Source organism: Pleionea sp. WD8-19, assembly GCF_055326765.1.
The window spans coordinates 1-115,343 of sequence record NZ_JBUZOU010000008.1; the positions used below are offsets into that span (position 1 = coordinate 1).

Genomic DNA, 115,343 nt, shown 5'->3' on the forward strand with positions numbered 1-115,343 from the left:
CTTTTATTATTTAATGCATGTACTGAACGAGCTTCCGAAACAGCCTGATGACTTAGAACCGTTAATGCCGTGGAATGTTGAGTTGAACGGTTAAGTCAAGTGTGTGTTTGCTCGGACGTTTACGTAATACCTGGTGACTCTAACGTGTATGTTGTTTCTGAGAATTTCTTTGGTATGGATAGATATGCAAAGCTTCAAACATTAATACATGAAGTAAGTCACCAGTATGGAACAGAAGATGGTTATCACGATGAGCCAATTCCAGCTTATAATGACGCCGACAATTGGGGTTACTATATATTAGATAGTAGAGTAGGAGATCCAAAATGGTAAAAAGCTTGCTCAAGATCTTAGCATCAGTACAATTGATATCTTGTAGTGCAACCCAGGCTAATATTACAAACTGCAATCTAAGTGTAAATTTGACAGGTGAAAGCTTAACTCAAGTGAAACTTGAATTTAGAAATGAAAGTGAAGTCGACTTTTATATGTTTACAGGAAATGTTTGTCATGAAACATTTGTATTTAAGAATTTATTTGTTTTTACAGATGCAAGAAACAATAAAGAGATTGAAGCAACCCCAGGGATGCTTATAAATGCAAAGGATGTTTATCAACCTAAACACTTTAAAATAACTATTGGTGAGAGGTTGATTTGCACGATCGATTTAATCAAGCACTATGATTTTCCTGTTGACAATAAATTTGATAGTGTATCCGTTCAATATATAAGTTCGAACAATGCGTATGAGTCTCAAAAGCAATGTGTGCTTAAATCTAATTCATTGATACTGAAAGCTGTAAGTCCTAATGAATAGTAGAAGTATTGGAAGTTAAGGCAGGACAGCCACCACTTAGTACCAAAGCCGATGCAAACCATCGGCTTCGTTCTTTAAAAACCAGCTTACCTTTCTAACACTCGCGGTTTCACCGACCACGAGCATATGGACGATGCACAACTGATTCATATGAATGGGCGGGCGTACGATTACAACCTTGGACGATTTCTGAGTGTGGACCCGTTTATACAGAGTCCGGGTAACAGTCAGTCAATGAACCCGTACAGTTACATCATGAACAATCCGTTGGCTGGTACGGATCCGAGTGGGTATGTTTCTGTACGTAAAAGCTGGTGGCATTATCGATATTTTACAAGCGGGAGTATTGAAGGAGTTCGTAAAAACTCGTTTAATATTGACAGTGGTAATGACAATGACGATAACAACTCACAAACGAAAAATGTTAATGATGCTTTAAAACGGCAACAAGAAAAAAATCCACCGAAAGACTCAAATGAAAACACCAATGAAAAAGGCGACGGGAATACTGAAGTTGAGCAAACGCCTCAGCAGGGGCAGGTTCAGGAAAGTGGGGAGAATAATGAAGGATCTAATAAAAGCGATACAGTTAAAAAAACAAAACCCACAGAAAAGCAAAAAGTGGCATTACTTAATGTGAACTCCAAGCGATTTAAAGGAGATAAAAATAAGGAAACAAAATTTTATATGTCAGATGAAGGAAAAATATTAGGGACTTCCCAGAGAGGATGCTCGGGAGGCTCTGACTGTGTAATTGAATCTAGTGAAGTACCGGAAGGTACAACTATGATCGGCCATACTCATGTAGAGCCACAAGCATTGAGCCGTACTAAGAGGTTAAGAGGAACTAGTCAAAAAATAGCGGCTTTATCTAGAAATATTCCAGGGCCAGGAGATGCAAGTCCGATGCTTTTAAAAGGAGGACCTTTCACAAGTGCAATAATTACTCAAGATGGATACAAGTATATAATATATGGTACTTATGAAAACCCAATCATAGAATATATAGGTGGTGGAGATTCCGACTTTGGTGCGTTTGTTCAAGATAACTGGAAACCAAACAATGATCATATTTTAAATATGGCAAAAACATACTATTTGGAGTATAGAAAATGATTAATAAATTTCGATGTCTAATGCTCTTACTTTTTACATTTTCGACTATGGCCTGTGAGCAACTGGCGGTTTTAAATGTAAATGATGTGATTGAAATGCCTACTTCATATGACTTGAAAAATATTGAGTTAAAAGGAAGGCTGAAGATTAATGAATTAGGGCATTTATATTTATATCCTGAAAGTACTGACAATGAAAGCTATCTTGACGTTGTTTTTTTTAACGCTAAGGATGATAACGTAACTTCAGAAATGAACTCAAAAATTGTTAAAGTTTCTGGGAAGTTTCGTAAATATACAAGCGAGTATGTTGGATTAGGATGGATGACTAGTAAAACTGGAGTTGTTCAAGCGAGTAAAGTATCTTTGGTTGAAAATAGCAATTAGCATTAATTTTGTGTTAGTAGAGACACGTAGTTGGGACATCCATGACTAATAGAGTTGTAGTTAAGTCCAAACATTCCCCTTAGTTCCAAAGCCGATGCAACCCATCGGTTTCGTTCTTTGAAGTTGAAATTATCTTTTGTTGGGGTTTTAATTTGGACTATAGCGTTATATTCAAAAGAATATATTGAAAGCGCGAAGGAGCTTCAACCAATGAACACTTTAAGTTTGGTAAATAAGTTTGAAGAATATAAAAAGCTCAATGATGTAGTGGGTATGGAAAGCACTCTGATGGATATAAAGGATAGAATAAATTCACAAGAAGACTTTTCTCTTTATCTTAATATTATTTTAGATAACTTTGATACTTTATCTAGCACTTGGGAAAATAAAGAACTTTTTAGTTTTTTAGAAGCAATGCATGCTTTTTCAGAGTCAGCTGAAAAATATTATGAGCATGAAGGAAAAGACATTTCAAAAGTATCAAAATGGAAACTTATGGCTGATTTGTTGGATGCCGGTGCAACTTATGAGTGAAGTGTTTAAATCGGTAAGTACCCACCCATAAGCAAGTCTCCTGAGCTTTTGGCCAGGAGACATTTCATGATTAAATGTAGAGCGCTAAATTACCATCGTAGCTTTTCTAAATTAGCGGCGGTAGGGTTTAGGTGTTTTACGGCCGTTTTATTACTGTAGTACCGAAGCCTGAAATGGCTGGATTAAAACCCAGCCTAAATCTTGAAAAGGACAAAGACAGGACAGCCACCACTTAGCTCCAAAGCCGATGCAACCCATCGGTTTCGTTCTTTAAAAAACAGCTTACCTTTCTAACACTCGCGGTTTCACTGACCACGAGCATATGGACGATGCACAACTGATTCATATGAATGGGCGGGCGTATGACTATAATCTTGGACGATTTCTGAGTGTGGATCCGTTTATACAGAGTCCGGGCAACAGTCAGAGTATGAATCCATATTCGTACATTATGAACAATCCGTTGGCTGGTACGGATCCGAGTGGATACACTTCAGAAACGGGTTCGGAGCATGAAGCTGACATTACTACAACCCAAAAAACTTTTACTATGACCGTGACCAAAGCGGGCAGTCGCATTAAGCATAAAGTAGAAGTAACTGTTGGCGGAGAGGGCGATAACGTTTCAATCACCGGAATGAAAGGAGGCGATGGCGGCGCCCGGAGCGTAGCTGCTGGTGCTGTTAACAACTTACTTTCGAATGTGAAAGAAGGTGTGAAGCAAGTGAATGCCGCTATGGCAAACGCTAGTGCGAAGCCTAATGTTGGAGATGGGCAGGTTGCTGGAGGGGAGGGTAAAGTTGCCTATAACTCAGCGCTCAGTCGGGGATGTGGTAGAGCAGATCAGTCAGGTTGCAACTATACAAGCGGTCATAGAAGAAATGCTGCGGGTGTCGATGTCAGCGGCACTTTCGCAGAAAAATATCCTCTTTCCACAATATTAGACTTTACTCCGGTTGTAGGCGATGCTAAAGGGATAGCCGAAGCTGTTGAAGAGCCTTCTGCGATTAATGTAACTGCTGCTGTTGTCGGAATGGTTCCCGTTGTTGGGGATGCAACAGCTGCGTCATTGAAAGGAGTGAAAAATTTAAGGAATGCAACGGAATTCATACCTGGAAAACAACTTTGGTCGAAAGGAAAACTCAAGGACCATTTTGAAAAGCATGGTGCTGAATTCGGAGCGAGTTCAGCTAAAGAATATAGTGAAATGGCTCTAGAGTTTGGTACTAGACAAAATAATGGAGAGTTATTAGAAACTGTAAATGGTGCTTTTCTTTATCGCTTTGAACCAACTACAAATACGGTCTTTGTTGGCACTCATAAAGGAGGAAAAATAAAGACATTTTATAAGTGGGATGGACGGACTGATGATGAAGTGATCAATGTTCTGAAAGATGCGGGGCAGTTTTAATATGAAAATTTATAGGAAGAGTGTTTTCGAAGTAATCGCTAAATCTCGATTGCTATTGTGCAGTGAAAATCAAATAAAAGATTTTTTAGAAGACTTTGGTTTTGAAGGCGAAGATAAGGAAGCTGAGCTCATAGATGCTATTGCCGAGCAATACCAAGGTGTAAGTAATGGCTTTTTAGCCGATGTCTATGAAGCTTTAACAGGAGTAACAGTTGAGGTTGAAGGAGTTGTTAAAGATTTGTTTCCTTGCCCTTGCTGCCACAAAAAAACATTAAATGAAATATATGATGTTGAGCTAGGGACAGGATATGATATTTGTAATTATTGTGGCTGGGAAGACGATGGGACAATGGACAAAGACAAGTTAAGCAGTGCGAATAAAGGCACAATGAGAGAGTATCTAATACAAATAGAAAATAATCCGAACTTGTACTTTAAAGAAAAGTGGTTGTAGCGTGCTTTTTTGCCATCGTAGCTTTTCCAAATTAGCGGCGGTAGGGTTTAGGTGTTTTACGGCCGTTTTATTACTGTAGTACCGAAGCCTGAAACGGCTGGATTAAAACCCAGCCTAAATCTTGATGCTATTTTAGTTAGTTGAGCTATTTTTAAGTTTCATATAAGGCTCACAATCAATGAAGATTTTTGAAAAGTCTATTGAATGGTTACGCTTCGGCTGGTTATCGCTCCAAAGCTTATGGATGAACTCAAAAAACACGTTTGGGTCGAACCAAGTGTGAGCCGACAAATACATGAGCCAGTCGATTAACTCAATAGGACTTTTTACAAAATCGGACAGTCGGAAGCTCTTTTCTTGAAAGGGGTATTCTGGTGCTTCTTCACAAACGAACTGCCACTTTCCTGTTCGGCGGCAAGCGACCAGATAACCGTCATTGATTGAAATGACTCTTCCTGTTCTTTCACACTCTGCAGTTTTTAACATATGGGTCTCCTGAATACTTTTTCCGGTTTTTGGGGTTCGATAACTGGGCGTTTTAATGAAAATTCAATGCATGAGGATTGACGTGATAAACCGTAGAAGGTCGTCCGCCTGTTTTTACCTCTTCGCTTCTCAGCCAATGGTGGTTTTCAAGTAAGTCGAGCGCAGGCGGAATGGTGAGTTTATTGATACCGGACCAACACTTCTTTTCAATTTCCCAGCGCTTGAACTGATTTCCTAACTTACCGGTGTGGATTTTGTCTGCGAGAGAAGGTTGGTTAAGTCTGGACACCCATACCTTAAAGGTTGAAGTTTTATATCTGTTTGCACTTGTTGGTCAAGGTGAAATCTGTGATTATTGGTTTTGAGTTGTGGGTCTCCTGAAAGAATTTGGTTTTATGGATAAGTATTTATGTGGAAATTGTAAAGCTATATTTGAAGCCGAGCCTCTCAGTTACTCGAATTTTGAGGATGGAGAGAGCGTAAAGTGCTCGGGCTGTAGCGAAGAGCTGGTTCCGGTATATAACTTTAGGTTGTTAAAGCGTACGTTAGATTTGAGTTTTTGGTTTGCAGTATTGGGTGTTAGTATTTTAGTTCTATGTCATTATTTATTCGAACTTGCGTTCATTGCTAACTTGATTCTTTTTCTAACTCCAGCCGTAATTTTGACATTATGGAATCATTTAATGGAGGCTCGGCTTTTATCTGAAAGTCCCATAAGAACTAGACTAAAGAAACCTGGCAAGGGGGGTAAATCTTGATATTAGCTATTAAGTCAACCGCCTCGATTATTAAAAGACCATTCCGAAAAGAATAAGAAGGCATTTCAACCACGTGATAAACTGTAGGGCAATTTGTTATCGGCATTTACAGGTGAATATAACGCGCAGTATGAAAAACTATTAGGAGTAGGCCATTATTTCTGGATATAGAGAGTTAACCATTGTGCACCTTTTCCTGGTTTTTCTCTGGCCGATTTAATACATCGTCTCGAAAGGAGTTAGCAACTTCTAAAAACTCTTCGATAAAAATAGAGGGAATATCCAGTTCCTCCAGGGCCTGCTTCATTAAAAAAATAAACAGATCAACATGATGATCGCTGAGACCCTTTTCCACGAGTGGTGCATGGGCTTTTCGTATATCTCGAGTACTATAATCACATGGCCCACCCATTACTTGGGTGAAAAACATTCGGATCTTGTATTGTTGATCGGGAATGGATACATTCTTGAAGTACCCTCGAATATCTTCATGTTTAAGAAACTTTTCATAGAATCGATTAACCGCAGCTTCAACTGCAGCTTCACCACCAATTCTGTTGAATAGAGAATCTCTTTTCATGATAAAAACCCACTTCAGTCTTTTTCTAATCTAGAACAGGATGGGTAATTTTCAATCAGAGAAAGCTGAAACGAGCAGGATAATTCAAGAAAGAGATTTTTTAACTTCTTGGAGGAGCTTCTCCATCTCATCATCTAGATAAACTTGTTCAAGTAAGCTTTTTGACCAGTCGGTGTTGAGTATTTCCAATAAAGTCAGAGCGGTCGCTTGTACGAGTGGAACTTGGCTCCAAACACTGTGGTTTAAGCAGTGCCAATGATTTTCATCTAATTTTGGGATTGTGCGTATTTGCTTTTCGCAGATTTCGCATATAAATAAGCAGTGATCCAATTCAGGTTCATTACTGGGTAATACTTCAAAGGCACTTAAACTTACTCCCGCTTGTTGGCATAATTCGCATTTTCGACCAGAACGGCGAGCCAGATCTTTTCCAAGCAAAGACAAGCTGTGCTGATGCTGTTGATGTTGTTTTAAGCCTTTGGCCATGTTTTTTCCATGTGTTGAAATGACTTGAGTCTATTGGACATCATTGATATGTTGCTTGCAACTTTATATTACGGACTTTATGTGTTTTGATTGAAAAATTGCAACAGCACTTTAACGCTTTACAACACCAATACGTGGAGCTGAGTGGCTGGGCTTTAAAGTTTGATCATGCTAAACGTCGTGCGGGTGTGTGTTACCCAATGAAAAAAAGAATCGCCATTAGCCTGAATCACATTGCTTTGAATAATTGGTCAGTCGTGAAAGATACACTACTTCACGAAGTTGCACATGCATTGGCTTGGGAAAATCATGCGGAACGAGGACACGGCACGCATTGGCGGCAATGGGTAAAACGGCTAGGGGGCGAGGCGAAAGCGACGGGGCGTTTTAATGTTCCAAAAGCAAAATGGATATTAGTGCTAAAAAACGACGATAAAAAAGAAATACGTAAAATTGCTGAACGATATCGCCGTAATTCCAAAATTAAACATTACCAGTTGCGACATGATGATTCGACCCATGGTCAGCTTTATTATGTTGCGAGACATCACTTTGAAGCCTGGGAAGCAAAACGGCTTGATTTCCATGCCGTTCCTTTTGTTCGGTAAGCCGATTTGTAATTAATATTTGTTTATTAGATCTCGATTATCTAACTCGAGCTTACATTGTTGTGGTGCTCATGTGGCAACAGCTTGTGTTTTTCCATTCTCATTGCCTGTTAAATTTAGCTGTCCTTTTTACCAGTTTCTTTTTCCTGCCATTTGCTGCAGAATACGCGCCTGATGAGTCGTTGACTAATTTTTCAACCATAAGTTACTCTAAGAGATGTTACTATGAGCCGTTTCGAACTGTATTACTTTCCTTCTTGCCCTTACTGCCAGTACGTTTTACGTGAAACTTCCAATTTGCAACAGCATGTTCGCTTAAAGAATATTTTAGAAAACACAGAATATCGTAATGAGCTGTTGGTCGGTGGTGGAAAAACACAGGTTCCTTGTTTACGTATTATTAATGGCGATCAAGAAACCTGGATGTACGAAAGTGTTGATATTGCCAATTATTTGAACGAGCAACTGGCGGAATTGGCATAGAGAGAAACAACAAATTCGATGCCAATTAAAGTTCATTGGCTGGTTTAGAAAGGCCATTTTCCTGAACGATTCGAATGTGGTCGCGTGTTAGCTCTCGTGGATCGTTTACGCCGCAAGAATGGGCGATCATACGCACATCGTATTCGATATACTTATGGTAGTTAGCCACTCTTTTAAATTTATCTTTCACCACTAATCCTTTTTGTAGTTTAGGATTGTGCGTGGTTATTCCCGTTGGACAGGTATTCTTGTTACATTGTAATGCCTGAATACAACCTAATGAAAACATAAAGCCGCGCGCCGAAACGACAAAATCTGCCCCCATACACAATGCCCATGCGACACGTGAAGGTGTAATCATTTTTCCAGAGACAATGACCCGAATACGATCGCGTAATTGGTGCTGTTTCAACAATTTAACAACAACCGGAAGGCTTTCATTAATCGTCAAACCGACGTAATCCATCAAAGGTTGTGGTGCAGCACCAGTGCCGCCATCCGCGCTGTCAATCGTGATAAAGTCCGGGGCCGAATCGATACCACGTTGATGAATGCAATCGAACAGTTGAAGTAACCAAAGTGCGTCTCCAATTACCGCTTTAAATCCCACTGGTTTGCCGGTAACCGTACGAATGTGATTGAGTAAGTCGAGTAAGTCACTCACGGTTTTCACGTCGGGGTGTCGGTTGGGGGAAACCGAAGCTTGGCCGGCGGTAATACCCCGAATTTCCGCAATTTCTTCTGTTACTTTATCGGCTGGTAAAATGCCGCCTTTTCCGGGTTTTGCACCTTGACTTAACTTCAGTTCAAACATTTTGACTTGCGGGTAATTTGCGATCGTTTTTAAACGTTCGTCACTCAGGTTGCCTTCTGCATCGCGTACACCATACTTTGCTGTGCCTATTTGCATAACCAGATCGCAGTTTCCTGCTAAATGATATTGTGACAATCCACCTTCACCTGTGTTCAACCAGCATCCTGCTTCTGCTGCGCCAAGCGATAACGCCTCGATTGCTGGACGCGATAAAGCACCGTAACTCATACCGGAAATATTGAAAAAAGAACGCGCCTCAAAGGGCTGTTTACAATTTGGACCTATAATGAGAGGTCGAACAGGTGTAACGTCTTCTTCCATCGTTGGGAAAGCAGAGTTCATAAATAGAACCGTACCGGGTTGTGATAGGTCACGAGTGGAGCCAAAGGCTATGGTACGATTTACGTTTTTTGCTGCCTTATAAACCCAGCTGCGTTCTGCACGATTAAAGGGAAGTTCTTCGCGATCCATTGCAAAAAAGTATTGCCGAAAAAACTCTCCTAAATGCTCGAACCAATAGCGAAAGCGACCTATGACAGGGTAATTGCGGCGAATGGTGTGACGCGTTTGTGTTTTATCTATAACAAAATAAATGAGGCCAACCAGTACAAGCAGTCCAATAACTATGATAAAAGTAAGCGCCAGATATATCATGGCTTTAAAAGCAATACTTTCCAGTGTCATCGTTTGTTCCCGTTCAAGTTTTAAAGGTGTCGTAATTGACGTTGAGCACGATTTTTATGGCTGTTGACGGGTGTCATGGATTTCTCGTTATTTATTAAGCGGCCTTTGAGTTTGGTTTTTTCATAATCTATGAGCAACAAATCCGTGAAGGTGTGTAAATCCATGTCATGGAAAAGTTGATCGACATTCAGCAATAGCTCAAATAAGCGTTTTAAGTTAATTTGATGCGTTTGTTGCGTTTGTGCAAACAACCAATCGGTCAATTGCATAAACCGATCAAAGGGGTTGCTTTCGATTAAATAAGGCAAACTGTGTTTGAATCGTCCCGAATTTCCGATCATATCCCAGTACCGCGCAAAACGGTTGATTTGTTGCATGGTTGAAAAGGTCACCCGATCATTGCTCAAAATATTGTACGGTGGTAACGGGTTGTATTTCATATCAAACTCTTGAGTGTGCCGAATGATGGGGCTTCCTTTTAATCGTTTTAAAATACCCATTTGAATTTCGTGCGGTTGACACGCGTAAAGTTGATTAAAGCTCTCTGCGAACGTTTCTAATGTTTCACCCGGAAGTCCAAAGATGAGATCAGCATGAATATGCGCATGGGTGTTTTGTCTCAACCAAATCAGGTTTGCTTTTGACTTATCATTGTTTTGTTTACGACTGATCAGACTTTGTACATCGCTGTTAAATGTTTGTATGCCAATTTCAAATTGCAAACTTCCGGGAGGGAATTGCTGTAAAGCTTGTTTGAGCGCTTCCGGTAAATGATCCGGGATTACTTCGAAGTGCAAAAACAATTCGTCGTTTAATTTCTCAAGAAAGAAATCGAGAATTTTTAAAGTGGTCGCAATTTTTAAATTAAATGTACGATCGACAAATTTAAAGTGACGAGCTCCACGCTGGTACAAGGCGTCCATTTCCGCTAAAAACGCTTCAAGACTGAATGGATAACTGGTTTTATCTAAGGCAGATAAGCAAAATTCGCACTTAAATGGACAGCCACGCGATGCCTCTACATAAATCAGGCGATGGGCCAGGTCTTCATCGGTGTAATATTGATACGGAAACTTTAAATCGCTGAGTTTGATGGGTTTTGACTGGACTAAGTTATTCACTGGCGCTGTTTTACTTAGAATTTGCTGACAAAGCTGATAAAAGCTTAAGTCTGCTGCACCAGTCACAATGTAATCCGCCAGTTTGGCAACCGGGTGGCTATCGGATTCGTAACTTACTTCTGGTCCACCTAAAACCACCTTAATTTTTGGCGCTATGGTTTTGAGCTGCGCGACCACCGCATAGGTTTCTTCGATATTCCAGATATAGACACCTAAGCCGATAATTTCCGGCTCGTAGGCAAGCATTTCTTCAACAATATCAATGGGTCGCGTTTTAATTGTGAACTCATGGATTGCAGCTTCTTTTTGCAATTCGGCTAGGTTAGCGTAAAGGTATCGCAATCCAAGGTTGGCATGAATATATTTTGCGTTTAGGGTGGAGAGTAGAATTTTTTTCATTGAAAATCAGAAACATAGGCGCGAGCGAAGGTGATATTTTAACCGTTTAAGCGCTTAGTATCTATAAAAAATATTAATCGTTACGGTAAGTAAATTTGAAACTAGTCACGTAATTGGTTAGGATCCCTTGTCCAAATTTCGTTCAATTCTCGATTGTTACATCGATTCGTTACTTTCAAAACTCGGTGAACTTAATTTTCATCGCCAAAGAGTTTTCTTAAAAATTACATAAGGTTAGAGTAGTTTATGAATAAAGCGGTTCAGCTTACCGACAATTATTATCCAATTGATTTAGACAATGCGCCAAAACTCACGGTGTTTACTCAACGCCAATTGTCAAAAATTCCACAATTCATGCAATTACCAGAAGATGCGCGCCGTGGCGTGGAAGTGTCCGCTTTGGTTTTTCCCTTTCGAGTCAACGAGTATGTTATCAACGAGTTGATTGACTGGGAAAACTGGCAACAATGCGCCATGTTTCGTCTGACATTTCCGCAAAGGGCGATGTTGGAAGAGGACGACTTTGAACAGTTAGCTCAAGCCTACGATGAAGGCGATAAAGCAGCGATGAAGCAACACGTAGATCGTATTCGTGAAGGTTTAAATCCTCACCCTGCGGGGCAGATGGAATTGAATGTTCCTTTTTACAATGGCGAACCCGTTCAGGGAATTCAGCACAAATACCGTCAAACAGTGTTATTTTTCCCGACTCAGGGCCAAACCTGTCATTCGTATTGTACGTTTTGCTTTCGTTGGGCGCAGTTTGTTGGAGATAAAGATTTAAAATTTGCTTCTAAAGAAGTGGAGCAATTGGTGGGTTATCTAAAAGAGCACAAAGAAGTCACTGATGTGCTCTTTACCGGCGGTGATCCCATGGTAATGAAAACTAAGGCTTTAAAAAGTTATTTAGAGGCCATGTTGGATCCGGAACTGGAGCATATTAAAACCATTCGAATTGGTACCAAAGCGTTGACCTTCTGGCCTTACCGATTTGTATCGGACGATGACTCGCAAGAGTTACTCGACTTGCTTTCCCAGGTTGTCGCTGCAGGCAAACACGTCGCTATAATGGCGCACTACAACCACTGGAAAGAGTTGACCACTGATATTGCTAAAGAAGCGATTGCAAGAATTCGCAATACCGGTGCAGAAATTCGAAGCCAAGGCCCATTGTTGAAAGGCATTAATGATAATGCCGAAGTATGGGCCAAAATGTGGCAAGAGCAAGTATCTCTTGGCATCATCCCTTATTACATGTTTGTTGAGCGAGATACAGGCGCACGTCATTATTTTGAAGTGCCGTTAGTGAATGCTTGGGAAATCTATCGAGAAGCTCAGAAGCAAGTTTCTGGTGTTTGTCGAACTGCTCGTGGGCCTTCTATGAGTGCTTCACCTGGAAAGGTAGAAGTGCAGGGAGTTACTGAAATTAATGGCGAGAAGTTACTAACATTGCGATTCATTCAAGGGCGCGATCCGGATTGGGTGCAGCGTCCTTTCTTTGCCGAGTACGACGAGCGAGCCAGTTGGTTGGATCATTTAAAACCTGCATTCGGTGCAGAAAAGTTCTTTTTTGAAGAATAAATTTCTCGATTCGGTTTATATGAGCGCGTCTTAAGTTCGTCTTAAGGCGCGTTTTTATAGATTTTCGAAAAATTTTATTCTTACACTTGAAAAGTCTTTTACGGTCTCCATATATGAGTTAACGGGATGCCTGATAAGGGTCTCGTAAACCGAAAGTTGTTTAACAATTTCATTTAAATTCTTGCTATATATTAGGAGATAACTCATGGCTACACGTTTTAATTTAACCCCCTTATTCCGTCAATCTGTTGGCTTCGATCGATTTAACGATTTGTTTGAAAACGTTTTTCAACGTGAAGACGCCAATGCCAATGGATACCCTCCATACAATATCGAAAAGTCTGGTGAGCACAATTACATTATTACGATGGCTGTTGCCGGTTTTAAAGAAGACGATATCGATATCAGTATTAAAAAAGACACGTTAACTGTATCGGGCAAAATTACCGATAAAGACGATGAAAGTGTTCAATACCTTTATCGTGGAATTGCAACGCGTGCGTTTGAACGCCATTTTCGATTGGCTGATCACGTTGAAGTGGAAAGCGCTAAAATGGAACACGGTTTATTAAGAATTAAACTGGTGCGTCACATTCCTCAAGAAGAGCTCGTTAAGAAAATTACCATTACCAAAGAGTAGTGTTCGTTAAAAGGAAAAATATTTTCCTGGTTGATTAACAAAAAAGGCTGCTTTGGCAGCCTTTTTTTGTTTTAAACCGATTCAGACTTAAGCAGCCAACCGGTTTTTAGGCTTTGGGCGTTCGATAAGCCGATAGGGCAGTTTATTTTCATCAATGGAATTGATGTAGCCGTTACGACGATATTCATTTACTGCAGTATCAACGGTAGTACGGTTCAAATGCGGTGAAAGCATCTCAATGAAATCATACATATAACTGCGAATGTATTGGTCTTCTCTGAAACCAACCCAGGTCGTGCATGACGGCAATATATCGTGCGTACTCACAGCGACTAAGTCGTGATCCACTTCCGGATCGTAAGACATAGATGCAGCAACACCAATTCCGAGCCCTTTACGTACATAAGTTTTGATCACATCCGCATCACGCGCGGTAATGGCTATGTTGGGTGTTAATCCTTCTTTGGCGAAAGTATCACGGAAGGATGACTGTCCATTTTGATTAAAGACATAAGTAATGATGGGGTATTGAGCCAGATCATTGAGCTCTATTTCATCCAGCTTCGTAAGTGGATGGTCTTGCGGCATTAAAATAGCTCGATCCCAGTGATAGCAGGGTAATGAAACGGTATCGACACTTTTGGCACCGGTGCTGGATGCAATAGCAAAGTCGATCAAACCGTTTTTCATCATTTCAGAAATCTGTTCAGAGGTACCTTGATGCAAATTAAGTTTCACTTCCGGATAGCGTTTGCGGAAGGCTTGCAAAATATCGGGCAATACATAACGTGCCTGAGTATGAGTTGTACCAATGGATAGTGAGCCTTCTTGCTCATTTTGAAGCTCATGGGCGAGTTGCTTAATATTATCGACTTCGCGCATGATATTGGCTGCTTTTTCCAGAACCAGGTTACCGGCATAGGTTATGCCATCAAGGCTTTTGCCGTTACGAGAAAAAAGTCGTAACCCAAGTTCTTCTTCGAGTAATTTTAATTGTTTACTGACACCAGGCTGAGAGGTATACAATTTTTCTGAAGCCGAGGTGATGTTAAGTCCATTTTCGGCGATTGCCAGCAAGTAACGAAGCTGCTGAAGTTTCATGTTTTATCTCCCCCGTTGATTATCTATTGGTGGTCTCGACTGTCCAGTGGCCCAAGCGTGCATGTATGCGGGTTTAGTAAAAGAACAAATGGGTTTGAGAGTTTTGTTTACTGCGTAAATAGTCATGTTTTATCTCCAGTTTTGTGCTGTTAAGGGTTGTGTTATTCATTATTTACAAAAAAAGCCGCGTTGCTGTTAGGCTTGGCGGCTTTTCGTGATTCGTTTAACGGTTCGTTATTTTTTCATCGCGATGGCCGCCCAGCCTGTGTGTATGTCCAAATACACACGGGTTTGATCATTTTAAAGAGGGTAGTCATCACGTATTTCATTTAATTTTAATGCCTGTTTGTTATACCTTAAACAACCAAATGTTATTGTCGGTATTTTGCGCAATAAGGTAGCTTTATGTTTCGTTTTGCCTTATTGCTCATGTCTTCTTGTGTTAACCTTTGTGTTCGCTTAATTGGATGTCTATCTGTCTGGATGTCTTTATGTCCAATCAAGTTATAAGCTATTTCTACATGACCAAATCGTATAAGTCAACACTCATATTTAAAAAACATAACGATTAGTTATGAGCTAAGTCGATCCCTTTATTTCTTTCTACAAGTGTCTGACCGTACAGTTACCAGCATGTCTTTACAGGTACAGAATAGTATTGGGTCATAACCTTTTGTTATTTAATGTACTATATCGCATTGAAATCACTTTTTTATCGCTGGAGAAAATAATGATTTACGAGAATATTTTACAAACGATTGGAAACACTCCCATTGTAAAAATTAATCGATTGGCCCCTCGTCATGTTGATCTTTTTGTAAAAGTGGAAGCGTTTAACCCTATGGCTTCGGTGAAAGACCGACTGGCGATTGCCATCATTGAAGACGCTGAGCGCAAAGGATTATTAAAGCCCGGTCAAACGGTAGTGGAGGCGACTTCAGGAAATACTGGAATCGCTTTGGCGATGGTTTGTGCTGCTAAAGGTTACCCATTTGTTGCAACTATGGTGGAAACTTTCTCTATTGAGCGTCGCAAATTAATGAAGGCGTTGGGCGCAAAAGTCATTTTAACTCCGGCAGCCGATAAAGCGACCGGTATGGTGAGAAAAGCGGAAGAGTTGGCAGAAAAAAATGGTTGGTTTCTGGCGCGTCAATTTGAGAATGAAGCCAATCCGGCGTATCACCGAAACACGACCGCTGCGGAAATACTCCGAGATTTCGCCGGACGTAACCTAGACTATTTTGTTAGCGGATACGGGACCGGGGGTACCATCACTGGTGTTGGCGAAGTATTAAAAGTCGCTCGACCTGACGTAAAAGTGATTGGAACGGAGCCTTCCGGTGCTGCACTTTTGAGTGGTAAGGATTGGCAGCCGCATAAAATACAGGGGTGGACGCCAGATTTCATACCTGAAGTAATGAATCGTGAAGTGATTGATCAGGTGATCCCGGTTGAAGACGTTGTTGCGCGAGATGCTGCTTTGGCTTTGGCGAGGGAAGAGGGTATTTTTGTCGGAATTTCCGCTGGCGGAACATTTGCGACTGCTTTGAAAGTGGCTGAGCAAGCGCCCGCAGGCTCAAACATTCTTGCCATGTTGCCTGACACCGGCGAGCGATACTTAAGTACTTTTCTGTTTGAAGACATTACCGAAGAGTCGGATGATGCGTGGCTGCAAACATTAGGGGCAGCTTAGGTTCACTCGGTCGGGCCCTGCCAGGTTTTTTTTTGGCAGGAGACCGATGAGCGTCAATCGAGAAGTACCGGTTCTTTCATGAGCGGCTGGTCTGGCAAACTGGCTGAGCGAGAGCCTGGCATGGGGGTGTCTTCGAGCGAGCGATACGTAAATACAGCCGCGAGTTTGGTTTGGTCGGTATGGTTTCGAGTTGCTGCATGCAACAAGCGGCAATGAAAAAGTAACACATCGCCTGCGTTCATGATTAGAGTCACTTTTTGTGCCAATATGGCTTTATTTTCAGGCAAGTCTTGTCGAAAAAAGCGGGCTTCATCGAATTGTTCTGGTTGCAGCTTCATTCGGTGGCTGCCCGGGATTACTTGCAGACCGCCATTGTTTTCATTTTCTTCACCTAACGCAAGCCAGGTTGAAATCAGCTCACCTTTCGAATACCGCCAGTAACGCAAGTCTTGATGCCACCAGCTATCGCTGCTGAACATAGGTTGTTTGGTCATAACACAATTATGATGTGCGCGTACCAAGTGGGGTTGCTCTATAAAATGAGCAAGTAATTGAGATATACGTAACGAGCTGGCCCATTGTTGAAAAATGGAGTCGCGATCGAATACTTGCGTCAGTCGCCGAATAGTGTGTGATCCTGAAGCGTTTTTATCAGGTGCGCCTGGGTAATTCAGTTCGGCTTCCAATTCATAGGGAGCAATGCGTTTTTCAAGATGAGACTCACTGACCTTTCGAATGGTGAGCCAGATATCAGCAGGGCAAAAGTTCTTTAACAACAAATAACCTTGCGTTTGGAAGTGATGAATTTGTTCAACGGATAGCATCAATTAAAAGGACCCAGGCTTGACGGTTAGAATACGCCATTTAAAATGTCGGCGACGCTTATTATAAATTAGGATATATCGAATGAGAAAGTATCTGATGGTGATGTTCGCCGCATTTTTAGCTATATCGGGAACATCGGTCAGTTTCGCAACGGAAGTTAAAACGGAATCCGAAAGCACATTACACCAATTATTTACTGATTATTCCGAGTACTTTAAAAGTTTAATACCTAGAGTTGATCATCCCGATCAAAAGATGCGAAAAGGTGGATTTAGGGACATTTCACCTGCGGCTTATGCCAAACTGGCGCTAAAACTTAATGGGTTCTTATCTCGCTTAAAAGCAATCGATTTAAACAGCTTGAGTGAACAGGATCAGGTGAATTACGCCATGTTCGAGTTTCAGCTTCGTTCAGGAATCGATGAAATAAAATTTGAAACCTATCTGTTTCCCATGGAAGGCGACACAGGCTTTTATTTCAATCTGTTAAGACTTGGGCAAACCACGCAAATCTCAAATGATGCGGATGCCCAGTTTTATGTCGAACAGCTGTCTGATATTGCGCCCTATCTGGAACAGTGGCAACGCAACCTCGTGTTGGCGAAAGAAAAAAGCAAGATGTTGCCGTCTATTGTTCTTGTTGACTTTGAGAAACCTTTAAATGCATTGATCGTTGAAGTGATTAGCGAGCATCCAATGTTAGAGCCCTTTGAGAAGGCTAAAGATCGCTTATCCGGTAAGAGCTATAAAACGTTTTTATCGAAAGCTCAAACAATAATCGCTCATGAAGTTCGGCCTGCAGTTGAAAAATTGATGCACTTTTTGGTAACGGATTACATTCCGGCTGCACGAAAAGACATTGCGATAGAAACCATGGAACAAGGCAAAGCTTATTACCAGTCGCAAATTCGATATTACACCACACTGGATTTGACGGCACAGGATATTCATGCCATCGGTTTAAACGAAGTCGCACGCATTCGAAAAGAAATGGAAAGCGTGATCAATACCAGTGGGTTTAAAGGAACGTTTGCCGAGTTCATTGAGTTTTTACGAACCGATCCTCAGTTTTACGCGAAAACAGCGGAAGAACTGTTAAAAGAAGCCAGTTACATTGCAAAAAAAATGGATGGCATGCTGCCAAAATTCTTCTCTCACCTTCCGCGACAACCTTATGGGGTTGAACCTGTACCCGATGCTATTGCTCCTCGATATACGACGGGGCGTTACGTGGGCGCACCTCTCGACAGTCATCGAGGCGGTACTTATTGGGTCAATACGTATGCGTTGGATAAACGTCCTTTGTATGTATTGGAGGCTTTGACCCTTCACGAAGCAGTACCTGGGCATCATTTACAAAGTGCTTTAACCAAAGAGCTGGATAATTTGCCAGAATTTCGTAGAAACTCGTATCTATCAGCTTACGGAGAAGGTTGGGCACTGTATTGCGAAAAACTGGGTATTGAAGCGGGGTTTTATAAAGATCCTTACAGTCAATTTGGGCGATTAAGTTATGAAATGTGGCGAGCAATTCGATTAGTGGTTGATACAGGTATGCATGCCATGGGTTGGAGCCGCGAGAGAGCTATCGAGTACATGCAAAGCAATACCGCATTATCAAAACATAATGTGGTAACCGAAATTGATCGTTATATTGCTTGGCCAGGGCAGGCCTTGTCTTACAAAATGGGTGAGATCAAAATCGTTGAATTGAGAAAAAAAGCCGAACAGGCATTGGGGGCAAACTTTGATATTCGGTCATTCCATCAGGCCATTTTGTCCAGTGGTCCGGTTACGTTGGAAATTTTAGAACGACAAATTGCTCGGTGGATTGAGCAGCAATTAAAAATGAAAGGGTAAAGAAAGGGCGTTCTAAAGTCGACGCCCTGGGTAAGAAGTCATTAGAAGATGTCGTAAGTTGCTCCAAAGGAAATGGTAAAACCATTGTTTACTTCGCCATTTAAAAAGTGGCGATAGCCGAGCACAAAGGTAAAGCCATTTTCTGTCATAAAGCGAAACCGAGGGTTGATAAACAATCCTGCATCAATGTCGATATCTTCCGAACGGCAATCAGAGCAGTTTGATATGTTGCGATCGGCCCATATTTTTTCAAGGCCTCCTAAAAGATCAAAATGAACTTTTTTAGGTTGTAATGCAAAGCTGTAACCTAACTCGCCATAAATTCCGAATCCTGTAGCGTTTGAGCTGGCACTGGAAACATCGCCGCCATAATCGATAACGGTTTGAGAGAATTTGCAATTATCGTCGAAAAAGATGATATCCATGCCACCGCCATAAATAAAATAGCCGTCTTGACCGCGATAGCTTAAACGTAAGTTCGGCGCAGAAGAGTCCACACACTCTTGGCGAGCCGATGACTTGTCAACATTTAAAACACCAATATCAACTCCCCAGCCTTGGCTTTGAATGGAAGCCGGGTTGATGATTGAATTTGATAGGCTTTGCTCGGCATAAGCATACCCGGCAAAAAGACTGATCATAAGTGGAAAAGTAAGTTTTCTAAACATCTGAAAATTCCTAATAAACAAATTGCGGCGTCTTTTTATCAATATTTATCTCATATGGAAAGTTAATAATCACACAGAGCGTGATCCAAATGTGCATATTCAGCGTATCAAGAATTTATGGAAAGTCACGTTACGGTAAGAATATGATTCAAATTGGAATAAGCAGCTGTTTAATGGGATTAAACGTGCGATTTGATGGTGGGCACAAGTTGAACCGTTTTTGTAACACGAAACTGTCGAAGATTTGTAAATTCATTCCTTTGTGTCCAGAGTCGGGTATCGGTTTGCCAACACCTCGAAAAGCGCTTCGTCTTCAACAAAATGACGGTTTGAAAGTGGTCTTTTCTGATGGCTCACCCGGTGAGTTTCGAGACAAACTGCGTAATTATGCAGACGCCCGTATCAATATTTTGAGCAAAATGAGTGGGTACATTGTGTGTAAAGCGTCTCCAAGTTGTGGTTTGGAGCGTGTTAAGGTGTATGGAAGCAATGGTTTTGCCACGAAATCGGGAATTGGAGCATTTACGGAGCGATTAAAGGAACGGCTCCCTTTACTGCCGATAGAAGAGGATGGAAGGCTCAACGACCCATTCATTGCCGACAGCTTTATTACTCGGGTTTTTGTATTTGACGAGTGGCGTCAATTGAATCGTGAACCGATGACCGTAAGTCGGTTACAAGCGTTCCATGCGAAACACAAATTTACTTTGCTTTCTCATCATCCCGAAACCTATCGCCAACTCGGTCGATTGCTTGCGACGATAAAACATCAGCAGATTTCACGTAGGGCGGAAGAGTACATCGTATTGTTGATGGCTGGACTTTCAAAGGTGGCAACGCGAAAGAACAATACGAATGTGTTGATGCATCTGCAAGGCTTTTTGAAAAGAGACCTAGTCAAGAAAGACAAACAAGAACTGCATGCACTCATTGAGCAGTATCGGAAAGGCGAGCAACCCATATTAGCTCCGTTAACCTTGCTAAAACATCATCTCAGCAATTTGCCCAATGAGTACTTAAAGAATCAATCTTTCTTAAATCCCTATCCAGATATGCTTTCAATACGGTTGGAGATGCATTGATATGTCTCGGTTAATATGGTTTAGAAACGACTTGCGTGTGAAAGATAATGAAGCGTTATTCCAAGCGGTTGGCAAGGGGCAGCAACGGTTGGTAGCGATTTACTGCTTGTGTGAGAACCAGTGGGATCTGCATGGCGTAGGTAGCAACCAGCGAGCAGCAATAATAAGTGCACTCAACATACTGCGGAAAAGCCTTAAAGCTCTCAATATTCCTTTACTCATCACGCAAACTAAAACATTTAAGGGGGCAATTGAAAAAATAATTGATGTATGTCAAGAACTGAACATCACAGATCTGTATTTTAATAATGAGTACCCGCTTAATGAAAGGCGTCGAGACAACGAGGTCGTAGAGCGATTAGCAAAAAAGGTTCGGAGTCATCGTTTCCATGGTGACTCTTTGGTTGATTTGTCTCAAATCGTAAATGGAGAGGGCGGAGGTTACAAGGTATTTGGTCCCTTTAAGAAAAAGTTACTCGACCGTTTAGCAGAATGGCCGTTGCTCTGCTTTAACGAGCCTCAAGCAATGCCCAAAGAGAATCAAGACGCATTAAAGTACTTGAAAAGTGATTCATTACCGAAAATTCCAGTCACAATTGAAGCGCTACCTGATTTGGATGAAGCGAGTATCAGTCGACAACTTGAACTTTTTTTCTCAAACTCGTTGGCCGACTATGAAGTCAATAGGAATTATCCAGCAATACTTGGTACCTCTAAACTTTCAACGGCGCTTACGCTGGGTGTTATTTCTGTTAAGCGATGTTTTTTAACTGCTCGTTCGTTAGGGAGTGAAATAAGCAATGCGTGGATTAACGAACTGATATGGAGAGAGTTTTATCGTTCGGTTGTTTATCATTATTCAGAGGTTTGCAAAGGGAAAGCCTTTTCTAATGTTGAGACGTTTTTAAGGTGGAGTGAAAATGATCAGTATTACGACCAATGGCGTCGTGGAGAAACCGGAATTCCAATCGTTGATGCCGCGATGAGACAGTTGATTTCAACAGGCTGGATGCACAATCGTGCAAGAATGATTGTCGCGAGTTTTCTGTGTAAAAATTTATGGCTAAACTGGCGCCAAGGAGAGCAGTTTTTTGCTCAGCATCTCTTAGATTTTGACTTTGCAAACAATAATGGTGGCTGGCAGTGGAGTGCGTCTATTGGAACCGACGCGGCTCCGTACTTTCGAGTGTTTAATCCAATGACACAAGCGGAAAAGTATGACCCTCACGCGTTATACATCAAGCAATTTGTTCCGGAGCTCGAGAAATTTAATGCAAAAGATATCCATCGCGCTGATGTTAAACCTTTAAAGGGATATCATTCTCCAATTGTGGATCTTAAAAGGAGTCGGGCAGACTCGATTCAACAGTTTAAACTTGCGAAGTCGCTTACTTTGGAGTTGGTATCGTGAATCAAGTTGAGCACAAATTGGACATCAGCATTGTTGACAAATTTATCGACGTCTATTCGCGATTAAATGCAACGAATATCGATTCTCTGGATTCAATTTACAGCGATAAAATCATTTTTGAAGATCCCGTTCACCGTATTCAAGGAATTGATGAGCTTAAAAGCTATTTATTCAAGATGTACCAAAACCTTCAAAGTTATCGAGTGCAGATTATTGATGTTGATGCGTTTGACGAAAAAGCTTACATCACATGGAATATGTCTCTCAGTCATAAACGACTCAATTCCGGAAACCTAATTGTACTTCAAGGCATTAGTGTACTGTCCATCCAGGGTAAGATTACGCGCCATAAAGATTATTATGATCTTGGCGCAATGTGCTATGAACACCTACCCTTAGTGGGTTGGTTGACACGCAAAGTTAAAGAGAAGTTGTCTCAATGAATCGGTTTGAGAATCAACGCATTTTAATTACTGGCGCAACCAGTGGTTTAGGAAAAGCTTTGACAGAACAGCTGTTGGACGCTGGTGCTTTCGTTTATGGAGTCGGTCGTAAGCAAGGAGCATTAGAGGCTCTCAAGTCACGTTATCCCGAACAGTTTATAGGGCATGCTTTAGACGTCTCTAAATTCGATACTTGGCAATTCATTCGGACCTGGACGATATTTGATATTGTGATTCTTAATGCGGGAAGTTGTGAATATATTGAACAAGGAAATATAGATATTGAGCTTGTTAAAAACATGATGACTATTAATTATTTTTCGAATGTCTACGCGGCTCAGGCGTTATTGAATCACAATCAAACTAAACCAAAGCAATGGGTTGTCGTAAGCAGTTCATCTCGTTATCTTGCTTTGCCAAGAGCTGAGGCTTATGGAGCTTCCAAAGCGGCTTTGAGTTATTTTTTTGAATCGTTACAGTTAAGTATCCCTGAAGTTTTGTTTTCCATTGTCGAGCCAGGCTTCATAAAAACGCCCTTAACGGACAAAAATGATTTTAAAATGCCATTCCTTATTTCTGCGAATGAAGCTGCCTACAAAATTATAAAAGGAATCCAAAAGAAAAAGAAACTTATATCGCCACCATCGTTTTTTACAAGCGTGTTGAAATTATTGGGTTTTCTCCCAGCTGGGATTCGTTACAAAATAGGAGCGAGTGTTCGAAGATGAGACAGAAAGTGGCAGTTATAGGAAGCGGCGTATCCGGTTTAACCTGTGCATATTACCTTCAAAAAAAGTACAAGGTGACAGTTTACGAAGCCAATGACTATGTAGGTGGGCATACTGCAACAAAGTCTGTGAGTGTGCCGGAAGGGACGTTCGATATTGATACTGGATTCATCGTATTTAACGACTGGACATATCCTAATTTCATAAGGTTGCTTAAAGAACTCAACGTGAACTATGAGGGTACGGAAATGGGATTTTCTGTAGCTTGTGAGCGGACGGGGTTAGAGTATTCTGGTAGTTCATTAATGTCGCTTTTTGTGCAAAAGAAAAACTTGATTAATAGTCGGCATTGGAAATTCATTTTAGAAATATTTAAGTTTAATCGAGTCTCAAAGGATATGCTTGCTACGAATACACTCGATGAATCAGTCACTTTAGGAGAATATATAAAATTATTGAACCTTTCCCGTTACTTTGCTGAAAAATACCTTATACCGATGGGGGCTGCAATATGGTCTAGCGGATTGGCTCGAATGTATGACTTCCCTGCAAGGTACTTTTTAAAATTTTTTAATAATCATGGTTTGTTAAACATCAACCATCGGCCTCAGTGGTCTGTGGTGAAAGGAGGTTCAAAACAATATGTGGAAAATCTCTTAAAGCAGTCGGTATTTGATTTGCATTTAGCTCAGCCTGTCAGCGCTGTAGTGAAAAGTGGATCGCGCTGGATGATCAAGAGCAAGTATGGTTTTGAAGAGTTCGATCATGTGATATTTGCTTGTCACAGTGATCAAGCTAAAAATCTACTTGAAGATAGCTGTTACCAACAAAAAATGGTGCTTAATGCAATCGATTATCAAAGCAATAAGGTAACATTGCATACGGACGTTAAACTATTGCCTCGTAATAAGCGGGCTTGGTCGAGTTGGAACTATCGAATAAAAAAAGGAAACTCCGATGTAGCATCGTTATCGTACAGTATGAATATACTGCAAAATCTACGTTGTAACACAGAGTTTGTGATTACTTTAAATGATGATGAGTCAATCGATCCGGATAAAGTGCTTTTACAAATGGAGTACTCTCATCCTGTTTACACCAATGGCACTATGAAAGCTCAGCGCGATCGACCAATGATTAATGGTAAAGGTCATTTATGGTTTTGCGGTGCTTACTGGTATGCCGGATTTCATGAGGATGGAGTGAAAAGTGCTTTAGATGTGGTCAATGCATTGGGGGTGGAAATTGATATCCTCAAGTAAATTCTGCTTTGGTAAAATCTATCACAATCGATTCTACCCTAAAACTCACCGTTTTAATTATCGCCATGTTGTACCTTTACTCAATTTAGATGAGCTGCAATTCATTGATTCGCTTCCGTTTGTTGCTCGCAATAGAAAGTCACTGTATAGCTTTTATGATAATGACTATTTGTCTGGTGAGTTACAATGTGATGAGTCATTGAGTCATCGTGCTAAGAGAGTTTTGGTTGATAAGTTAAAAGGTTTTAACGTTAGTAAAAATAAAGTCGACAATTGTTCTGTCTATATGTTGTCGAATTGGCGATTTTTAGGAAAGGTTTTTAATCCAATAACGATATTTTATTTTTTTGACAACGGTAAATTATTGTATTCGCTTTATGAGGTCAGTAATACACCTTGGAATGAACGTCATGTTTATGCTTACGCATTCAAAAATGAAGGGAAACTCGAGAAGTGGCGTGAAGAGAAAAGATTTCATGTCTCACCTTTTAATCCCATGGGCATGGATTATTTTTGGGAATCTTCAGTCGATTCGACGCAAATTGAATTAAAGTTATTGTTAAAGAAAGATCATAAGCCGCATTTTTTCGCTTCTCTTAACTACCAATGCCACGCTTTTACTGCTGGAAATTGGTGTAAAGCAATGGCATTGCTTCCGTTAATATCGTTCCAGGTTGTTGGTCGGATCTATTGGCAAGCTCTATTGTTGTTTTTTAAGCGTATACCTATATATCAACACTCAAACGGGGCAAAGGTAAAGGAGATAACAAGTGAGTCTGATTAAACAAGCACCTCAAGCGGAATATTCGGATAGGTACACAGAACGATTGTGGGATAAACCATGCCGCAAACTGGTGTTTGCGCTTCTGAAAAGAATTGAGATTGGCACCCTATGTGTGATTGAGCCGAATGAAACCCATGTGTTTGGAGAAGGACGGGACATTGAAGCGTTTATTAACGTTAATGACACAAGGTTCTATTCACGGCTTTTGAGTCGCGGAAGTGTGGGGGCCGGAGAAGCTTATACTAAAGGTTGGTGGGACTCCAGTAATGTTACCAAAGTTATTGAGCTTTTTGCGGCCAATATTCATTTAATCGATAAGCTTGAAGCCTATTTTTCCTGGGTGACTAAGCCAATTAATTACTGGCATAGGTGGACAACTCGAAATACAAAAGAGAATGCAAAAGACAATATTTTGGCTCATTATGATTTGGGTAATGAGCTATACAAGAGCTTTTTGGATGACTCAATGATGTATTCCTCAGCGATGTTTACGGATAACATTCATACGCTTCAAGAGGCTTCTACCTATAAACTTAAAAAAGTCTGCGAAAAATTACAGTTGTCAGCAAACGATCATCTTCTCGAAATTGGAACGGGCTGGGGTGGGTTGGCTATTTATGCGGCTTTACATTATGGTTGTCATGTAACAACAACCACGATTTCGGATGAGCAGTTTGATTACGCTAAGGAGAAAATTAGAATCAATGGGTTAACCAATCAAATTACGTTGCTCAAAAAAGACTATAGAGATCTAAAAGGACAATACGACAAAATTGTCAGTATTGAAATGATTGAAGCGGTTGGTCACGAATATTTGACCGATTACTTTTCAGTGTGCGAACGATTATTAAAGCCAAATGGTTATTTGCTTGTACAGTCTATTTTAATCGAACATGAACGGTATGAGCAGTATATTAATAATATCGACTTTATCCAGAAATATATTTTTCCTGGCGGAAGCCTACCGAGTAAAGAAATGATTAGCCAAGTGACACGGTCTGGTACTCAATTAAAAATGGTCGATTACTATGCATTTGGACAAGACTACGCTAAAACATTAGCTATTTGGCGAGAACGGTTTAATCGAAATTGGCGTTCAATACGGCAATACGGATATGATCAAAAATTTAAGAAGTTATGGAATTTCTATTTTCATTATTGCGAAGGTGGATTTCTTCAAAAACGGATTGATGTCGCTCATTTCACGTTTAGTAAGTCGGCCTGAAACAGTGCTTAAGTCGGAATATTTTAAGCCAGTTAATAATTTTGTTTCATTTCAACTGGGATGGTTCAGCGCAGCTTATTGGCACGATTATCGGTCGTCATTGGTATTGTTATTAATTATTGCTTGGTTGTACACCTTTGAGCCATGGAGTAAAAGACGACTTATCATTACTGCACAAGCGACAACGTTGGGTATTTTAATGGATACCGCTTTGCTCCATTTTTCAATTCTATCATTTAGTCCTAGCAATGACTGGTTTTTACCGAGCTGGCTCGTACTTTTATGGCTAGTGTTCTCGACAACGCTAACGAGCAGTTTGCAATGGGTGCTAAAGCGCTATTGGACAGCCGGTATTCTAGGTGGTGTTTTCGCACCGATTGCTTACTGGGGGGGAGATGCGTTAGGCGCACTGAGTGTTAATGATGCCATGGGGTTTATAATCATTTCGGTCGCCTGGTTTGGGATATTTCTATGTTTTAGTCAGCTTATTAAAAAAGCACCGAATAACGAAATTACACTTAAGACAAATTCATGTGGGTAGAGACTGATGCAAGCGATTAAACGACTGTATTTACTTATTATTATCAGCACTACCGTGGTTAATGTCGAAGGTGAGCCCAAAGAACTTCAGTTAAACGGTTCTGGAATCTATCGTTGGTGGGGCATAAAAATATATGAAGCAAGTTTTTACACGGTAGAACCAAGCCAAAAATTTGATGATACTCGGTTGCCCATTGCTTTAGAAATTCACTACGACATTGACATTGATAAAGTAGACTTGATCGAGACGACGTTAGAAGAGTGGGACGAGTTGAGTATTGGCAAGAGCGAGATTTGTAATCAAAAGCTTGCGTGGGCAGAAATGCTGCAAAATATATGGCCTAGTTTGGAACAAGGCGATCGTTTAAAGCTATTGGTGGATGAAAGCCGTCATTCCCACTTTTATTTTAATGAAGAGTTTATAGGTACTGTCTACGACGCGAACTTTGGACGATGTTTTATGTCAATTTGGTTGGCGGACGATACCAGCGCCCCCAAACTTAGAAAGCAATTATTGAGAGGACCTCACGATGCTCGTTAAACACATTAAGTCGATTTCTTTTCAAAAACTTTTGTTATTGATGGGGCTGTTATGGCTATCCAGTTGTTCGACCTCTTTAAAAGATTATGAAGGTTCCAGTCCTACTTTTAAGCTCGAAACGTTTTTCGATGGAAAGCTGGTGGCATGGGGCATGTTTGAAGACTATTCGGGACAAGTAATACGCCGATTTCGAGTTGACATGAACGCAACATGGGACGAACAAAATGGCGTTTTAGAGGAAGTGTTTACGTACAGTGATGGGACTAAAGAATATAGAACCTGGTACCTACGTAAAGAAAAACTTGGTATTTATATTGGTACCGCAGACGATATCAACTCCGAAGCCAAAGGAAGAACGGAGGGTTTCGCGCTGAATTGGCAGTATGAAATGCGACTAGCGGTTGGCGAAGACTCCTATGACGTTACTTTCGATGATTGGATGTACATGATCGATGAGAATCACGTTATCAATAAAGCGCAAGTTTCCAAGTATGGTTTCACCGTTGGAGAGGTAACGCTTTTTATACAGAAAAGCAATTAATATTGAATTTTATAGACTTGCAAGTAATTATCTGTACACATCATAGAAATTGACTTTATGCGGTAAACGTTCAACCCATTGAATAATTATTATTCTTAAAAAATCGACTATTTATATTGGTAAAAAACCGGCGATATTTATTCTCAATGCTAGACTTAAAGGCATCATGCGGGATTTACCTGTTTAGCTTAATGGGAGAAAACTATGTGGGCTCAGATTCGGTTTTGGATGATTCAAAGTTTGATGTTTGCTTGCATTCTCGGTTCGAGTGCTCAGGCGAATAAAATTTCCTCGGTTCAGCAGTTATCTCTTGAAAATCAACCGATAAGCTTTCGCAGTAAATCCATGTTAAAGCAACCCGATTCATTGGTATTGCCAAAGCTTAATATTCAACAGCTAATAAAGCAGGCCGATATTCAAAAGCCCGGAACTGGCCCTTTTGTATTTGCTCAAGCGTTTGATCAACAAAAACTATGGAGCGGACTAGGCAAGTGGTTCGAGATTGGTGACGTGTCCGTGTGGCGCTTAAAATTGTCGGCGCAAAATGCTTTATCACTCAGTGTTGGGCTGCACAATGTCTTTCTGCCTCAAGGCGCAAAAATCTATTTTTACAACAGCGATTACTCGAGAGTGACATACTTTGATGACTCAAAGAATAAGGCGCATGGTCAGCTTTGGAGCCCGATATTCGAGGGAAAAGAGCTGATTATTGAAGTTAATACGCCACGAACGTTGCAAAAATATACTCGGTTTAACATAAAGCAAATCAACCAAGGGTTTCGAAATCCAATGAACTCACAGTTGAAATCGGGCGATTGCAATATAAACACCATTTGCCCGCAAGGTGATGCGTGGCGAAATGAAATCCGATCGGTAGCTCGAATCATTATCGGAGGAACCGGCGCTTGTACGGGGACTTTACTCAATAATGTACTTCAAAATGACGCACCTTATTTTCTATCGGCGGATCATTGTGGCATAGACAGTGATTCTGCGCCTTCGATTGTGTTTTATTGGAACTTTGAAGCTTCTCAATGCGATATGACAACGGACCAAGCGGATGGTGATGACACTCAGTTTCAAACGGGGTCAACCTTTAGGGCGGGTTATCAGCCGTCTGATTTTGCTTTAGTCGAACTTGATGAACAACCCGATTCTCAATTCAATGTGTTTTTTGCAGGCTGGGATGCCACCGATGTTGCTGCGAGCTCCGCGGTTGCGATCCATCACCCTGCAGGCGATGAAAAACGGATCAGTTTTGAAAACGATCCGTTAACCATTACAAGTTATGGCGGGTCCAATGAGGACCCAAATGGCACCCATTTACGAGTAGGGGCCTGGGATGAAGGGACAACGGAAGGTGGTTCCTCTGGATCAGCGATTTGGAATGCCAATCATCATGTTGTTGGATCATTAACCGGTGGCTCCGCCTCGTGTGAGAATACGGGGGCTCCGGACTGGTACGGACGTATGGCCGTGCATTGGTTAGGAGGTGGTACGACAGCCTCACAGCTCAAAGCTTGGCTAGACTCTACCGATTCTGGTGTCACTTCTCTCGATGGTTCTGGAGGATGTGATGCTGCGACTGTCGGTTTAGACTTAACTGCCAGCAGTCTTTCTTTAGGAGGTACGTTATCGGCAACGGCTACCGCAACTGGAGGTTCAGGCTCGGGCTATACCTACAATTGGGACTTTAATGGCGATAACGAATACGATGCAACGGGTGCAACGGCAGAGTACACGTATAACTTTTTGTATGAAGGAAACGTAAGAGTGACGGTGACTGACAGTGCAAATTGTCCTGTGGTTGCATCGACGGCAGTTGTTGTTAGTAATAGCGGTAATGAAATTTTTACGACCGATGGTCAAATGCCATCAACTTGGCAAAACGCTTCCGGTTCGGCAGCCAATTGGAGCATCGTAAACAATGAGTCGTATGAAGGAACCTACTCAATGAAATCAGGAACGATTTCTCATAGTCAAAACTCAGCAATTCAAGTCAACTATAACTTTTCTGAGTCTTCTGGCAATTTTATCGCTTTTGCGGCGAAGGTTTCTTCCGAGTCTGGATACGACTATTTCCGTTTCTATATTGATGATGTTTCAGTATTGTCTGTTTCCGGAGAGTCCGATTGGAAAACTTATTATTTCGGCGTAACGCCTGGTAGCCATTCCTTAAAGTGGAGTTATGAAAAAGATGAAAGTGTGTCGAGTGGAAGTGATACTGCTTGGATAGATGGTGTAACAGGAATCTCGATAGAATTTGGTAATTCATCACCAGTCGCAGTACTGGCTGAAAGTTCTATTCAAGTGACAGAAGGAAACAGTGTAAGTATGGATGCAAGTGGCAGTTCAGATGCTGATGGAGAGTCACTCACATTCGAATGGGAACAAACCAGTGGAACCAGTGTAACTCTGAATGGAGCCAATTCTTCGATTGCTACGTTTACGGCTCCTAATGTGGATACGAATACTCAATTAGTTTTTAGCGTAACGGTTACCGATCCTAATGGGGCTTTTGATACGGGAGTAGTCACGGTTACAGTTTCGCCAGAAAGTAATACTAATACTGGTGGAGGCAGTAGTTCAGGAAGTAGTATGAATTTCAGTTACCTTGCTTTATTATTGCTGCTGATGGTTACTCGTAAAACGTTAAATAAACCCTTATTGCCGAAAAGGTGATTCGACTCGCTTATTGGAAAATAAAATGATTAAATATTGCTTACAAGTCATAACGCTTTTAGCTTTAAGTTTTTCACTGCTTGGCTGCCAAAGTAAAAATTCGGAGACTGCGGTGAGCGGTGAAAACGCTTCTAATCAAAAAGTGCACATCTATAATAATGAAGATGTTTTATTAGCAACGGTTAGCGATAAAAGCGATGTTGAAAACATTATTGAAATGTTTGAGAATAAAGAACGCGTGCTATTGAAAATGTTACCTATTTTTACGCATAAAATAAAAATTGTTACTGAGCAAGGAGAGGCAACGTGGGTTTTTAATAAAGTTGGCTATATTAAACCCTTGTCGAAAACAGGAAGTGATATTTTTAAAATTAAAGATCCGTCACTGATCATTGCGCAAATAAATTCTTAAGTCCATCGTATGGAGTCAATTAGTTAAATGGGTGCGCCAACTTACTGGGTTCCAGCAGGCGCTCCAGCTCTTCTCTCGAAATATCGGTAAGTTCTTCTGCAACATCCAAAATGCTTCGCTCTTGTTTAATCGCGACTTTTGCAATTTCTGCTGCTTTATCATAACCAATTATTGGATTGAGGGCCGTAACCAAGATGGGATTGCGCATTATCTGATTTTCGAGCCGGCTTTTATGAACACTAATTTTTTTAAGGCCTCGCTTTGCGAATGTTTTGATCGCTGATGAAAGTAATTCGATAGAGCCTAACATTTTATCTGCAAAGAGTGGCAACATGACATTGAGTTGAAAATTACCGCTTTGATTTGCAAGTGTTAATGCGACATCGTTGCCTTGTATTTCGGAACACATCATAATGATCGCTTCAGCAATGACGGGATTAACTTTACCAGGCATAATCGATGAGCCAGGTTGAATGGCGTTTAACTCAATTTCTGCTAAACCACATTGCGGGCCGGAATTCATCCATCTTAAGTCGTTACACATTTTGACTAATACCGTAGCCGCTACTTTTATTTGGCCGTGCACTTCGAGTGTTGGATCTTGCGCACTGATTCGAGAAGCTAAGTTTTTGCAAGCAGAAATGGGCAGTGCCGTTTGCTCTGCTAAGTAGCGGCATACTTGTCGGGAAAAGTCGGGGTGGCTGTTGATTCCCGTGCCAATTGCCGTACCACCTAATGGTAATTGCGCTAATCGTCCAAGACTACTGACAATGCGTTCACGAGACTCTTGCAATTGAAAACGCCACGTCTGCAACTCATCTCCCAAGCTGAGTGGCATAGCATCCATTAAATGTGTTCGACCGGTTTTAATTACGTCTTTAAACTTGTTGCTTAAAATATCCAGTCGCTCGCTTATTATTTCAAAAGTGGGTAAGAGTTGATCGGTAATCGCGATTAGAGCAGACAGTTGTACACATGAAGGAATGACGTCGTTACTGCTTTGCCCATAATTGACGTGGTCATTGGCATGAACTGCTTTCAGTGAGGCGTCTTTTTTTCTATGCTCTGCTGCTAAATGAGCGATCACCTCATTCATGTTCATATTACTGCTGGTTCCAGAACCGGTTTGAAATACGGAAACTGGAAAATGTTCTAGATGATGGCCCGAAATAATTTCGTCACAAGCTATGACTATCGCATCAGCGATTTTCTGATCGATACAACCCAAATCACAATTGGCTCGTGCTGCGGCTTTTTTTATTTGCGCAAGAGCAATTAAAAACGTTTGAGGCATAGGTCGGTGGTAGAAATTAAAATTATCGACAGCTCGTTGGGTTTGCGCGCCGTAAAGTGCCTGTTTGGGTACTTTCACCTCACCCATAGAGTCGCGTTCAATTCTGTATTCCGTCATCCGCTTTTCAGCCTGTAGTGTTTACGCTAATTATTAGCTTAGGTGATATGCAAATGAAGTCAAAAGCAAAAGGAGAAGTGTTGGAATCCTGTGCAAAATAAAAGATTGTTTTAATCTGATTTATTTTTATTGCGTTTTGCTCTAATGATTAAGAGCGCAAGAGCAGGGGGTATTTTGACCTTCAGTTATTGAAAACTTTGTTATACTTAGTAGAAGCGTGCTATAAAACCAACGCTTGCTGGACTTCTGTTATGCCGGGCTTTATCAATATCGGTGGTCAATCGACCGCATTTCCTGCTCCTCCCGGCCGCCCGCAAATTAATGTTGGCGGAGAGTCCATACCTGTGCCTGCAGATGAGATTGGTCCATTCCCACTGAAGCAGCGCGATACAGACCCCGCGCCTTTGATCTCGGTAGATGACAATAATGAAATCGCTGTACCATTTATTGAGGTTGAAGAAAACCAAGCGGAGAATCAACGGACTTCTACGGAGTCAGCCCCTGATCCCGTTGCTCCCGATATTCGTGGTCGCCAGATTTCTCAACTGACGGATCAAAAAAACTCGGTTAATAAAGAGCAAAGTCGTTTGATCGATGAAGCCGAATTAATCGATCGTGAAATTCAAAACCTAGAACAAGTTGAGAAGCGACTTGACCGACGAATTGCGCAGTTAAAACAGGCTCGAAATTTAGGTGTGGCTGTGGATGTGTTGGCTTAAGCGGCTTGCTCGAAGATGTGAGGTGTGAGAAGCGAGGTTTGAGGTGCGAAAAGCAATGTACTTAACGCACCCATAGATAGTTTCGATATTTGAAATGCGATAGACGTGAAGAACTAATCAATCAATCGGTATTCTTCACGAAGAATACTGATAATTTCAGCTTTCGGGTTATCCGATAATTCAATTTTTTCACCGGTAATTTTTTCAGCAATGTCGGTATAGGTTTTGGATACTTGCATCAAAACGTCGGTTGGGAGGGCATTATCACGTGCTAATGCCTGCCGCTCATCCATTCTATCTTTGTTCAGTAAAATATCGGGATCTGGGAAATGGTTTAGCAGTAATTGACGAAAACCTTCTTTTGAGTTTTCAACAATGTTTCCTTCCCTATACGAAGGACCATCCCAAATTCGCGATGAGTCTGGTGTGCCAACTTCGTCCATATAAATCAGTTTTTCTTTACCATCCGCATCGGTAACGTAACCAAACTCAAACTTAGTATCAACAAAAATTTGATCCAGCTTTGCGAGCTCGTCACTGATCACATCGAAGCCTTCTTTTAACAACTTTTCATACAGCTGAATATCTTCGGTGGAGCGAAAGTTAAAGGCTTGATAATTGTTGACAATGTCTTCACGAGTGATGTTTACATCATCCGCCTCGGGCACACCGGGAATCCCTTTTAAAATGCCTTTGGTTGAAGGAGTCATCAATAGCTCCGGAAGCTTTTGATCTTTTTTCAATCCTTCGGCAATTTGAATGCCGCAAAACTCGCGTTCGCCTTTAGCATAAGCGCGCCACATCGAACCGGTAATGTATTGACGGCAAATGGCTTCAATCATGACGGGTTTGGCTTTTTGCACAATCCAGACAAACGGATGAGGAATATCCAAAATATGGCTATCGGCCAAACCATTTTCTTTAAATAATCGAAACCAATGGTTAGATATCGCGTTTAACGCGGCACCTTTACCGGGAACACCGTTCATTCCGCCTTCACCGTGCCAGATACAGTCGAACGCTGAAATACGGTCACTGATAACCATGATGGCGAGAGGGGCATCGCTTGCAACGTTGTAACCTTTTTCTTTAATCAGGCGTTGGCTGTCTTCGTCCGTTAACCAGTATACAGAGCGTACTTTACCACTGTGGACGGGAAGGTTAGTGCGAATTGGCAGGTCATTATTTACCGCCAGTACTTGATCTGCAAGACTCATATCATTCGACCCTTTTAGATTGCTTTAAGTAGAGGATTAACCAGAAGAATCCGGTTTGGATGTACACTAAAGAGGCAGCGGATCATACCAGAATTCCTACCGCTTGCCACTAATCGAGGTGATCCGGTTGTTTCAGTTCGCTGTCTGTTCTTCGGAGGTTGGCGACTCATCCGGGTCTTCGGTACTTTTGACCACTTGCTCAAATGCATTTAGTGGTACTTCAAGTGGCTCCTGCGCATCGGGACCAATGCGCCCGAATCCCGGTAACTCAATTGCGAAGTCAAATAAATCGAGCTCGAAATTAAGTCCAAACACGTTTAACTCAATGCCTTCTTCATATCCCAAAGATAAGCCCAATAGTCCAAACAATGACGCTTGTATGCCAGTTCCGCTTGGTGTCATACCGAGTGAATTGCCGAATGAGCGGTAATCTTTACCGATGGCTGTTGATGGTAAATCCAGCCCGAGTTCGGGAACTTCATGACCAATGTAAGCGATAAACGTATTGCTGTTAGGGCCTGGCCAGGCTTGATAGGTTTCTTTGTAGGGATAATGAGTAACGGCTTGTTCGATTTTATCGATGAGCGGATCCAGCTCTTTTCCTCTTAAATCGAGCAAAAGTTGTGGCTGATTGCCCCACCAATCTCGATCCGGTTGGCTGGTACGTGTTACCAGCGCTGATTTGCCGTGCCTGAGCCGCCAACCGATGATCTCGTGGCTAATATAATGGGCCGCATTGGTACGCTTGGTCGTGATCCAAGTATGAACGGCAAATGCTTTTTTCGCGCCTTTTGTGCGTGCTGCATAAACTTGGATCACCGCAGGTGAAAATTGATCGGCTAGGGGTGCAAATGTACCGGCGGTCATTTCCTGTTTAGCGCTGCAACCGCAAAGTATTAAAAGTAACAACCAATAAACAATACGCATGAAGGTTTTCATTTAAGGACCGAAGGGTTAATACCTTCGCATACCGTAAATCTTCAAGCAAATTTTCATCGGCTTACCTCTCGGTTATAAATGATATTCGTTTTAGTTTAAGTACCAATTTAAAAGTGGTCCAAAAGTCCCCGTAAACTTTAAAGGTTGAGTCGTGATTGCCAGACAAATACAGTCACTTTCGGCTTTAGGAGCGTGTTCATGGGCCGAGGTTCGACACACATAGTCACCCCTTTGGTATAGGCCGGAATCATCCGAAAAAGCACCTTTAAGCACTAGAGTAATCTCTTTGTCTCGATGTGTGTGTTTCGGAACTTTCATTCCTTTTTTAAAGTAAATGAGCTTTGCTTCATAGTTGCTTTCATTTATGGCTAATGGAATTTCTGCAAACCGTTTTGTCCGCCAATGCCAGTTCAGGCTATCGGCATCACCTTTGTTGAAAATCTGAGTTATGATTGCTTCATAATCTTTTAAACTGCCCTCTGTGGTGATAGCTAGAGGCGTTTTTGAGTGACTTTTTTCAATGGCTTGCATTAAGTTTAAAAAAGAGTTTTCGGCGAGTTTTGCGTCAGGTAGTGCATTTAAACTGTCACCTCCCAGCGCTTCAAATTCTGCGATTGCACTCGCGCAATTTTCACAGGCTCGACTGTGAAGCTTAATCATTAGGTTTTGAAGTCCTGAAATGCGCCCGGAAGCGTAATTCAATAGGAGTTCTGCATCTGGGTGATGATGTGAAGGCTTCATTGAGCACCTCCCAAAAGCTTATTGAGGTTTTGCATCGCACTTCTTAGCCGGCCTTTTACGGTTCCTAGCGTTATGTTGAGAGCATCAGCAGCTTTCTGGTGACTCAACTCTTCAAAGTACACGGATTTAATCACCTCCAGCTGGTCTTTAGGGAGTTGAGGTAATAAGGCGGCAACTTCGCTGAACAGTTGTGAAGGGTACTGAATTCCTTCGGTTGAAGCGATATTCTCTTCGATTGGCTCTACTGCTTGAATCTCGCGTTTGGATTTTCGAAAATAGTCCAATTTTTTGTTTTTTGCGATTGTGTAAATCCAAGTAGAGACACTGCCTTTATTGGCTTCAAAAGAGTTAGCACTGCGCCAAACTTTAATAAAGGTTTCCTGCATAAGTTCTTCACTGACTTCGTCCGAAAGTCGATCTTTCAAGAAGAAGCTCTTTACTTTGGGGCCAAACTGATTGAAAAGTTCATAAAAAGCCGTTTGATCTTGTGTTTTTGCAACGCGCACTAAACAGTCGACCCAGCGCCGAGCATCACTGCATGGTTGCTCATTCATAGAAGGCGTTTTCAATCCGTTTCTCTTATTTGCGGCTTTAAAAGCAATAATATTAGTCATAATATCGCCAGCTGATCAATGGTTGTGCACTCCAAATCAATTATTTATGGATACCTAATTTCTTAATACGTACAAATCGTTTAAATGGAGCAACCGGATTAATTATTTTTTGATGGGCGTGTTTGTGTACCTAGTAGGCTAACTTTGTGAGGTGAGACGCTGAGTTCAATGTATTGAAATCAACAGGAAAGTAGGGTGTTTCATAAAAGATAAATGGAAAATGCTTAATGTCTTCATCAGGTCTTACAACTTGCAGTTTTGTTCTGCTTGGCGATAACCCATACCTTTGGTTTTGACATTAAGCTCTTATAATGAGGTAAACTATTCATAACTCTATTAATGACAATGATTGATTCTTTAACAAGGCATTTGTTCGTTTAATGAAAAATAACTCTAAAATTGTTACATCACAGCAGAGCGGTGTTCATTCTCGGTTAGAGCATGTTGTGAAAAAACACTTATTTTCAGAGTATCAAAAACCCATTCAAGAACATAATTTAAAGGCTTTTGACCAGTTAGTCTCAACACTTGGCGACAGTCGAGCGCCTCTGATTCTCGATAGTTGCTGTGGCACTGCAATGAGCAGTCAAATCTTGGCGCAGCGTTTTCCTGAACATCTAGTGATAGGAGTGGATCAATCGGAAGTACGGCTCAACAAAAGCGCAAGCGATTTATCTAACTTGATTTTGGTTCGAGCAAACTGCGAAGATCTCTGGCGCTTATTACATAACCATAACATTTATTTTGATCACCACTTCATTCTTTACCCTAACCCCTGGCCAAAACCGGACCATTTAAAAAGGCGATGGCATGGTCATCCCGTTTTTTCGACATTGCCTCATTTGGCAAAGGAAACACACGTGCGAAGTAATTGGAACGTTTATTTGGATGAGTTTGCAATTGCCTGGAAATTAAGTGGCTTTCAGTGTGACTTGGTTGAATCTTTCGTACCGGAAGTGTATCTCACTCTGTTTGAAAAAAAATACCATCAGAGCGGACAAGCGTTGTATCAATTACGGTGTTTGGGGAAGAGTTAAGAGGCCATACCGAACCACTTAAAACCAAAAAGCTTATCGGTCAAAATGTCGGTATCCACATCAATTGCTGAGGAAGGTAAGCTTTGAAGGACTTCCAGAGGCGCACCGTTGTCATCGGTAGTGTTTTCAGATAAGTCGATAATTTTCGACTGCTCTAAATCTATGCCGTATGTATTTCGAACCAAAGCAACTTTTGGTCGAAGTCGAGCTTTTTCTTTTTGCTCTAGCACAATTCCAATGGAATGATCCGACAGCTCCACTAAAGAGCCCGTTGGGTAGATACCAATCGCCTGGATAAAGGCTTCCACCATTTCACGTTGAAATAATACACCCCGATTATGGTATAAATTGGCTACGGCCTCGACAGGTGTTAGCGCTTCTATTCCAGGGCGAGGGTTAATGAGTTGCTCGTAATAATCGGAGAGGCCAGCAATGCGAGCCAGGAACGGAATTCGATTACCAATTAACCCTCGCGGATAACCGCTTCCATTATTACGCTCACAAAAATTGCTGATAATAAATTTAATTTGACCGTTCACCGCACCCATATACTCGAGCTCTTCGAGCGTTTTCTCGATATGTTGTTTGTAGGCTTCCTGTTCGTTCTCTTCCAACTCGCCTATATGAAGCTCGCGTGGTAATTTGGATTTTCCAATAGCTGATAATATTAATGCAGCACCAACATCGTTTAAATCTTTGCGGGACAACCCTAGGTGACGAGCGAAAACGATTCCCCAAACTGATGCACGGATGGAGCTTTCAAATAAATAAGCATTCTCTTGGCGGATCCGACACATCCAAACCAAAGCATCTGGATTGCGAATTACGCTGTCGACCATTTTGCGAATGCTTTTTTCTACTTGATTGATTTGGATGGGCTCGCCATTTTCAATTTGCGCCATAGCGGCGGAAATGGTCGAAGTGACATTACTGTAAATTTTTTCTGCGGTTTTCAGTTCTTTCTTAATGGGGGTGGTCACTTGATAACTTTCAACACGTGATTTCATGCGTGCTTTTTCGTTCATCAAGCGACGTGTTTTCGGATCGATTGGATCTTTGCCTGATGTAGGAAGTTTGGCATGTTTGATCGCCGCATTATCCATTTTACTTAAGATCGAATCGATGTACACATGTTGGCAGTACTGCGAGAGCAGGTTGATTTCATCCTGCTTGGTAATGTAGAAGCCTTGGATGGGAAAAGGTGTTTTAACCCAAGGAACATCCAAACGAGACACATACATTCCAACTTCTAAATTGGACACAGAGATCTGTTGTGTTTTTAAATGCATAAATGGTCTCGGGTCATCGGGAATTCAGTGTCATTGCTACCTTGATGGCAGGTAAAGCGCATAATGAATGGACATTGAATATACAATTATCAGCAATATACCCTAAATTTCAAGTGGGTATAATGACCTGGTTCACGAATTCGTATATTACGCAAAAGTGACCTATCTCATAAGTCAATGATTTTAAAGGTTAGTTCTTCGTCCGCTTACGGTTAGCAGCAAATACATCACTGTTAATATATTCACTCCAACCGCCAGCGTAGAAATACTGTGGCTCGCCCTGGCCAATGAGGGCTGAAATGATATTTACCAAAGCTGTCACTCCTGAGCCGCAGTAATGCACCAAAGGCTTATTGGATGCTGCTTTTTTCCAACGTTGAAGGTGCCAGTGGGTGGTGTTAAAGCATTGATTCGCATCAAAACAGTCCAACCAAACTTGATTGGTGGCAGTGGGAATACAACCTGCTATTTGATCTATCGGTTCTTGCTCACCACGAAAACGGTGTGCTTCCCGAGCATCGACCAATTGAAATTGTGACGACAGTGCCTGCTCTAAGGTAAGAACTTGGATTGGTAAATCAACCGCAGAAAAGGAGTAAGGTGTTTGATCGGATAACGTTTGTGATTCTTGTTGTTGCCAGTGTTGAAACCCGCCATAAAGAATGCGCACTCGGTGTAATCCCATTCGGTGAAACAAAAACCAGGCGCGAGCAGCAAAGGCCAGCTTGCCATCGTCGTAGCAAACGATAGGTGTGTCTGGGGTTAGTTTGAAGCGTTCAATCAATTGTTGGCATTGTTCTTCGCTCGGTAGTGGGTGACGCCCACTGGAAGTGGAAATGGGCGCCGACAAATCGGCTTCCAAGTCAAGATAGTCGGCACCAGGAATATGGGATTGCTCATAAAACTCCTTGCCGCGAGCGGGCTGGTTGTTTACCGCCAATGAAAATCGACAATCAAAAACAGCCACATTCGACGACTGTTGAAGCTGTTTTAATTGTTCGACGGAAATAAAAATTTCTTCCCAGTTCATAAAGAAACTTAAGTCAATCTATGGGTATCGGTCAGTGTGGCAAATTCTGGTAAGCAGGTAAAGTCGAGTGTTTTTAGTGTTGTTGGGTGCTGAATAATGAGTCGCCAGGCATGCAGTTGCAATCGTGATGAGTCACTTCCATTTCCGTAAAGCTTGCAGCCAATAATCGGGTGTCCAATTAAGGCAGCGTGCAGACGTAATTGATGGGAACGTCCGGTAATTGGTTGAAATTCGATTAAGCTGTAGCTGCCTTGTTTTTTTAGCGTTTTAAAAACTGTGATCGAAGATTTGCCGCAATGAAAGCAAAGCTTTTGCAGAGGGCGCCGTTGCCAGTCAGAAATGATAGGAAGTGAAATTTCGCCACAATCTGCCTGAGTTAAACCTTCACACCATGCTAGGTAAAATTTGGATACCTGGCGATTTTGGAACTGAATACTTAAGTCGCGTTGAGCTTGTTTAGTACGTGCAAAAATCATGAGCCCTGAAGTGTTAATGTCCAATCGGTGTACCAAGTAAACTGGCGGCACTTGATGGTTAAGCAGCTGTAGGAGATTATGCGGGTAGTAAGGATTATTCCCGGGGACGGAAGGCAACCCTGGTGGTTTATTGACGATTAAAAATGCGTCATCAATAAAGACTAACCAGGGTTCAATGTCTGGGGATGTCAAGCCTTATACCTCGGCGATGACAATGGCTCGTTTGGGTGCGGGATGGCCTTCTATTGTTTTGTGAGTGTTGTTTGGATCCAGGTAATCTTTTAACGAGTGAAAGGTCATCCACTCGGTTGCTCTTTGCTCTTCGAGAGAGGTTTGGTTGATATCGACCGTACGTGCATTTTTTAACCCACAACGAGTGAGCCAATGTTCAAGTGCTTTTGCCGAGGGTAAAAACCACACGTTGCGCATTTGAGCGTAGCGACCCGAAGGCAAAAAGACCGTTTCCTTATCGCCATCGACAACCAAGGTTTCCAATACCAGTTGCCCACCGGGACGTAAGAGGTTTTTTAAATGTTGAATATGCTCGATGGGGGAACGACGGTGATACAAAACACCCATTGAAAATACGGTGTCAAAGCCTTGTTTACCCAGTGACTCTGGCATGTATTCAATACCAACTGGCAAAAGGTGTATGGGCAAGTTACCAGCATAGTGTTTCATTATTTGAAACTGCATCAGAAACTTTTGCGAAGGGTCTATGCCGAGTACCAAGTCGGCACCTTCTCCCAGCATGCGCCAACAATGATAGGCGTTGCCGCAGCCGACATCGAGCACGAGTCGGTTTTTTAAAGGTGCAATATGAGGCTGTAAGCGATCCCACTTCCAGTCGGAACGCCATTCAGTGTTAATGTCGATTCCGAACAGTTCAAAAGGGCCTTTACGCCAGGGGTGTAGTGTCATTAACTCTTGTTTGAGCTGTTCACGAGTTTCATTATCGCAATCTGTAACATGGCCAATAGCGACTTTGTCTTTCAGCTCTAAATGGGATGCTGTGAGATTAGGCAAGCGGCTCAAAAGCTCGAGCCATTCGTTTAATTCACCATGAGTATAGTCTTGGAACCTGCGCTCCAATCCTTCTTTTAGTACATCCACCCAGAAATGCAGTCTTGTATTGTTCAGGTCGTTAAATAAAGAATCCAGATTTATCATTTGATAGCGAGCAAAGAGCAAAAGTTAAACTGTTGATGCCAAACTCCAAAATGTTGGAACCCGGCTTTTTGAAGGCGTTGGAAGTGATCATCGAGCGTTTCGGGAATTAACACATTCTCCAACGCGTTACGTTTCTGGCTAATTTCTAACTCACTGTATCCATTAGCGCGTTTAAAATCGTGATGCATATCGATCATCAGTTCATTAAATGGGAGGTCGGTAAACTGAATTTTTTCAGATAGCACCAACACTCCACCGCTGTGCATTCCGTTGTAAATGCTATTGATGATTGTTTGCCGTTCCTTTAAGGGAATAAACTGTAAAGTAAAGTTCAACACCACCATAGCGGCGTTATCAATGGAAAGCTGCTGCAATTCGCCTTGAACCACTTCGATTGGTGTTTGATGATGGTAGGCATCGACGAACAGACGAGCACGTTGCACCATGGCTTCGGAATTATCAATAGCGATAACTTTACATCCATTGGATTCAATTCCCTGGCTCATAGCAAGAGCGGCTGCTCCAAGGCTACACCCTAAATCGTAACAAGCGGAATTTTCGTTCACATATCGTCTAGCCAGTTGTTGTATACCGTCAATGATGGCACCGTAACCTGGCACTGAGCGTTGGATCATATCCGGAAATACTGCGGCAACCTTTTCATCAAATCGGAAAGGGGCAACGGCTTGTTGGTTTTGATAGATGTTATCGCGAGAGGATTTTTTCATGGATTTGTTACTGCTTTAACGAGGGCCCTACTTTAGCAGAAAGCCGAAGCGTACGCATCCGTGAACGCGCGATAAATTGCGAGCTGTTTTAACTTGTACTCCAGGCAAAAGCCGTTAAAATATTCTCGGTTCAGCACCTCCCAACCAACTTGAATAAGCAGAACAATTTGTAACCTTTACAGGGGAATTCATGAAAATTTTAGTTGTCGATGATTTTTCCACTATGCGCCGTATTATCAAAAACCTTCTACGTGATATTGGGTATGACAATGTTGTGGAAGCGGAAGATGGTAAACAGGCATTAAGTATGCTCAACGGAGGTAACATCGATTTTGTGATTACCGATTGGAATATGCCGGTTATGACCGGTATCGAGCTTCTCAAAGAAATTCGCAAATCGACGGGATTTGGTCAGCTGCCAGTATTAATGGTGACCGCCGAGTCTCGCAAAGATCAAATTGTTGAAGCGGCGCAAGCCGGCGTGAACGGTTATATCGTAAAGCCTTTTACCGCAGGAACGCTGAAAGAAAAAATGGATAAAATATTACTCCGCATGACATCACCAGCCTAAAGCTTTCTATTAAAAACAACGCCCAATGTGACGCATGGGCGTTGAGTCTATGAATAATTTATGACAATTATGCGACATCGTTAATGCCGTTAAAGCATTAACTTATTGAAATTTAAAAGAAATAAAACGCTTCAACGATTTTTGACTGTTTGAAACGATAACATGGCGTTGGCAACGTCTCTGTTCTCGCTATGCTTAAATCATGCGTGTCGTGTAAGAGTCATTTGCATTGGTAAAAGTAATAGGGGCACTGCTCTTTTTCTGCTGTATTCCGTTGGTGGGAGAAAGCCCATTATCTCGGTATTTAATCGATTCCAGCCGGGTATCGAAAGAGTCTCATTTATTTTCACTCATGTTTAATCGGCCGATTGTCTTACTTTCTGAGTTGAATACGATTGATTGGAAGCAGAGAGAGGACTTGTTGCATAATTTGTTACTTCCTCAATCACGTCAATTGGACGAATGGTGGAAGCGATATGAGGCTGGTCTATTACAAGTCAGTGACACAGGGTTTAGCTTAAAACAGCCCGATGATCTTCAGTTACCTTGCATTGTGTCAGTGGGCTCGAGTTTTTATGAGCACGTCACGAGAGGCGGCCTGTTTAATCAAATCACCCAATATAACTACCATCCTTATCATCAACAACCGGAACTGTATCAACAAATGGTTCTGTGGCACGAAGTCGGCCATTGCTTTGAAGCATTCGGTGGTTATTTAGGTGAAGTGTACGCAGACATTTTTATGGTGTTGGTGATGGCCAAACAGAATCGACGCTGGGTGATTGATTATCAAATCGACATGCGTTGGTTAGAGCTGGTCGACGGTGACAGTTTACACTTCTCTGCAGATACACTGGCAGGACTCAATACCGACGTTTATTCAGAGGTTGCGTTAAGTCAACTTCCTGGAATTGCTCACGAGTTGTTAAATGAGACTCTTCGAGTACAGAGCTCACAATGGTATCGAAGTGATCGGCTGGCACAATTTTATCGATCTCGTATGGCGCTTGAATACATTAATCGACAACTTGCTCGGTTTGGTAAAGTTAAGTCGGATCAAGAAGAAGCCATTTATTTTCAGTTAATGGACGATCGCAACACGGTTTTGGCTGAAATAAAAAGTAGCCAACCAACATCATTAGCGGACAGAGCTCAGATTATGAGGGCGACTCGAGTGGTTATTGCGGTGATGTTTCGTTCTCGTCAACTACGTGAAGATTTGTTTAATGAATTACAGGTGGATGAGTTTCGCAAGGATGTGAAGAGCTTGTTGAATGCACTGCAAATAAAGTCTCCATTAACGTTATCTGAATTACCCAACAGTGAGTGGTTAGAGCTCGTAGCCGAGCTCTAAAACGAAAACGCTTACTCTTGTGCTATTAATTGCGTTAAGCGTTGCGTGTCATTTAGCTCCGTCTTTTTCTCATTTTCAAACAGATACACCTTTTCTTTACCCAATAAAGAAACTTCATCGTTTACCAATTGAATGGCAGTACCTTCGGGCAAACCGACGGTTGTCGCATCTGGGTTAACGCGCATAAATTCTGCAAGACGTTGCTCGCGTGTTTCGCCATTAAATCCGGGTGGATGTTGGTCCAAATAGTGTGGATTGATCTGGAATGGAACTAAATGCAGAGCGTGAAACGAAGGTGGTTGTATAATCGGCATATCGTTGGTTGTCATGATACTCGGCGCTGCAATATTGGAACCTGCACTCCAACCGATGTAAGGCGTTCCATGCATGACTTTTTCGCGAATTGGACCGATCAGATCAAATTGGAACAGCTGATGCAATAAGTGGAAGGTATTTCCGCCACCGACAATAATCGCAGACGCTTTTTTTATGGCTTGTTGAGGGTTGTCAAATTTATGAATGGACTGTAGCTCAACGTTCAATGGCGACAGGGCTTTTTGTACCATTGATTCGTAATCGTCGTAGCTAATTGAAACACCGGCAAAAGGAATAAAAACGGCTGACACGGGTGATGTTACTTTTGCTTTGTTTAAAAACTGTTCGATGTGACTGTGTGCGTGTTCAAGGTAACCGGTGTTACCTTCCCTTGAGCTACTCAGTAGTAATAGATTTCTCATGACGATGCATTCCGTTTTTTGCGAGCTGAATGTTTTTTGAACGGTTCTTGCGATTAGAAGTATCGTTTGCTAACGCAAGAGCAGGTAATTTTAGTCGAAAATGCCTTTCGACTCGACTAGAAGAATGAGTTTGTTTGCTCGATATGTTAAATTGTTATCGTTTTTTATCACATTATCAGAATTGACTATGACCCTCTATCAAAACGTATTAGAAATGATCGGCAATACGGCTTTAGTGAAAGTAAATCGTCTAGACACAGGGCCTTGCCAGCTGTTTATTAAAATGGAGTCAGCCAACCCCGGTAACTCCATTAAAGATCGAATTGCCCTAAGTATGATCAATGAGGCCGAGCGCCAAGGTGCCATAAAACCGGGTGATACTTTAGTAGAAGCGACCGCAGGTAATACAGGTTTGGGATTGGCTTTGGTCGCGGCGCAAAAAGGTTATCGCCTGTTAATTGTTATGCCCGATAAAATGAGTATGGAAAAGGAGTACAACTTGCGTGCGATGGGAGCGGAAGTGATCCGAACACGTTCCGATGTTATGAAAGGGCACCCCGAATATTATCAGGAAGTGGCAGAACGCGTTGCTAAAGAAGAACAAGGCTTTTATGTGAATCAATTTGCTAACGAAGCCAATTGGAAAGCCCATTACCAAACAACGGCACCGGAAATTTGGAATGACCTGCAAGGCAAAGTGGATGCTTTTGTTTGTGGTGTCGGATCCGGTGGTACATTAACGGGAGTTGGCCGTTTTCTTAAAGAGAAAAATCCCGCAATCGATATGGTACTTGCTGATCCGGAAGGTTCCGTTTTAACGCATTATCATAAAACTGGAGAAATGATAGAGGCCGGAAGTTGGGTTGTAGAAGGGATTGGGGAAGATTTTATCCCGGATATTTGTGATATGTCGTTGGTCGATGCTGCGTTTACCGTGAGTGACAAAGAAGCATTAAATGCCGCTCGCCAACTGTTGTTGAAAGAAGGCATTATGGCGGGCTCATCTTCTGGAACATTGTTGGCCGCGGCACTGAAATACTGTCAGCAACAAAAAGAACCGAAAAATGTTGTCACTTTGGCTTGCGATACAGGAAATCGTTATTTATCGAAGATGTATAACGATGATTGGATGAAGCAAAACAGTTACCTTTGATTCCGTTTATTCTCATATGAGTTGAGTAAAATGACAAATTCTAATGATTTAAAATTCGATACTCGGGTTATTCATGCGGGCCAGGCTCCAGATCCGACAACGGGAGCGGTTATGCCGCCCATTTATCAAACCTCTACTTACGTGCAATCGAGCCCGGGAGATCACACTGGCTTCGAGTATTCACGCACTCAAAATCCGACACGATTTGCCTATGAGCGTTGTGTCGCCGATTTGGAAGGTGGTACGCGTGGTTTTGCATTTGCCTCGGGCATGGCGGCCACTGCAACCATTCTCGAGTTATTAGATGCAGGCGATCATATCATCGCAATGGATGATCTTTACGGTGGTACTTTTCGTTTGTTTGACAAAGTGCGAAAGCGTTCGGCTAATCTCGATTTTTCATTTGTCGATTTAAGCGAGCTATCGAACTTAGAAAAATCACTGAAGCCTAATACCAAAATGATTTGGGTGGAAACACCAACCAACCCAATGTTGAAAGTAGTGGATTTGGAGCAGATCGCTGCTTTTGCTAAAAAGCATAAACTGATAGCCGTTTGTGATAATACATTTGCCACACCTTATAATCAAAAACCGCTTACTTACGGATTCGATATCGTGATGCATTCGGCAACCAAATACATTAACGGCCACTCTGATATGGTCGGCGGAATTGCCGTGGTCGGTGAAGATAACGACTTGGCGGAACAAATGGCATTTTTGCAAAACTCAGCCGGTGCCGTTGCCGGACCTTTTGATAGTTATTTGGCTTTGCGCGGTGTTAAAACATTAGCGCTGCGTATGCAACGACACAACGAAAGTGGTTTAAGGATTGCTAATTGGTTGCAAGCACACCCGCAAATTGAGCGTGTGTATTACCCCGGGCTCGATTCGCATCCACAGCATACGCTTGCGGCGAAACAAATGGAGGGATTTGGCGGCATGATTTCTGTTGTGGTGAAAGGTGGTTTATCGAAAGCACGTCAGTTTATGGAAAAGTTGAACATTTTTGCCTTAGCGGAAAGCTTAGGTGGAGTGGAAAGTTTAGTGAACCATCCAGCGATTATGACGCACGCGTCTGTTCCAAAAGATATTCGCAAGCAACTGGGAATTTCCGACAGCTTGGTACGATTATCGGTTGGTATCGAAGATGCCGAAGATTTGATGCAGGATATTAATCAAGCGTTACAGTAAAAAATTGGAGCGGGGAGCAGGGGTTCGAGGAGCAAAAAGCGTTATTAACCGATAAATGTTAATTCGTGAATATTGATAACGTTAAAGTTTTCGCACCTCGCACCTCGCACCTCGCACCTCGCACCTCGTACTTTAGACTTATTGCATCTGCTTCAACAGGTTAACTGGCGCGTATTGGTCTGTGAGAATTTGCGCCTCTGGATCCCAGTCTTTTTCAGTATGAAAGTGATTCAGTAGCCAACGACTATCAACACCGTAGGGTTTTAGCGCGGCTCGTAATTGTTTTGAATGTTGCTTAAGGTTATCTAACGATTGTAACGGCTTGTTATTGGTTGCCAGTACAATTCGATTGCCACTGCTGCGTTTTTTTACATTGTAAAAGTCACCAAAGACCTGATGATAGGTGGCCGATTCGTACGCGTAAAGCTTGCTTTCACTGAATGTGTTGGCCGTAACTATTCCATCGTCACTTAAAATACTTTTCACTTCTTGAAGAAATTCCAGAGTCATTAAGTGCTCGGGTATGTAATCGCCGTTAAAAGCATCAAGAATGATCCAGTCAAACTTTTGTTTTTTTAGTGCGGCTCGTTTTACAAACAGGCGGCCATCTTGAGTAACGGAAACACGATTTCGACTTTCTTGATAATCAAAGTATTTATGAGCAATTTTAATTACCGCAGGATCAATTTCAACGGAGGTTATTTTGGCATCTGGTAACAGTTCCGATAATGTCATGGGCAAAGTACCACCTCCTAACCCAATCACCAAAATATTGTTGGCATTCGGTTTATAAAGCAGCCCAGCTAGCACTAGCTTGGTGTAGGAAAAAACCAATCGTTTCTTATCGTTTAGGTCCATACAGGTTTGGTAGGGTGGTGCATCTTTTCGTGTTTCGAATATCAGGCATTGCAAACCTTTCTCCTTAATAACGCTGATATTTCGGTATAAAGAGCGCTCGGTATGAATAAGTTCGCGTGTTTCGAGATTGACCAAAGTACCTGCGAAAATAAAGAGTAATAAAGGCTTTAAAAATTGATTAGGCATGCGCAGGTTCCAAAATATGATGACGCAATAGAGCACTCAAACCGCAAGATATAAAGGTTATAAAAATAACCCAAAGTATCGTGTTTATTTCAAACCAGAGAACAAAATAGAATGAGGTCATTATGGTACCGAGTGCGCTACCAATGGTTGAAACAAAATAGAGAAAGCCAGCGGTTTGTCCACTGTGTTCAGTTGACTCCACTAACAACCGAACCGAATAGGGAGCAATCATTCCCATTGCAATTGTTGGCATAAGAAACAGTCCTGAAGCGCCTAGCAAAGAACCGTAGCGAGGATCTTCGACACGCTCAAATATCCAGGCCATGATATTTTCGCCGGCAAAAATCATAGGTAATAGAAGTAAGCCCGCCAAAATAAATAAAATACCGTACTTTTGATTGTCTGGACTTCGAATGGATAGCTTTCCACCAAACAGATAACCTACCGAAAGCGCCAACATAAAAATAGTAATTATGCTACCCCAAACGTAAATGCTGCCACCAAAGTAGGGTGCCATAATGCGACCACCCAAAAGCTCTACCGTCATAATGGAAAATCCGGAACAAAATGCTAAAAGCAATATATGAGTGCGATACATATAAAATTCATGTAAAAGAAAAGTAACTGGCAATCTAACCTTTGCGCTTTCAATTGGCAACCGTTTCAGACAGAGAAGTCAGTGAGTTTAACGTTTTCAGATAGTTATTTCGTTGATTGCGCCATAAATAATTTGCGATGGGATTCTCAACCGATGGAAAGCCTTTTTGATAAATTTCGGTGATTTTTTCGGCAACTTGCAGGGCTTCATTTTCCATCTCGCAATCATAGCGTAAAGCTTCTGGAATATATTCTGGGTAAGCCACTCGATTGGGAGCGACAGGAATACACCCCACTGCTATGGCTTCCTGTAACGCCAAACCTTGGAAGTCATGTTGACTGGTCGACACGACTAGGTTGCAGTCGGCCAAAATTTTTAGGTAGTCGGATCGCTGCTGAAAACCCCAGGCAACAATGTGCTCGGCAAAATCTTTTTGGGCCTTTTTAAAAACAGCTGGAGCGTTGCGAAATTGTTGGCCGACTACGTATAAATCAAAGGGGACATAACGCTCTTTGAGTCGTTGCATCGACTCAAAAAATACCTGTGGATTTTTATCGTACTCCCAACGATGATTCCAAAGTATTTTGAGTGGTGTACCGGGTGCCAGACTTAACGAGCTGGCACTTTCAAAGTTCAAAGCAACAGGTAAAACGTCGCTTTTTTGACTCATCATTTCAATGATGTTTTGTGGGACATGATCGGGCATTTTCCTTAACAGTTGTTTCGCTCCGGTCAAAAAAGTATCGCGATTGTACTCAGAGTTAAACACCACTTTGTCTGCACAGGTTGCGCTGTATACGGATAGTAATGGAATATGGACATCCGCTTGTTGAAACTCCGATGGCGGGTAGTCGAACTGGTTTTCGTGAAAATAAATCAGCAAAGGCACTTGGGCCAAGGTTGGGCGAAAGCCTCTAAGGGCCGTAATATCGACCATCGAGGTCGCTATAATAAGATCGTACTTCAGCTCAAGCTCCGGGTAATCGCCCAGCCCCCAGCTCAAGCTATTGCCACGAACTCGCCAAGCGAAGTAGCGTGCGGGCAAGGTTAAACAGGTCCAATCAAACTCTACCAGCTTATCGATTAGACCTTCACGCCAATATTTGTGGCTGGGCGTATCGTAAGCTGAAAGTAATAATACTTTGGGCTTTTTTTGCATTCGAGATCCTGAAGGAGACTCTTAATTGAGAGTTTGTCCCAATGCTTTGTAAGATATATCTTACAAAGTTGTGAGATATATACGCGAATTACGCTCAGCTCAGCATAACCTCAAAAATTCTATATGTCTATCTTATTGATTTATATGGATAAAAATGAAAAAGGAGAACTGATTATCAGTTTGCACACTGAAAAATACCGCGACATTTGGCTTGTGATATTTGGCCGATGTATTAACATTATTCTTGTGGACAGGAAATGGAATGAGCCAGGAGGCGATTAATGTTCATAAGGAGGATGTCAAACGAATGACAACCAACAGGGAGAACTGGCACGGACGAACAGCGCTTGATGAATCTGGATAAACTATAGGGACAGCGTAGGAACTAAACGGATTTGGTAACGGAATAGATACGGAAGAGATTTCGATCTCATAAGAAAGGCAGCTTAGGCTGCCTTTTTTATTTCTTTTATTTATAAAGTCACTTCAGTTCTAAAATATTGGCTTTTACGAAGTCTAATCAATCACCATCTTTCACCCAGAAACAGTTACTTGTGCCATCCAACCGCTGGTGTAAAGTGTTCGAAAAACTACTTTTCTGTGAGCTAACTCATTTACTAGGTTAAGCAAGTGACTAGCGTAGTTTGTACTTTTCGACTCAAACCTTTCATATATGTAACTCTTTGTTTTTTTAAAATAAGTTGAAGGGTAGATGTTGTATAATTGTGCTTTGCCGAAACTCGGCCCGCTTCTCCCTACTTCATTATATGGAGAATGGTAATCTTAACTGTGTGTATTTATTTAAATCTATGGAAAAATTAGCGACTTGAGATAATAGGCTGTGCGGATTTTAGGATCCTCATTTCATGAATGTTATAAAAAATTGATTTTTAATTTAGGTAAATATAGTAGTTATGAATTACATCAAATATCTTCTTGCAACTCTGTCTTTAATTTTGTCGTTAAAAGTATCTGCAATAGTAGGCCCTCAAACGGTTAAGGGTAAGATAACCAACATTACAAGCATAAATACTGGCATCTTAATTCGTATAGAAGCAGATGAAGTACCTGAAAGTTGCACTACTACAACTAAGTGGATGGAAATCAAGCAAGAAAAAACAGCTATGGTTTCTTTGACTTTAACCGCATGGACTATGAACAAAGAAGTTACAGTATATGCATCGGGCTCAACTGGTTATTGTCAAGTGAGCCAAGTTCACCCAACCTCATCATAGAATTTATTGCAGTCTCAATTTAAACCATGAAGTATACGGTCGCCTTTACTTTAGTAGGTTTTCTATTATTTGTAATGGCTGCAACACTGCTATTTTCAAATAAATGCTTTCACTGTGCTCATCATTCTCTATTGAGTTAGGCGCTGTGATATTAGGGTTATCATTTATGAATTTGTTAGTCAGAAGAAATGATTATGGGTCTGAAAATTTGCTGCAACTTAATCATTATGAGTCAAATCCCGCCGCTATTCTAGGAAATCATTATCCGATATTTATCGATGTTGGTGCATAAAAATGATAATAGGGTTGATGGGCACCTGCGATTCTTGACACAGTTGCGATCTCGAAATTATAAAGGGATGTCTATAATGGATGAGATCGTGGAGGGCACCGATCATTACTCTACGTTTCTTATTGGATTGGCCAAAGGGCTAAATTGGCTTTATGAAGATTTTTAAACTTTTGCCGTTCTTGCTTAATAAACTGCCCCAAGACTTGCTTTACGGTTCTTTTTCGGCTTGGCGTAATAAACAAAGGTGAATATGAAAAAATCATATTTCCGTTAATTATTATGAAAATAAGGCAATCGCTTATTTATCGGCTTTTTTAATTCGCGAATTAAAAAACGAGCAGGGTGCAATTGCTGTCGCAAGTTTTCCGGCAGTGAGAAAGGTACTTCGGTTATATATTCACATATTAATGAAGCCGAAATAAAACTGCTGGTCATTCCTCGCGCACCGTGTGCAATATTAAGGTATAAATTGGGCCAGTTTTTAGCACTCGGGTAATGCTTATAAGCTTTACCTTGCCATAAATTTTCATAGTCAATTATAAAGTTTTCCTGTTGAGGCAAAGGTCCTACCATAGGAAGCCTGTCTACTGAACAATACCGAAACCCGACACGACCATCTAAAGTGTCTGACTTAAATATTTTTCCCGTCATTTGTGAGAGTTTTTCAAGCAGTTCTTGCTGACTGTTTTGGCTGAGTTTCGGGTTTTCATCTTGATGATCGAAGGTCGCCCCAAGATAAAGCGAACCATCAGTTTGTGGGATCAAATAGACATTTTCGCAAATAACCGTTTTCGGCTGCGACAAAAGGTTCGATTGCTTATCGAGTATGGCGGTTTGTCCACGTACTTTAATGGCTGGTAAAAACGTTTCGGGTAATAGGTTTTTGGCCTGATGACTGTTGCATACTACCAGTGCGTCAAAAGTTTGATCACTGCCATTAATAGTCACCTGCCATTGTCGTTCGGAATAATTGATTCGTTCCACTCTTGAGTTGAATTGACGTTGAATACCAGTATGTTGTAACAATTGTTCGCAGATCATATCGGGTCTTAAAACGCCAGAGCTAGGGAATAAAACGCCTTCTCGGTGTGACAGTTCAGACATGATTTCCGATACTTGGGTCTGACTTGCCCACCTGATCCAACGTTTAAACTCATTATTATGTCGAAATGGTGCAATCAGCTTTTTGAGTTGCGAAGGATTTTCATTGAGTTGTAATACGCCGATTTGTCGAAAGCAATCTTGCAAATTAAAGCGTTTTAAATCGTGCAATAATCGATGATAGGCATGAAAAAAAAATTGAGTCGTCGGATTAACATCAGCCGACAAAAAAGGGTAAAAAATTCCAGCGCTGTTGCCACTGGCTTCCTGTCCTGCTGCGGCTTGTTGTTCAAATACGGTAACGTCTAATCCTGCTTCAGCCAGATATCGCGCCGTAGAAGTTCCGGCAATACCGGCACCAATTATGGCCACTTTTCGAGGTGGTGAATCCTTTTTTTTCGTACGAAACCAAGGCGGAGTCTCTTCAGTGGCTTTTGTAAGCTTGGTTTCGGTTAAACACCCCGTTAGCATTTCGCGCTTATGCCCAAATCCTTTTCGTTTTTGCATTTGCCAGCCGTGCTCTTGCAAGCCGCGACGCACAAACCCTGCGGCGGTAAATGTTGCTAGTGTTGCATTGGGATTTGAGCAATTACTGACTAGTGCAAATCCTTTCGACTGCCAAAGTTCTGGATTTTTTGCAGGTGCAAATCCATCTAGATACCAGGCATCGCTTTTTATTTTATGGGAGCACCATTGTCTCAGTCCTTCGCTAATATCCATCCAATATAAGGTCAATATCACCCGTTGCTGTGGAAACCGAATTTGCCATTGACCACTGAGAGGTAATGGATAATGCTCGATCAACTCGTTACCCAAATATTCGAACTGTGGCCAACTGGATTTCGCTTTAATAAAATCCTCGAGCGTTAATGGAAATTTTTCAATAGTATGGTAATGCAACCAGGCATTTTCAGGTCCAAAATTTTGCCAATGAAAAAGTGTCGAAAGAAAGTTGAGTCCGGTACCAAAGCCCAGCTCACAAATAGTGAAGTTTTTAAACGCCTTTTGCTGCCATCGTTCTAACAGGTGGTTGCCGTCAATAAAAGTGTAACGCGTTTCTTCGAGTCCATCTTGGCGAGAAAAGTAAATATCATTAAACTGTTTCGAGTAGGGCACACCATCACGCCACTCAATTTGTGCGTTGAAAAGCAATGCCCTGTTCATTGTGGTCGGAAAGGAATACTAATGACCGCGGATCAATTGCAAGTATTCAGTGCGAGTGGCTTGTGATTTTCGGAATTGGCCTAACATGACCGACGTCGTCATTACTGAATTTTGCTTTTCCACACCACGCATCATCATGCACATGTGTTTGGCTTCAATGGTGACTGCAACACCAGCTGCATTGGTCACAGAAATAACAGCATCAGCGATTTGCTTGGTGAGATTTTCCTGAATTTGCAAACGACGGGCGAATACATCAACAATACGTGCAATTTTTGACAGGCCAATCACTTTGCCGGTAGGAATATAAGCGACGTGGCATTTCCCGATAAAAGGTAACAGGTGATGCTCGCATAGTGAATAAAGCTCGATGTCTTTAACGATGACCATTTCATCGTTATCGCTTTCAAAAATAGCGTTGTTGACCACTTCTTCCAGGCTTTGGTGATAGCCACGTGTTAAAAACTGCATGGCTTTAGCGGCTCGCATAGGCGTATCTTTTAAACCATCTCGTGTTACATCTTCGCCTAGGTTGGTTAATATTTCTTTATAGTGGTTTGCCAGTTTATCGGTCATTGCTGTTATGCTGCTCAAGCTCGGTTTAATATTTTCGTTATTTTATCCAAATACAGAGGCTATTGCCCAGTGAAACCTTTAAATTTTCCCTTTGATGCTCGTGTAGGCGATAAAAATGCACCGAATTGTTGTTGATAGTGCCATACCATTTATCGATCCACTGTTTACTTCTTTGGCTGAAGTTAAGGCCCTGCCTTCAGAGCAAATCACGAAAAACGAGCTGCTGGAAGCAGACACCTTAATTGTACGCTCGGTTACTAAAGTGGGTTCAGAGTTGTTGCGGGGCACATCAGTTTGCAATGTTGCATCGGCTACAATCGGTATCGAACATCTGGATATGGGATGGTTGCAAGCGCAAGAAATTCAAGTCACTTCAGCGCCTGGCTGCAACGCTTTAGCGGTTGTGCAATACGTAATGAGCGCTTTATCGACTTGGTTAAAGGATAGACAAAAGATATTTTCGGATATTGTTGTGGGTATCGTCGGTGTAGGGGAAATTGGAGGACGTCTTGAGCGGCTTCTTCAATACCTTGGCGTTCAGGTTTTGATATGCGACCCACCAAAAAAACGTTCAGGTGAACGGCCAAGTGCTGAGTCACTTTATAATCTCGCTGAGCGCTGCAATGTTATCACTTTACATACTCCGCTTACTCGTCATGGGCGGGATTTAACCTGGCAAATGATTGATGCGGCATTTTTTGATCGTTTCACAAACCAGGGATTGTTAATAAATACAGCGCGTGGTGACCTAATTGAGTTACCGTCGTTATTGCAGTGGCAAACCAAAGGCGGCTCTGCCATTTTAGACGTGTGGACGAATGAGCCGGAGATCAACACGGAAGTAATGAAGCACGCTTTTCTGGGAAGTTCTCATATTGCTGGATACAGTCTGGAAGGAAAATGCAATGCAAGTTATCAGATTTACCAAAAACTGAACCAATGGATGAATCAGCCCGCTCGCATATCCAAGGTGCAGTTGCTACCATCTCCCTTAACGGTTGATATGAGTGATGCTACATCTGTTATCGATGCTTTTAGCCTCAGCTATGATATCGAGAAGGACTGGCATTTATTGCTTCAGGCTTATTCAACGAGTGGTGCACAAGGGTTTCGACAATTGAGAGATAATTATTTTTTTCGACGAGATTATTCGGGACAATTTTGGAAAGGAAGTCCTGCCATAAAAGATCTTAAATCATTTATCGTTTCTCATTTACTTTAGTGCTTGCCAGCAACAGCGGTTGCGACCATTGGACTTGGCTTCATAAACAGCATTGTCAGCTGTGCCAATTAATTTATCGATAATTTGATCACGATCGTCAGTATTGAGAGTGGGCTGCCAGCTTGTTCCACCAATTGAGCAGGTCAATTTAAAGTGCTCGCCTTGATTACTGATCAAATTTTGATTTTCAACCATTATACGGATTCTTTCAGCAATGTTATTTGCAACGATTGCATCACAATTAGGCAAAATGACCATAAATTCTTCACCGCCAAATCGAGCCAATAAGTCTGTTGCGCGTAAATTGGGAGAGATAACTTTCGCAACAAGTTTTAAGGCTTTATCGCCCACTGTATGCCCAAACCGGTCGTTGATTTGTTTAAAGTGATCGAGATCAATAAACAAGCACGACAAAGGCTGCGACTCTCGCTCGGCACGAGCGACTTCCTTTTTTAATGCTTGGTACAAACTACGGCGGTTTTTAGTTTTGGTGAGAGGGTCGATCAAGCTCAAGTGTTTAAGACGATCGGTGTTAATCGCATTTTCAATACAAATAGCAGTCACTTGAGCGAAATGTTGATAAAAGTCGGTAGACATCTCAGGAGAAAATCGTTCCAACTCTATACTGCCTAAATGATAACTTCCTATTAGGACTCCATTACGGACCAAAGGAAGCAGCGCAAACGAGTTGATTGTTTGAGACGATGAAAATATTTGTTTCGATAGGAATAAATTTTTTTGTCGTAATTGAGTTTTGTAGCCGTGTTCGTAAAGCTGATCAATCTCGACGGACTGATCAACGTAAGTAATATGTTCCTGAGTGGAGTCGGGATAAATTTCTCGTATTAACTCTTGAATGCTGCCGTAAGGGTCAAAAAGTTGGAGGTTTATCGCATTGATGTTTAACTTTTGTTTAAAGTCGAGCGTTAATTTGTCTAGCAGTTGTGGTAATGAAGAAGTATGTAATAAATGTAGTTCCATCTGTTGAAACTTTTTTTGAATCGTTTCATTTTGCTGAGCTCTGTCTACCAAGGATTGCAGAAGCGATTTGAGTCGATGATTTTCTTCGACCACATAGGCCGAGTTGCGTGGATTACGAGGCTGAATAATCGCCATTGGTTACACTCTCATGCTCTTAAGCTTTAATGTTAGCTGCTGCAAGTCAATCCATAAGCCGACTGCGGGACTGAGAAAACCCATTCAACCATTGGTAACGGTTAAATGGCAGTTTAGTTTTATATCGGCAACTTCTCGTAAGTTTGAGATACATTTCCTGTACCGAAGTATTATTTTGAGAAGTAGTTCACCATTTACTATGAGCCATACTATAATGTGTATTATGCTTACTCTAATTGAATGATGTAAGCTTGGTTGAACCGGTATTAATTTTCTGAGCAAATGCGAATGGGTGAAGTTAAGGACAAAGACGAGGTAAGGTGGAGCAGTGTTGCTTCCGATCGGCGTGAGTGCGATCGGCGTAGCGGTATTGATCGCCGTCAAGTGAAAGGCCGCTCAATTACTGTGCCAGATATGCGGTCTGGATCGGACCGTCGAACGGGGGACGACAGACGCAAGCTGGTGCGACTTACGATTACCGGCCGAGCAATTGATATCTAGCCATTATTAAATATCAGCACATTTTATTAACTCATTTAAGAATAAAACGCCCGCATTTGAAAGCGGGCGTTTTTTGTGATGGATTAACCCTAGCTTGCGCGTTAACTTAAACTCTTGGTAAAGAATACGTTTTAACTTTTTGTTTTGTAACGAAATGGGTAGAACGCTCCAGCCTAAACCACATTCCACCAGCGTTTTTATTGTTTGTAAGTAATTTCCGGTTTTTATTTTCGGTAAAGCAACACCTTGTTGCTCCAGGTATTCGGTGATTTTTTGCCGGGTAAAGGTATGCTTTTCCGGTAGAATGACTGGAAACTTTGCCAATTCCCTTGCATCTGGCCGGTCCAAATGTGCTAGTGGGGAGTGTTTAGCACAAAATACACCCAACTCATCGAGCCAAATATCATAAACCGCTAAATCTTTATGCGGAATATCAGGAAGCGTCAACACTGCACACTCAATGCTCCCATCCAAAACACCCTGATACGCTTCTTCCGAGTCCATAAACTGAATATTCAGATCAATCTGAGGGTAATGCATACTCAGTTTTTGCCAAATAGTCGGTAATCGGTGTAACCCGATGTGGTGGCCGGTTGCAATTTGAAGTGGGCCTGCTGGGCTTCCGTCGAGGTTTCGAATCTTCTGACGAGCAAACTCAATGCGTTGCAAAATATCACGAGCTTCGATCTGAAGAAGTTTGCCACTGGTCGTCAATTGAATATTGTGACCGATGCGATCGAACAGCCGAGCGTTCAATTGTTGCTCGAGGCTCGCGATGCGTTTACTTATAGCCGGTTGTGATAAGTAAAGCTGTTCTGCTGCCTGAGTAAAGGATTGTGTTTCGGCAACCGAAAGAAAAGCTTTAAGTGACTGTATGTCCAAAGGTATTTCTCCAGCACTGAAAAAGTTGATTGCCATATGAGTGATAAAGTCATCTTAGCATAACTAATAGGAATGGATGGTATAAAGATAATGAATTGGAGTTATGCTCGATAAACCGGTAGTGTTTGATACACCCAAAAAATTGAGAACCGGAGTTCTTGTGAGTCAGCCAAAAACCTTATACGACAAGTTATGGGATCAGCACCTGATTGCTGAAGAGAGTGATGGCACTAGCCTGATTTACATTGATCGCCAGCTCCTGCACGAAGTGACCTCACCTCAAGCCTTTGAAGGATTAAGGCTTGCTGGACGAAAACCGCATCGAATTGCGGCTAATTTGGCGGTGCCCGATCATAATGTGCCCACTCAGGACCGAGTAAAAGGTATTCGTGATGAAACTTCGCGCATTCAGGTGCAAACGCTGGATGAGAATTGCAAGTTCTTCAATATCACGCAGTTTGATATGTCGGATATTCGACAAGGCATTGTGCATGTGATTGGTCCAGAGCAGGGGGCCACATTGCCTGGAATGACCATTGTTTGTGGAGATTCTCATACCGCCACTCACGGGGCATTCGGTGCGCTCGCTTTCGGTATCGGTACCTCTGAAGTTGAGCATGTATTGGCAACGCAAACGTTGCGTCAAAGCAAATCGAAAAATATGCGTATCACCATTAATGGGAGGCTTCCTGCCAATGTTACCGCGAAAGATTTGGTTTTAGCCGTAATTGGTAAAATTGGGACAGCAGGAGGAACCGGTTACGCCATTGAGTTTGCAGGCGAAGCGATAAAAAGCTTATCGATGGAAGGTCGAATGACGGTGTGCAATATGGCGATTGAAGCAGGGGCTCGTGTTGGTTTAATTGCGGTCGATCAAACCACCATTGATTATGTAAAAGGACGACCTTACGCACCGAGTGAAGAGCTTTGGCCGCACGCTGTCGAATACTGGCAAACACTCCACAGTGATGATCGCGCGGTATTTGATTTTGAGCTGGAACTGAATGCCGAAGATTTAACCCCGCAAATTACTTGGGGAACTTCTCCAGAAATGGTTGTGAGTGTGGAGCAGTCTATTCCCGATCCGGAAGAAGAAAAGGATCCGGTGAAACGAGAAGGTATGGAACGAGCACTCGAATATATGGGGTTGAAAGCAAATCAGAGTTGGCGTGACATTAAAGTCGATAAAGTGTTTATCGGTTCCTGCACCAATTCAAGAATTGAAGATTTAAGAGTGGCAGCTGATGTGGTTAAAGGTCATAAAGTTTCGGAAAGCATCAAAACCGCTATGGTGGTACCGGGTTCTGGACTGGTGAAACGGCAAGCGGAACAGGAAGGTTTGGATGACATTTTCAAAGCCGCAGGGTTTGAGTGGCGTGAGCCGGGCTGTTCTATGTGTCTTGCAATGAATGCGGACCGTTTATCACCGGGTGAACGTTGTGCGTCCACGTCGAATCGGAACTTTGAAGGTCGACAGGGCAATGGCGGTCGTACTCATTTATTAAGTCCACAAATGGCAGCCGCTGCAGCAATTAAAGGTTATATGGTGGATGTTCGGCAATGGCCTAAAACAGAGGAGTTCACCTGATGGAAAAGTTTAAACGTTTTCAGTCGGTCGTGGCACCGCTTGATCGAGCGAATGTGGATACCGATGCAATTATTCCAAAGCAGTTTTTAAAGTCGATAAAACGCACCGGATTTGGTCCGTATCTGTTTGACGAATGGCGCTATCTTGATAAAGGCGAGCCGGGATTGGATTGTACGCACCGTCCTCTCAATGCTGCGTTCGTATTAAATCAACCGGAATTTCAAAAGGCAAAAGTTTTGTTAGCGCGTCGAAATTTTGGTTGCGGCTCCAGTCGTGAACACGCGCCTTGGGCTTTGGCCGATTTTGGAATTAAGGTGATTATTGCGCCAAGTTTTGCCGATATTTTTTTCAATAATTGTTTTAAAAATGGCATTTTACCCATTGTGCTTGAAGAGTCTGTGGTTGACGAATTATTTCAATTGAGTCAAAAACAAACGTTGGAGATACAAGTTGATTTAGAACAACAAGTATTAACGTTTAAAGATAATCGACAAATTGTATTTGATGTCGAACCGGGTCGAAAACTTAGTTTGATCGAAGGGTTGGATGACATAGGGATTACCTTGCAAAAGCAACAGACTATTGCTCAATTCGAACAGCAATACCATCAGCGATTTCCTTGGTTGTTTCAGCAAGAAGTGTAAACTATTAGCGTTTAAGAGAGTAATATTATGACTAAAAAAATTCTGCTTCTACCTGGGGATGGGATCGGACCGGAAATCGTCGCTCAGGCCGAGCGTGTGTTACAGTTTTTTATTGATACCAAACAACTCGACGCCGAGTTAGAACATGGTTTGGTAGGTGGTGCTGCTTACGATGATTGTGGTCAACCATTACCGGAAGAAACATTAAATAAAGCGAAGCAGGCTGATGCGATTTTATTAGGTGCTGTAGGCGGTCCCAAGTGGGAGCCACTCGATATTTCGGTTCGCCCAGAAAAAGCACTGTTGGGTTTACGCTCACAACTGGAGTTGTTCGCCAATTTAAGACCTGCAATTTTGTATTCACAATTGGCTGAAGCGTCCAGTTTGAAACCTGAGTTGGTCGCTGATCTTGATTTGATGATCATCCGCGAATTGACCGGAGGTATCTATTTTGGTCAGCCGCGTGGGGTGAGCGAAGAACAGGGAGAACGTGTCGGTCGAAACTCCTATGTTTATCGTGAAAGTGAAATTGAGCGCATTGCGCGTGTTGCATATAAAACAGCGCAACAACGTAATGGCCGCTTGTGTTCGGTCGATAAAGCCAATGTATTGGAAGTAACCGAATTGTGGCGTGAGGTTGTAACTCAAGTAGGAAAAGAGTATCCCGATGTAGAGTTATCCCACATGTACGTTGATAATGCAGCAATGCAGCTTGTTCGTGCACCCAAGCAGTTTGATGTGATAGTAACTGGAAATATGTTTGGTGATATTCTTTCGGATGTTGCGGCAATGTTAACCGGATCGATCGGTATGTTACCTTCTGCCAGTCTGGACGCGAATGGAAAAGGAATGTATGAGCCTGTACACGGTTCGGCTCCCGACATTGCAGGGAAAGGAGTGGCAAACCCACTCGCAACAATTTTGTCGGTTGCAATGATGCTTCGTTACAGCCTAAACAGCGAAGCGCTTGCTTTAGCGGTTGAAAAGGCGGTCGGCATGGTGCTCGACAGCGGTCTTCGTACAGCCGATATTGCCAGCGATGAATTAAGTGTGGGTACGGAGCAGATAGGTTGTGAAGTATTAGATGCGCTGAAACGAGCTTGCTGAATTTAATGCGGCTTCATCAAAGAAGCATACTTTATTTCGCCCAGTATTTTTAGCCTGATAGAGGGCTAAGTCTGCTTTAGAAATTAATTCAGGCCAACGAACGTTGCCCGAATAACTGGCGACCCCGAAGCTCGCACTAATTGAAAGGCTTTTATTCTTGCGATAATTGAGATTGTGATTGTTAATTAATACTCTCAGTTTTTCAGCAATCATCATAGCTTGCTCTTGGTTCGTTTCGGGGAGCATGACTAAAAATTCCTCACCTCCATATCGGGAGACAATGTCATGTTCACGAACATTGAGTCTTAAAAGATCGGCAAAATCTTTTAAAACTTTATCTCCAACTTGATGACCGTATTGATCATTGATGTCTTTAAAGTGATCGATATCACTGATTAAAATAGACAAATGACTTTTATTTCGGTTGGAGCGAGAGACCTCAGTTTTTGCAATTTCATCAAGGGCTCGACGGTTGTAAACTAAAGTGAGTGGGTCGATTCGCGCTTGCTCACGTAATTCCGCTTCGAGTACAGAACTGGCAATCCATATCACAGCAAAGCTGGTTAAAATGATGAGCAGTTGGAAGGCGATCAATATCATTCCATGGACAGATGCTGCATCCATAAAGTCTGAAATGTTTGGTTCACCTAATGTCCAAATAAAGCGTAATAAATTGACGACTGCGAATGCCAGATAGATGCTGCCTAACACTAAATCGCCTATACGTATGGGTGACTTGGTTCGAAATAACAGTGCGTAAGCTGAGAAGGCGCTCTCGATCATGATCAGCAAACTAATAATTAATATTCGAGAGTTAATATTGGGCTCAAAGTAAGTATAGTAGCTAAATCCCATCAGTAATAATGCAAGCAAGGTTGCATGCCATTGATATGACACCCAAAAGCTAGCGTTTCGAAACCTTGTTAACCCAATAAAAATTAAAATCATAGAAAGGAAAATCAAAGCGTTCGCGATGATTATAGAAATGAAATCTGAAACGTACGAGCGAAGTGCTAAAAGCAGCGAGCCTGTTCCTAAGCTAAAAAAACCTAAACCAACAAAAGCAATGCTTTTGAATTTATTATGGTTTGCAGCGTAAACAATCAGGCCGATGCCGTAAGCAAAACTGAATAATAGATTACTAAAAAAAAGTGTTCTTATGTCAAGGTATTCACTCATAAAGAGTGGCTCCCATTTTTGGGTAAGCTGCAGAAAACGTGGATTTTATGGTTCTCATGGTGCTGTCCGGTAAGAAAACGTAAACCCTAACCTTCTTGGCGGAGCCGGAGAAGCAGGATTAGTAATTGAGCCAATGGGAAAGTTATGCAAGTAATAGCGTTCATTCCATACATTATCTATCCAAAATGAAAGTTGCCAAGGCCGCTCGATTGGCTCGAGGGTAACTGAAAAATTTGCGGTGCCATAAGCGGGTACTGCAGCATCAGGAAGGTTATCGGGTTCTTGATATCGTTTGTCTTGATAACGATGCAAATATTGCCAGTTTAATTGGTTTCCACTTTTCATAGGTTGATAATAGGAAAAGCCAAGTGAATAGGAGTGGCGAGGTGCATTACGTAAGCGATTCCCTTTGCGTTCATCTCTGTTGTCAAAGTAAAAGCGGTCATAGTGAGCGTCAAGGTAGGTATAAGATAAGTGAGTCATAATATTTGATGTTAACTCAGCGTTTATTTCTAGCTCAAATCCTCGAGATTTTGCTTTCGCTGCATTTTGTGTAATCAAAACACCAACGGGTTGTCCTTGTTGCTGTGATAGTTCGAGTATTTGAATGTCTTTGTAATTGGCTTGAAAAATATTGAGATGAGTCCAAGATAAGGCACGATTAAAGCGGTACTTAACACCGACTTCAAAGCTTTCGGAAGTTTCTTCGTCGAATGGCGTAAGCGCTGCCAATTCTGTTGGCGCTTGACCTTGAAAACCGCCTGACTTAAAACCCTCGCTGTAACTCAAATACCAAAAGGTATTTTCTCTCGAGTTATAATCAACGGACAATTTGGGTGTTTGATGATTCCACGATCGTTTATTCGAACCTTGATAGTCGTCGGTAATTACAAAGCCACCAATGCCTTGTTGTGAAATTGTTTTGGACTCATAAGTATAACGAGTCCCAAGCGATATGCGCGCTTTCTCGTTGAAATGATGAATTAAGTGACCATAAATCGCATAGCTTTGCGTTTGGTTGTCTTGAATTGAGTGACCGCTTGAGAACAAATTTGATTGAAAGCTCTCACTACGATGAATCTCTTCTGATAAATGGTATACGCCGAAAACCCAATCCCAGTCATTGGAAATAAGGGTCTTAAATTGCAATTCGTGACTACTTTGGGTGGCTCGTTCAGTACCAACATTTAATATGTCAAGGAAGTACTCATTGGTACTTATAGCGAGATCATCGTTTTTAAAATCAAAAGAGCTCTTGCGCCATGCGCTTAATAAATTGATGGAGGTGTGTTGGAATTGCCAATTTAAGTCAAAGGCGATTCCTTTCAGTAATTTTTTTTGATAGCCTCGTTCGTCGGCAAAACTGATAAATGGGTCATCTGCCCAAGATGGGTTTATGCTTGGTAATACAGAGTTTCCTATTTCACCGCCAATAGGATGTCTGCCGGCTCCTGATTGCTTTTGTTTTAACCAATCGAAGTTTAATTTTATTTGGAATTTATTGGGTGAATAAAGCAGTTGAGCATGGAGTCCTGTATTATTTTTATCATTTATGTCAAAGCCATAGATACTTCGGATGTAACCATCTTGTTCTGCTTTTAAGATCGAAATTTTTCCAAAAAGGTTATCGCTCAGTCCGAGTGAGCTAGAAATTGAGTGACGAATTTGATAATGGTGATGATTTCCAATCGTCATGTCATGCTGCTGCTCGTTTAACTCGTCTGCGTCGTAAGTGATAATATTGATAGCGCCGCCCAAAGCATTTTTGCCGTAAAGTGTACCTTGTGGACCGCGTAGTATTTCAATTCTTTTGATGTCGAAAAAGTCAAATAACATACCCGATGAACGTCCGATATAAACGCCATCAAGAAATAAAACAACGGAATTATCACCCCCGGCACCGTCTTCATTGGAACCAATGCCTCTAATATAGAGTTGTGGCTGACCTAAGTTAAACTCTCCCATGGAAAAAGAGGGAATCAAACCAGCTAAATGACTGATGTTGCGTAATCGATGATTATTGAGCGTTTCATCCGATATTGCGGACACGGAAACCGGCACCTGATGGATGTTCTGTAGCCGTTTTTGAGCTGAAATGACAACAACATTGACGTTTTCGTTGGAAGTCTCAGAGTTCGATTTCGTTAATTCTGTATCGGTACGTGACGCTTCTTTAGAGTTTTGGGGTTGTGTGTTTTCGTTAGCCGCTATTTCACACCAATGCGGAGCGACAACAAAAAAGAAGAGTAAAGATTTGATTTTCATAAGTGATGATGCTTCGTCTGCAATCATCACTAAGTTTAGAACAAAATTAGATCGATATAAGATTTGTTTGCGGTGCTACCTATTTATGCTTTAGCACTTGAAATGGACATCGGTGTTTGTTCAGCCAGCCCTTTCGCAGAGTAGGTGGTCAAGTTATTAGGGCGTAATGCTTGTTTAAAAAGATTGATGGTACGATCAACGCTTTTTTGCGAAAGTTCAATGATTCGCCCATTGACTTCGTTTTGAGTCTTACAGCGAAAAAATACTTCTTTAAGTTTTTGCCAAAGGTTAAACAGTAAAGCGTTATGACAAATCTGTTGCTCAAACAATCGGTTATGGTTGTTGTGTATTACTTTTATACCAAATACAGACAGTCGACTTTCAGCTGCCTTTTCAAGTTTTTCGATAAGTTGGCTTTTTTCTTTTAAAAGAGAAGATATTTCATTAACCTCTTGTTTTTCTAATAGCTTCTGTTCATTAGCAAGCATTTCATACAGCTTTTGGCTAAGGCTAATTTCGTGTGAAATCGCAGTTTGTAAAAAGTCTTGTACGTTTTGCTCAATCATGGGTCACCTCACTCTGCTGTAGCTGACTTCGAAATCGAGCATTTTATTTGCGACTCGTTCCGGTTCGATTTCGTATCGTCCTTCATCTATCTTTTCTTTCACTGGCTCTACGCGACTGCGATCAACCACTGGCGCTGCCATCATTTGTGAAATGAGAGCTTGAATTTGAGAAGCCTTGCCTGTGATTTGCAATGAGTCTTCACCGGTATCGGATTCGGTTGAAGAATTTTCCGATCGACCAACACCTTTCGCTTTCTTATTTTGGCTCCCGGTCGTGGTGACCTTACCGGAGCTTACATTGCGTATATCAATTGCCATAAATTTCTCATTTATAAAAAGCCGAAAGTCTTTTACTCAGAACAATCATCTACCAAAAGTGAGTATAGTCGTTCATAAGGTTACTGATACTCTATTTTTAGCAATTACTGTTCCATTCACTATTCGTTGTGAAGACCGATTTTTAATTTTCACTTGTTCGCCGAAATGCCCATCTTCCATTGCCGTGCCAGACATAGAAACAGAAAAGCTTTCGCTTTCAGCAATCAGCGTTAATTGTTGTCCTTTACATACCATGCAAGACATACTTAAGCTGGCCTTATCACCCGGGTAAACTTGCCGCTTTAGCACTGAGCCCAGTATTTTTGATGGGTCGGTGACCGGCGAGTGGCGTACTCGGCTGATGTCTACAAGCCTATATGAAATATCATCGACCGAAATCTCATCTCCTTTAGATAATTTGCGATTAAAAACGATAACTCTTTGTTTTATTTCAATTTCTACTGGTACATAAATGTGCCAACTTTGCTCACCAACACAGCGAACACCCACTATGGCGTTGCCTTTTAAGTCGGTGCCTTTGGGCGCAAATCCTTTTAGAGGCGCAGTACAGGCGGGCAGTCGTAGTCGTGGGTCAATCGTTCCTAATCGAATTTCAAGTTGGTGAGATGGGGCCGTTAATTGCTGCTGGAGGAAGGCTTTTGCCGCATCGGCAATGTGTTCCAGGTTTTGAATGTTTGCATACAATACTTTCATCGCAAATAGGTTCAGAAACAATATTGAGTAGAAAGGAAATCTACTAATTTTCATATATTTGGCCTATAGAATTAATTTTGCTTGATTCAATTCTTTGCTGCAAAGCTTTCAGAATGAACTATGCTTAAATCTAGCTACTGCAGTTACTTGCGCGCCTGGAGCGTGGCTTTCGCAAAGGAACATTGAATAGAAGGGCAAGATTTATGCCTGATACCCAATCAACCTGAAAATGGTGGATTTTAGAGCGCGTGAGGTTGTTTAATTCGCGACGCATGAATGAAGGAATGGTGATCCCTTGCTCATTCATGCAACAAAGAAGTGGACAGTCTTATACGCTTCTTTGATGGGTTTCAAAACGCTTTTAACTGCGTTATTGATTTCAGTAAGGGGGCAAAACATTCCCTTTAATCAATGCCTTGTCTAAAGCGCTTTGGAATTCCACTGAAATCAGCATTTCCCGGTTGATTGGTGATAAAGCGAAAACTGGGTGGAGAAATTAATGTCGAGCATTCTTGATAGTGTCAATCAACGGACACAGATGGTTGGGCAAAACCGTCTGGAGTTGTTGCTGTTTAAGTTAACAGGGCGTCAAATTTATGGGATCAATGTGTTTAAAGTGCGAGAGGTCCTGCAGTGTCCTGAGTTAACGGAATTGCCTCAAAGACATCATGTGGTTCGAGGTGTGGCACATATTCGCGGACAAACGATTTCTGTCATGGATCTCAGCTTGGCAACTGGTGGCCCACCTCTCGATAATATCCAAAGTTGCTTCGTAATCATTGCTGAGTACAACCGTGCTGTACAAGGATTTTTGGTTAAGTCAGTTGAGCGCATCGTTAATATGAATTGGGGCGATATTCATCCCCCACCGAAAGGCAGTGGTAAAAACCATTATTTAACAGCCGTTACGGAAATTGATAATCATTTGGTTGAAATAATTGATGTTGAGAAAGTTTTGGCAGAAATCGCACCAGCCAGTGAAATCGTAAGTGAAGAAGTTCTGAGTAAGACAGCTGGCAAAGAGCCTGAAGATAAAATTGTGCTGGTCGCTGATGATTCGGCTGTTGCTCGGAATCAAATTAAACGAACCATCGAACAGTTGGGAATGAAAGTCGTCACTAAAAAGGATGGGCGGGAAGCACTTGACTATTTGAATGCAATTACCAGTGAAGGCAAAAGGGTAAATGACGAAGTTCTGTTGTTGATATCGGATATTGAAATGCCCGAAATGGATGGTTACACATTAACGGCAGAAATTCGAGCAAACGATCATTTGAAGCCTTTATGGGTGTTGTTGCATACATCATTGAGTGGTGTTTTCAATCGAGCCATGGTTGAAAAGGTGGGAGCGAACGATTTTATTCCTAAGTTTAATCCGGATGAGCTGGCAGGAGCCGTTCAAAAACGTTTGGATCTTGACCATAATTAGGAGCCATTGCGTTAATGGTTATTTCTGCTGAGGAATACGGTCGTTTTCAAGATATTTTGCATCAAAAAACGGGGATACTGCTGGGAGAAAACAAACAGTATCTGGTATCTAGCCGTTTAAGCAGCTTTTTGAAAGACCATCAAATCGATAATTTCACGCAACTTTTACTGTCGCTTGAAAAGCCAGGCGGTCAATCGATAATGCAACAAGTTATTGATCGAATGACGACTAATGAAACGCTTTGGTTTCGCGACAGTTTTCCGTTTAATTATTTAATATCCAACATTCTTCCTGAGCTGAAGCAAGCGGGACATTCGCGTTCAAATATTTGGTGTGCTGCTTGTTCTTCCGGACAGGAACCCTATTCGATCAGTATTTCAATTGAAGAAGCGTTGAACAGTGGTTTAAGACATAAATACCCAACGCAGGTTGATATTTTGGCAACGGATATTTCAACGCGCATGCTGGATCAGGCAAAGCGAGGAGAGTATCAACCGCTGGAAATAATGCGAGGGCTGAGTCCTGAGCGGCAAAAAAAATATTTTGAAATCAATGAGCAGGGTACCTACCATTTGAAGGACAGTATTAAAAGTCGAGTTCGTTTCATGACACTTAATTTAATGCAGTTACCCTATCGAGCAGGCGGTACTTTTGATGTGATATTTTGTCGCAATGTACTTATTTATTTTTCTACCGTACTGAAGCAGCAGGTTATTTCCGGTCTGGCGGAATGTTTAAAGCCCGGTGGCTTTCTTTTCCTTGGAGCTTCAGAATCCATGCCTCCGCAAAATACCGAGTTCGAAATGGTTCGCTGTAATCCGGGATTGGTATATCGCAAGCGCTGAGTTGCGATTTATTCATAAGCATATTCTACCTAGAACCTAGAACTTCCATTTTGCCGCATCACCGGTTTGCAATTGCCGCTTTCACTACATGCTATTCGATGTCTCTTATCACAAATCGCCTATCTCATTGAATTTTTACTCTATTAACGCTGTGGCACAGGTATTGCCTTAATTAATGCGAATTATTATAGAGTTGACGGGTAAATAGGGTATGGCAATCAATTTCGACAAAGCGTTGGGCATTCAACAGCACACACTGGCTTTAAGGGCCGAGCGTGCGGAGGTCATTGCCAATAATATGGCAAATGCCGATACTCCCGGATACAAAACGCAGGAATTGGATTTTAATCAGGCTCTGAAAAATATAATGTCGGGGCGTGATTCAGCGTTAACACGTACTCATGAAAAACATTTTGCAGGAAGTCGCGGGGCTTTAGGCCCAGGTGTTGTGAAATATGAAGTTCCCAATCAGCCTGATACAGGTGATGGCAATACGGTGGACAGCCAAAAAGAAATGGCGAAGTTTGCGGAAAATTCGTTGGAATATATGACGACCCTTAAATTTCTTGATGGAAAATTTAAAGGTCTCTCTAAAGCGTTAAAGGGTGAATAGGTATGAGTTTGTACAACATTTTTGAAATTTCAGGCTCAGCTATGAGTGCGCAAAGCGTTCGATTAAACACAACGGCGAGCAACATGGCCAATGCAGAAAGTGTTTCTTCTAGTGTGAATCAAACGTACAAAGCTCGGCACCCAGTATTCAGCGCAGTGTATCAATCGGTACAGGGCAGTGATTTCCAAGGTGCTGGAGTTGAAGTACTCGGGGTCATTGAAAGTACTGCAGCGCCACGCGTTAAGTATCAGCCAGAGAACCCGATGGCGGATGAAAACGGTAATGTGTATATACCCAACATTAATATTGTTGAAGAGATGGCTAACATGATTTCTGCTTCAAGAAGCTATCAAGCCAACGTTCAAATTGCAAATACTGCGAAAACGTTAGTACAAAGAACATTAAGCCTCGGACAGTAGCGTATTGATCAAGAGAATGCATTATGACCACGATTAATGACAACAGCAGTGTATACAACAATCTGGGAGTCAATCGAGAGGAAAATCTCGATAACGGTAAAAAGGACACGTTGGATCAGTCTGATTTTTTAGCACTGCTCACCACTCAATTAGCGAATCAGGATCCTTTTGATCCGATGGACAATAAAGAATTTATCGCGCAAATGGCACAATTTTCGAGTTTAGCGGGTATGGAAGAGCTTAATCAAAACTTTAATACGTTGGCATCATCGCTAACATCTAATCAAGCACTGCAAGCGTCTGCGTTGGTAGGACGAAGTGTCATGGTACCAACCGGTGTTGGTTATCTTGAAGAAGGAGCTTCAATTGAAGGACGACTTTCTTTAACACAATCCACTCAAAATATTTGGGCGGAAGTAAAAGACTCATCCGGACAAGTTGTGCGTCGATTTGATATTGGTAATTACAGTGCCGGTGACTTAGCGTTTTCTTGGGATGGAATAAACGATGCAGGCGATGCAATGCCAGAAGGTATGTATTCTATCAACGTTTACGGTCAAGTCGGTGAAACGACTGAGCAATTGGGTACGTTAATGAAAGCGAAAGTTAGTAGTGTCAATTTGGGTGGACCTGCTGGACAAATATTATTAAATCTGGCGGGATTAGGGCAGGTGAACCTGGCCGATGTTGAAGAGATCGGTGGGTAATTTCGAGTGATGGAAGGTCACTCATGATATCGAAGAATTGATGGTTAATTTGGCAGTAAGTAAGCGTCGGGAGAAGCAGTTATGTCTTTTAATACAGCGTTAAGTGGTTTGAATGCCGCACAGTCTGAATTGAATGTTACCAGCAATAATATTGCAAATGTGGCAACCACGGGATTTAAATTTTCTCGTGCAGAGTTTGGTGACATATTTGCGACATCAACGTTAGGTAGTTCGAAAACAGCTATTGGTAACGGTGTAATTCTCAGTAATGTTGCACAACAGTTTAATCAAGGGAATCTTGAGTTTACAGCGAATACTCTAGACTTGGCTGTGTCCGGTCAGGGCTTTTTTGTTCTTCAGGCGAGTCAGAATAATACGAATCAAACGTTTACACGAGCTGGCGAATTTGGTGTTGATGCGAACGGTTTTGTCGTAAACAGTTCGGGTGCAAGATTACAAGTGTTTCCAACAAATCCCGATGGTACCGTTACTGCAACGGCTCTTTCTAGTACACAGCCTTTACAAATTCCTCAATCAGCCGGTTCACCAACCCAAACCACCGAAATTGAAATAGGTGTTAATCTACCGGCAAATTCGAGCGGATTAAATGTAAACTCGTTTGATCCAAATTCGCCTACCACTTTCTCAGCTTCTACTTCCTCTACAATATTTGACTCCTTAGGCGAAAGTCATATAGCGACAATCTATTATGTAAAAGATGCGGCAACTCCGAATACGTGGGCTGCTTATTATTATGTTGATGGTAACGCAGTTGATATTGTAGGCGGTACTGCAGGTGCCGGTGGACAGCTCTATCACACCATTGAATTTGACGCGGCAGGTACCTTTCAGCAAACAACACCGGCAAGCCCTCAAACAGCAGCCTTAGGATTTACCAATGGCTCCGATCCGACACAACAAATCACAATGGATTACGCAAACAACGCACCGACTCAATTCGCATCTCCTTTTACGGTAAATACGCTTGATCAAAATGGTGCGACCATTGGACGGTTAGCGGGTATTGAAATCAGTGAGACAGGAACGGTGCGCGCAAACTTTACCAATGGACAATCGAATGCGATTGGCAAAATCGCGTTAGTTCGATTTTCTAACCCCCAAGGTTTGGCGCAGCTTGGCAACAATGCATGGAGTGATACGATAGATTCAGGACAACCGTTAGCCGGAGAGGCGCTTACTTCCAGTTTTGGTCAAATTCGTTCTGGCGCACTGGAAACATCTAACGTTGATTTAACGTCTGAGTTAGTCAATTTAATTACCGCGCAACGAAATTTTCAAGCCAATGCGAGAACCATTGAAACCAATAACCAAGTAACGCAAACCATTATCCAAATACGATAGTAAAGTACATCAGTTGAGGTAGTTAGCAATGGACAAAATGGTTTATTTGGCAATGTCGGGCGCTAAACAAAATATGTTGGCCCAAAGTAAAGTGGCTAACAATCTTGCTAATGCAAATACAACGGGATTTCGAACCGATCTTCAGCACGCTCGTTCAATGCAGGTATTTGGTGACGGGCATCCCTCTCGGGTTTTTGCTTTAACAGAACGTCCGGGCTATCGGTTTGACTCAGGCGTACTTATTTCGACCGGAAATAATTTTGATGTCGCTGTAAAAGGACGAGGTTGGATTGCAGTGCAAACGGAAGATGGCAGCGAGGCTTACACAAGGCGTGGTGATCTCAAAATAAATGCAAACGGCTTATTAGAAAATGGAGCGGGTAAATTAATTTTAGGCAATGGTGGCCCAATTGCATTTCCTCCGTTCGATACTGTGGATATTGCTAATGATGGAACAATTAGCATTCGTCCAAAAGGAGCGGCCGCGAACGAAACATTAATCGTTGATCGTATCAAACTAGTAAATCCGGAGAACAATGAGCTCATTAAAAATCGAGAAGGCTTATTTGTCCATAAAGACGGTGACATTCAACCTCCGGATGCTGTTGTAACCTTAGCGGTAGGAACCTTGGAAGGCAGCAACGTGAATGCGGTTGAAGAATTAGTGGATATGATCAGTCTATCCAGACAATTTGAGTTACAAGTAAAAATGATGAGAACGTCGGAGCAAAACTCTCAATCGATGGAACGGTTGTTGCAGTTAAGTTAATGAAGATTTAACGTTGTTGTTAGGAGTAATGTATGCACCCCGCATTGTGGATTAGCAAAACTGGTTTAGACGCACAAAGTACCGACTTACAAGTGACGTCCAATAACTTAGCGAATGCAAGTACGGTCGGGTATAAAAAAAGCCGCGCGGTGTTTGAAGATTTGTTTTATCAAACACTTCGAGCGCCCGGTAGTCAATCGGCTCAAGACTCTACGCTTCCTTCTGGTTTAATGCTAGGAACCGGCGTAAAAACAGTTGCAACACAAAAAGATTTTACACAAGGTTCTTTTCAGCTAACACAGAATAATTTGGATATGGCCATTGAAGGCGCAGGTTTTTTCCAAGTTCTGTTGCCCGATGGTACAACTGCTTATACTCGAGCTGGAAATTTTGCATTGAATGAGAATGGGGAAGTCGTCACCTCTGGTTCTGGCTACTTGCTTCAACCGGCGATCACGGTGCCCGCCGATGCGACCAGTTTTGATGTCAGCCTCGATGGAATCGTATCAGTTCGACAACCTGGCAATCCCGCCCCAGTACAATTGGGTCAAATACAGACTGCTGACTTTATTAATACAGGTGGGTTGCAACCTATTGGTCAGAACTTGTTTCTAGAAACGCAAGCCAGTGGGGCGCCTATCGTTGGAAATCCAAGTGAAAATGGTTTGGGCAATATTAGGGGAGGACAACTGGAGTCTTCTAATGTGTCGGTTGTCGAAGAGCTTATCGGTTTAATCGAAACGCAAAGAGCTTATGAAATTAATGCGAAAGTAATTTCGGGCGTGGATCAAATGTTGCAATACGTGAATCAAACGCTTTAGTTTAACAGCGTTAATGTTGAATATGAGAAGTGAGTCAGAGATGAATGGTTTTCAGTTGGCTATAAACCTGGGCATTGCGCTTATTATTTCAGGGTGTGCGACTTTTGTGCCTCCTTCACCGGATGACCCTTTTTTCGCTCCGAAAATTCCACAAGTAACCAGCCAACAGCAAGTCAGTGGAGGATCTTTGTTTTCAAGCAATAACGAAATGTTGCTCTATGAAGATCGCACGGCTAACCGCATTGGCGATATTATTACCATCGTGCTTACTGAAGTGACAGATGCAACGAAAAAAGCCGACACCAAAACCAAAAAAGAGTCCGATGTGAGTTTGCCTGATCCAACGATTGCTGGAAGAAACTATACGTTTAACTCCGGACAGGCCTCATTTGCTATGGATATTGGCCTTGAAAATGAATTTAAGGGACAAGCGGAATCGAAGCAAAGTAATAAATTGAATGGCACGATAACGGTAACGGTGCAAGAAGTGCTACCGAATGGTAATTTAATTGTGCGAGGAGAAAAATGGATTACTTTAAACCAAGGGGATGAATTTATCCGGCTTGCCGGAATATTACGGCCACAAGACATCACTTCCGATAATACAGCATTGTCATCTCGTCTCGCTAATGCGAGGATTCAATACAGTGGAACGGGCACAGTGGCCGACTCGAATTCACCAGGATGGCTAGCACGGTTTTTTAACAGCCCTTGGTGGCCTTTTTAATGAACGTGTTGATGTGTGATTCAACGATGAAAAAAACTCAAAAGATAACTCACTTCTTAAAGTGGGTTTTAAGTATTTCCTTAGTACTATGTCAAATAGCATTCGCAGAGCGAATTAAAGACATTGCTAGTATTCAAGGTGTACGTAGCAATCATTTAGTCGGTTATGGCCTCGTCGTTGGTTTGGATGGAACCGGTGAGCAAACCGCATACACCGCTCAAGCTTTTAAAACCATGTTAAATCGTTTTGGAATCACTTTGCCATCCGGCCTTACTCCAAAATTAAAAAATGTCGCTGCAGTGGCTGTTCACGCTGAACTGCCTCCTTTTGCAAAACCGGGCCAAAACATAGACATCACGGTTTCAAGTTTAGGCAATGCGAAAAGTTTAAGAGGCGGAGCTTTATTACTCACACCATTAAAAGCGGTGGATGGCCAAATATATGCGCTTGCGCAGGGAAATCTTGTTGTCGGTGGTTTTGGTGCTGAAGGTCGAGATGGCTCAAAAGTTACGGTCAATATTCCTACCGCTGGACGTATACCTAACGGCGCTATTATTGAACGCGAAGTCCCAAATACTTTTGCGAGTGGCGATCACTTTATTTTTAATCTAAACCAACCCGACTTCACAACGGCTAAACGACTGGCAAAAGCAATCAATCAATTTGTTGGGCCTCATACCGCTAAACCTCTTGATGCGGCTTCGATTCAGGTCAGTGCGCCAAGAGATGCAGCGCATCGAGTGGTGTTTTTATCGGCATTGGAAAATGTTGAAATAGAGCCGGCCGATAGCAGTGCTAAAATCATCATTAATTCTCGAACGGGAACGATTGTGGTTGGTAAACAGGTGCGACTGAAAGAGGCCGCTGTAGCTCATGGAGCATTGGTTGTAACGATTCGTGAAAACCAACAAGTATCGCAACCCAATCCATTGGCCGGCGGAGAAACGGTAGTAACTGAGCAGTCAGAAGCGAGTATAACCGAACAAGAGGCGAAAATGTTTCGCTTTGATCCCGGTGTAACGTTAGATGAATTGGTTCGCGCTGTTAATGCTGTGGGTGCTGCGCCTGGTGATCTTATGGCGATACTAGAGGCTTTAAAACAGGCTGGGGCTATTCAAGGAGAACTCGTCGTTATTTAACGTTGATGAAAGTAATGTACTTATGACAGAGCTAAACTCAATTTATCATGATTTGAATTCGTTAAATCAACTGCGATCGCAATCAAAAACATCGCAGCGTGAAACGTTGCGAACGGCGGTAAAGGAGTTTGAAGCTTACTTTTTGAATGCGATGTTAAAAAATATGAGAGCGGCGAATAAGGTACTTGCGGAAGACAATCCGTTAAGTAGCGATGATCTGGAGTTTTATAATGAAATGCATGACCAGCAGTTAGCGTTGGAATTGTCTCGCTCTAGCAAATTTGGTATCGGTGAATTACTTTTTCAGCAACTGTCGCAACATTTACCTAAAGGCAACAGCGTAGAAAGCATGTCGATTATCAAGCTGGCCGAAAAGCAGGCAGTAAGTACCAGTCAAAAGATGGACTTGCCGCATCATCGTAAACTAAAAGGTTTAATGTCAACATCCGAAAACACAGAGGGATTACCTGAAAAAGCACACAATGCTCATCAAGACGAGCGCGCTTCTAGTACCGATTTAGGTGAAAAGTTAAATGCGACTTTTGACAGTCATTTAAAATTCGAGTCAAAGAAAAGTTTTATTGATACCTTAAAGCCTTACGCTTTAGAAGCGGCAAAAGTGCTCGGCGTAAATCCAGGGGTGCTTATTGCTCAAGCAGCACTTGAAACAGGATGGGGTAAGTACTTTTCAAAAGGTAAAAACGGTGATCCCTCATTTAATTTATTTGGCATAAAAGCAGGTTCACAATGGGAGGGTAAGATCGTCAACTCTATGACGTTAGAATTTAAAGATGGCTTGCCCGAAAAACAAAATCATAAGTTTCGCGCTTATGAAAGTTTAATGGACAGCTTTCAGGATTATGTGGACTTTATAAGCAATAATCCAAGGTATGAAAAAGCACTTATGAATCATGATGATCCAAAATCCTACCTCGAAAATCTCCAACAAGGTGGCTACGCAACGGATCCTGAATACGCCGAAAAAATACATCGTATTTTTGTTCGAGAGCAACTGTATAAACTATCCGATTAGTATCCGTTGTTGTCTTATATTTATATTGAAAACGAAAAATTAATCTGTTTTAACGGCTAACTTCTTCTCATTCATTAAATGGAATGCGCGGTATTTATGGGCACAATAATTGCTCAGTATTTATAGAGTTAATTATGAAATAGGAAGCTAAAATGTCGGGCAATTTTCTTGATGTTGCTGTTTCCGGGTTGGTCTCTAGCCAAGCAGCAATCAATACTGTTTCTCATAATATTGCGAATGCGAATACGGAAGGTTATAGCCGGCAAATTGCGGAAATAGATACCAGAAATCCTCAGTTTTTGGGAGGTAACTATATTGGAACCGGTGCAGAGCTTGGTTCTATAAGACGTATTTTCGATTCAATTAATGCACTGGAGTTGCAAGCAAACTTAGCCACATTTAATCAGGAAGACGTGTTTTTTGATTTAATTTCTCGAGTGGACAGTTTAGTGGCAGATTCATCAACCGGTATCAACAACACGCTGCAAGAGTTTTTTGCTGCCGTTCAAGGTGTTGCCAATGAACCTTCGTCGATCGCTGCAAGGCAAGTATTAGTCAGTCAGTCTCAACTTTTGGAAGCAAGGTTTAATGGTTTTTTTAGAGAACTGGACAGTCAAACACGCGTGGTCAATAGTGGACTTGAGTCAACTGCGCAAGAAATTACCCTATTGGGGCAATCTATTGCCAATTTAAATGTTCAAATTTCCGCTGCGACGGGCGGTGGGCTTGGTAACCCAAATGATTTATTGGATGAAAGAGAAAGATTAATTAATGAATTGAGCGAATTAGTAGAAGTTCAAACGTTACGATTAAGTGATGATACGGTCAGTGTTTTTGTCGGCTCTGGACAGTCGCTTGTGGTAGGTGCAACCGCCAACTCAATTGTGACTCAAAGAGATACTTCCGATCCTAGAAACCTAGATTTGGTTTTGCAGACAGGCGCTGGCAATGTCATTATCACACCTAACATCAATGGAGGTAAGTTAGGAGGTTACTTAAGATTTCGAGACAGTGTCATTGAGCCGGCTTTAAATATTGTGGGAAGGGTCGCAATGGCTTTAGCGGATAATGTAAATGATCAGCATCAACTTGGAATGGATCTTAATAATGACTTAGGTGGATTATATTTTACTGATATCAATGACGCTGCAGTTGCTAACCGTAGGGTTCTCAATGACAGTGGAAATGCGGGCAACGCGGATTTTAGCTTGGTGATTGATGACATCAATTTGGTTTCAGATGCTAACTACGACTTAACATTTGGCGCCGGTACTTATACTTTAATTGATCGATCGGACAATAGTGTTGTGGGCAGTTTTCCTACACCAGGCGCTTTGCCAGCGACGATTGCTTTTGCAAGTGAAGGATTCAGTTTAGTCATGAATGCTGGAGCATCGATCGATGGCGACAGATTTCGAGTATTTCCGAGTCGTACCGGTGCTTCGGATCTGGATTTTATTATCACCGATCCAAACGCTATTGCTGCCGCTGCACCTGTGAATGCATCTGTGGGTTCTGCAAACATTGGTAGTGGGGTGATAACGGGAGTATCGGTAACGGATACAACAACACCTCAGTTTACAACAACGCCTCAAAACTTAAGTCCGCCAATTATATTCGACTTCGTGACACCCACTTCTTTTAATGTTTTAGACGCGAATACATTAGCGGTAATCACAGGGCCTGTAGCTGGGTTTGTTCCTAATCAAGACAACGATATGTTAGCCCTTGCCGGACTCAATTACGGATATGAAATTACAATGGCAGGTGAGCCACAAATTGGTGACCAGTTTAATGTTAATTACAACCTAAATGGCTTTGGTGATAATCGAAACATGTTGCTGATAGGCGAATTACAGCAGGCTGATGTGTTAGATAATGGACGGTCCAATTATCAAGCTGCTTTTGGACGTTTGGTGAGTAATGTAGGCACTCAAACGCAAGCCGCAAAAATCAACCTAAATGCTTCTGAAACGCTACTTCAACAAGTGAGAGAGCGTCGAGAATCTATTTCTGGCGTTAACCTTGATGAAGAAGCTGCTAAACTTATAAAGTTAGAACAAGGATATCAAGCTGCTGCGCAAATCGTTGCAACAGCGCGAAGTTTGTTCCAAACAATTATAGACTCGACTCGATAGGTTAATGCTGTGAGAGTTTCAACCAGTTTACTGAATACATCGGGCTTGTTTCAAATTTTGAAACGGCAAGAAGAGCTGCGACAAACACAGCTGCAACTTGCGACACAAAAGCGCTTTCTTACACCGGCGGATGATCCTGTAGCGGCGACAAGTATTTTATCGTTGCGTTCTGATATCGCTCAAATCGAACAGTTTAATCGTAATGCTGAGTCCGCAGAAGCCAATAATAACCTAGAAGAATCAGTGCTAATAGGTGTCAACAATATACTTTTTCGTATGAATGAGTTGATGGTCTCTTTAGGTAATGGGACTTACGAAGCAGAACAATTGAATGCCATTCGATTAGAAATGGAAGAGCGATTTGAAGAGTTGGTTGGACTCGCCAATACACAAGACTCTTCGGGAGAGTATTTGTTTTCAGGGTTTCTTACCAAAACGGTTGCGTTTACCAAAGATGCTGCCGGAAACGTGATTTATAACGGTGATCAGGGTCAAAGAGAGTTACGCATTAGTAACGGCATTCGAGTGGCGATTTCTGATTCCGGGCATGATGTATTTGTCGATATTCTAAATGGTAATGGTAAATTTACCGTTGCTGCCAATGCGGCAAACACAGGCGCCGCATATATCGAACCACGCTCCTTTTCTGGGCCTGGAAATTTTGTTACGAATAACTACGAGATACAATTTACTTCAGCAACAACCTACGATGTTGTTAATATCACAACCGCGACGACCATCGCGTCTGGCACCTATGTAGAAGGAGCGGATATTACGTTTGATGGGATAACTGTGGGTATTGAGGGCACACCGGCTAATGGCGATGTATTCGCAATAGCACCAGCGCAAAAGCAAAGCATGTTTGATACATTTACTCAGCTATTTAATGCCATCGATCAATACGATGGAACCGATGCGGGCAAAGCGCAATTTCAAACAATCAGAAACAACTTAAATGGCGCCTTTTTAAATGCGATGGACAGAGTGGATACGGTCCGTGGGAAGATTGGAAGTCGGCTGAACGCAATTCAACAAGAAAAAGATACCAACAGTGGTATCAAACTCGCCAATCAAACTAACTTATCAAAGTTAGAAGATTTGGACGTTGTTGAAGCAGCAAGCCGATTATCGCAACAAACGGCGGTGCTTGACGCGGCACAGGCAAGCTTTGTACGAATTCAGAATTTATCGGTGTTCAGATTTCTTTAGTAAGCTTTGAGACGTGATACTAAGCATCGTATGTGAATAGCCAGTTGGTTTAAATGTTAGATAACGATCCTATTTTCTAAAAAGCTAAAATTCACTGACTATAGGGTGAATTAGTAAAATCGCAATCCGAACATTACTGAAGCGAAAGAGTTGAAACAATGCGAATTGCAATTATGCAGCCTTATTATTTTCCGTACCTTGGTTATTTTCGCTTATTAAATTTAGCTGACATTTTTGTAGTATACGACTGTGTGCAGTTTCCGAGGAGAGGATGGGTTCACCGAAACCGTGTTGAAATCGGCATAAATAAGTATCGATGGCTTACACTTCCCTTAAAGAAGCAGCCGCAAACAATAAAAATTAAAGATTTAGAATTTGCAGAGAAAAGTCAGTCGTTATGGACGGATCGGCTTGCTTCACTTTCGCGTTGGTTGTCGGAAGAAAATAACCCCGAAGTTTATGCGACCGTTCAGTGCTTGAAGATATACCCAATCGAGCAGTTAATGGAAAGCATCAAATTGGTTTGCGCTCAGCTTTCAATCTCTATCGATATCATTCGGTCATCAAGCTTGAACATTGCCGAGAGCTTAAAAGGTGAACAACGTATTATTTCGATATGTAAGATATTAGGGGCCAAGGAGTACGTGAATGCTTCAGGTGGTGTGAAACTGTATAGCAGGTCGTCATTTGAGCGACAAGGTATCAAACTTGGTTTTTTACCATCCTACCGCGGAGGTATGCAAAGTTCACTTCAGCGCTTATTGTCGCAAACACGAGAAAGTTTATGTAGAGAACTAAACTCACCGGATAACTGTGAGATAAATTTTAACTGGGAGGAGGGTCGTGTCTAATAGTAAAAATGAAGAGCAAATAAGTAAAATACTTCGTGATGTGTTTGGATCGGAAGTGATACTGAAAAATGATGAGCAAAATTTAAAAGAATTAGACTCGTGGGACTCATTAAGTCATATGCTGTTGATTACACGCTTTGAACGAGAATTTGGAATTGAGTTATCCACGGATGAAATCGTAAGTATGACTAATTTGTCTCGGATAAAAAGCATACTTTATTCCAGGCGAGAGTCAGTGAAATGAATATTGGACGAGAGACACTTCTGATCACCGGTGGAGCCAATGGCATCGGACTATATTTGTCGGAACAATTGGTTAAGCAATCTGAAAAGGTTGTAGTTATCGACAAAGACGCGCCAGCGTTAGATAAACTAAAAAACACTCATGGGAAGCTAGATGTGTATGCTTGCGATCTATTGGATTATGAATTGTTAAGCGATACACTTGAGAAAATTTATGAGGCGCATAACGTATCCGTGGTAATTAACAATGCGGGCTATATTCATAGCGAACCTATCATTAACCTCTTGTCTACCGACCATCGAAAACACAGTATTGAAAACTGGAATAAGGTCATGCAGTTAAACCTGAGCACCGCATTTTACGTGGCGACCTGTGTATTTGAACATATGATAAGTAAGAGAATAAAAGGGTTACTGATAAATGTTAGTTCCATTTCCGCGACCGGAAATATAGGGCAATCTGCTTATTCCGCGGCTAAGGCTGGTATTAATGCATTAACCAATACTTGGAGCAAAGAGCTAGGAATGTTTGGTATCCGCTGTGCGGCAATTGCTCCCGGTTTTATTAATACAGAATCAACTAAACAAGCAATGAGTGAGAGTCAGTTGAATCATTGGAAAAATCTCATTCCTATTAATCGATTGGGTCACCTTGAAGAAGTATTGGGTGCTGTACAATTTATTATTGAAAACGACTATTTTAATGGCCGGATACTTGAGCTGGATGGTGGGCTGAAAATTTGACAAAACTGCCTCGTGGTAATCGTTATTGCTATAACCTCGGACTTCTGTTTTATGAGGTAGTTGAGCATTATTCGGATTCTCCGGCGTTAAGTTTTATTGATGGTGAAGACGTTGACTTTCAAACTCTGAACCACTCATCTAATCAAATAGCGCGATTCTTGTTATCAAAAGGTATTGTGCATGGTGATTTGGTGGTTATTTTTAATGACAAATCCAGAACTGCTTTTGCATTAATGTTGGCCTGTCTTAAGATCGGTGCTATTTACGCGAATCTTGATTCGGAAAACCCTTCAGAAAGACTTGAAAAAGTATTATCCGGTTGTTCACCTAAGTGGGTTATTAACTTTTTCTCTGAACACCGCAATAAATTGAATAAAGTAACAACTCAATTGAATATCTCTGTGCATCATTTTTCTAATGACACTGATCCGGTCTGGGGCTCCCTGGATTGCGCCAATCTATCCGAAACGTACAATGTAAAAGGAAGTGATCCTGCCTATATTGTCTTTACTTCGGGATCGACTGGTTTTCCTAAGGGAGCTCTTATGTCTCATAGTAATGTAGTCAATTTTATACATTGGGCCGGTTCCGAGTTTGATATTACACCGAAGGATCGGCTAACGAATGTTAATCCCATGTATTTCGATAATTCGGTTTTTGATTTTTATGCCTCTCTATTTAATGGCGCGAGTCTTTCACCGGTTACCGCAGAGTTGATTGCTGAACCTGTAAAGCTGGTTAAAGCAATTGCAGAACAAAAATGTACTTTATGGTTTTCGGTTCCTTCATTATTGGTTTATTTGCTTACCACAAAAGTTTTGAGGAAATCATCTTTCCCTGATTTGCGAACTATAATATTTGGGGGCGAAGGCTTTCCCAAACCCCGGTTGAAGCAATTGTTTGATCTATTCGGCGATCGCATTCAATTGGAAAATGTATACGGGCCAACCGAGTGTACTTGTATTTGCTCGCGTTATTCTCTTTCAAAAACTGACTTTAAAGAAATTGACGAGTTGGCCCCTTTGGGAAATATCTCACCGAATTTCAGTTATCTTATTTTGGATGAGCAAAATCGGCCTACGGATAAAGGTGAGCTGTGTTTGCTTGGTCCCTGTATAGGGCTTGGCTATTATAAGGCAAATGCATTAACCAAGAAGACCTTCCTTCAAAATCCTATGAATGATCGGTTTCCAGAAATTATGTATAAAACTGGAGATTTGGTCGAGTTAAGAAACGGCTTATTGTATTTTTGTGGACGTAAAGACAATCAAATTAAGCATATGGGTTACCGTATCGAGTTGGAAGAAATCGAATCGGTCGCAAATGCAATACCTGGTGTGAACCAAAGTGCTGTTGTTTACCTGGTGCAAGAGGATTCTTACGGAAAAATTGTTCTGGTACTTACTCTGTCTGACGATTTGGATAAGGTAGCAATAAAAGAGGCGTTAAAAGAAAATCTGCCATCCTATATGATACCGAAAGAAATTGTTTTACTAGAGCAACTGCCCAAAAATAGGAATGGAAAAGTGGATCGGTTGGCGCTAAAGGAGTATCTCAAAGATGTTGAATAAGGTAGTAATTTTTGGTGCAGGAAAAATTGCCGAGGTTGTTTATCATTGTTTTAAAGACAGTGGTGTTGTGGATATCGTAGGGTTTACCTGTGACAGGCAGTATATTACGTGTAATGAATTTCATGGGTTGCCGCTCGTTGCATTTGAGGACATTGAATCGACCTGGTCTCCGCATGAACACTCCTGTTTTGTAGCTGTCGGCTATCATAATTTGAACCAACTGCGTGAAGATAAATTGTTGCAGGTTAAGGAAAAAGGTTACCACTTGCTCAATTGCTTGCCAAAAAACTTACCTTATTTTGAAAGTATAACGGTTGGAAATAACTGTTTTATTATGCCCGGCGCGCAAATACAACCTGGCGTTAAATTAGGAGACAACGTATTTGTCTGGAGCGGGGCGGTGGTTGGGCATCATTCCAATGTATGTGATCACTGTTGGATTACTTCAGGTGCTTCACTAGGTGGAAGCGTAGTATTAGGTGAAAGCACCTTTGTTGGCATAGGGGCCACTCTGGTGAATGATGTACAGGTTGGACGTCGGTGTTTTATCGGAGCGAATGTATTAATCGCTAAGAGTCTGGATGATGAAACAGTAGTAGTTGCAGAGGCCCACAAACCGTTTCGATTAAAAACACAAGACTTCTTACGTCTTTCCGAATTTAATATTGGGAGTTAACGTTGGAGCAGACATTTGAACGAAAGTCTATTGATCCCCAAGCGTTCGAATTGCAAAGCGAGCGGTTGCGTTTGTTGCCTGTTGCGATGGAACACCTTGAAGGGTTGTGGAAACACATGAAGAATCCTGAAGTTTCAACATATCTGGCTTGGCTGCCTCATAACACTATCACTTATAGTCGCCAAGTTATAGAAAGTTTACATCAACAGCACATGAATGGACTGGCATATCATTGGACAATATTTTGTCAGAATGAAATTTGTGGGTTAATCTCGCTCATCGATATTAAAGAAAAGCATTTAAGCTGGACGCTGAATCGCTGTGAACTTGCGTACTGGATAGCGCCCGAATTTCAAAACAAGGGCTTGGCGACAGAAGCATCAAAACAGATTATTTCGTTTGCGTTTAATAAATGCAAGTTTCATAAAGTAATAGTGGCGCACGCTAGTGAGAACCCTGCTTCCGAACGTGTGATTCTAAAACTAGGGTTTCGATACTTAGGTGAAGAGTTGGATGCCTTTTACAAAAATAACTGCTGGTTCAATCTTAAGCATTACGAACTCATCAATCCTCAGGAGTTATAAATGAAACACGAACTGAAGGATATTTATGTATGCCCTGAAACTAAAAGTCTATTGTGTATTGCTGAGGAGCGTACAAGTAAAGAGAATTCTGGTTCACAGTTTTTGGTAAATCATCGGGGTGATAAATATCCTTTGGCTAACGGCATTCCAGATTTTACTGTTACCGGCGACTGGAGTGAGTTGCAACGAGAGCAGTTTGAATACTATCAGTCCGTAGCCGAAGACTATGATAATTTTCAACATTTGACTTTTACAATTCAAAATGAAGATGAGGAAAAGGTACGCAGCAATAATGTCAAGCTTTTAAATTTATCGACTAACTCAAAAGTTCTTGATTTAGCATGCGGTACGGGAAATGATTCGGTTTATATTGCAAAGCAATTGAATGAATCCGGACTTTTATGCGCTCATGATTTATCTCCGTCTATGGTACAAAAGTGTTACGAAAAGCTAAAACGCTCACTCTGTAATATTCGTTGTTCTGTAGGAGGAGCTGATAGCCTGCCTTTTCCAGATAATTATTTCGATGCCGTATTCAGTTTTGGTGGAATTAATGTCTTTCAGGACAAAAGAAAAAGTTTACAAGAAATAACGAGAGTAACCAAAACCGGTGGGCGAGTGGTGATAGGCGACGAGAGCATGCCTCCGTGGCTATATGACACTACCTTCGGTAAGGTTTTAATGAACAATAATGAGTTGTTTAAAATTAAATTGCCACTGAATGAAATTCCAGTTGAAGCTAGAGACGTCTGTATCCGATGGATCATTGGCGGAGTTTATTATTTGATCGACTTTACCGTGGGTGATGGTGAGCCTTCTGCTAATTTTGATAGAGTGATACCGGGTTTTCGCGGTGGTACTTTGAATACGCGCTATTTCGGTAAATTGGAGGGGGTCTCGGAGCATGCAAAACATAGTGCAATACAGGCCGCTAAAGCCAGTGGTAAAAGTATGCACCAATGGTTGGATGATGTGGTTAAACAAGCTGCCGAACGTGAACTTAATTCTAAACGTGAATGAGATGATATAATGCTCAAATGGAAGAAGAAAGGCAAGGTTTTCGATCCTGCTGGTCGCTTCGATTGGATGATGGAATACGCTCAAAATCCTAATGCACTCATTCTTGGCGACAGAATTCGGGTGTATTTTACTTGTCGTCCTGAGCGCAATAAAGATGGCCGTTGTACCAGTTGCATTGGCTTTGTCGACTTAAATCGATCCAACCCATCGGAGATTATATATATTCACGATCAACCGGTTTTAGCGTTAGGTGGTCGTGGTGATTTTGATGAGTTTGGCACTATGCCTGGCAGTTTGGTTTATTTACCGGAACGAAATGAAATATGGCTGTATTATGTGGGTTGGACGCGTAAAGTTTCGGTACCTTACCAGTGGGCAAACGGCTTAGCGATCAGTACAGATGGTGGTTTCACTTTTAAGAAAATAGGTCTTGGGCCTATTATGAGTACAACCGTCAAAGAACCTTATTTGCAAGCTTGTCCCCGAGTTATGCGAGTTTCAGAGAATGACTGGCGCATGTGGTACCAATCGGGCATTGAGTGGTACGAGCACGACGGCTATATGGAATCAGTTTATGTGACTATGGAAGCCGAATCAACCGATGGAATTGAATGGAAACGAAACGGTGAACCCGTAATTGAATCAAAAGTTGAAAAGGAAAGCCAAACCAGCTCGAGTGTGTTTTTTCTAAATAATCACTATCACATGATGTTTTCGTATCGTTATGGTGTCGATTTTCGAAACGCATCTCGAGGTTATCGTATTGGTTATGCAAAGTCTAACGACTTAAAGCAATGGGTAAGGCAAGATGAAATGGCTGGAATTGATGTTTCGGAGTCTGGCTGGGACTCCGAAATGATTTGTTATCCTCATGTGTTACAAGACGAAGATAAGTTTTATTTATTCTATTGTGGCAATTACTTCGGTCAGAAAGGTTTTGGCTATGCGGAGCTGGAGCATTCAGGTAATGGAGAATAACTGATGTCATCGAGCCTGTTAATTTTTCCGTATTCAGCGGAACATAAACCAATTTTGGAGTTGTGTCGTTCTATCAATAAACCAGTAGTTTTAGCAAGCTCGGAAGCTTTTGTATTTGAGGGAGAAGATAATATTGCCTGTATTCAGCTACCCTATATTTATGAAGAACAGTTTGAAAATGCGTTAAAAGACTGTATGACGACTTATTCGGTAGATTCTGTATATGCGCCAGTAACCAGTGTGCACACCTATTTGCAAAACTTGATAAATGAAAACAAATTTAACATTAAACTGGTGTTAAATTCCCCCATAAAAGCTCAGGAAGACTGCTACAAAAAGTTATTTTTAGATGCTGATAGGGCAGTAGAGATGATTCGTGCGATTGAAAAAAGCTCTACAATTTCTCAACTGAATATAGCTGCAATCCTACGTCAGGCCTCGCAAATTTATGGCGAGTCCAATAATGATAAGTTACTCGCCATGATGGCGATTTTTGAAACTGCGGAAACCGGCGATGTCATTGAGATTGGTTCCTTAATGGGACGAACTGCATTTGTATTAAATTATTTAAGTGACTTGTATTCTATTGGGGCTGTATTGGCGGTTGACCCCTGGTCTCCCATTGCGGCGGTCCAAAAAGACTCACCACCACTTTTTCATAATGTACTTCCAAATGCATGGGATTGCGACCTTTTGGCCAAAGCTTTTGTTGTCAATATGTTATTGGTAAGAAAAAATGTGTTTAATTATTTAAGGAAAACGTCGGAAGAAGGATATTGCGTTTATTCTTCGACAGGTGCAATTGAGTCTATGGAATTCGGTGAAACACAATATGAGAAGTTAGTATCGGTGATTCATATCGATGGCAATCATGACTACGAAAAGGTAAAAAAGGACTGTTTGTTGTGGTTGTCACATTTAAAGCCTGGTGGCTGGTTGATCTTAGATGATTATGTATGGGCGCATGGAAATGGGCCGAAACGGATAGGGGATCAATTGTTGGAATGTAATTTTAAAAATATTAGACAAGCATTTGTTTGCGGAAAGGCTTTGTTTGTTCGGTTTGAGATGGCGCCATTATTACCTAAATGTGATTCATAGCTTTATTCGCTAATTGTGATATTTTTTTGTGATGTGTTGAGTTGACGTTAAACACAATAGTTTTAGCCATTGTAAATACTTATGTGTTAAAAGTGAGGGATAGTGATGATTCATAGAGACACTAAACAGTACAACGAAATCCAAGCAGATGGCGACCGAAAAATTTGTGATTTACTTGCTCAGGAAATTAAACGTGGATTGCCAGAGGCTGAGAATAAAGTTTGGCATGCGCACCCTGTATGGTTTTTGGAGGGTAATCCCATTGTAGGTTATAGTAAATTGAAGCATTGCGTCCGATTGCTTTTTTGGAGTGGGCAGTCATTTGATACTCCGGGACTAGAGAAAGAGGGTAAATTCAAAGCGGCCGAAGCTCGTTTTACCGCGGTGGAGCAAATTGATACTAAATTGTTGCAAAAGTGGTTATCGGAATCTAGAGATGTTCAATGGGACTATAAAAACATTGTTCGTCGTAAGGGCCAATTAGAGCGTTTGGTATAACGATTAGCTACCATGCACCAATGAATTAATGCTTATAGAGGAGGGGGAAGTAATTGTGAATTTGTATTGTATATTGAATAGAAGCATTAATATACAAAAGTGTATGGGTTTGATTGCATTCAATACAAGTGCAGTGTGAAAAAATTATATGCTACAAAATAGTCAGTGGTAGTAAAGGGAATAACCTAACTTAGAGTTTGAAATAAATGATTTATAATTTTCGACAAACGACAACACTTGCTTTTATGTTGATTCCAAAATAATTGTCGTCAAGGCTGGCAAAGCTAAAATCTTTAAAGTAAGGCCTTAAAGACTTTTTTATGTCGTTCTCCGACGAAAAATACTTTAGCATACAACCATTTCTAAGGGAGTAAGGGTCGTTACGAATGACGGCATAAAGGTCTTTTTTTGACTCACTTTGTTCCAATATAAAATTACCCTCTAACGGTAAGCTGGCAATCAATATTCCATCTGGTTTTAGCGTTCGACTGATTTCTCCCAGGTTGTCGGAAAATGTATCACCCGAATCAATGTAATAACAGGAGTGGCAAGCTAAAACAAAGTCGAACATTTTTGATGGATAAGGAATAGACGAATTTCGTCCGACCTTTAACTCGGCTTTAATATTGTATGCATCGGTATATTTCTTAACTTGCTCGATAATCTCCTGTGTAGTTTCTATGCCGTATACATCAAAGTTGAGATCGCACAAAAAACCCAAGTTACGACCGTCACCAAATCCAAGATCCAGTATTTTCTTTCCACAGTAATCATGGCTCATTTCTAATAGGTGTGGATACTTTCCTAAAAGAGTACGAATCACAAACTCAGTTGGGTATCGTTTGGTGATTTTTTGGCTGGTGTAAAACTGAGTAAATTCATTTTCAGAGGCCATGACTTTAGATCCGTTAGCTAAAACTTAAGGTAGTTTGATTATTTTGTTGTAAGTCTGGTGCACTCTGTTCAGATTTGCAGGCTTTTATAGGATGCTCCCAAACACGGATTAATGCACTATAAAACTCATTAGATTGAGCATGATCATTGATGAGTTTTTCTTCGGGTTTCTGTTCCAATAAAGATAAACTCAATTGATACCTTAAATCATTATCTTCAATGAGTTTAATAGTTGAGTCACACCAATCTTGAATGTTATCGCAAGAAAGCCATTCGGGTATATCAAACTCTTTGTAAATGACCGCATCAGCTCGAGAATGAATTTCATCACCGGTATAGAATACTTTGGGGATACCGAGCCTAATTAGGTCGACATTGCTGTTGCTGCCACCAAAAGGAAAAGTACCTACGGCAAGGTCGCATAAGTTTAACGCTTTCAAATAGTCATTGTAAGACAGTCGCGGTATCACTTGTGCGTTGGGTAGCCACTTCTGTATTTCTTTTTTACAATAGTAGTGCTGAAAACCAATCTCATTTGGAAAAATAACCCACTCGACGGGGCGCTTAATCTGATGATTAATATGCTGGCAAGCGGCGAGAAACGGTGTACTTATTTTAAAACTTTTGCTGGGTATACCAATTCGAAGTACGTCGGGTTGCTTTCGTATATTCACAGACGGTAATTGCTCGTCGGTTGGTGTACTCATATAGCCTATACCATCAAGGTAGAGAATCTGTTCCGCGTAGTACGATGGGTCTTTGACCAAAAATTCTGTTGAAATGAGGTAATCTATAGTGTCCGATACCGCTGTTGCAGGATGTCCTGGTCCAAGGATCTGAATTGGGGCAAATCGAAAAGGTAATATCGCTAAAGTCCAATAAGCCATTCCCAGGCTTGGGTAAAAAATAATATCTGCCTTTAAGTTCGTTATGAGTTCAACTATAGTGCGTATGGATGTGTTTTTTAAATTGAACACTTCATGCTTGTCGAAAAGCGCAATTGCTTTTTTGTCTACGCTGTTATGTGTAGTGACTAAAACGGTTTCAAATTTACCTTTCAGTTGCTTGATATAGTTGGCAAAACATCGATACATCGCATGCCTGGAGTCAAACACTTCGGCGATAACAACCACCGTTAACTTTTGCTTTCCAAGTTTGATACTGTTGACCGAAGGCGTAGGGATACTGCTGTTTTCCTTTTGTTTCCGCATCAACAGGTTGAGATGGCCTTTAAATAAATGCTTATCCTCTCTCTCTGCATAGGAGCAGTACATCCAGGCGGCAGCATAAAGGGAATACAGGCGACCGTGAAGTGTATTGCAATCAGCGACGATGTCACCTAGGCTTAATAGTTTTTCACGCGCAGTATGCGCTTTTTGATTCATTACAACCGGTTGCGCTACCAGTGCCAATATGGCCGGCGCGGCGATTTCTCTAGGCATTCGTTGTAACGCAGAAATGGATTCATCATCCATATCATTGAGGCTGGCCAATACCAACCACTTAAACAACTTGGAATGATCGGATTGATTATGTTGATTCAGGATCAAAGGTAAAATCGAAGCTGTTCCATTGAAATTACTGAGTTCGAACAATGAAATGATATGTTGCTTAAAATTAATGAGTAAAATATAGGATTCAAAATCCATTTCATAGTCTGCTTCGGCAAATATACTCATTAGTGCGCTTGTTAATTGATTTGCGTGATTTCTTGCGATTGTGTCTGATTCAAAATATTTACCCGCCGAATTGAGTCGTTGCTTTGCTTCCAGGGCAATGAAAAACGTTTTTAAACAAGCAATTGACTCTGCGTGATTTTTTTGGGATACCTGAAAAATAAAGTCATCTGAAAGCTGCTCAAGTGAACGCACTAAACGTCTCCTTTTTATTTTCGCTATGCAATAAGTTGGCGAGTCGGTCACAAATGTATGTGATGTTTTCTTGTGATAAAAAAGTATGAAAGGGCAGGCCGATGAGCTTTTGGGAAAGGTTTTCCACTACCGGTAATTGATTTTCCTGATCCGGATAGGCAATATTTGTATTTGCTTGAAACCAAGGGTGTTGATGTAATGGAGGATAGTACCAGCGTCTCGTTTCTATATTATTTGCTTTTAAGCCATCCGCAATTGCTTGAGCTTTTACCGGCAAACGGACGACATAGACTGTTTGAGCGATGGCTTTCGGCGCTTTTTGATGGACTATTAATTTTTGATAAGGTTTTAATGCTTCTTGGTACCATTTTGTGATTTGTTCGCGCTTATTAATGATATGCTGCCAACGTTTTATTTGCGCGAGTCCTACTGCTGCATGGTACTCACTTAATTTAGCATTAACACCATTCGAGTCAATCACACCTTTGTGAAACCCAAAGTTACATGCTCTCTTTATTTTTTTGCACACGAGTTCATCGCGTAAAAATAACCCACCGCCTTCTCCGATCGCTAACGATTTGGTAGCGTGAAAGCTGAATGCAATTAGTGCATGTTGACTGATTTTTTGCGATGGAAAAGCGCCAGCAGCGTCTATTATGACCGGTACGCCGGTATCCTTTGTGAATTGATCCCAAGTCTCTGTATCTACAGGGTGACCAAAGGTGGCAACGGGCATTACAGCACCTAATCGATATTTTTTGAGTGCTTTATACGCATGTTCCGGTGTCAACTGCCAACTATCGGAATCAACATCACTGATCAGAGGTGTTAAACCACTACGGATGATCGCAGTTGCTGATGCAACATAAGTAAGAGCCGGAACGAGAACAAAATCATCTCGGTGAAGATTTAAACTCGTCAAGCCCACTTCAAGCGCCATAGTGCCAGAAGCGGTTAAGCAACCAAAAATAGGAGTGGAGTATTGATCGAGTCGATTAAGGTAATCAGTCAATTCACTTTCAAACTGTTTGAATACGGGACCAAAATTGGAATACCAGCGATTTTTATGAAGCTGCTCTAAATACGGCAATAATTCGCCGGGACTCGGCAAATCGGGTATCAAGCATTTAATTTCATTTTGATGACATTTTGGATCCATGGTATTTATATCGGCCTCAAAAAAGGTGACTTTATGTGTAAACTATAAAAACGCTTAGTCGTATAAATATCTGATGGCAATTTCCTTGCCATAAAAACCTTAAAGTTGCATTTAATGTGTCAAAAGGTCCAACGGTTTGTTCGTTGCTCTCAATATGGCCGGTGCGACTCAAAAAGTTTCATCGGTTACAAGAAATGTTCATCGATCCTATGTCGGCGAAGTATAAGTTAACTAAGAAATTTTCGGGCTGTAACGCTGGTGTTCGAAAACCCGGAACGACTCCAAAAATTAGAGGCTTCTTCATTATTTATCATGTAGCTACACTCGATATATCGAATGCCAGTTTGTTGAAAGCACTTTTCAATTTCTGAGAGTAATATTTTAGCAATTCCTTGCTCGCGATAGGGTTTGTCAACCCATAATAAGTGAATTACGCCTTTTAAATTGTCCTTAAGAAATCCATTGTCGTTTATCACACTTTCCGCAGCAATAAACCCAACCGGTGTGTCATTGCATTTTGCCAGTAATACCAAGCAGTTTTCGGACTCTAATTGTTGAAGGATCCAGGCTTGTAGGTTTTTGGTGAAGTCGCTAGAAGTTTCCAGTTGACGATCATCTTCGTGTTGAAACAGCGATAGCGTCCATTCGGTAAGCAGCGAAATATTTTTCTCTTCGGCCTGAGTAATAACACTATTTGTCATTGCTCGCATACACCTTGGCCGCTTGGTAACCTTTTCTCATATTGACAGAGTGACAAACAAGAGATTTTCGCTTGCTTTCTATGTTTTGGTTGGCAGCATCATTCATATGTTGAATATAACGTATTTTTTCTTCGATTTGTTTAATGTCGCCTTCTGGATTAGGTAGTGAAAAAAAGTCGTTTAATAGTTGTTGTCGTTTATCTGCGAGCTGTTCAACTTTTTCATAGTCCTCGTTTTCTATTTCATCTAATATTTGTTGACTAATTTCAACCGCTCTTGATAGATTTTTCATGTGTTTTGAGCCTGCAGTGCTTGTTCACGAATCCCTTTCCAACCTTCTTGAATTTTACCGAGCACTTCGAGTACTTCGTTTAACTTCTCCTCATTATTTTCGGCATTAGCGAGGACTAGGTGATGAGATGAAAAGTCATAAAGATCGAATAATGTTTTCGCAATTTCTCCGCCTTTTTCCATATTCAAGCTCGCTTGCAAGCCGCCAATAATAGAGATGGCCCAGCTGATATGCTCGCCTTTTTTATCAATTTGCTTAGTCGATAAAAAGTACTTTGCTTTATTGATTTTTTCAATAGCACTATCCAGTAGCATTTGAATCAACATATGCGGATCCGCGTTTTCTACACCGGTTACCGTATTGATTTTACTGTAGGCCATTACTCGAGACAAACTCATATAGATCACACCTTATTTCGATTGGTCTTTAGTCACTTTTCGACTTGCCGGAAGAAAAACCGGGTAAGTTAGCGAGTTGTTGTGTTAAAAAAGAGGCCGTACTGTTAAATTGGGCCACTATTGTATCCATTGCTGTAAATTCTTTGTTTAAGCGAGTTTCTAAAAGCTCTATGCGATAATCTAAAGCAATTCTTTCGTCAGCTATAGAACTGAGCTGATTGTTTAAGCTACTTTCACGTGACGTTATAGAACCAGTACTGTCGGTATATTCTTCAATTAAGGTGCTGAATAAGCTGCCAAAGCCATTGTCGCCAGTAAACAATTCATCGAACTGATCAAATTTTGTATCAAGAGCGGAATCTAATGTGGATGAATCCAGCTCAAGCGTTCCCGATTTCGTAGTACTAATTCCAATTGCAGAAAGACTGTTGAAGTCACCACTAACACCGCTGATTTCTCGGCTCAATAAGTTTCTAATTTGGGAAGTCACCTGACGCAAGGTATAGTCGCCTAACAACAGGCCTTGCTCATTTTCGTTTGCTTGGCCCAGTTGGTTTGCTATATCGATGAATTCATTGTAAGCATCGATAAAGTCATTGATTTTTGTTTTAACTGAGTTTTTGTCAAGACTGATTGTAAGCTCAGTGGTTTCCGAAGCCGTATTCGCTTTTACGGCCGTGATGGTGACTCCGTCAATTATGTCACTGAACGTATTGGTAGTTTTTGTTGCGGAAAATCCATCAATAATAATTGTAGCGCTGGTCGCTGCGCTATCCAGTGTTAAATTATCAGACAAGTCTGCTAATGATGCATCACCTGTATAGGTGACAACGAGATCGTTACTGGCGCCGGTTATTGAGGACTCCAGACTAAGTACACTTCCGGTATCAGGGCCAACAGTAACATTATTAAGCATATTAACGGTAACACCAAAATTATCGGTTTGCGCATTTATATTATCGACGATGTCTTGTAATGTGTCTGCTGCATCGACATTTACCGTAAAGTTATTGGTGCCCGCGGTAAATGTGAGTGTGCCTGCTCCAAATGTTGTCGTTGGGCCTCCAGTAAATACAATACTGCTTAACTCAGAACCTTTCGCAATGGAAGAAACTTCGATATCGTAGCTGGTCACTATCGCATCGGAAGTTGCGGTTGCAGTATAATAATCAGTGGACTCTTGCGTTACTTTTCGTTGATTGTAAATGCTGGTGTTATCGAGCGCTTTTGCTGCACTGTTTAATCCGCTTAAAGCACCTTTTAACGAGCCTAACCCGGACAGTGTCATTTGGATAAAGGCTTCCTGGCGATCCAGGCTAAGCTGTTTGGGTGCACGTTCGGCGTCTACCAAAGCCGTCACAATGGCGTTGATATCCAGCCCCGAACCTAAACCACCAAAAGATATTAAGCCCATAGTAAAACCTTTAAAATGTAAATCATTAACTTGCTCATGGTTTTATCGACCTTCCAATATCCGACTTTAGTAGAATCGTTAAGCGTTACGAGCGATGAACTTCAATTCGAAAACCCAAAAGTCATCGGTAATCGGTTGGATAGTCATAACTTTTCATAATTCTCAGACACTACTAAGCACTCACCTTGGCTTTTAACCAACGTGGATTCGTGCGAACACTTCCATTCGCTCTTAATTTTGGGCAATAAGCGTACCAGTAAACGATAAATGGGGAATGTCCTTATTCCCGCATCACCTGTCTACACTTCATTTTGAATGATCAGTCCTGAGCGGTCCGATTCCAGAGCCAAGTCATTCATTTCTTTCAACCGCTTTGAGATCACGAGGAGCTCTTCTGGCGGAATTTGACGAATCAATTCATCGGTTTCCTTATCGAAAACACTTACTACGGTTTTTCCTGACGATTCATCCACTTTAAAAGACAATCGACGCTGAATATTTTGTGAAATTTGGTTCAGCTCACGAACCTGTTCACTCATTTTCTGAATCGACTCTTTACTGCTAAAGCGATTGGTTAACTCATCGGGTTCAACTTTGTCAGTCTTTTCGCGCTGCACAGATTCAGCGGTGGACTTTCCCTCATTTTCCAATTGCGGCAAAGGCCTGCCACTTACCTTTGTAAGCGGTTGAAAGTTGCCTGATAGACTTTGAATAGCCATAACAGTTTACCTTTCAGTTCAAGCCGCAAGAGGAAGCAATAGCTTCCCCTCGCTATCGTTAAGCCATTTTGACAAAAGCAAGAATGTCATAACGATCCGCATTAGATTACTGAAGTAGCGACAAGACTGATTGACTGGCTGCATTAGCTTGCGCTAACACTGACAAACCGGCTTGTTGCAGTACTTGATTTTTCGCCAGTTCAGCAGTTTCTGCAGCGTAGTCAGCATCACGAATTCGCGAACGTGCGGCAGAGGCATTTTCACGAATACTGTCGAGGTTACTGATTGTACTTTGGAAACGATTTTGAACCGCACCCAGTCCCCCACGAATGGAGTCTATGGACTTAATGGCATTGTCGAGTACCGCTATTGCTTCTTGCGCACCAGCTTGTGATGACACATCCACATCAGCGACTTGACTTAAGCCACTACCGACCGCAGTTGTTACGTTAAAATAGTCCGTACCTGCACCGGCAGTGACTGTGTAGGAGCGGTCAGAATTGAATTGAAGCATGCCTACGGCATTGGCATCGTTAGCTCCGTCCATCGCTAACGCAGCACCTGCTGCAGCTTCTACTTCATCAGTCGCTGCGAATCCGCCATCGTAGTCCACCAGCGCAATATCGATTGTTGTCGCAGTGTTCTCGTGAGTCAGGTTTACAAGAGTAATGTCTTCTCCCGATTCATTCGTTAAAATGATATCGGATAAGTCATCAGACAGTGTGGCAAATACTCCGGTAGCCGCTGTCTCTTTATTAACGGCCTCAGCAAGTGCGGACAAATCCGTTGTGGTTACATCTGCAGAAACGGTTTTTGCTGTTGAGTTATCACTTATGATTCCAAAAGATACAACGCCATCGGCACTTAAACCGTCCAGTTTTACGTTGGTACGTGCACCTACGGATACACCTGTGTCATCAGTACGAGCATTGATTTGAGCTGCTAAGTTTTTAGCACTTGCATTCGCCGTACCTGTAATAACTTCTGAACCTAAAAAGCCAGTAACTGTATAAGCGACTGCAGCGAGCGAGTTCTGCGTAACGGCAGCACCTACAGTTACTTTTATGTTTGCACCTACAGTTTGAACGGTTCCACCGAAATCGGGGTTAGCACCATCACTGAAGTTGATTTGAAAAGACCCAATTTTTGTACCACGTGCATTCCCGGTTGCAACCGTAATTGTTTCATAGGATTGCGCACCCACTTGGAAAGACTGGGTACCAAAAGTACCGTCAAGAATTTTTTGGCTACCGAAAGTCGTGGTATCCGCAATTCGGTTCAGTTCCGATTGGAGTTGAGCAACCTCTGACTGTAATGCAGCGCGTTCAGAGGCGCCATTGGAACCATTGGACGATTGGATTGCCAAGTCGCGCATACGTTGTAAGATGTTGGTACTTTCTTGTAAGGCTCCTTCTGCGGTTTGCGCCAAAGAAATACCGTCGTTCGCATTTCGGGCGGCTACGGTTAAACCGTTAATTTGAGAAGACAGGCTGTTTGAAATTTGCAGCCCGGCCGCATCGTCTTTTGCACTGTTAATACGTAAACCCGACCCCAGTCGTTGGAAAGCAGTTTGCAATCCTAAATTGGTACGGCCGAGATTACGCTGCGCGTTTAACGACGCAACGTTCGTTTGAATAACATTACCCATGATAGATCTCCTAAACCTTCGACGTTTCAACTGAACGTTGAAATCTACAAAGTGTTTAATGAAAGAGCAGCTGAGAACTACTCGCCTTTTGAGGCTTGTTGCGACAGCAATGTAACCTCTGGTTGAAAAGCTGCTGAGAACAACTTTTCATGTTTTATTTCTGGTTTTCCAGACGTAAAACGGACAACAACAAGCGCTGAGAACACTCATTGTTCTTAGAAAGTATCGGCTTTAGGAAATTCGACTTTAGTCGGTGGTCAAAAAAATGAGAGCAAAGAAATTTAATCCTAATAAAATCAATAGGGTAGCTAAAAATAATTTGAGCCGTAACCGGTATTGAAGTTTCCGGAGCTTACCAAGGCAGCTCCGGAACCCTTGGCCTTTAATCCCGTACGGTAGAGGGGCTTTTATCGGCGTTCATGATTCTACCCTTGGAGAAGGGTTAATACAGATTGGCTTGCTGAGTTCGCCTGTGAAAGTACCGACAGTCCTGCTTGTTGTAATACCTGACTTTTAGCGAGGTTTGCGGTTTCTATTGCGTAATCGGTATCTCGAATACGCGATCGAGCCGCGGCAGCGTTTTCTTGAACATTACGTAAGTTACTGATTGTGCTTTGAAACCGATTTTGTACGGCACCGAGCTCCCCACGTATGCTATCGACCGACTTGAGAGCCTGATCAACCACGGCAATCGCGTTTTGTGCACCTATCGACGATGAAATGTCGATGCCCGCTACTTGTTCGAGTCCCGATCCAATGGTTACACCTGCACCAGCCGCATAGAGCGTGTTACCGGTTGCTTGCGAAATCGTATAAGAATTAGCGGAATTCAGTTGCAAAATTCCCACAGCGGTGACATCGCTTGCACCATTCATAACGGTACCTGCACCAACAGCGGCTTCGAGTTCATCGGTGGCAGCAAAACCGCCATCATAATCCACCAAAGCGACATCGATTGTTGAAGCGGTATTACTATGAGTGATGTTTTGCAAGGTGATGTCTTCACCTTTCTCGTTCGTCATAACTAACGATGCTTTGTCATCCGAAACCGCCGCATACACTCCGGTTTGTGCCGTTGTTCGATTAATGGCTTCCGCAAGCGGTGTTAAGTCATTGCTGGTGAGAATCGATGCGGATACGGAAATCGTGCTACTGTTATCGCTTAGAATTTCCATCGATACCGTACCCGCCGCTGAAAGGTTATCCAGCTTCACATTGGTACGCGCGGAAGCTTCAACCGCCGTATTATCGGTAATTGCGTTTATATTGCTGACCACATCTTTGATTGATTGGCCCGCCGTTACCGTTGCCGTTGCGCTCCCTAAAGAACCGGTAATGGTGAGTGTTTCGGCTAAGGTAGAGTTGGTTGCCGTCGTTGTAATAGCGACACCGGCCCCTATTTGAGCCACATTTCCCGCCGAAGCGGTTCCTGCATTGATTTGATGAGAGCCGATTGCGGTGCCTCGAGCATCTCCGGTATTGACTGTTATCGTTTCAAAAGCCTGGGCTCCAATTTGAAACGTTTGTGTTCCAAAAGTACCGTCGAGCACGACTCGGCTACCGAAACGGGTGGTTTCAGCAATTCGGTTGATTTCCGATTTGAGTTGAGCGACTTCCTGTTGTAACGCAACGCGTTCAGAGGAGCCATTGGAACCATTTGCGGCTTGAATGGACAAGTCTCGAATTCGTTGAAGAATGGTGGTGACCTCTTGCAGCGCGCCTTCTGCGACTTGTGCGAGAGAAATACCATCATTAGCGTTTCGGCTGGCAACGCCCAGACCGTTGATTTGTGCGGTAAGCCCGTTGGAAATTTGCAGTCCGGCAGCATCATCTTTGGCACTGTTGATACGAAAACCTGACGATAATCGCTGAAAAGTGATCCTAAGACTCTCGTTAACAGACGTTAAATTTCGTTGAGCATTTAATGAAGAAACATTGGTTTGTAGTACGTTTCCCATTTTAATCTCCTATAAACCTTCGATGCAATTGGGTGATGAATCAATTGCGTACAAAGTGAATCTAAAGGGTTAAATTTTGGGAAAGAAACACTGAGAATATTTCTTTCGCATTGCTGTTAATGGCTGAGAACCTTAACAACGATGCGGAGGACTCTGAGAAAATCCGTCCGGCGGAGAGGGCCAGCTGAGAATAAGGGCCGCTCATGACAAGCTATCGGCCTAACAAAATCCAACTTTAATAAAAAAGATCAGTTTCGAGTAGCGAGTTACGAGTTTCGAGCTAAAAGTGCCGTAAAGCGGGTTTCAAAACTGCCCTTACTTAGCAAAATGAAGAAGAGTTCCTAATGTTTGAGCGCGTCGCAAACCGGCAATAACGATGTAAAAACCGGCAAAAAAGCGGCAATACTTTTCAGTCTTGTCGCTCCGAAAGAGTTAAAACGGCTTCGGAGTTCCTGTAAATAACGACCTCGAAGCCGCTGCACTCTTTCTAAGCTATAAATTTGCAAAGTGTTAAAATATCTATATAAAACAATAGGATATGTGATAAATAGCGTGAGCTGATATCCAGTTTGATGTTCGTTGGCACACTAGATGCTTTAGCAAGGTTGCCATGTAAGTTAAGTATTCTTGAATACCCATGATAGATCGCTTCAGTTTACAAGGCATTTGGGACACTGATTTTGTTGTTGCTGAGAACAATGCAAAATGGTTTCCCGAGAAGGTTGTATCCTTTTGTTTGCTGAGAACATTCGAAAGGAGAAATCCTTCTAAAAGAACTACACTTACTTGCTGAGAACAGGTAAGAAACAAGTTCTTTATGATCGTACGGTAAGGGGCTAGCAATAGCCCCTGTTTTTTTGAAGCGTTAAGTTTTAATCTATAAGCACTAAGCACTAAGCACTAAGCACTAAGCACTAAGCACTAAGCACTAAGCACTAATTGAAATGAAAAGTGAAGTTGATATGATCAATATGTTCGAAACATCGTTTTAGAACTTAGAACTTAGAACTTAGAACTTAGAACTTAGAACTTAGAACTTAGAGCTTCGAACTTAGAGCTTAACAAACAAATGGGGCTGGTGATGAGGCGTAGCAGTGAGTCTATCGTTTTGGAAACGGCAAGCAGCTATAACGAAGTCCCTTACGACATTTTAGTATTCGACTACACACAGCCGGAAAAATTGGCTGCTATTGCCGTATTATTGGGTCTCTCTCCGGTATCTTTAAAGCAGGCTAGAGTGCTCGAAATTGGTTGTGCGACTGGATCAAACTTAATTGGATTTGCAGCTAATCACCCAGAGGCTTATTGCCTTGGTGTTGATTTATCTGAGCAGCAAATCGCTATTGGTAAAAAACTGGTAAAAGATAGTGGCATTCAAAATATGGTTTTAAAAACAATGGATGCCAGAGAGTTAAAGGAAGATAAAAAGTTTGACTACATAATATGTCATGGTGTTTATTCCTGGGTGCCACCCGATGTACGTGACGAAATATTGCAAGTTGTAAAGCACAATTTGAGTGAGCATGGCGTTGCTTATATCAGCCACAATGTATATCCCGGTTGGCACAACTGGGATGTCGCCAGACAACTCATGTTGCGTGCTTCGCAAGGTATTGAAGAACCTAATGCGAAACTGAAACGTTCACTGGAAGTGTTAAAAGCATTTGCCAGTGGAGCCGCGGATTTTCCAGATCGACCCATTCGACAATTGTTAAATGAGCGCATGGTTCAAATTGAAAATTTGCCAGTGTTTTATGTGCATCACGAGTACCTTGAAACTTGCAACTATCCCAGTTACTTTCGTGACTTTGCCAAAAACATCAGTGAGTTTGAATTGCAATACCTCGGAGACTGTGACTTTTACTCGATGTTTCTTGACCAGTATGAAGAGAGCAATTCCGCGGTCAACTGGATTAAAAATAATGTAAAAAGCCGAATTGAAGAAGAGGAATATCTCGATTACCTCAATGGTCGAGTATTTCGGCGAACGTTGGTGACGCATGACAAGCATCCATTAGAGCTCAACATCGCAAGCGAAAAGCTGGGTGTTTTATGGTTTTCGTCAAAGTGTGTTTCTAAAAAAGGGTTGAACAACGAGGGTAATACTTATTTAAAAATCGATAATGAGAGTGTTCAATTTACGTTAGAAAATCCATTTGCGGCAAACGTTATGGATTATCTTGTTCAAAACTATCCACACCCGGTGGATGTTCCTTCGATACTATATACTGTTTATGCATCCAATAATATTGATGCTGATCAGCAGTCAAATGAAACGATTACTAATGACTTAAAGCAAGTGACGGACTTTTTGCTGCAGTTACTTCGAAAAGATTTAATTGATGTGAAGTTTGAACCGACTTTAGCAATTCGCTCTGTAAATGAACAGCCCGTTGCATATGTCTTTGCTCGCGAGCAGGTCAGGCTTGGAAAACTTACTGTTTCAAATTGCTACCAACACTATGTGTCATTAGAAAAGCCTGAAGCAGAATTATTAATGCTGCTTGATGGCACGGCTACTCTTGATGACATTGCCCGTGAGAGTGATACAACTGGTCAAGATCGACCGCAATTTGAAGCTCTTTTAAAGAGTTTGATTGATAAGGCGTTGATTGTAAATTAAGGGAACATTTTATACTCGCCACTTTAGCCCCAGCGAAGTGATGCATGCCAATCCGAATCTTCTTATCAATAATAATGGATTAAAATCAGAATCTGAGCTGAATTTTAATCATCTTCGTTAGCGTCTGAATGTTACAAATAGTCTGCGTATATTCGACATGAACTTTAAAAAAAGCGCATTCATGAGATTGAATGCGCTTTAATAATATGTTGTTTTGTCGAGTTATCCTTTAAAGATAAATTTTAAATTAAATCCTAGTATTAATTGATTGTATTTTGCACTTCCCCCAATGGTGATAATGTGGTCCACCTGAAATACAGCTCAGTAGTATTGCCAGCCAGGTCTGATGCAATAAGTTTAAATTCATGATTACCAAGAGAAAGGCTGGAAAAAACTTGAGGAGTGGAACATGGTTCTGGTGTAGAGTTATCTAAAATGCATTGAAAGCTCACTTCACTTGCAGTATCGCTGGCTTCAAAGTAAAAGCTAATTGTTTCAGATAATGATAATCCATCGTTATCTACTTTCATGCCAAGGCCATCAATTACATCGGTGAGAGTAACGGTTGGTGGTGCTGTATCTTGTACAGTAATCGTAAACTCATCGCTTCCAACATTGCCTGCAGCATCTTCAGCTGTACAAATGACTGTGGTAACACCGAGTGGAAATTGTGACCCTGAAGTAGGTGAGCAACTTGGACCTTTTGTAACTTCAATATTATCTTCGGCTGTTGCGTTTCGATAGTTAACGATTGCACCATCTTCACTAGTCGCTTCAACAACAACATCATTAGGCGCATAAACGGTAGGTGGTATTTTGTCTGAACTGATGTCTGGGACAAATGTTGCCGCTCCCCAACACTCAAGTTTGCCATTAACAAGTGCGCAAGAAGAAACGCGGTTTACTGCAATTGCCTGAACATTTGTAAACGGCATGAACTGAGCCTGTCCGAAATCAACTCCATTATTATAAAATGTACAATGTACGCCATTATTGCCGGCTGCACATGTTGTAGTCGTTCCTGAATGGAGCAAATAAGGAGATTGAACGTTTGAAGGTACATTACCCGTTATTGAATGAGGGCCCCAGCATACAAGACCACTGTCATCGAGTGCGCATGCACTGTTGCCACCCGTTAATACTGCTATTTCTTTAGGATTAGATAAAGTAGGTACGTTTGTAAAGCTAGATTCATCAAAGCTTGGATAATGCCAACATTCAATTTCAGTATTATTTATAGCGCAGTAGTCATTGCTGTTATTTGAGTCAAACTTTCGAAAATTCCCCCAGTAATTGAAATAGGAGTTACCGGTATTTGATCTAAAACATTTCACTGCAAATTCATCTAGAATGCATGGGCCGTAAGTTCCATTTACCATGTCCCTTATTTGAGAAAAATTATTATTCGGTGTAGTGATTCCCCAACAAGAAATTTCATTATTTTTGTTTGCGCAAAAGTTTCCTCTACCGATTGATGCAGAATCAATGCTTTCGACACTTGGAATGTTCTCAGCGTTCATACCCCAGCATACTGGTATGTGCTTTTCATCTAATAGACAGTAGAGAGAGTCTGTCCCAAATAAATCTACTGCGTTTTCAATATTCGGTTCTTCACCCACAAGAGGCCCCGATAAATAATCTAACCTTGTCCAACAATGCAAGCCGTCATCGTCTAAAGCGCAATATCCGAATTGTGTTCTAGACAAATCAGTTGGATTCTTCAGCTGCAAACTAAACTCTGGGTCATATCCTTGCCCGATGCAGAATACAGTATCACTTTCTATTACACAGCCATTTGTTCTAGTAACAGCAATTTCAGATGCATCAGAATATACTGCTAATAAGTGGTTTTTAACTTGAGCAGATACGTCTCCCCAACACCTTATTCCTGTATCTGTTAATGCACACATTAAGTCATCGAATGAATTAAAAAGTTTTGTGGGGTTTATTAGATCTGAAGGTACACTTGATACGTGGTCGCCTCCATTAATCCAATTCCAACATCGAACTTTGCCGCCTGCTATTGCACAGGCTCCATACCGATTCACAGCAATATCGTTCAATGCACTGCCTAGATAAGGGGGGATTTTTCCGTTAGATCGAACGCCCCAACAAACAGCTCGAAGTCCTCCTGTAACGATCGCACATCCGTCTGCTCCATAAACACTTATTTTTAGAATATTCGATATAGATGGATTGTCGAGTTCGTTTTGATTGTGACCCCAACACCGTACTTGTCCGCTAGCAAGCAAGGCGCATGCGTTGCCTAAATGCGAGGTTACCTGAATAGGATTGTTAAGTACTGGAACATTTCGAATTTCTGGTCGCCCCCAGCACTGTACTCCTTTGGTGTCCAGAACACAGAGACCATCATGTCCGGATAGTTGCGTCGCTCCATAAAGTTCGGTATGGCTCATTGGCATGGGCGCTGCAAAACCGCTTTTAGTAAAACTGCAAAAGATAATTAAAAAGAAAATGAAGCCTGACAGGTGGATACGGCTCAATGGCATACCTTCTCCTACAACTTATTAAACATAAACACAAATGACCACAAAATTTGAAGCCAAAAAAATACCCACCCAGGTAATTGGATGGGTAATGGATTACGTATCGGCATTGTTCTAAATTTCTTTAAAGAAAAATTGATGTATGAGATAGTCGATAAATTGACAGACCTCGAAACTCCATCTATTTATTAACATAGCTTATTAATTTATATGACAATTTAGCAGCTTTTTGATCGCTGCTTGCTATTTAATACTGGGGTTGATGTGTTTTCTGAATTAAAAACACTGGTGATAGACGATGACGTTGAACGTCGTCGGGATCTCAGCGTGATCTTAAATTTTGTGGGGGAAGATTGTATTGAAGCTGACTCTGTTAGTTGGCAGCAATACTTAAAAGAGCCACATGAATATTTGGCTATTGCGATCGGAGAACATCACCAATACGAAAAAGTCTCGGATTTGATTTCTGAGATTCAGAGCTTCTCAAGTTACCTGCCCATTTTGATGATCGGTGATGTTGCATACTCGGGTAACTTAAGCGATGACCTTGCGTATCAAATCGTCGGTCGAATTGATACGCCTCCCAAATACAATGAGTTACTCGAAGTTTTGCATGCTTGTCAGGAGTGTCATGGAAATCGCCATGTGATTCAGGAAGGGCAAAAGCCGTTGGAGCTGTTTCGAAGTTTGGTCGGAGCGAGTCAAGCGGTTCAAAATGTTAGAAAATTAATTGAGCAGGTCGCACCCAGCGATGCAAATGTCTTAATTCTTGGTGAGTCTGGCACTGGTAAAGAAGTCGCTGCACGAAATATTCATTTCTTATCCGCTCGCTCTGAAAAACCTTTTGTGCCCGTAAACTGTGGTGCAATTCCCGGAGAACTTTTAGAAAGTGAATTGTTTGGACACGAAAAAGGCGCTTTTACAGGCGCATTGTCTTCTCGTCAGGGGCGTTTTGAGTTAGCGCAGGGCGGCACATTATTTCTTGATGAAATAGGGGATATGCCCCTTGCGATGCAGGTGAAAATTTTACGGGTACTGCAAGAAAAATGTTTTGAGCGCGTTGGAAGTAATAAAACGATCGAAGCAGACGTTCGAATTATTGCCGCTACTCATCGAGATTTAGAACAAGAAGTTGAAAAAGGGACCTTTCGTGAAGATCTCTATTATCGACTGAATGTATTTCCAATTGAAATGCCGGCGTTGCGAGATCGCGGAGACGATGTTCCGTTATTGATCAATGAATTGACAACGCGTTTGGAAAAGCATGGTCGAGATTCGGTTCGATTTAGTGCAAACGCTATGGCTTCACTCATGCGTCACAGCTGGCCGGGTAATGTACGTGAACTCGCAAATTTAGTCGAACGTATGTGCATATTGTACCCTTATGGCGTAGTGGATATTAATGAGTTGCCGAGAAAATACCAATACCTCGAAGGGCTTGCTCCTTTTGAGTCGCCTGCACTTAAAGAAAAAATCATAGCGCAAGATCCCCCAAGCCCTCCCGTATCGGAGCCGCAAGAACCTGCTTTGGATGCATTAGGGGAGATACCGGAAAATGGATTAAACCTGAAGGAATTTATGGCGAAGCTGGAAGTTGACTATATCAATAAAGCTTTGCAAGAAAGTGACTGGGTCGTTGCCAAGGCTGCAGAACGTCTTGGCATGAGACGAACCACTCTCGTTGAAAAAATGAAAAAATACGAAATTAATCGATCGGACTCTGTTTCGAGCAGTGAATGACAAGCTCCGAAAAATAACCCTCGTTTCATTTGGGTGATTGCATTAAAACCATTAGCCTTTCGCAACTCGCAACTCGCAACTCGCAACTCGCAACTCGCAATTAATTTTTTATCGCCAGAATTTTGACTTATGCAAAGGAATGCCGTAAGCGATATATATAACTTACTGAAAATTAAAGAATAATCGACATAGGCATATTTATTGCTCCCTCAGAATCCAGGTAAAGCCCTTTGGGTAAAAGTATCGAGGAGAGTGAATTCGATGTCTGTTTCAGCTTCGACGGTTTCAAAAAAATCTTCTTCAAATACCGGTTTTCAAACGGATAACGTCGGTAGTCAACTGCCAGACATGAACTCATTGAATGTTGAGCACTTGCAAGCCGCATTCGCTCAATTCAATCGCCTTTCGGAAAACTTTGTTCATTCGTATCAAAACCTGGAAGACCAAGTCGAAAATTTGGCCGAACAACTGGCCCAGGAAGTTAAAAACAAACAGCAACAGCTACAAGAAAGAGAACGAGTCGCTTCGCGTTTACAAAGCCTTTTGGCGATTTTACCAGCTGGAGTTATCGTTTTAGATGCAACTGGATTGGTACAGGATTGCAATGCCGTTGCGGTGGATTTGCTCGGGCGACCCTTGTTAGGCGAACGCTGGGTTTCAATAATCAATCGCTGTTTTGCTCCTAGATTGGATGATGGGCATGAGATTTCGTTAAAAGATGGTAGGCGAGTGCATATTGTTACTCGCTCACTCGATTATGAGCCTGGGCAGTTAATTGTCATTACTGATTTAACTCAAACACGAAAGTTGCAGGATAAGGTTAATCAGGATAAGCGGCTGACCAGTATGGGGAAAATGATGGCGTCGTTGGCACATCAGATCCGTACACCATTGTCTTCAGCGTTACTTTATGCGGATGGCATTGCAAGTGTGCAGCTCGATGAAAAGAAACGCTATAAATTTACACAGCGTTTGATCGATTGCTTATCTCACTTGGATCGACATATTAATGATATGTTGCAGTTTGCTAAAACCGGAGGGCTACAAAAAAGCTCAATGCTTTTAACTGAACTTTCGCAGCAAATATGTCAATACATGGCGTCGCAATATCCACAAGTCACTTTTCATGAAACATCTTTGCCAAAGGCAGAAGTCAATATTAATTGTGACGCATTTTTAAGTGCTCTTCGAAACCTTGTTGAAAATGCGGAAGATGCGATCGCACATCGGACCGATGGGCAGGTCGATATAATTTTTGAAGTGATCAACGCGGTATTAACCATAACCGTTAAAGATAATGGTGTCGGTATGTCGGAGTCGCTGCAACAACGCATACTCGAGCCATTTTATACCAGTAAATCTGGAGGTACTGGGCTCGGACTATCCGTCGTGCATGGGGTAATAAAAGCGCATCAGGGGGAAATAGAAATAGAATCACAGTCAGGTATGGGAACTACCATTCAACTTTTCTTACCGGTAACTTTAGAGTCTGAGGAAGTCGTTTATGAATAGCACGCGTGTATTGGTCGTTGAAGACGATGCATTACTAAGAGAAGCGCTAACCGATACGTTGGATATTGCCGGTTTTCATGTGGTTGAAGCTGAAGATGTCGATTCGGCAATGGTCCATTGGTCGGCAAAATCACCGGACGTTATTGTTAGCGATGTGAACTTAGGTGAGCGAAATGGCCAGGAATTATTGCGCTTTGTTCGTAAAACCGATTTGAGTACACCGTTTATTTTTATGACGGCGTACGGCACCATTGATATGGCAGTCGCTGCAATGCAAGACGGTGCAAATGAATTCATTCAAAAACCTTTTAAGCCACAAGCGTTGCTCGAAGTATTGCAGCGTTATGTTAACGACGATTCGTTACCGTCGATACCGGTTGTGGAAGATGAGAAAAGCCGGCAGCTATATAAACTGGCAGAACGTATTGCATTGACTGAATCAACGGTTTTATTGAATGGACCTAGTGGCAGTGGTAAGGAAGTCATGGCAAGATTTATTCATCAAAAGTCCAATCGCAAAGATCAACCTTTTATTGCAATTAACTGTGCTGCAATTCCAGAGAATATGTTAGAGGCCACTTTGTTTGGTTATGAAAAAGGAGCGTTTACGGGTGCCTATCAATCGTGTCCGGGTAAATTTGAACAAGCGCAACAAGGCACATTGCTATTGGATGAAGTTTCAGAAATGGATTTGGCTTTACAAGCTAAATTACTACGGGTGCTACAAGAAAAAGAAGTCGAACGTCTTGGAAGTAGGAAAACAGTACAGCTAAACGTTCGAGTGATTGCCACGACCAATCGTGATCTACGACAGGAGGTGAGCGAAAAGCGTTTTCGGGAAGATCTATACTTTCGATTAAATGTATTTCCTCTCAGCTGTTTGCCATTGTCTGAACGACCGAAAGACATTATTCCACTGTCGCACCATTTATTAAAAAAATACGCGCGCCAAAATGGTTTGCCTCCGCCTGAAATGAGTGTTGGCGCTAGAACAAAAATGCTGAGCTATCATTGGCCTGGTAATGTTCGGGAGCTGGATAATGTGGTGCAACGTTGTTTAATACTTTGCTCGGGTGAAACCATAGAGGCAGAGCACTTAATGTTTGAAAGTCAAATTGAATCATTCGAAACAGACGAAAGTGTAAACGACGATAAAGTCTCTGCGTTGGGAGCGGGCGTTCGCCAACACGAATATCAAATTATAATAGAAGCTTTAAAGCAATTTAACGGTAAGAAAAAACGGGTCGCTGAAGAGCTCGGTATCAGTCCTAGGACGCTCCGGTATAAATTGGCGAAGATGCGTGAGCTCGGTTACGAAATGCCAGCGTGATTGATTAGGAGTGGAAACCATTATGACACAAATTACACCTGACCAAATTTTAGCGCAAATGCGTCGACTTACCGAAGCGGCGCAAAGTCAAAATACACCAGCACTAACCCCTTCTAAAAATACCGACTTTACTCATGCATTGACCAATGCTTTACAAGCGGTTAATCAACATCAAATGAATGCTGCCGAAGCAGCAAACAGCATTGAGCGAGGTGATGGTGGTGTTAGCCTAGTAAAAGCGGTTATCGCTTCGCAAAAAGCCAGTGTCGCTTTTGATGCAGCGGTTCAGGTTCGAAACCGTGTGGTGAGCGCCTATCAAGATATTATGAATATGCCGATATAACTAATACATGCGACAATCCTAAATTTACAGGAGAGTAAATAAGTGGCAGAAGCAGCGTCAACCGAAATAGCTAAAGTGGATGCATCGCCCACATTTTTACCGGGTATGACTAATCTTGGCGTTTTTAAACAGCTCGGGCTGATGATTGGTATCGCCGCCAGTGTTGCACTGGGCGTATTCATTGTTTTATGGGGTAGTGAGCCGGATATGCGGCCTATTGGTCCTTTGGATCCGGCGACATCTTTGGATGTGGTGACTTATCTTGATCAAAACAATATAAGTTATCGACTAGATGGACAAGGATTAATCATGGTCCCACAAAAAAGTTATCAAAGGATTAAAATGGAACTCGCAGGTCAAGGAGTCGTTTTAGATACACAAGCGGATCCTTTTCTCACCAAGGAGACGGGGTTCGGCGTTTCACAACGATTGGAAAAAGCTCGTTTACAACGCAGCCAGGAGTTACAACTGGCAAAAACGATCAGTGATTTTAGTGGTGTTCGTGCTGCAAAAGTGCATTTAGCCATTCCAAAGGAAACGGCATTTCTCAAACATAAACGAAAACCCAGTGCTTCTGTGTTATTAAATCTTTACGGCACACGACAACTCGATGCGGAGCAAGTAAGAGCGATCGTCGATTTGGTTACTGGGAGTGTTCCTAACCTAGAAGCGAATCGAGTAACGGTGACCGATCAGCTTGGTCGTTTATTGCATTCAGGCAGTCAAAGTGAACAAGAACGAGAGTCCAATCGAGAAATGAAATTAATCCGTGAGCAACAAATGGATTATCGCGACAAAATAGAGCAAATTTTACTTCCTATTGTAGGTGAAGGAAATTATACCGTGCAGGTTAACGTAGAAATGGATTTCACAAAAACCGAACAAACACAACAATTGTTTAACCCTGAGTTGCCCGCAGTTCGTAGTGAAAGAACATTGGAAGATGAGTCTGCGTTAGGAAAGTCAAGAGGCGTGCCAGGAGCATTGAGCAATCAACCTCCGGCCGCTGCGACGATACCGCAAGATCTAACCCAGCAAACAACAAACTCTTCAGAACAAACAGGACCAAAAAACCGTCGTGTAGAAGCGGAAAGGAATTATGATTTGGATACCACAATCAGTCATATTCGGCAGCAAGTAGGGGTTATTCAAAAGGTTAGTGTTTCGGTTGGCTTGGATTATATCGCGGATCCTCAAGATGCGACCATTATGATACCCAGAACGGATGAACAAATTGCTAATATCACCCGACTAATTCGAGGGGCCATTGGCTATAATGCTAATAGAGGCGATCAGGTAGAAATTGAAAGTTTTCAATTTGTACGGCCCGAACAATTACCACCACCTGGGCCTTTACCCTTTTATGAACAACCCTTATTTAAGGCGTTGTGGAAACCCGTCACTGCCTTGTTACTCGGGTTACTGTTAATTTTTGGTTTACTTAAACCACTTTTGAATAAGTTAACACGACAACCGGAGGTTACTTATGCAACACCGGGTGACGAAGAACTTGGGTTGGGTGGATTAGAAGAAGGGCTTGGGTTGGAAAGTGAAGCACCTCTTGAACTTCCGGGTCCAAAACTTTCCAGCTCACCAAAAAGTGAAACCGCAAAAAATGTAGCCGGAGCGGATCCAACCATGGTTGCACAGTTAGTTAAAAACTGGGTAGAAGAAGATGAGTGAGCAAGAACAAGTACCTGCTGAAGTTAAAAAAGCGAAAGAAAAAATTAAGTATTCCGGTACCGAGAAAGCGGCGGTACTGTTGCTTTCATTGGGTGAAGAAAACGCGGCGCAAGTTCTTAAACATATGGGGCCAAAGGAAGTACAAAAAATTGGCCTTGCCATGGCATCGCTCAGAAACGTAGAAAAAGAATCCGTAGAAGGTGTGCTCGATGAGTTTCTTGAAAAAGTAGAAGACCAAACAGGTATTGGTATAGGAACAGAAGACTATATTCGAAACACTTTAAAGTCTGCTTTGGGAGATGATAAAGCAGACGCATTGATCGATCGCATTCTGTTAGGCGCGAACACAAAGGGCCTGGATACTTTAAAGTGGATGGATCCTAGGGCCGTTGCCGATATTATTCGATATGAACACCCACAAATACAATCGATTGTTTTGTCTTATTTGGATCCCGATCAGAGCGCGGAAATTCTTGGACTGTTTCCTGAAAAAGTTCGGCTTGATCTTGCGCTTAGAATTTCTGCACTAGAGTCGATACAGCCTTCGGCGTTGCAGGAGCTCAATACCATAATGGAGAAACAGTTTTCGGGCAGCACATCTTCTAAAGCAGCGCAAATTGGTGGTATTAAGAAAGTGGCTGATATTATGAACTTTCTCGATACTAATATTGAAAGTTTGCTGATCGAGAATATCAAAGAGGTCGATGAAGACCTAGGACAACAGATCCAGGATCTGATGTTTGTATTTGATAATTTGTCCGAAGTCGATGATCGTGGCATTCAATCGTTGTTGCGTGAAATTTCGACTGACACACTGGTGTTAGCGCTTAAAGGCGCGGATGAAGCCATTAAGGAAAAAGTGTTTAATAATATGTCGAAGCGCGCAGCTGAATTGATGCGTGATGATCTTGAAGCCATGGGACCGGTAAAAGTGAGTGAAGTTGAAAATGCGCAAAAAGAAATTTTAACGGTTGCTCGACGTATGGCTGATGCTGGTGAAATTGTTCTCGGTGGAGTCGGTGAGGAGTTGATTTAGGTGACGCACAGTGAGTAACGCAAAACTGGACTTATCGGTCGACCGATTGGATAAATGGGAACTGCCTTCTTTTGATGACGGTTCGCATAAACCTTCCAATGCACGGGAAGAGGAGGTTGCCTCATTACCTACAGCAGAGGAAATATCGGCCATTAGGGAAGAAGCTTATGCCGAAGGAAAAAAGGAGGGTTACGAGGCTGGGCTGCAACAAGCGCAACAAGAGTATCAAAAGTTATGTAAAGCGTTTGATGCGTTGATGCAACAGATTGAACAGCCGTTGCAAAAAGAAAATGAAGAAGTTGCTATTGAGCTTGCGCAATTGTCGATAATGGTCACCCGACAAATTATTCGGCGAGAATTGCATCATAATCCTGAGCAAGTAATTGCCGTGGTACGAGAGGCCATTAAATTATTACCGGCTTCTCGGCGCAAAGTGATGTTGCAATTGCATCCGGACGATGCCAGTTTAATTCGTAAAGTCTTTTCAGTTGAAACAAAGCAGCCTTCCAGCTGGATGATTGCCGACGATCCTTCTATTTCTCGGGGGGGCTGTATGGTAACAACGGATACGTCGAAAGTAGACGCTACCATTGAAAAGCGTTTGTCGGATATCTTTAACCATGTGTTTGGCGACCAGCGAATGACCTTGCCCGAGTCTGAAAATGAGTAAACTTTTCAGTCAACAGTTTCGACTTTATCAGCAACGACTGCAAGCGGCACCGGGATTACAAGTTTCCGGTAAGTTGACACGGATGGTTGGTATGACGTTGGAAGCGGTGGGTTGCCAAGTCAATGTTGGCGAACGGTGTTTGATTACGACACAGTTGGGTAATCAAGAGCCGGCCGAAGTGGTCGGGTTTTCGGACGATAAAATCTATTTAATGCCTACTGGTGATATTCAAGGTTTAGGTCCTGGGGCTAGTGTGATCCCAACCGGAGCTAGCGCAAATGTGAAAGTAGGCGATGAATTATTAGGTCGGGTGCTCGATGGTTACGGTCAACCCATTGACTCAATGGGCGACTTGCATGCGGTTGCTCAGTATCCATTGCAAGGTAAACCCATCAACCCATTGTTGCGTCATCCGATCAACGAACCTCTCGATGTGGGTGTTGCCGCAATTAATGCGTTATTAACGGTAGGGCGAGGCCAGCGCATGGGTTTATTTGCTGGTAGTGGTGTCGGTAAATCGGTTTTGCTGGGCATGATGACTCGCTTTACATCTGCGGATGTCATTGTCGTAGGTTTGATAGGTGAACGTGGTCGTGAGGTTCAAGAGTTTATTGAGCATATTTTAGGAGAAGAGGGGCGACAACGAGCGGTTGTGGTTGCGGTACCAGCGGATAACCCACCCTTGATGCGATTACAAGGTGCCATGGTTGCCACCAGTGTCGCTGAATATTTTCGTGATCAAGGAAAAAATGTTTTGTTATTGATGGATTCCCTGACGCGCTTCTGTCAGGCTCAGCGTGAGATCGCATTAGCGATTGGAGAACCTCCAGCGACCAAAGGATACCCGCCTTCCGTGTTTGCTCGTTTACCTCAATTAGTTGAGCGCGCTGGAAATGCACAAAAGGGAGAAGGTTCTATCACCGGTTTTTATACGGTATTGGTTGAAGGTGACGATCAACAGGATCCTATTGCTGACGCAGCGCGTGCCATTCTTGATGGGCACATTGTATTATCGCGTGAATTGGCCGATGCAGGTCATTATCCGGCCATTGATATTGAAGGTTCTATCAGTCGAGCCATTACTCAAATTGTTCCCGAAGAACAGCTGAGTGCAGTAAAGGAATTTAAGCGTATTTATTCTATTTATCAACGCAACCGCGATTTAATTAATATTGGCGCTTACGAAAAAGGAAGCGATAAAGACATTGACGAGGCGATTTCATTAAAGCCTATTATGACGGAATTTTTACAGCAGGGGATCAATGAGAGTAAAGGCTTACAGCAAAGTATAGGTGAGCTTTTTGAGTTGTTACAAACAGCTTCTGAAGACAACGTGCCCGGGATGTTAATGCCATGAAGTCACCATCACAACGTATCGAGCCTGTTAAGCAGGTCGCGCAGCAAAAAGAGAAAAGTGCAGCCGATGACTTAACCAAAGCGAATCAAAATTACGGGCAGGCTCAGTCACGATTAAATGAACTGGTGCAATATCGAACGGACTACTTGGCGGAGTTTCAATATCGTGCGAAAAAAGGCATCTCAGGCAGTCAGTTACAACATTTTAAAGCGTTCCTTAATCAACTGGATAAAGCTATTGAGCATCAACAGCAGCAAATAATACAGTTAAAACAACAAGTTTCACAAACACGACAAGCTTGGCAATCTACCAATCGTAGAACGCAAGCCGTTAGTCGATACCAAGAAAAAATGAAAAAGCGAGAGCAATACGACGTTTCACGTAAAGAAGCGCGGCAGCTGGAAGACGATATAAATAATCAACGACCAACCGTTAACGGAGTTAAGAACTCAATGTAAAGAGACGTGTTGTAGACAATGAAAATGCCATCAATTTTAGGCCCTAAGTTACCTGAGCCTTTACCAGGGTTTGAGAATGTCACTCGTTATTATGATCGACATAACCGTATGTTTGCCGCGAAAATCAAGCCTGGAGAATATTATGTAAGCTGTCAAAATGAGTTGATTGTCACTACGTTAGGAAGTTGTCTTTCCTTGTGTGTATATGACCGTAAACAACAACTGGGAGCAATGAATCATTTTCTGATGAGCTTTTCTAACGAGCCGTCTGCCAACCATCAAGCCGTTAACCTTTTGCAACCTATCGAACAGCTCGTTAAACCCTTAGTGGGAATTGGAGCAACACCTGAAGCATTGGAAATTAAATTATTTGGAGGGGCAATACTGGAGCCACATTGGCAAGAGCGTATTCATCAGGATATCGAGACTTTGCTGGATCACATCCATCAACTTAATTTAAAACTGATTGCACACGATATTGGTGGAGCCGCACCGCGTAAACTCTTTTTTGATGTGCATCAGGGCATGGTAAGGGTAAAAAAACTCAGGAAGTTACGAAATGACACCATCGCACGCCGAGAACGAAAATATCGGCAATCGCTCAATTGCGAGTAGCCTGGTGTATTTGTATAAAGGAAATTAGCCTAGAGATGCTTGCGTAATCAAGCCCTTATTCTATTATTAATCTCATGACGATGGGATATAAAACCTATTAATTTAAAACCTGATGGAGATAGAATAAATGGCT

The 115,343-nt window shown here is 41.9% G+C and carries 112 protein-coding genes and 2 pseudogenes (1 of these 114 running past the window's edge); 71 read left to right on the forward strand and 43 right to left on the reverse strand.

Annotated features, from left to right (window positions below; translation table 11 throughout):
* Positions 1-326 precede the first annotated feature (326 nt).
* The 6 genes and pseudogenes from ACTUJY_RS11150 (at position 327) to ACTUJY_RS11175 (ending at position 4,719) form a co-directional block, all read left to right on the forward strand.
* Entirely contained in the window at positions 327-818 is a 492-nt protein-coding gene (locus ACTUJY_RS11150) for a hypothetical protein (protein WP_463616168.1), read from the forward strand.
* Positions 819-923: 105 nt separating this feature from the next.
* Positions 924-1,934: pseudogene (locus ACTUJY_RS11155) on the forward strand (RHS repeat-associated core domain-containing protein); the annotation flags it as partial.
* A complete protein-coding gene (locus ACTUJY_RS11160) occupies positions 1,931-2,320 on the forward strand; it encodes a hypothetical protein (RefSeq protein WP_463616169.1) in 390 nt (129 codons plus the stop codon). The pseudogene ACTUJY_RS11155 and the gene ACTUJY_RS11160, both read left to right, overlap by 4 nt.
* A 210-nt stretch (positions 2,321-2,530) precedes the next feature.
* Entirely contained in the window at positions 2,531-2,854 is a 324-nt protein-coding gene (locus ACTUJY_RS11165) for a DUF7660 family protein (RefSeq protein ID WP_463616170.1), read from the forward strand.
* A 298-nt stretch (positions 2,855-3,152) separates the two neighbouring features.
* Positions 3,153-4,265, forward strand: a pseudogene (locus ACTUJY_RS11170) (RHS repeat-associated core domain-containing protein); the annotation flags it as partial.
* Position 4,266: 1 nt separating this feature from the next.
* Entirely contained in the window at positions 4,267-4,719 is a 453-nt protein-coding gene (locus ACTUJY_RS11175; RefSeq protein WP_463616171.1) for a CPCC family cysteine-rich protein, read from the forward strand.
* 132 nt (positions 4,720-4,851) lie between these two features.
* Here the strand turns inward: ACTUJY_RS11175 and ACTUJY_RS11180 are convergent, their stop codons facing one another.
* The 4 genes from ACTUJY_RS11180 to ACTUJY_RS11195 all read right to left on the reverse strand — a co-directional run bounded on the left by ACTUJY_RS11180 (position 4,852) and on the right by ACTUJY_RS11195 (position 7,029).
* Positions 4,852-5,205 carry a hypothetical protein gene (locus ACTUJY_RS11180; RefSeq protein WP_463616172.1) on the reverse strand — a complete coding sequence of 118 codons (354 nt, stop codon included), beginning with the start codon at positions 5,203-5,205 and terminating at the stop codon, positions 4,852-4,854.
* 52 nt (positions 5,206-5,257) lie between these two features.
* A complete protein-coding gene (locus tag ACTUJY_RS11185; protein ID WP_463616173.1) occupies positions 5,258-5,494 on the reverse strand; it encodes a hypothetical protein in 237 nt (78 codons plus the stop codon).
* Between the two features lie 644 nt (positions 5,495-6,138).
* Positions 6,139-6,543, reverse strand: coding sequence for a truncated hemoglobin (locus ACTUJY_RS11190; RefSeq protein WP_463616174.1), 405 nt, complete (start codon positions 6,541-6,543; stop codon positions 6,139-6,141).
* An 84-nt stretch (positions 6,544-6,627) separates the two neighbouring features.
* On the reverse strand, positions 6,628-7,029 hold the full coding sequence (locus ACTUJY_RS11195; RefSeq protein ID WP_463616175.1) for a phnA protein: 402 nt from the start codon (positions 7,027-7,029) through the stop codon (positions 6,628-6,630).
* Positions 7,030-7,115: 86 nt separating this feature from the next.
* On the opposite strand from ACTUJY_RS11195, the gene ACTUJY_RS11200 reads away from it, so the two are divergent.
* Positions 7,116-7,637 (forward strand): SprT-like domain-containing protein, encoded by a 522-nt coding sequence (locus ACTUJY_RS11200; protein WP_463616176.1) that lies wholly within the window; start codon positions 7,116-7,118, stop codon positions 7,635-7,637.
* Positions 7,638-7,862: 225 nt separating this feature from the next.
* Positions 7,863-8,120 carry a glutathione S-transferase N-terminal domain-containing protein gene (locus ACTUJY_RS11205; RefSeq protein ID WP_463616177.1) on the forward strand — a complete coding sequence of 86 codons (258 nt, stop codon included), beginning with the start codon at positions 7,863-7,865 and terminating at the stop codon, positions 8,118-8,120.
* Positions 8,121-8,145: 25 nt separating this feature from the next.
* Here ACTUJY_RS11205 and ACTUJY_RS11210 read toward each other — a convergent pair whose 3' ends face one another.
* The gene (locus tag ACTUJY_RS11210; RefSeq protein WP_463616178.1) at positions 8,146-9,618 is read right to left on the reverse strand and encodes an FMN-binding glutamate synthase family protein; all 1,473 of its coding nucleotides are present in this window, start codon (positions 9,616-9,618) and stop codon (positions 8,146-8,148) included.
* Between the two features lie 20 nt (positions 9,619-9,638).
* Positions 9,639-11,138, reverse strand: a complete 1,500-nt coding sequence (locus tag ACTUJY_RS11215; RefSeq protein WP_463616179.1) for a B12-binding domain-containing radical SAM protein — start codon at positions 11,136-11,138, stop codon at positions 9,639-9,641.
* A 246-nt stretch (positions 11,139-11,384) separates the two neighbouring features.
* On the opposite strand from ACTUJY_RS11215, the gene ACTUJY_RS11220 reads away from it, so the two are divergent.
* The gene (locus tag ACTUJY_RS11220; RefSeq protein WP_463616180.1) at positions 11,385-12,719 is read left to right on the forward strand and encodes a KamA family radical SAM protein; all 1,335 of its coding nucleotides are present in this window, start codon (positions 11,385-11,387) and stop codon (positions 12,717-12,719) included.
* Between the two features lie 205 nt (positions 12,720-12,924).
* On the forward strand, positions 12,925-13,359 hold the full coding sequence (locus ACTUJY_RS11225; RefSeq protein ID WP_463616181.1) for an Hsp20 family protein: 435 nt from the start codon (positions 12,925-12,927) through the stop codon (positions 13,357-13,359).
* 87 nt (positions 13,360-13,446) lie between these two features.
* Here the strand turns inward: ACTUJY_RS11225 and ACTUJY_RS11230 are convergent, their stop codons facing one another.
* Positions 13,447-14,460 carry a LysR substrate-binding domain-containing protein gene (locus ACTUJY_RS11230; protein WP_463616182.1) on the reverse strand — a complete coding sequence of 338 codons (1,014 nt, stop codon included), beginning with the start codon at positions 14,458-14,460 and terminating at the stop codon, positions 13,447-13,449.
* Between the two features lie 730 nt (positions 14,461-15,190).
* On the opposite strand from ACTUJY_RS11230, the gene cysK reads away from it, so the two are divergent.
* Positions 15,191-16,153, forward strand: a complete 963-nt coding sequence (gene cysK / locus ACTUJY_RS11235) for a cysteine synthase A (protein ID WP_463616183.1) — start codon at positions 15,191-15,193, stop codon at positions 16,151-16,153.
* A gap of 53 nt (positions 16,154-16,206) precedes the next feature.
* Here the strand turns inward: cysK and ACTUJY_RS11240 are convergent, their stop codons facing one another.
* Positions 16,207-16,977: a phytanoyl-CoA dioxygenase family protein gene (locus ACTUJY_RS11240; RefSeq protein WP_463616350.1), complete on the reverse strand. Its 771-nt coding sequence runs from the start codon at positions 16,975-16,977 to the stop codon at positions 16,207-16,209.
* An 82-nt stretch (positions 16,978-17,059) separates the two neighbouring features.
* Here ACTUJY_RS11240 and ACTUJY_RS11245 point away from each other — a divergent pair, with 82 nt between their 5' ends.
* Positions 17,060-18,838 carry a DUF885 domain-containing protein gene (locus ACTUJY_RS11245; RefSeq protein ID WP_463616184.1) on the forward strand — a complete coding sequence of 593 codons (1,779 nt, stop codon included), beginning with the start codon at positions 17,060-17,062 and terminating at the stop codon, positions 18,836-18,838.
* 41 nt (positions 18,839-18,879) lie between these two features.
* Here the strand turns inward: ACTUJY_RS11245 and ACTUJY_RS11250 are convergent, their stop codons facing one another.
* Positions 18,880-19,506 (reverse strand): hypothetical protein, encoded by a 627-nt coding sequence (locus ACTUJY_RS11250; protein ID WP_463616185.1) that lies wholly within the window; start codon positions 19,504-19,506, stop codon positions 18,880-18,882.
* 143 nt (positions 19,507-19,649) lie between these two features.
* Between ACTUJY_RS11250 and ACTUJY_RS11255 the strand changes: the two genes are divergently transcribed.
* From ACTUJY_RS11255 to ACTUJY_RS11310, 12 genes are all read left to right on the forward strand, one after another.
* A complete protein-coding gene (locus ACTUJY_RS11255; RefSeq protein ID WP_463616186.1) occupies positions 19,650-20,588 on the forward strand; it encodes a YbgA family protein in 939 nt (312 codons plus the stop codon).
* Between the two features lies 1 nt (position 20,589).
* On the forward strand, positions 20,590-21,999 hold the full coding sequence (locus tag ACTUJY_RS11260) for a cryptochrome/photolyase family protein (protein ID WP_463616187.1): 1,410 nt from the start codon (positions 20,590-20,592) through the stop codon (positions 21,997-21,999).
* Positions 21,996-22,442 (forward strand): nuclear transport factor 2 family protein, encoded by a 447-nt coding sequence (locus tag ACTUJY_RS11265; RefSeq protein WP_463616188.1) that lies wholly within the window; start codon positions 21,996-21,998, stop codon positions 22,440-22,442. Before ACTUJY_RS11260 ends, ACTUJY_RS11265 begins: the two co-directional genes overlap by 4 nt.
* A complete protein-coding gene (locus ACTUJY_RS11270; RefSeq protein ID WP_463616189.1) occupies positions 22,439-23,170 on the forward strand; it encodes an SDR family NAD(P)-dependent oxidoreductase in 732 nt (243 codons plus the stop codon). Before ACTUJY_RS11265 ends, ACTUJY_RS11270 begins: the two co-directional genes overlap by 4 nt.
* Positions 23,167-24,432 (forward strand): NAD(P)/FAD-dependent oxidoreductase, encoded by a 1,266-nt coding sequence (locus tag ACTUJY_RS11275; RefSeq protein WP_463616190.1) that lies wholly within the window; start codon positions 23,167-23,169, stop codon positions 24,430-24,432. The genes ACTUJY_RS11270 and ACTUJY_RS11275 overlap by 4 nt, the downstream gene beginning before the upstream one ends.
* A complete protein-coding gene (locus tag ACTUJY_RS11280) occupies positions 24,389-25,216 on the forward strand; it encodes a DUF1365 domain-containing protein (protein WP_463616191.1) in 828 nt (275 codons plus the stop codon). The genes ACTUJY_RS11275 and ACTUJY_RS11280 overlap by 44 nt, the downstream gene beginning before the upstream one ends.
* Positions 25,203-26,441: a class I SAM-dependent methyltransferase gene (locus ACTUJY_RS11285; RefSeq protein ID WP_463616192.1), complete on the forward strand. Its 1,239-nt coding sequence runs from the start codon at positions 25,203-25,205 to the stop codon at positions 26,439-26,441. Before ACTUJY_RS11280 ends, ACTUJY_RS11285 begins: the two co-directional genes overlap by 14 nt.
* Positions 26,407-26,982, forward strand: coding sequence for a DUF2878 domain-containing protein (locus ACTUJY_RS11290; protein WP_463616193.1), 576 nt, complete (start codon positions 26,407-26,409; stop codon positions 26,980-26,982). Before ACTUJY_RS11285 ends, ACTUJY_RS11290 begins: the two co-directional genes overlap by 35 nt.
* 6 nt (positions 26,983-26,988) lie before the next feature.
* Positions 26,989-27,522 carry a chalcone isomerase family protein gene (locus ACTUJY_RS11295; RefSeq protein WP_463616194.1) on the forward strand — a complete coding sequence of 178 codons (534 nt, stop codon included), beginning with the start codon at positions 26,989-26,991 and terminating at the stop codon, positions 27,520-27,522.
* Complete coding sequence (locus tag ACTUJY_RS11300; RefSeq protein ID WP_463616195.1) at positions 27,512-28,063, forward strand: DUF3833 domain-containing protein; 552 nt, start codon at positions 27,512-27,514, stop codon at positions 28,061-28,063. Before ACTUJY_RS11295 ends, ACTUJY_RS11300 begins: the two co-directional genes overlap by 11 nt.
* Positions 28,064-28,267: 204 nt before the next feature.
* Complete coding sequence (locus tag ACTUJY_RS11305; protein ID WP_463616196.1) at positions 28,268-30,745, forward strand: PKD domain-containing protein; 2,478 nt, start codon at positions 28,268-28,270, stop codon at positions 30,743-30,745.
* A gap of 13 nt (positions 30,746-30,758) precedes the next feature.
* Complete coding sequence (locus ACTUJY_RS11310) at positions 30,759-31,157, forward strand: hypothetical protein (RefSeq protein ID WP_463616197.1); 399 nt, start codon at positions 30,759-30,761, stop codon at positions 31,155-31,157.
* 19 nt (positions 31,158-31,176) lie between these two features.
* On the opposite strand, the gene ACTUJY_RS11315 is transcribed toward ACTUJY_RS11310, so the two are convergent.
* Positions 31,177-32,568, reverse strand: a complete 1,392-nt coding sequence (locus ACTUJY_RS11315; RefSeq protein ID WP_463616198.1) for a class II fumarate hydratase — start codon at positions 32,566-32,568, stop codon at positions 31,177-31,179.
* A 251-nt stretch (positions 32,569-32,819) separates the two neighbouring features.
* On the opposite strand from ACTUJY_RS11315, the gene ACTUJY_RS11320 reads away from it, so the two are divergent.
* Positions 32,820-33,287, forward strand: coding sequence for a hypothetical protein (locus ACTUJY_RS11320; RefSeq protein ID WP_463616199.1), 468 nt, complete (start codon positions 32,820-32,822; stop codon positions 33,285-33,287).
* Positions 33,288-33,400: 113 nt separating this feature from the next.
* Here the strand turns inward: ACTUJY_RS11320 and ACTUJY_RS11325 are convergent, their stop codons facing one another.
* From ACTUJY_RS11325 to ACTUJY_RS11340, 4 genes are all read right to left on the reverse strand, one after another.
* A complete protein-coding gene (locus ACTUJY_RS11325) occupies positions 33,401-34,504 on the reverse strand; it encodes a phosphoribosylaminoimidazolesuccinocarboxamide synthase (protein WP_463616200.1) in 1,104 nt (367 codons plus the stop codon).
* A 132-nt stretch (positions 34,505-34,636) separates the two neighbouring features.
* The gene (locus ACTUJY_RS11330; protein WP_463616201.1) at positions 34,637-35,443 is read right to left on the reverse strand and encodes a DUF3750 domain-containing protein; all 807 of its coding nucleotides are present in this window, start codon (positions 35,441-35,443) and stop codon (positions 34,637-34,639) included.
* 90 nt (positions 35,444-35,533) lie between these two features.
* Complete coding sequence (locus ACTUJY_RS11335; RefSeq protein WP_463616202.1) at positions 35,534-36,184, reverse strand: ChrR family anti-sigma-E factor; 651 nt, start codon at positions 36,182-36,184, stop codon at positions 35,534-35,536.
* A complete protein-coding gene (locus ACTUJY_RS11340; RefSeq protein WP_463616203.1) occupies positions 36,181-36,798 on the reverse strand; it encodes an RNA polymerase sigma factor in 618 nt (205 codons plus the stop codon). The genes ACTUJY_RS11335 and ACTUJY_RS11340 overlap by 4 nt, the downstream gene beginning before the upstream one ends.
* Before the next feature lie 446 nt (positions 36,799-37,244).
* Here ACTUJY_RS11340 and trmB point away from each other — a divergent pair, with 446 nt between their 5' ends.
* Positions 37,245-37,835, forward strand: a complete 591-nt coding sequence (gene trmB / locus ACTUJY_RS11345; RefSeq protein WP_463616204.1) for a tRNA (guanine(46)-N(7))-methyltransferase TrmB — start codon at positions 37,245-37,247, stop codon at positions 37,833-37,835.
* On the opposite strand, the gene ACTUJY_RS11350 is transcribed toward trmB, so the two are convergent.
* The 5 genes from ACTUJY_RS11350 to cmoA all read right to left on the reverse strand — a co-directional run bounded on the left by ACTUJY_RS11350 (position 37,832) and on the right by cmoA (position 42,528).
* The gene (locus tag ACTUJY_RS11350; RefSeq protein WP_463616205.1) at positions 37,832-39,124 is read right to left on the reverse strand and encodes an HD-GYP domain-containing protein; all 1,293 of its coding nucleotides are present in this window, start codon (positions 39,122-39,124) and stop codon (positions 37,832-37,834) included. The genes trmB and ACTUJY_RS11350 overlap by 4 nt on opposite strands.
* 190 nt (positions 39,125-39,314) lie before the next feature.
* Entirely contained in the window at positions 39,315-40,154 is an 840-nt protein-coding gene (locus tag ACTUJY_RS11355; protein ID WP_463616206.1) for a sulfurtransferase, read from the reverse strand.
* Positions 40,155-40,162: 8 nt separating this feature from the next.
* Complete coding sequence (locus tag ACTUJY_RS11360) at positions 40,163-40,822, reverse strand: RluA family pseudouridine synthase (protein WP_463616207.1); 660 nt, start codon at positions 40,820-40,822, stop codon at positions 40,163-40,165.
* Positions 40,823-40,825: 3 nt separating this feature from the next.
* The gene (gene cmoB, locus ACTUJY_RS11365; RefSeq protein ID WP_463616208.1) at positions 40,826-41,800 is read right to left on the reverse strand and encodes a tRNA 5-methoxyuridine(34)/uridine 5-oxyacetic acid(34) synthase CmoB; all 975 of its coding nucleotides are present in this window, start codon (positions 41,798-41,800) and stop codon (positions 40,826-40,828) included.
* Complete coding sequence (cmoA, locus tag ACTUJY_RS11370) at positions 41,797-42,528, reverse strand: carboxy-S-adenosyl-L-methionine synthase CmoA (protein WP_463616209.1); 732 nt, start codon at positions 42,526-42,528, stop codon at positions 41,797-41,799. The genes cmoB and cmoA overlap by 4 nt, the downstream gene beginning before the upstream one ends.
* Positions 42,529-42,718: 190 nt before the next feature.
* Between cmoA and ACTUJY_RS11375 the strand changes: the two genes are divergently transcribed.
* Complete coding sequence (locus tag ACTUJY_RS11375) at positions 42,719-43,099, forward strand: chemotaxis response regulator CheY (protein ID WP_463616210.1); 381 nt, start codon at positions 42,719-42,721, stop codon at positions 43,097-43,099.
* 229 nt (positions 43,100-43,328) lie between these two features.
* Positions 43,329-44,453, forward strand: coding sequence for a hypothetical protein (locus tag ACTUJY_RS11380; protein ID WP_463616211.1), 1,125 nt, complete (start codon positions 43,329-43,331; stop codon positions 44,451-44,453).
* Positions 44,454-44,464: 11 nt separating this feature from the next.
* Here ACTUJY_RS11380 and pepE read toward each other — a convergent pair whose 3' ends face one another.
* The gene (pepE, locus tag ACTUJY_RS11385) at positions 44,465-45,190 is read right to left on the reverse strand and encodes a dipeptidase PepE (protein WP_463616212.1); all 726 of its coding nucleotides are present in this window, start codon (positions 45,188-45,190) and stop codon (positions 44,465-44,467) included.
* Between the two features lie 187 nt (positions 45,191-45,377).
* On the opposite strand from pepE, the gene ACTUJY_RS11390 reads away from it, so the two are divergent.
* Both ACTUJY_RS11390 and ACTUJY_RS11395 read left to right on the forward strand, forming a co-directional pair.
* A complete protein-coding gene (locus tag ACTUJY_RS11390; RefSeq protein WP_463616213.1) occupies positions 45,378-46,343 on the forward strand; it encodes a cysteine synthase A in 966 nt (321 codons plus the stop codon).
* Positions 46,344-46,373: 30 nt separating this feature from the next.
* Positions 46,374-47,534, forward strand: a complete 1,161-nt coding sequence (locus ACTUJY_RS11395) for a cystathionine gamma-synthase (protein WP_463616214.1) — start codon at positions 46,374-46,376, stop codon at positions 47,532-47,534.
* Between the two features lie 138 nt (positions 47,535-47,672).
* Here ACTUJY_RS11395 and ACTUJY_RS11400 read toward each other — a convergent pair whose 3' ends face one another.
* The 3 genes from ACTUJY_RS11400 to ACTUJY_RS11410 all read right to left on the reverse strand — a co-directional run bounded on the left by ACTUJY_RS11400 (position 47,673) and on the right by ACTUJY_RS11410 (position 50,335).
* Positions 47,673-48,578, reverse strand: a complete 906-nt coding sequence (locus ACTUJY_RS11400; protein WP_463616215.1) for a spermidine synthase — start codon at positions 48,576-48,578, stop codon at positions 47,673-47,675.
* Positions 48,571-49,125 (reverse strand): fused MFS/spermidine synthase, encoded by a 555-nt coding sequence (locus ACTUJY_RS11405; RefSeq protein ID WP_463616216.1) that lies wholly within the window; start codon positions 49,123-49,125, stop codon positions 48,571-48,573. The genes ACTUJY_RS11400 and ACTUJY_RS11405 overlap by 8 nt, the downstream gene beginning before the upstream one ends.
* A gap of 100 nt (positions 49,126-49,225) precedes the next feature.
* On the reverse strand, positions 49,226-50,335 hold the full coding sequence (locus tag ACTUJY_RS11410) for a tRNA-queuosine alpha-mannosyltransferase domain-containing protein (RefSeq protein WP_463616217.1): 1,110 nt from the start codon (positions 50,333-50,335) through the stop codon (positions 49,226-49,228).
* A 914-nt stretch (positions 50,336-51,249) separates the two neighbouring features.
* Between ACTUJY_RS11410 and ACTUJY_RS11415 the strand changes: the two genes are divergently transcribed.
* A complete protein-coding gene (locus ACTUJY_RS11415) occupies positions 51,250-51,570 on the forward strand; it encodes a hypothetical protein (protein ID WP_463616218.1) in 321 nt (106 codons plus the stop codon).
* A 562-nt stretch (positions 51,571-52,132) separates the two neighbouring features.
* Here ACTUJY_RS11415 and mnmC read toward each other — a convergent pair.
* Complete coding sequence (gene mnmC, locus ACTUJY_RS11420) at positions 52,133-54,127, reverse strand: bifunctional tRNA (5-methylaminomethyl-2-thiouridine)(34)-methyltransferase MnmC2/FAD-dependent 5-carboxymethylaminomethyl-2-thiouridine(34) oxidoreductase MnmC1 (RefSeq protein ID WP_463616219.1); 1,995 nt, start codon at positions 54,125-54,127, stop codon at positions 52,133-52,135.
* 18 nt (positions 54,128-54,145) lie between these two features.
* Positions 54,146-54,703 (reverse strand): GTP cyclohydrolase I FolE, encoded by a 558-nt coding sequence (gene folE / locus ACTUJY_RS11425; RefSeq protein WP_463616220.1) that lies wholly within the window; start codon positions 54,701-54,703, stop codon positions 54,146-54,148.
* 115 nt (positions 54,704-54,818) lie between these two features.
* Here folE and ACTUJY_RS11430 point away from each other — a divergent pair, with 115 nt between their 5' ends.
* Positions 54,819-55,925 (forward strand): 4-phosphoerythronate dehydrogenase, encoded by a 1,107-nt coding sequence (locus ACTUJY_RS11430; protein ID WP_463616221.1) that lies wholly within the window; start codon positions 54,819-54,821, stop codon positions 55,923-55,925.
* Here the strand turns inward: ACTUJY_RS11430 and ACTUJY_RS11435 are convergent.
* On the reverse strand, positions 55,917-57,041 hold the full coding sequence (locus tag ACTUJY_RS11435) for a DUF484 family protein (RefSeq protein ID WP_463616222.1): 1,125 nt from the start codon (positions 57,039-57,041) through the stop codon (positions 55,917-55,919). The genes ACTUJY_RS11430 and ACTUJY_RS11435 overlap by 9 nt on opposite strands.
* A gap of 288 nt (positions 57,042-57,329) precedes the next feature.
* On the opposite strand from ACTUJY_RS11435, the gene ACTUJY_RS11440 reads away from it, so the two are divergent.
* Positions 57,330-57,542: a hypothetical protein gene (locus ACTUJY_RS11440; protein WP_463616223.1), complete on the forward strand. Its 213-nt coding sequence runs from the start codon at positions 57,330-57,332 to the stop codon at positions 57,540-57,542.
* Positions 57,543-57,548: 6 nt separating this feature from the next.
* Here ACTUJY_RS11440 and ACTUJY_RS11445 read toward each other — a convergent pair whose 3' ends face one another.
* Complete coding sequence (locus ACTUJY_RS11445) at positions 57,549-58,424, reverse strand: LysR family transcriptional regulator (RefSeq protein ID WP_463616224.1); 876 nt, start codon at positions 58,422-58,424, stop codon at positions 57,549-57,551.
* Between the two features lie 160 nt (positions 58,425-58,584).
* Here ACTUJY_RS11445 and leuC point away from each other — a divergent pair, with 160 nt between their 5' ends.
* From leuC to leuB, 3 genes are read left to right on the forward strand one after another with little or no spacing between them, the layout of a single operon-like run.
* Complete coding sequence (leuC, locus tag ACTUJY_RS11450; RefSeq protein WP_463616225.1) at positions 58,585-60,012, forward strand: 3-isopropylmalate dehydratase large subunit; 1,428 nt, start codon at positions 58,585-58,587, stop codon at positions 60,010-60,012.
* Positions 60,012-60,656 (forward strand): 3-isopropylmalate dehydratase small subunit, encoded by a 645-nt coding sequence (leuD, locus tag ACTUJY_RS11455; protein ID WP_463616226.1) that lies wholly within the window; start codon positions 60,012-60,014, stop codon positions 60,654-60,656. Before leuC ends, leuD begins: the two co-directional genes overlap by 1 nt.
* A gap of 27 nt (positions 60,657-60,683) precedes the next feature.
* The gene (gene leuB, locus ACTUJY_RS11460) at positions 60,684-61,763 is read left to right on the forward strand and encodes a 3-isopropylmalate dehydrogenase (protein ID WP_463616227.1); all 1,080 of its coding nucleotides are present in this window, start codon (positions 60,684-60,686) and stop codon (positions 61,761-61,763) included.
* Here leuB and ACTUJY_RS11465 read toward each other — a convergent pair.
* The 5 genes from ACTUJY_RS11465 to flgA form a co-directional block, all read right to left on the reverse strand.
* Positions 61,737-62,942, reverse strand: coding sequence for a GGDEF domain-containing protein (locus ACTUJY_RS11465; RefSeq protein WP_463616228.1), 1,206 nt, complete (start codon positions 62,940-62,942; stop codon positions 61,737-61,739). The two genes, leuB and ACTUJY_RS11465, sit on opposite strands and share 27 nt — an antisense overlap.
* 54 nt (positions 62,943-62,996) lie before the next feature.
* The gene (locus ACTUJY_RS11470) at positions 62,997-65,207 is read right to left on the reverse strand and encodes a TonB-dependent receptor (protein ID WP_463616229.1); all 2,211 of its coding nucleotides are present in this window, start codon (positions 65,205-65,207) and stop codon (positions 62,997-62,999) included.
* An 83-nt stretch (positions 65,208-65,290) separates the two neighbouring features.
* Positions 65,291-65,773, reverse strand: coding sequence for a flagella synthesis protein FlgN (locus tag ACTUJY_RS11475; protein ID WP_463616230.1), 483 nt, complete (start codon positions 65,771-65,773; stop codon positions 65,291-65,293).
* 3 nt (positions 65,774-65,776) lie between these two features.
* Positions 65,777-66,091 carry a flagellar biosynthesis anti-sigma factor FlgM gene (gene flgM, locus ACTUJY_RS11480; RefSeq protein WP_463616231.1) on the reverse strand — a complete coding sequence of 105 codons (315 nt, stop codon included), beginning with the start codon at positions 66,089-66,091 and terminating at the stop codon, positions 65,777-65,779.
* A 72-nt stretch (positions 66,092-66,163) separates the two neighbouring features.
* Positions 66,164-66,859, reverse strand: coding sequence for a flagellar basal body P-ring formation chaperone FlgA (gene flgA / locus ACTUJY_RS11485; RefSeq protein ID WP_463616232.1), 696 nt, complete (start codon positions 66,857-66,859; stop codon positions 66,164-66,166).
* A 445-nt stretch (positions 66,860-67,304) separates the two neighbouring features.
* Between flgA and ACTUJY_RS11490 the strand changes: the two genes are divergently transcribed.
* The 23 genes from ACTUJY_RS11490 to ACTUJY_RS11600 all read left to right on the forward strand — a co-directional run bounded on the left by ACTUJY_RS11490 (position 67,305) and on the right by ACTUJY_RS11600 (position 88,282).
* Positions 67,305-68,234: a chemotaxis protein CheV gene (locus ACTUJY_RS11490; RefSeq protein WP_463616233.1), complete on the forward strand. Its 930-nt coding sequence runs from the start codon at positions 67,305-67,307 to the stop codon at positions 68,232-68,234.
* A gap of 14 nt (positions 68,235-68,248) precedes the next feature.
* Positions 68,249-69,079 carry a CheR family methyltransferase gene (locus ACTUJY_RS11495; protein ID WP_463616234.1) on the forward strand — a complete coding sequence of 277 codons (831 nt, stop codon included), beginning with the start codon at positions 68,249-68,251 and terminating at the stop codon, positions 69,077-69,079.
* Positions 69,080-69,290: 211 nt separating this feature from the next.
* Complete coding sequence (gene flgB, locus ACTUJY_RS11500; protein ID WP_463616235.1) at positions 69,291-69,692, forward strand: flagellar basal body rod protein FlgB; 402 nt, start codon at positions 69,291-69,293, stop codon at positions 69,690-69,692.
* Positions 69,693-69,694: 2 nt separating this feature from the next.
* A complete protein-coding gene (gene flgC, locus ACTUJY_RS11505; protein WP_463616236.1) occupies positions 69,695-70,111 on the forward strand; it encodes a flagellar basal body rod protein FlgC in 417 nt (138 codons plus the stop codon).
* A gap of 23 nt (positions 70,112-70,134) precedes the next feature.
* A complete protein-coding gene (locus tag ACTUJY_RS11510) occupies positions 70,135-70,818 on the forward strand; it encodes a flagellar hook assembly protein FlgD (RefSeq protein ID WP_463616237.1) in 684 nt (227 codons plus the stop codon).
* 81 nt (positions 70,819-70,899) lie between these two features.
* Positions 70,900-72,180 carry a flagellar hook protein FlgE gene (flgE, locus tag ACTUJY_RS11515; RefSeq protein ID WP_463616238.1) on the forward strand — a complete coding sequence of 427 codons (1,281 nt, stop codon included), beginning with the start codon at positions 70,900-70,902 and terminating at the stop codon, positions 72,178-72,180.
* Between the two features lie 28 nt (positions 72,181-72,208).
* Positions 72,209-72,949: a flagellar basal-body rod protein FlgF gene (gene flgF / locus ACTUJY_RS11520; RefSeq protein ID WP_463616239.1), complete on the forward strand. Its 741-nt coding sequence runs from the start codon at positions 72,209-72,211 to the stop codon at positions 72,947-72,949.
* A gap of 32 nt (positions 72,950-72,981) precedes the next feature.
* The gene (gene flgG, locus ACTUJY_RS11525; RefSeq protein WP_463616240.1) at positions 72,982-73,770 is read left to right on the forward strand and encodes a flagellar basal-body rod protein FlgG; all 789 of its coding nucleotides are present in this window, start codon (positions 72,982-72,984) and stop codon (positions 73,768-73,770) included.
* Between the two features lie 40 nt (positions 73,771-73,810).
* Entirely contained in the window at positions 73,811-74,497 is a 687-nt protein-coding gene (flgH, locus tag ACTUJY_RS11530; protein ID WP_463616241.1) for a flagellar basal body L-ring protein FlgH, read from the forward strand.
* Between the two features lie 26 nt (positions 74,498-74,523).
* Positions 74,524-75,636, forward strand: a complete 1,113-nt coding sequence (locus ACTUJY_RS11535) for a flagellar basal body P-ring protein FlgI (RefSeq protein WP_463616242.1) — start codon at positions 74,524-74,526, stop codon at positions 75,634-75,636.
* Positions 75,637-75,658: 22 nt separating this feature from the next.
* On the forward strand, positions 75,659-76,669 hold the full coding sequence (gene flgJ, locus ACTUJY_RS11540) for a flagellar assembly peptidoglycan hydrolase FlgJ (RefSeq protein ID WP_463616243.1): 1,011 nt from the start codon (positions 75,659-75,661) through the stop codon (positions 76,667-76,669).
* A 152-nt stretch (positions 76,670-76,821) separates the two neighbouring features.
* Positions 76,822-78,807 carry a flagellar hook-associated protein FlgK gene (gene flgK, locus ACTUJY_RS11545; RefSeq protein ID WP_463616244.1) on the forward strand — a complete coding sequence of 662 codons (1,986 nt, stop codon included), beginning with the start codon at positions 76,822-76,824 and terminating at the stop codon, positions 78,805-78,807.
* 9 nt (positions 78,808-78,816) lie between these two features.
* Positions 78,817-80,016 carry a flagellar hook-associated protein FlgL gene (gene flgL, locus ACTUJY_RS11550; RefSeq protein ID WP_463616245.1) on the forward strand — a complete coding sequence of 400 codons (1,200 nt, stop codon included), beginning with the start codon at positions 78,817-78,819 and terminating at the stop codon, positions 80,014-80,016.
* A 158-nt stretch (positions 80,017-80,174) separates the two neighbouring features.
* Positions 80,175-80,867 carry a WbqC family protein gene (locus ACTUJY_RS11555; protein WP_463616246.1) on the forward strand — a complete coding sequence of 231 codons (693 nt, stop codon included), beginning with the start codon at positions 80,175-80,177 and terminating at the stop codon, positions 80,865-80,867.
* Positions 80,860-81,111: an acyl carrier protein gene (locus ACTUJY_RS11560; protein ID WP_463616247.1), complete on the forward strand. Its 252-nt coding sequence runs from the start codon at positions 80,860-80,862 to the stop codon at positions 81,109-81,111. Before ACTUJY_RS11555 ends, ACTUJY_RS11560 begins: the two co-directional genes overlap by 8 nt.
* The gene (locus ACTUJY_RS11565; RefSeq protein WP_463616248.1) at positions 81,108-81,854 is read left to right on the forward strand and encodes an SDR family NAD(P)-dependent oxidoreductase; all 747 of its coding nucleotides are present in this window, start codon (positions 81,108-81,110) and stop codon (positions 81,852-81,854) included. The genes ACTUJY_RS11560 and ACTUJY_RS11565 overlap by 4 nt, the downstream gene beginning before the upstream one ends.
* Positions 81,851-83,425, forward strand: coding sequence for an amino acid adenylation domain-containing protein (locus tag ACTUJY_RS11570; protein ID WP_463616249.1), 1,575 nt, complete (start codon positions 81,851-81,853; stop codon positions 83,423-83,425). Before ACTUJY_RS11565 ends, ACTUJY_RS11570 begins: the two co-directional genes overlap by 4 nt.
* Entirely contained in the window at positions 83,415-84,101 is a 687-nt protein-coding gene (locus tag ACTUJY_RS11575; protein WP_463616250.1) for an acetyltransferase, read from the forward strand. The genes ACTUJY_RS11570 and ACTUJY_RS11575 overlap by 11 nt, the downstream gene beginning before the upstream one ends.
* 2 nt (positions 84,102-84,103) lie before the next feature.
* Complete coding sequence (locus tag ACTUJY_RS11580; RefSeq protein WP_463616251.1) at positions 84,104-84,685, forward strand: GNAT family N-acetyltransferase; 582 nt, start codon at positions 84,104-84,106, stop codon at positions 84,683-84,685.
* The gene (locus ACTUJY_RS11585; protein ID WP_463616252.1) at positions 84,686-85,705 is read left to right on the forward strand and encodes a class I SAM-dependent methyltransferase; all 1,020 of its coding nucleotides are present in this window, start codon (positions 84,686-84,688) and stop codon (positions 85,703-85,705) included.
* Positions 85,706-85,714: 9 nt separating this feature from the next.
* Positions 85,715-86,683, forward strand: a complete 969-nt coding sequence (locus ACTUJY_RS11590) for a glycoside hydrolase family protein (protein WP_463616253.1) — start codon at positions 85,715-85,717, stop codon at positions 86,681-86,683.
* 3 nt (positions 86,684-86,686) lie between these two features.
* Positions 86,687-87,784, forward strand: a complete 1,098-nt coding sequence (locus ACTUJY_RS11595; protein WP_463616254.1) for a class I SAM-dependent methyltransferase — start codon at positions 86,687-86,689, stop codon at positions 87,782-87,784.
* A 105-nt stretch (positions 87,785-87,889) separates the two neighbouring features.
* Entirely contained in the window at positions 87,890-88,282 is a 393-nt protein-coding gene (locus tag ACTUJY_RS11600; RefSeq protein ID WP_463616255.1) for a DUF1801 domain-containing protein, read from the forward strand.
* Between the two features lie 211 nt (positions 88,283-88,493).
* Here ACTUJY_RS11600 and ACTUJY_RS11605 read toward each other — a convergent pair whose 3' ends face one another.
* From ACTUJY_RS11605 to ACTUJY_RS11650, 10 genes are all read right to left on the reverse strand, one after another.
* Positions 88,494-89,177, reverse strand: a complete 684-nt coding sequence (locus tag ACTUJY_RS11605) for a class I SAM-dependent methyltransferase (RefSeq protein ID WP_463616256.1) — start codon at positions 89,175-89,177, stop codon at positions 88,494-88,496.
* A gap of 13 nt (positions 89,178-89,190) precedes the next feature.
* Positions 89,191-91,047 (reverse strand): tetratricopeptide repeat protein, encoded by a 1,857-nt coding sequence (locus tag ACTUJY_RS11610; protein WP_463616257.1) that lies wholly within the window; start codon positions 91,045-91,047, stop codon positions 89,191-89,193.
* Positions 91,034-92,206, reverse strand: a complete 1,173-nt coding sequence (locus ACTUJY_RS11615) for a DegT/DnrJ/EryC1/StrS family aminotransferase (protein ID WP_463616258.1) — start codon at positions 92,204-92,206, stop codon at positions 91,034-91,036. The genes ACTUJY_RS11610 and ACTUJY_RS11615 overlap by 14 nt, the downstream gene beginning before the upstream one ends.
* 227 nt (positions 92,207-92,433) lie before the next feature.
* Complete coding sequence (locus ACTUJY_RS11620) at positions 92,434-92,907, reverse strand: GNAT family N-acetyltransferase (RefSeq protein ID WP_463616259.1); 474 nt, start codon at positions 92,905-92,907, stop codon at positions 92,434-92,436.
* On the reverse strand, positions 92,897-93,199 hold the full coding sequence (locus tag ACTUJY_RS11625; protein WP_463616260.1) for a hypothetical protein: 303 nt from the start codon (positions 93,197-93,199) through the stop codon (positions 92,897-92,899). The genes ACTUJY_RS11620 and ACTUJY_RS11625 overlap by 11 nt, the downstream gene beginning before the upstream one ends.
* Complete coding sequence (gene fliS / locus ACTUJY_RS11630) at positions 93,196-93,597, reverse strand: flagellar export chaperone FliS (RefSeq protein WP_463616261.1); 402 nt, start codon at positions 93,595-93,597, stop codon at positions 93,196-93,198. Before fliS ends, ACTUJY_RS11625 begins: the two co-directional genes overlap by 4 nt.
* Before the next feature lie 28 nt (positions 93,598-93,625).
* A complete protein-coding gene (gene fliD, locus ACTUJY_RS11635) occupies positions 93,626-95,011 on the reverse strand; it encodes a flagellar filament capping protein FliD (protein ID WP_463616262.1) in 1,386 nt (461 codons plus the stop codon).
* A 299-nt stretch (positions 95,012-95,310) separates the two neighbouring features.
* Complete coding sequence (locus ACTUJY_RS11640; protein ID WP_463616263.1) at positions 95,311-95,730, reverse strand: flagellar protein FlaG; 420 nt, start codon at positions 95,728-95,730, stop codon at positions 95,311-95,313.
* A 106-nt stretch (positions 95,731-95,836) separates the two neighbouring features.
* Positions 95,837-97,378, reverse strand: a complete 1,542-nt coding sequence (locus tag ACTUJY_RS11645; protein ID WP_463616264.1) for a flagellin N-terminal helical domain-containing protein — start codon at positions 97,376-97,378, stop codon at positions 95,837-95,839.
* Positions 97,379-97,803: 425 nt separating this feature from the next.
* Positions 97,804-99,336, reverse strand: coding sequence for a flagellin N-terminal helical domain-containing protein (locus ACTUJY_RS11650; protein WP_463616265.1), 1,533 nt, complete (start codon positions 99,334-99,336; stop codon positions 97,804-97,806).
* A 1,081-nt stretch (positions 99,337-100,417) separates the two neighbouring features.
* On the opposite strand from ACTUJY_RS11650, the gene ACTUJY_RS11655 reads away from it, so the two are divergent.
* A complete protein-coding gene (locus ACTUJY_RS11655; protein ID WP_463616266.1) occupies positions 100,418-101,959 on the forward strand; it encodes a methyltransferase regulatory domain-containing protein in 1,542 nt (513 codons plus the stop codon).
* Between the two features lie 260 nt (positions 101,960-102,219).
* On the opposite strand, the gene ACTUJY_RS11660 is transcribed toward ACTUJY_RS11655, so the two are convergent.
* A complete protein-coding gene (locus ACTUJY_RS11660; RefSeq protein ID WP_463616267.1) occupies positions 102,220-104,469 on the reverse strand; it encodes an HYR domain-containing protein in 2,250 nt (749 codons plus the stop codon).
* Between the two features lie 261 nt (positions 104,470-104,730).
* On the opposite strand from ACTUJY_RS11660, the gene ACTUJY_RS11665 reads away from it, so the two are divergent.
* The 11 genes from ACTUJY_RS11665 to ACTUJY_RS11715 form a co-directional block, all read left to right on the forward strand.
* The gene (locus ACTUJY_RS11665; RefSeq protein WP_463616268.1) at positions 104,731-106,206 is read left to right on the forward strand and encodes a sigma-54 dependent transcriptional regulator; all 1,476 of its coding nucleotides are present in this window, start codon (positions 104,731-104,733) and stop codon (positions 106,204-106,206) included.
* A gap of 261 nt (positions 106,207-106,467) precedes the next feature.
* Positions 106,468-107,718: a sensor histidine kinase gene (locus ACTUJY_RS11670; protein ID WP_463616269.1), complete on the forward strand. Its 1,251-nt coding sequence runs from the start codon at positions 106,468-106,470 to the stop codon at positions 107,716-107,718.
* Positions 107,711-109,048 (forward strand): sigma-54-dependent transcriptional regulator, encoded by a 1,338-nt coding sequence (locus ACTUJY_RS11675; RefSeq protein ID WP_463616270.1) that lies wholly within the window; start codon positions 107,711-107,713, stop codon positions 109,046-109,048. Before ACTUJY_RS11670 ends, ACTUJY_RS11675 begins: the two co-directional genes overlap by 8 nt.
* 22 nt (positions 109,049-109,070) lie before the next feature.
* Positions 109,071-109,391 carry a flagellar hook-basal body complex protein FliE gene (fliE, locus tag ACTUJY_RS11680; RefSeq protein ID WP_463616271.1) on the forward strand — a complete coding sequence of 107 codons (321 nt, stop codon included), beginning with the start codon at positions 109,071-109,073 and terminating at the stop codon, positions 109,389-109,391.
* A gap of 42 nt (positions 109,392-109,433) precedes the next feature.
* Positions 109,434-111,074, forward strand: coding sequence for a flagellar basal-body MS-ring/collar protein FliF (gene fliF, locus ACTUJY_RS11685; protein WP_463616272.1), 1,641 nt, complete (start codon positions 109,434-109,436; stop codon positions 111,072-111,074).
* Positions 111,067-112,110 carry a flagellar motor switch protein FliG gene (fliG, locus tag ACTUJY_RS11690; protein ID WP_463616273.1) on the forward strand — a complete coding sequence of 348 codons (1,044 nt, stop codon included), beginning with the start codon at positions 111,067-111,069 and terminating at the stop codon, positions 112,108-112,110. Before fliF ends, fliG begins: the two co-directional genes overlap by 8 nt.
* Before the next feature lie 10 nt (positions 112,111-112,120).
* Positions 112,121-112,780, forward strand: a complete 660-nt coding sequence (locus ACTUJY_RS11695; protein ID WP_463616274.1) for a flagellar assembly protein FliH — start codon at positions 112,121-112,123, stop codon at positions 112,778-112,780.
* Entirely contained in the window at positions 112,773-114,137 is a 1,365-nt protein-coding gene (gene fliI, locus ACTUJY_RS11700; RefSeq protein WP_463616275.1) for a flagellar protein export ATPase FliI, read from the forward strand. The genes ACTUJY_RS11695 and fliI overlap by 8 nt, the downstream gene beginning before the upstream one ends.
* Positions 114,134-114,595: a flagellar export protein FliJ gene (gene fliJ, locus ACTUJY_RS11705; RefSeq protein WP_463616276.1), complete on the forward strand. Its 462-nt coding sequence runs from the start codon at positions 114,134-114,136 to the stop codon at positions 114,593-114,595. The genes fliI and fliJ overlap by 4 nt, the downstream gene beginning before the upstream one ends.
* A gap of 18 nt (positions 114,596-114,613) precedes the next feature.
* Positions 114,614-115,210 carry a hypothetical protein gene (locus tag ACTUJY_RS11710; protein WP_463616277.1) on the forward strand — a complete coding sequence of 199 codons (597 nt, stop codon included), beginning with the start codon at positions 114,614-114,616 and terminating at the stop codon, positions 115,208-115,210.
* A 127-nt stretch (positions 115,211-115,337) separates the two neighbouring features.
* On the forward strand, positions 115,338-115,343 hold the beginning of the coding sequence (locus tag ACTUJY_RS11715) for an STAS domain-containing protein (RefSeq protein ID WP_463616278.1). It continues 294 nt past the right edge of the window; 6 of the gene's 300 nt are visible here — the first part of the coding sequence; the start codon lies at positions 115,338-115,340; the stop codon falls past the right edge of the window.

Coding starts and splice junctions, on each gene's coding strand:
- ACTUJY_RS11150 (WP_463616168.1), top strand. CDS start 327: ATGGTAAAAAGCTTGCTCAAGATCTTAGCATCAGTACAATTGATATCT.
- ACTUJY_RS11160 (WP_463616169.1), top strand. CDS start 1,931: ATGATTAATAAATTTCGATGTCTAATGCTCTTACTTTTTACATTTTCG.
- ACTUJY_RS11165 (WP_463616170.1), top strand. CDS start 2,531: ATGAACACTTTAAGTTTGGTAAATAAGTTTGAAGAATATAAAAAGCTC.
- ACTUJY_RS11175 (WP_463616171.1), top strand. CDS start 4,267: ATGAAAATTTATAGGAAGAGTGTTTTCGAAGTAATCGCTAAATCTCGA.
- ACTUJY_RS11180 (WP_463616172.1), bottom strand. CDS start 5,205: ATGTTAAAAACTGCAGAGTGTGAAAGAACAGGAAGAGTCATTTCAATC.
- ACTUJY_RS11190 (WP_463616174.1), bottom strand. CDS start 6,543: ATGAAAAGAGATTCTCTATTCAACAGAATTGGTGGTGAAGCTGCAGTT.
- ACTUJY_RS11195 (WP_463616175.1), bottom strand. CDS start 7,029: ATGGCCAAAGGCTTAAAACAACATCAACAGCATCAGCACAGCTTGTCT.
- ACTUJY_RS11205 (WP_463616177.1), top strand. CDS start 7,863: ATGAGCCGTTTCGAACTGTATTACTTTCCTTCTTGCCCTTACTGCCAG.
- ACTUJY_RS11210 (WP_463616178.1), bottom strand. CDS start 9,618: ATGACACTGGAAAGTATTGCTTTTAAAGCCATGATATATCTGGCGCTT.
- ACTUJY_RS11215 (WP_463616179.1), bottom strand. CDS start 11,138: ATGAAAAAAATTCTACTCTCCACCCTAAACGCAAAATATATTCATGCC.
- ACTUJY_RS11220 (WP_463616180.1), top strand. CDS start 11,385: ATGAATAAAGCGGTTCAGCTTACCGACAATTATTATCCAATTGATTTA.
- ACTUJY_RS11225 (WP_463616181.1), top strand. CDS start 12,925: ATGGCTACACGTTTTAATTTAACCCCCTTATTCCGTCAATCTGTTGGC.
- ACTUJY_RS11230 (WP_463616182.1), bottom strand. CDS start 14,460: ATGAAACTTCAGCAGCTTCGTTACTTGCTGGCAATCGCCGAAAATGGA.
- cysK (WP_463616183.1), top strand. CDS start 15,191: ATGATTTACGAGAATATTTTACAAACGATTGGAAACACTCCCATTGTA.
- ACTUJY_RS11240 (WP_463616350.1), bottom strand. CDS start 16,977: ATGCTATCCGTTGAACAAATTCATCACTTCCAAACGCAAGGTTATTTG.
- ACTUJY_RS11245 (WP_463616184.1), top strand. CDS start 17,060: ATGAGAAAGTATCTGATGGTGATGTTCGCCGCATTTTTAGCTATATCG.
- ACTUJY_RS11250 (WP_463616185.1), bottom strand. CDS start 19,506: ATGTTTAGAAAACTTACTTTTCCACTTATGATCAGTCTTTTTGCCGGG.
- ACTUJY_RS11255 (WP_463616186.1), top strand. CDS start 19,650: ATGATTCAAATTGGAATAAGCAGCTGTTTAATGGGATTAAACGTGCGA.
- ACTUJY_RS11260 (WP_463616187.1), top strand. CDS start 20,590: ATGTCTCGGTTAATATGGTTTAGAAACGACTTGCGTGTGAAAGATAAT.
- ACTUJY_RS11270 (WP_463616189.1), top strand. CDS start 22,439: ATGAATCGGTTTGAGAATCAACGCATTTTAATTACTGGCGCAACCAGT.
- ACTUJY_RS11275 (WP_463616190.1), top strand. CDS start 23,167: ATGAGACAGAAAGTGGCAGTTATAGGAAGCGGCGTATCCGGTTTAACC.
- ACTUJY_RS11280 (WP_463616191.1), top strand. CDS start 24,389: ATGTGGTCAATGCATTGGGGGTGGAAATTGATATCCTCAAGTAAATTC.
- ACTUJY_RS11290 (WP_463616193.1), top strand. CDS start 26,407: ATGTCGCTCATTTCACGTTTAGTAAGTCGGCCTGAAACAGTGCTTAAG.
- ACTUJY_RS11295 (WP_463616194.1), top strand. CDS start 26,989: ATGCAAGCGATTAAACGACTGTATTTACTTATTATTATCAGCACTACC.
- ACTUJY_RS11300 (WP_463616195.1), top strand. CDS start 27,512: ATGCTCGTTAAACACATTAAGTCGATTTCTTTTCAAAAACTTTTGTTA.
- ACTUJY_RS11305 (WP_463616196.1), top strand. CDS start 28,268: ATGTGGGCTCAGATTCGGTTTTGGATGATTCAAAGTTTGATGTTTGCT.
- ACTUJY_RS11315 (WP_463616198.1), bottom strand. CDS start 32,568: ATGACGGAATACAGAATTGAACGCGACTCTATGGGTGAGGTGAAAGTA.
- ACTUJY_RS11320 (WP_463616199.1), top strand. CDS start 32,820: ATGCCGGGCTTTATCAATATCGGTGGTCAATCGACCGCATTTCCTGCT.
- ACTUJY_RS11325 (WP_463616200.1), bottom strand. CDS start 34,504: ATGAGTCTTGCAGATCAAGTACTGGCGGTAAATAATGACCTGCCAATT.
- ACTUJY_RS11330 (WP_463616201.1), bottom strand. CDS start 35,443: ATGAAAACCTTCATGCGTATTGTTTATTGGTTGTTACTTTTAATACTT.
- ACTUJY_RS11335 (WP_463616202.1), bottom strand. CDS start 36,184: ATGAAGCCTTCACATCATCACCCAGATGCAGAACTCCTATTGAATTAC.
- ACTUJY_RS11340 (WP_463616203.1), bottom strand. CDS start 36,798: ATGACTAATATTATTGCTTTTAAAGCCGCAAATAAGAGAAACGGATTG.
- ACTUJY_RS11350 (WP_463616205.1), bottom strand. CDS start 39,124: ATGCATTTAAAAACACAACAGATCTCTGTGTCCAATTTAGAAGTTGGA.
- ACTUJY_RS11355 (WP_463616206.1), bottom strand. CDS start 40,154: ATGAACTGGGAAGAAATTTTTATTTCCGTCGAACAATTAAAACAGCTT.
- cmoB (WP_463616208.1), bottom strand. CDS start 41,800: ATGATAAATCTGGATTCTTTATTTAACGACCTGAACAATACAAGACTG.
- cmoA (WP_463616209.1), bottom strand. CDS start 42,528: ATGAAAAAATCCTCTCGCGATAACATCTATCAAAACCAACAAGCCGTT.
- ACTUJY_RS11375 (WP_463616210.1), top strand. CDS start 42,719: ATGAAAATTTTAGTTGTCGATGATTTTTCCACTATGCGCCGTATTATC.
- pepE (WP_463616212.1), bottom strand. CDS start 45,190: ATGAGAAATCTATTACTACTGAGTAGCTCAAGGGAAGGTAACACCGGT.
- ACTUJY_RS11390 (WP_463616213.1), top strand. CDS start 45,378: ATGACCCTCTATCAAAACGTATTAGAAATGATCGGCAATACGGCTTTA.
- ACTUJY_RS11395 (WP_463616214.1), top strand. CDS start 46,374: ATGACAAATTCTAATGATTTAAAATTCGATACTCGGGTTATTCATGCG.
- ACTUJY_RS11400 (WP_463616215.1), bottom strand. CDS start 48,578: ATGCCTAATCAATTTTTAAAGCCTTTATTACTCTTTATTTTCGCAGGT.
- ACTUJY_RS11405 (WP_463616216.1), bottom strand. CDS start 49,125: ATGACGGTAGAGCTTTTGGGTGGTCGCATTATGGCACCCTACTTTGGT.
- ACTUJY_RS11410 (WP_463616217.1), bottom strand. CDS start 50,335: ATGCAAAAAAAGCCCAAAGTATTATTACTTTCAGCTTACGATACGCCC.
- ACTUJY_RS11415 (WP_463616218.1), top strand. CDS start 51,250: ATGAATTACATCAAATATCTTCTTGCAACTCTGTCTTTAATTTTGTCG.
- mnmC (WP_463616219.1), bottom strand. CDS start 54,127: ATGAACAGGGCATTGCTTTTCAACGCACAAATTGAGTGGCGTGATGGT.
- folE (WP_463616220.1), bottom strand. CDS start 54,703: ATGACCGATAAACTGGCAAACCACTATAAAGAAATATTAACCAACCTA.
- ACTUJY_RS11430 (WP_463616221.1), top strand. CDS start 54,819: ATGCACCGAATTGTTGTTGATAGTGCCATACCATTTATCGATCCACTG.
- ACTUJY_RS11435 (WP_463616222.1), bottom strand. CDS start 57,041: ATGGCGATTATTCAGCCTCGTAATCCACGCAACTCGGCCTATGTGGTC.
- ACTUJY_RS11440 (WP_463616223.1), top strand. CDS start 57,330: ATGGGTGAAGTTAAGGACAAAGACGAGGTAAGGTGGAGCAGTGTTGCT.
- leuD (WP_463616226.1), top strand. CDS start 60,012: ATGGAAAAGTTTAAACGTTTTCAGTCGGTCGTGGCACCGCTTGATCGA.
- leuB (WP_463616227.1), top strand. CDS start 60,684: ATGACTAAAAAAATTCTGCTTCTACCTGGGGATGGGATCGGACCGGAA.
- ACTUJY_RS11465 (WP_463616228.1), bottom strand. CDS start 62,942: ATGAGTGAATACCTTGACATAAGAACACTTTTTTTTAGTAATCTATTA.
- ACTUJY_RS11470 (WP_463616229.1), bottom strand. CDS start 65,207: ATGAAAATCAAATCTTTACTCTTCTTTTTTGTTGTCGCTCCGCATTGG.
- ACTUJY_RS11475 (WP_463616230.1), bottom strand. CDS start 65,773: ATGATTGAGCAAAACGTACAAGACTTTTTACAAACTGCGATTTCACAC.
- flgM (WP_463616231.1), bottom strand. CDS start 66,091: ATGGCAATTGATATACGCAATGTAAGCTCCGGTAAGGTCACCACGACC.
- flgA (WP_463616232.1), bottom strand. CDS start 66,859: ATGAAAATTAGTAGATTTCCTTTCTACTCAATATTGTTTCTGAACCTA.
- ACTUJY_RS11490 (WP_463616233.1), top strand. CDS start 67,305: ATGTCGAGCATTCTTGATAGTGTCAATCAACGGACACAGATGGTTGGG.
- ACTUJY_RS11495 (WP_463616234.1), top strand. CDS start 68,249: ATGGTTATTTCTGCTGAGGAATACGGTCGTTTTCAAGATATTTTGCAT.
- flgB (WP_463616235.1), top strand. CDS start 69,291: ATGGCAATCAATTTCGACAAAGCGTTGGGCATTCAACAGCACACACTG.
- flgC (WP_463616236.1), top strand. CDS start 69,695: ATGAGTTTGTACAACATTTTTGAAATTTCAGGCTCAGCTATGAGTGCG.
- ACTUJY_RS11510 (WP_463616237.1), top strand. CDS start 70,135: ATGACCACGATTAATGACAACAGCAGTGTATACAACAATCTGGGAGTC.
- flgE (WP_463616238.1), top strand. CDS start 70,900: ATGTCTTTTAATACAGCGTTAAGTGGTTTGAATGCCGCACAGTCTGAA.
- flgF (WP_463616239.1), top strand. CDS start 72,209: ATGGACAAAATGGTTTATTTGGCAATGTCGGGCGCTAAACAAAATATG.
- flgG (WP_463616240.1), top strand. CDS start 72,982: ATGCACCCCGCATTGTGGATTAGCAAAACTGGTTTAGACGCACAAAGT.
- flgH (WP_463616241.1), top strand. CDS start 73,811: ATGAATGGTTTTCAGTTGGCTATAAACCTGGGCATTGCGCTTATTATT.
- ACTUJY_RS11535 (WP_463616242.1), top strand. CDS start 74,524: ATGAAAAAAACTCAAAAGATAACTCACTTCTTAAAGTGGGTTTTAAGT.
- flgJ (WP_463616243.1), top strand. CDS start 75,659: ATGACAGAGCTAAACTCAATTTATCATGATTTGAATTCGTTAAATCAA.
- flgK (WP_463616244.1), top strand. CDS start 76,822: ATGTCGGGCAATTTTCTTGATGTTGCTGTTTCCGGGTTGGTCTCTAGC.
- ACTUJY_RS11555 (WP_463616246.1), top strand. CDS start 80,175: ATGCGAATTGCAATTATGCAGCCTTATTATTTTCCGTACCTTGGTTAT.
- ACTUJY_RS11565 (WP_463616248.1), top strand. CDS start 81,108: ATGAATATTGGACGAGAGACACTTCTGATCACCGGTGGAGCCAATGGC.
- ACTUJY_RS11575 (WP_463616250.1), top strand. CDS start 83,415: ATGTTGAATAAGGTAGTAATTTTTGGTGCAGGAAAAATTGCCGAGGTT.
- ACTUJY_RS11585 (WP_463616252.1), top strand. CDS start 84,686: ATGAAACACGAACTGAAGGATATTTATGTATGCCCTGAAACTAAAAGT.
- ACTUJY_RS11590 (WP_463616253.1), top strand. CDS start 85,715: ATGCTCAAATGGAAGAAGAAAGGCAAGGTTTTCGATCCTGCTGGTCGC.
- ACTUJY_RS11595 (WP_463616254.1), top strand. CDS start 86,687: ATGTCATCGAGCCTGTTAATTTTTCCGTATTCAGCGGAACATAAACCA.
- ACTUJY_RS11600 (WP_463616255.1), top strand. CDS start 87,890: ATGATTCATAGAGACACTAAACAGTACAACGAAATCCAAGCAGATGGC.
- ACTUJY_RS11605 (WP_463616256.1), bottom strand. CDS start 89,177: ATGGCCTCTGAAAATGAATTTACTCAGTTTTACACCAGCCAAAAAATC.
- ACTUJY_RS11615 (WP_463616258.1), bottom strand. CDS start 92,206: ATGGATCCAAAATGTCATCAAAATGAAATTAAATGCTTGATACCCGAT.
- ACTUJY_RS11620 (WP_463616259.1), bottom strand. CDS start 92,907: ATGACAAATAGTGTTATTACTCAGGCCGAAGAGAAAAATATTTCGCTG.
- ACTUJY_RS11625 (WP_463616260.1), bottom strand. CDS start 93,199: ATGAAAAATCTATCAAGAGCGGTTGAAATTAGTCAACAAATATTAGAT.
- fliS (WP_463616261.1), bottom strand. CDS start 93,597: ATGAGTTTGTCTCGAGTAATGGCCTACAGTAAAATCAATACGGTAACC.
- fliD (WP_463616262.1), bottom strand. CDS start 95,011: ATGGGCTTAATATCTTTTGGTGGTTTAGGTTCGGGGCTGGATATCAAC.
- ACTUJY_RS11640 (WP_463616263.1), bottom strand. CDS start 95,730: ATGGCTATTCAAAGTCTATCAGGCAACTTTCAACCGCTTACAAAGGTA.
- ACTUJY_RS11645 (WP_463616264.1), bottom strand. CDS start 97,378: ATGGGTAATGTTATTCAAACGAACGTTGCGTCGTTAAACGCGCAGCGT.
- ACTUJY_RS11650 (WP_463616265.1), bottom strand. CDS start 99,336: ATGGGAAACGTACTACAAACCAATGTTTCTTCATTAAATGCTCAACGA.
- ACTUJY_RS11655 (WP_463616266.1), top strand. CDS start 100,418: ATGAGGCGTAGCAGTGAGTCTATCGTTTTGGAAACGGCAAGCAGCTAT.
- ACTUJY_RS11660 (WP_463616267.1), bottom strand. CDS start 104,469: ATGCCATTGAGCCGTATCCACCTGTCAGGCTTCATTTTCTTTTTAATT.
- ACTUJY_RS11670 (WP_463616269.1), top strand. CDS start 106,468: ATGTCTGTTTCAGCTTCGACGGTTTCAAAAAAATCTTCTTCAAATACC.
- ACTUJY_RS11675 (WP_463616270.1), top strand. CDS start 107,711: ATGAATAGCACGCGTGTATTGGTCGTTGAAGACGATGCATTACTAAGA.
- fliE (WP_463616271.1), top strand. CDS start 109,071: ATGACACAAATTACACCTGACCAAATTTTAGCGCAAATGCGTCGACTT.
- fliG (WP_463616273.1), top strand. CDS start 111,067: ATGAGTGAGCAAGAACAAGTACCTGCTGAAGTTAAAAAAGCGAAAGAA.
- fliI (WP_463616275.1), top strand. CDS start 112,773: ATGAGTAAACTTTTCAGTCAACAGTTTCGACTTTATCAGCAACGACTG.
- fliJ (WP_463616276.1), top strand. CDS start 114,134: ATGAAGTCACCATCACAACGTATCGAGCCTGTTAAGCAGGTCGCGCAG.
- ACTUJY_RS11710 (WP_463616277.1), top strand. CDS start 114,614: ATGAAAATGCCATCAATTTTAGGCCCTAAGTTACCTGAGCCTTTACCA.